This window comes from Streptomyces sp. NPDC006294, assembly GCF_042870895.1.
In the GTDB taxonomy this organism is placed as follows: domain Bacteria; phylum Actinomycetota; class Actinomycetes; order Streptomycetales; family Streptomycetaceae; genus Streptomyces.
On sequence record NZ_JBIAHV010000009.1, the window covers coordinates 1 to 109,331 of the forward strand.

At 72.6% G+C, this 109,331-nt stretch carries 109 protein-coding genes, 1 tRNA gene and 5 pseudogenes (1 of these 115 running past the window's edge); 56 read left to right on the plus strand and 59 right to left on the minus strand.

The window, feature by feature from the left end; all coding sequences use genetic code 11:
• The 3 genes from ACFYOP_RS17275 to ACFYOP_RS17285 all read left to right on the plus strand — a co-directional run.
• Positions 1–1,122 (plus strand): Hint domain-containing protein (locus tag ACFYOP_RS17275; protein ID WP_356897588.1); only part of this gene is annotated, 1,122 nt, incomplete at its 5' end.
• 11 nt (positions 1,123–1,133) lie between these two features.
• Complete coding sequence (locus tag ACFYOP_RS17280; RefSeq protein WP_356897587.1) at positions 1,134–1,793, plus strand: hypothetical protein; 660 nt, start codon at positions 1,134–1,136, stop codon at positions 1,791–1,793.
• Between the two features lie 229 nt (positions 1,794–2,022).
• Positions 2,023–2,457: a hypothetical protein gene (locus tag ACFYOP_RS17285; protein ID WP_356897586.1), complete on the plus strand. Its 435-nt coding sequence runs from the start codon at positions 2,023–2,025 to the stop codon at positions 2,455–2,457.
• On the opposite strand, the gene ACFYOP_RS17290 is transcribed toward ACFYOP_RS17285, so the two are convergent.
• The 3 genes and pseudogenes from ACFYOP_RS17290 to ACFYOP_RS17300 form a co-directional block, all read right to left on the minus strand.
• Complete coding sequence (locus ACFYOP_RS17290) at positions 2,438–3,001, minus strand: hypothetical protein (protein ID WP_356897585.1); 564 nt, start codon at positions 2,999–3,001, stop codon at positions 2,438–2,440. The two genes, ACFYOP_RS17285 and ACFYOP_RS17290, sit on opposite strands and share 20 nt — an antisense overlap.
• Complete coding sequence (locus ACFYOP_RS17295; protein WP_356897584.1) at positions 2,998–3,246, minus strand: helix-turn-helix transcriptional regulator; 249 nt, start codon at positions 3,244–3,246, stop codon at positions 2,998–3,000. Before ACFYOP_RS17295 ends, ACFYOP_RS17290 begins: the two co-directional genes overlap by 4 nt.
• Positions 3,247–3,466: 220 nt before the next feature.
• Positions 3,467–3,625, minus strand: a pseudogene (locus ACFYOP_RS17300) (aminopeptidase P family protein); the annotation flags it as partial.
• A 94-nt stretch (positions 3,626–3,719) separates the two neighbouring features.
• On the opposite strand from ACFYOP_RS17300, the gene ACFYOP_RS17305 reads away from it, so the two are divergent.
• Complete coding sequence (locus ACFYOP_RS17305) at positions 3,720–4,481, plus strand: IclR family transcriptional regulator (protein WP_356897583.1); 762 nt, start codon at positions 3,720–3,722, stop codon at positions 4,479–4,481.
• 147 nt (positions 4,482–4,628) lie between these two features.
• Positions 4,629–4,955 (plus strand): putative quinol monooxygenase, encoded by a 327-nt coding sequence (locus tag ACFYOP_RS17310; RefSeq protein ID WP_356897582.1) that lies wholly within the window; start codon positions 4,629–4,631, stop codon positions 4,953–4,955.
• A 128-nt stretch (positions 4,956–5,083) separates the two neighbouring features.
• On the opposite strand, the pseudogene ACFYOP_RS17315 reads toward ACFYOP_RS17310, so the two are convergent.
• Positions 5,084–6,970: pseudogene (locus ACFYOP_RS17315) on the minus strand (BTAD domain-containing putative transcriptional regulator); the annotation flags it as partial.
• A gap of 345 nt (positions 6,971–7,315) precedes the next feature.
• Between ACFYOP_RS17315 and ACFYOP_RS17320 the strand changes: the two are divergent.
• Complete coding sequence (locus ACFYOP_RS17320) at positions 7,316–7,516, plus strand: hypothetical protein (protein WP_356897581.1); 201 nt, start codon at positions 7,316–7,318, stop codon at positions 7,514–7,516.
• Positions 7,517–7,625: 109 nt separating this feature from the next.
• On the opposite strand, the gene ACFYOP_RS17325 is transcribed toward ACFYOP_RS17320, so the two are convergent.
• Both ACFYOP_RS17325 and ACFYOP_RS17330 read right to left on the minus strand, forming a co-directional pair.
• On the minus strand, positions 7,626–7,841 hold the full coding sequence (locus tag ACFYOP_RS17325; protein ID WP_356897580.1) for a DUF1737 domain-containing protein: 216 nt from the start codon (positions 7,839–7,841) through the stop codon (positions 7,626–7,628).
• Between the two features lie 13 nt (positions 7,842–7,854).
• Entirely contained in the window at positions 7,855–9,276 is a 1,422-nt protein-coding gene (locus tag ACFYOP_RS17330) for an amidase (protein WP_356897579.1), read from the minus strand.
• A gap of 177 nt (positions 9,277–9,453) precedes the next feature.
• On the opposite strand from ACFYOP_RS17330, the gene ACFYOP_RS17335 reads away from it, so the two are divergent.
• Positions 9,454–9,888, plus strand: coding sequence for a glutaredoxin domain-containing protein (locus ACFYOP_RS17335; RefSeq protein WP_356897578.1), 435 nt, complete (start codon positions 9,454–9,456; stop codon positions 9,886–9,888).
• A gap of 168 nt (positions 9,889–10,056) precedes the next feature.
• Here ACFYOP_RS17335 and ACFYOP_RS17340 read toward each other — a convergent pair.
• A pseudogene (locus tag ACFYOP_RS17340) lies at positions 10,057–10,335 on the minus strand (peptidoglycan-binding protein); the annotation flags it as partial.
• A 488-nt stretch (positions 10,336–10,823) separates the two neighbouring features.
• Here ACFYOP_RS17340 and ACFYOP_RS17345 point away from each other — a divergent pair.
• Together ACFYOP_RS17345 and ACFYOP_RS17350 are read left to right on the plus strand one after the other, a co-directional pair.
• On the plus strand, positions 10,824–11,132 hold the full coding sequence (locus tag ACFYOP_RS17345; protein WP_356897577.1) for a hypothetical protein: 309 nt from the start codon (positions 10,824–10,826) through the stop codon (positions 11,130–11,132).
• Between the two features lie 54 nt (positions 11,133–11,186).
• Positions 11,187–11,321: pseudogene (locus ACFYOP_RS17350) on the plus strand (hypothetical protein); the annotation flags it as partial.
• Between the two features lie 231 nt (positions 11,322–11,552).
• Here ACFYOP_RS17350 and ACFYOP_RS17355 read toward each other — a convergent pair.
• The 5 genes from ACFYOP_RS17355 to ACFYOP_RS17375 form a co-directional block, all read right to left on the minus strand.
• Positions 11,553–13,340, minus strand: a complete 1,788-nt coding sequence (locus ACFYOP_RS17355) for a choline/carnitine O-acyltransferase (protein WP_356897576.1) — start codon at positions 13,338–13,340, stop codon at positions 11,553–11,555.
• 40 nt (positions 13,341–13,380) lie between these two features.
• Positions 13,381–14,214, minus strand: a complete 834-nt coding sequence (locus ACFYOP_RS17360) for a class I SAM-dependent methyltransferase (RefSeq protein WP_356897575.1) — start codon at positions 14,212–14,214, stop codon at positions 13,381–13,383.
• An 83-nt stretch (positions 14,215–14,297) separates the two neighbouring features.
• A complete protein-coding gene (locus tag ACFYOP_RS17365) occupies positions 14,298–15,167 on the minus strand; it encodes an arpA protein (protein WP_356897574.1) in 870 nt (289 codons plus the stop codon).
• 197 nt (positions 15,168–15,364) lie between these two features.
• Positions 15,365–16,375 carry a hypothetical protein gene (locus tag ACFYOP_RS17370; RefSeq protein ID WP_356897573.1) on the minus strand — a complete coding sequence of 337 codons (1,011 nt, stop codon included), beginning with the start codon at positions 16,373–16,375 and terminating at the stop codon, positions 15,365–15,367.
• 58 nt (positions 16,376–16,433) lie between these two features.
• Entirely contained in the window at positions 16,434–17,345 is a 912-nt protein-coding gene (locus ACFYOP_RS17375; protein ID WP_356897572.1) for an NAD(P)-binding domain-containing protein, read from the minus strand.
• A gap of 85 nt (positions 17,346–17,430) precedes the next feature.
• Here ACFYOP_RS17375 and ACFYOP_RS17380 point away from each other — a divergent pair, with 85 nt between their 5' ends.
• The 5 genes from ACFYOP_RS17380 (at position 17,431) to ACFYOP_RS17400 (ending at position 20,490) form a co-directional block, all read left to right on the plus strand.
• Positions 17,431–17,811, plus strand: coding sequence for a helix-turn-helix domain-containing protein (locus tag ACFYOP_RS17380; protein WP_356897571.1), 381 nt, complete (start codon positions 17,431–17,433; stop codon positions 17,809–17,811).
• Positions 17,812–17,900: 89 nt separating this feature from the next.
• The gene (locus ACFYOP_RS17385) at positions 17,901–18,437 is read left to right on the plus strand and encodes a hypothetical protein (protein ID WP_356897570.1); all 537 of its coding nucleotides are present in this window, start codon (positions 17,901–17,903) and stop codon (positions 18,435–18,437) included.
• 122 nt (positions 18,438–18,559) lie between these two features.
• Positions 18,560–18,763: a hypothetical protein gene (locus ACFYOP_RS17390; RefSeq protein ID WP_356897569.1), complete on the plus strand. Its 204-nt coding sequence runs from the start codon at positions 18,560–18,562 to the stop codon at positions 18,761–18,763.
• A gap of 236 nt (positions 18,764–18,999) precedes the next feature.
• Positions 19,000–19,302, plus strand: coding sequence for a hypothetical protein (locus ACFYOP_RS17395; RefSeq protein WP_356897568.1), 303 nt, complete (start codon positions 19,000–19,002; stop codon positions 19,300–19,302).
• A gap of 6 nt (positions 19,303–19,308) precedes the next feature.
• Positions 19,309–20,490: a glutathionylspermidine synthase family protein gene (locus ACFYOP_RS17400; protein WP_356897567.1), complete on the plus strand. Its 1,182-nt coding sequence runs from the start codon at positions 19,309–19,311 to the stop codon at positions 20,488–20,490.
• A gap of 86 nt (positions 20,491–20,576) precedes the next feature.
• On the opposite strand, the gene ACFYOP_RS17405 is transcribed toward ACFYOP_RS17400, so the two are convergent.
• A complete protein-coding gene (locus ACFYOP_RS17405) occupies positions 20,577–22,376 on the minus strand; it encodes a hypothetical protein (RefSeq protein ID WP_356897566.1) in 1,800 nt (599 codons plus the stop codon).
• A 411-nt stretch (positions 22,377–22,787) separates the two neighbouring features.
• On the opposite strand from ACFYOP_RS17405, the gene ACFYOP_RS17410 reads away from it, so the two are divergent.
• Both ACFYOP_RS17410 and ACFYOP_RS17415 read left to right on the plus strand, forming a co-directional pair.
• Positions 22,788–23,576 carry an RICIN domain-containing protein gene (locus tag ACFYOP_RS17410; protein ID WP_356897565.1) on the plus strand — a complete coding sequence of 263 codons (789 nt, stop codon included), beginning with the start codon at positions 22,788–22,790 and terminating at the stop codon, positions 23,574–23,576.
• A 170-nt stretch (positions 23,577–23,746) separates the two neighbouring features.
• Positions 23,747–23,820, plus strand: a tRNA-Ala gene (locus ACFYOP_RS17415).
• A 57-nt stretch (positions 23,821–23,877) separates the two neighbouring features.
• On the opposite strand, the gene ACFYOP_RS17420 is transcribed toward ACFYOP_RS17415, so the two are convergent.
• Complete coding sequence (locus ACFYOP_RS17420) at positions 23,878–24,210, minus strand: hypothetical protein (RefSeq protein ID WP_356897564.1); 333 nt, start codon at positions 24,208–24,210, stop codon at positions 23,878–23,880.
• Positions 24,211–24,336: 126 nt separating this feature from the next.
• Here ACFYOP_RS17420 and ACFYOP_RS17425 point away from each other — a divergent pair, with 126 nt between their 5' ends.
• A complete protein-coding gene (locus ACFYOP_RS17425; RefSeq protein ID WP_356897563.1) occupies positions 24,337–24,858 on the plus strand; it encodes a hypothetical protein in 522 nt (173 codons plus the stop codon).
• Here the strand turns inward: ACFYOP_RS17425 and ACFYOP_RS17430 are convergent.
• On the minus strand, positions 24,855–25,550 hold the full coding sequence (locus ACFYOP_RS17430; protein WP_356897562.1) for a hypothetical protein: 696 nt from the start codon (positions 25,548–25,550) through the stop codon (positions 24,855–24,857). The genes ACFYOP_RS17425 and ACFYOP_RS17430 overlap by 4 nt on opposite strands.
• An 81-nt stretch (positions 25,551–25,631) precedes the next feature.
• On the opposite strand from ACFYOP_RS17430, the gene ACFYOP_RS17435 reads away from it, so the two are divergent.
• Positions 25,632–26,159: a DinB family protein gene (locus ACFYOP_RS17435; protein WP_356897561.1), complete on the plus strand. Its 528-nt coding sequence runs from the start codon at positions 25,632–25,634 to the stop codon at positions 26,157–26,159.
• An 86-nt stretch (positions 26,160–26,245) separates the two neighbouring features.
• Here the strand turns inward: ACFYOP_RS17435 and ACFYOP_RS17440 are convergent, their stop codons facing one another.
• The gene (locus tag ACFYOP_RS17440) at positions 26,246–27,211 is read right to left on the minus strand and encodes a fibronectin type III domain-containing protein (RefSeq protein WP_388451904.1); all 966 of its coding nucleotides are present in this window, start codon (positions 27,209–27,211) and stop codon (positions 26,246–26,248) included.
• Positions 27,212–27,466: 255 nt separating this feature from the next.
• On the opposite strand from ACFYOP_RS17440, the gene ACFYOP_RS17445 reads away from it, so the two are divergent.
• A complete protein-coding gene (locus ACFYOP_RS17445) occupies positions 27,467–28,321 on the plus strand; it encodes a CAP domain-containing protein (protein WP_356897560.1) in 855 nt (284 codons plus the stop codon).
• Positions 28,322–28,565: 244 nt separating this feature from the next.
• Here ACFYOP_RS17445 and ACFYOP_RS17450 read toward each other — a convergent pair whose 3' ends face one another.
• The 3 genes from ACFYOP_RS17450 to ACFYOP_RS17460 are packed head-to-tail and all read right to left on the minus strand — an operon-like array spanning position 28,566 to position 30,972.
• Positions 28,566–29,864 carry a HAMP domain-containing sensor histidine kinase gene (locus ACFYOP_RS17450; RefSeq protein WP_356897559.1) on the minus strand — a complete coding sequence of 433 codons (1,299 nt, stop codon included), beginning with the start codon at positions 29,862–29,864 and terminating at the stop codon, positions 28,566–28,568.
• Positions 29,861–30,559 (minus strand): response regulator transcription factor, encoded by a 699-nt coding sequence (locus tag ACFYOP_RS17455; protein ID WP_356897558.1) that lies wholly within the window; start codon positions 30,557–30,559, stop codon positions 29,861–29,863. Before ACFYOP_RS17455 ends, ACFYOP_RS17450 begins: the two co-directional genes overlap by 4 nt.
• A gap of 53 nt (positions 30,560–30,612) precedes the next feature.
• Positions 30,613–30,972 (minus strand): hypothetical protein, encoded by a 360-nt coding sequence (locus ACFYOP_RS17460; RefSeq protein WP_356897557.1) that lies wholly within the window; start codon positions 30,970–30,972, stop codon positions 30,613–30,615.
• Here ACFYOP_RS17460 and ACFYOP_RS17465 point away from each other — a divergent pair.
• Entirely contained in the window at positions 30,962–31,183 is a 222-nt protein-coding gene (locus ACFYOP_RS17465; RefSeq protein ID WP_356897556.1) for a hypothetical protein, read from the plus strand. The genes ACFYOP_RS17460 and ACFYOP_RS17465 overlap by 11 nt on opposite strands.
• On the opposite strand, the pseudogene ACFYOP_RS17470 reads toward ACFYOP_RS17465, so the two are convergent.
• Together ACFYOP_RS17470 and ACFYOP_RS17475 are read right to left on the minus strand one after the other, a co-directional pair.
• A pseudogene (locus tag ACFYOP_RS17470) lies at positions 31,180–31,832 on the minus strand (HAD family hydrolase). The gene ACFYOP_RS17465 and the pseudogene ACFYOP_RS17470 overlap by 4 nt on opposite strands.
• A 44-nt stretch (positions 31,833–31,876) precedes the next feature.
• Positions 31,877–32,743 (minus strand): PhzF family phenazine biosynthesis isomerase, encoded by an 867-nt coding sequence (locus ACFYOP_RS17475; RefSeq protein ID WP_356897555.1) that lies wholly within the window; start codon positions 32,741–32,743, stop codon positions 31,877–31,879.
• A gap of 156 nt (positions 32,744–32,899) precedes the next feature.
• On the opposite strand from ACFYOP_RS17475, the gene ACFYOP_RS17480 reads away from it, so the two are divergent.
• Positions 32,900–34,393, plus strand: a complete 1,494-nt coding sequence (locus tag ACFYOP_RS17480) for a carboxylesterase family protein (RefSeq protein WP_356897554.1) — start codon at positions 32,900–32,902, stop codon at positions 34,391–34,393.
• Here the strand turns inward: ACFYOP_RS17480 and ACFYOP_RS17485 are convergent.
• A complete protein-coding gene (locus ACFYOP_RS17485; protein WP_356897553.1) occupies positions 34,372–34,707 on the minus strand; it encodes a hypothetical protein in 336 nt (111 codons plus the stop codon). The two genes, ACFYOP_RS17480 and ACFYOP_RS17485, sit on opposite strands and share 22 nt — an antisense overlap.
• 234 nt (positions 34,708–34,941) lie before the next feature.
• The gene (locus ACFYOP_RS17490; RefSeq protein WP_356897552.1) at positions 34,942–35,448 is read right to left on the minus strand and encodes a DinB family protein; all 507 of its coding nucleotides are present in this window, start codon (positions 35,446–35,448) and stop codon (positions 34,942–34,944) included.
• A 282-nt stretch (positions 35,449–35,730) separates the two neighbouring features.
• Here ACFYOP_RS17490 and ACFYOP_RS17495 point away from each other — a divergent pair, with 282 nt between their 5' ends.
• The 3 genes from ACFYOP_RS17495 (at position 35,731) to ACFYOP_RS17505 (ending at position 37,599) form a co-directional block, all read left to right on the plus strand.
• Entirely contained in the window at positions 35,731–36,324 is a 594-nt protein-coding gene (locus ACFYOP_RS17495; RefSeq protein ID WP_356897551.1) for a hypothetical protein, read from the plus strand.
• 79 nt (positions 36,325–36,403) lie between these two features.
• Complete coding sequence (locus ACFYOP_RS17500) at positions 36,404–37,000, plus strand: NAD(P)H-dependent oxidoreductase (RefSeq protein ID WP_356897550.1); 597 nt, start codon at positions 36,404–36,406, stop codon at positions 36,998–37,000.
• 44 nt (positions 37,001–37,044) lie between these two features.
• Complete coding sequence (locus tag ACFYOP_RS17505) at positions 37,045–37,599, plus strand: hypothetical protein (RefSeq protein ID WP_356897549.1); 555 nt, start codon at positions 37,045–37,047, stop codon at positions 37,597–37,599.
• Between the two features lie 24 nt (positions 37,600–37,623).
• Here the strand turns inward: ACFYOP_RS17505 and ACFYOP_RS17510 are convergent, their stop codons facing one another.
• Entirely contained in the window at positions 37,624–39,774 is a 2,151-nt protein-coding gene (locus ACFYOP_RS17510) for a hypothetical protein (RefSeq protein WP_356897548.1), read from the minus strand.
• 249 nt (positions 39,775–40,023) lie between these two features.
• Here ACFYOP_RS17510 and ACFYOP_RS17515 point away from each other — a divergent pair, with 249 nt between their 5' ends.
• On the plus strand, positions 40,024–40,626 hold the full coding sequence (locus ACFYOP_RS17515) for a TIGR03086 family metal-binding protein (RefSeq protein WP_356897547.1): 603 nt from the start codon (positions 40,024–40,026) through the stop codon (positions 40,624–40,626).
• A 288-nt stretch (positions 40,627–40,914) separates the two neighbouring features.
• Here ACFYOP_RS17515 and ACFYOP_RS17520 read toward each other — a convergent pair whose 3' ends face one another.
• Together ACFYOP_RS17520 and ACFYOP_RS17525 are read right to left on the minus strand one after the other, a co-directional pair.
• Positions 40,915–41,466, minus strand: coding sequence for a GNAT family N-acetyltransferase (locus tag ACFYOP_RS17520; RefSeq protein WP_388452078.1), 552 nt, complete (start codon positions 41,464–41,466; stop codon positions 40,915–40,917).
• Positions 41,444–41,716, minus strand: coding sequence for a hypothetical protein (locus tag ACFYOP_RS17525; RefSeq protein ID WP_356897597.1), 273 nt, complete (start codon positions 41,714–41,716; stop codon positions 41,444–41,446). Before ACFYOP_RS17525 ends, ACFYOP_RS17520 begins: the two co-directional genes overlap by 23 nt.
• A gap of 176 nt (positions 41,717–41,892) precedes the next feature.
• On the opposite strand from ACFYOP_RS17525, the gene ACFYOP_RS17530 reads away from it, so the two are divergent.
• Together ACFYOP_RS17530 and ACFYOP_RS17535 are read left to right on the plus strand one after the other, a co-directional pair.
• Positions 41,893–42,717: a chitosanase gene (locus tag ACFYOP_RS17530; RefSeq protein WP_388451913.1), complete on the plus strand. Its 825-nt coding sequence runs from the start codon at positions 41,893–41,895 to the stop codon at positions 42,715–42,717.
• Between the two features lie 195 nt (positions 42,718–42,912).
• Positions 42,913–43,791 (plus strand): lysozyme, encoded by an 879-nt coding sequence (locus ACFYOP_RS17535; protein ID WP_356897546.1) that lies wholly within the window; start codon positions 42,913–42,915, stop codon positions 43,789–43,791.
• 101 nt (positions 43,792–43,892) lie between these two features.
• Here the strand turns inward: ACFYOP_RS17535 and ACFYOP_RS17540 are convergent, their stop codons facing one another.
• The 6 genes from ACFYOP_RS17540 to uraD all read right to left on the minus strand — a co-directional run bounded on the left by ACFYOP_RS17540 (position 43,893) and on the right by uraD (position 49,137).
• Positions 43,893–45,353 carry a nucleobase:cation symporter-2 family protein gene (locus ACFYOP_RS17540; protein ID WP_388451916.1) on the minus strand — a complete coding sequence of 487 codons (1,461 nt, stop codon included), beginning with the start codon at positions 45,351–45,353 and terminating at the stop codon, positions 43,893–43,895.
• 220 nt (positions 45,354–45,573) lie between these two features.
• Complete coding sequence (locus ACFYOP_RS17545) at positions 45,574–46,974, minus strand: 8-oxoguanine deaminase (RefSeq protein ID WP_356897544.1); 1,401 nt, start codon at positions 46,972–46,974, stop codon at positions 45,574–45,576.
• A gap of 45 nt (positions 46,975–47,019) precedes the next feature.
• The gene (locus tag ACFYOP_RS17550) at positions 47,020–47,217 is read right to left on the minus strand and encodes a hypothetical protein (RefSeq protein WP_356897543.1); all 198 of its coding nucleotides are present in this window, start codon (positions 47,215–47,217) and stop codon (positions 47,020–47,022) included.
• A 65-nt stretch (positions 47,218–47,282) separates the two neighbouring features.
• Positions 47,283–48,206 (minus strand): factor-independent urate hydroxylase, encoded by a 924-nt coding sequence (gene pucL / locus ACFYOP_RS17555; protein ID WP_356897542.1) that lies wholly within the window; start codon positions 48,204–48,206, stop codon positions 47,283–47,285.
• A 5-nt stretch (positions 48,207–48,211) separates the two neighbouring features.
• On the minus strand, positions 48,212–48,625 hold the full coding sequence (gene uraH, locus ACFYOP_RS17560) for a hydroxyisourate hydrolase (protein ID WP_356897541.1): 414 nt from the start codon (positions 48,623–48,625) through the stop codon (positions 48,212–48,214).
• The gene (uraD, locus tag ACFYOP_RS17565; RefSeq protein WP_356897540.1) at positions 48,622–49,137 is read right to left on the minus strand and encodes a 2-oxo-4-hydroxy-4-carboxy-5-ureidoimidazoline decarboxylase; all 516 of its coding nucleotides are present in this window, start codon (positions 49,135–49,137) and stop codon (positions 48,622–48,624) included. Before uraD ends, uraH begins: the two co-directional genes overlap by 4 nt.
• Positions 49,138–49,435: 298 nt before the next feature.
• On the opposite strand from uraD, the gene ACFYOP_RS17570 reads away from it, so the two are divergent.
• Positions 49,436–49,945, plus strand: a complete 510-nt coding sequence (locus ACFYOP_RS17570) for a hypothetical protein (RefSeq protein ID WP_356897539.1) — start codon at positions 49,436–49,438, stop codon at positions 49,943–49,945.
• A gap of 91 nt (positions 49,946–50,036) precedes the next feature.
• Here the strand turns inward: ACFYOP_RS17570 and ACFYOP_RS17575 are convergent, their stop codons facing one another.
• On the minus strand, positions 50,037–50,411 hold the full coding sequence (locus ACFYOP_RS17575; RefSeq protein WP_356897538.1) for a helix-turn-helix domain-containing protein: 375 nt from the start codon (positions 50,409–50,411) through the stop codon (positions 50,037–50,039).
• Positions 50,408–50,656, minus strand: coding sequence for a hypothetical protein (locus ACFYOP_RS17580; protein WP_356897593.1), 249 nt, complete (start codon positions 50,654–50,656; stop codon positions 50,408–50,410). Before ACFYOP_RS17580 ends, ACFYOP_RS17575 begins: the two co-directional genes overlap by 4 nt.
• Before the next feature lie 180 nt (positions 50,657–50,836).
• Here ACFYOP_RS17580 and ACFYOP_RS17585 point away from each other — a divergent pair, with 180 nt between their 5' ends.
• From ACFYOP_RS17585 to ACFYOP_RS17660, 16 genes are all read left to right on the plus strand, one after another.
• On the plus strand, positions 50,837–51,937 hold the full coding sequence (locus ACFYOP_RS17585; RefSeq protein WP_356897537.1) for a lytic transglycosylase domain-containing protein: 1,101 nt from the start codon (positions 50,837–50,839) through the stop codon (positions 51,935–51,937).
• Positions 51,938–51,995: 58 nt separating this feature from the next.
• Positions 51,996–53,015, plus strand: a complete 1,020-nt coding sequence (locus ACFYOP_RS17590) for a sigma-70 family RNA polymerase sigma factor (protein ID WP_356897536.1) — start codon at positions 51,996–51,998, stop codon at positions 53,013–53,015.
• Between the two features lie 333 nt (positions 53,016–53,348).
• Positions 53,349–54,293: an ABC transporter ATP-binding protein gene (locus ACFYOP_RS17595; protein WP_356897535.1), complete on the plus strand. Its 945-nt coding sequence runs from the start codon at positions 53,349–53,351 to the stop codon at positions 54,291–54,293.
• On the plus strand, positions 54,290–55,060 hold the full coding sequence (locus ACFYOP_RS17600; RefSeq protein WP_356897534.1) for an ABC transporter permease: 771 nt from the start codon (positions 54,290–54,292) through the stop codon (positions 55,058–55,060). The genes ACFYOP_RS17595 and ACFYOP_RS17600 overlap by 4 nt, the downstream gene beginning before the upstream one ends.
• 4 nt (positions 55,061–55,064) lie before the next feature.
• Complete coding sequence (locus ACFYOP_RS17605; protein ID WP_356897533.1) at positions 55,065–55,883, plus strand: ABC transporter permease; 819 nt, start codon at positions 55,065–55,067, stop codon at positions 55,881–55,883.
• 7 nt (positions 55,884–55,890) lie between these two features.
• On the plus strand, positions 55,891–57,159 hold the full coding sequence (locus ACFYOP_RS17610) for an MCE family protein (RefSeq protein WP_356897532.1): 1,269 nt from the start codon (positions 55,891–55,893) through the stop codon (positions 57,157–57,159).
• A complete protein-coding gene (locus ACFYOP_RS17615; protein ID WP_356897531.1) occupies positions 57,156–58,208 on the plus strand; it encodes an MCE family protein in 1,053 nt (350 codons plus the stop codon). Before ACFYOP_RS17610 ends, ACFYOP_RS17615 begins: the two co-directional genes overlap by 4 nt.
• A gap of 29 nt (positions 58,209–58,237) precedes the next feature.
• Positions 58,238–59,218: an MCE family protein gene (locus ACFYOP_RS17620; protein ID WP_388452081.1), complete on the plus strand. Its 981-nt coding sequence runs from the start codon at positions 58,238–58,240 to the stop codon at positions 59,216–59,218.
• The gene (locus tag ACFYOP_RS17625; protein ID WP_356897529.1) at positions 59,215–60,405 is read left to right on the plus strand and encodes an MCE family protein; all 1,191 of its coding nucleotides are present in this window, start codon (positions 59,215–59,217) and stop codon (positions 60,403–60,405) included. Before ACFYOP_RS17620 ends, ACFYOP_RS17625 begins: the two co-directional genes overlap by 4 nt.
• On the plus strand, positions 60,402–61,694 hold the full coding sequence (locus ACFYOP_RS17630; protein ID WP_356897528.1) for an MCE family protein: 1,293 nt from the start codon (positions 60,402–60,404) through the stop codon (positions 61,692–61,694). Before ACFYOP_RS17625 ends, ACFYOP_RS17630 begins: the two co-directional genes overlap by 4 nt.
• Positions 61,691–62,962: an MlaD family protein gene (locus ACFYOP_RS17635; RefSeq protein WP_356897527.1), complete on the plus strand. Its 1,272-nt coding sequence runs from the start codon at positions 61,691–61,693 to the stop codon at positions 62,960–62,962. The genes ACFYOP_RS17630 and ACFYOP_RS17635 overlap by 4 nt, the downstream gene beginning before the upstream one ends.
• Positions 62,959–63,606: a hypothetical protein gene (locus ACFYOP_RS17640; RefSeq protein ID WP_388451927.1), complete on the plus strand. Its 648-nt coding sequence runs from the start codon at positions 62,959–62,961 to the stop codon at positions 63,604–63,606. Before ACFYOP_RS17635 ends, ACFYOP_RS17640 begins: the two co-directional genes overlap by 4 nt.
• A gap of 51 nt (positions 63,607–63,657) precedes the next feature.
• Positions 63,658–64,425, plus strand: coding sequence for a hypothetical protein (locus ACFYOP_RS17645; protein ID WP_356897526.1), 768 nt, complete (start codon positions 63,658–63,660; stop codon positions 64,423–64,425).
• A 200-nt stretch (positions 64,426–64,625) separates the two neighbouring features.
• On the plus strand, positions 64,626–65,465 hold the full coding sequence (locus ACFYOP_RS17650) for a TIM barrel protein (RefSeq protein ID WP_356897525.1): 840 nt from the start codon (positions 64,626–64,628) through the stop codon (positions 65,463–65,465).
• Positions 65,466–65,499: 34 nt separating this feature from the next.
• Positions 65,500–66,390, plus strand: a complete 891-nt coding sequence (locus ACFYOP_RS17655; protein ID WP_356897524.1) for a 2-hydroxy-3-oxopropionate reductase — start codon at positions 65,500–65,502, stop codon at positions 66,388–66,390.
• A 193-nt stretch (positions 66,391–66,583) separates the two neighbouring features.
• Entirely contained in the window at positions 66,584–68,041 is a 1,458-nt protein-coding gene (locus ACFYOP_RS17660) for a catalase (protein WP_356897523.1), read from the plus strand.
• A gap of 482 nt (positions 68,042–68,523) precedes the next feature.
• On the opposite strand, the gene ACFYOP_RS17665 is transcribed toward ACFYOP_RS17660, so the two are convergent.
• Together ACFYOP_RS17665 and gcl are read right to left on the minus strand one after the other, a co-directional pair.
• The gene (locus tag ACFYOP_RS17665) at positions 68,524–68,838 is read right to left on the minus strand and encodes a YdeI/OmpD-associated family protein (RefSeq protein WP_356897522.1); all 315 of its coding nucleotides are present in this window, start codon (positions 68,836–68,838) and stop codon (positions 68,524–68,526) included.
• Between the two features lie 359 nt (positions 68,839–69,197).
• Positions 69,198–70,985, minus strand: a complete 1,788-nt coding sequence (gcl, locus tag ACFYOP_RS17670) for a glyoxylate carboligase (RefSeq protein WP_356897521.1) — start codon at positions 70,983–70,985, stop codon at positions 69,198–69,200.
• A 242-nt stretch (positions 70,986–71,227) separates the two neighbouring features.
• Here gcl and ACFYOP_RS17675 point away from each other — a divergent pair, with 242 nt between their 5' ends.
• From ACFYOP_RS17675 to ACFYOP_RS17685, 3 genes are all read left to right on the plus strand, one after another.
• Complete coding sequence (locus tag ACFYOP_RS17675) at positions 71,228–71,959, plus strand: hypothetical protein (protein WP_356897520.1); 732 nt, start codon at positions 71,228–71,230, stop codon at positions 71,957–71,959.
• A gap of 144 nt (positions 71,960–72,103) precedes the next feature.
• A complete protein-coding gene (locus ACFYOP_RS17680; RefSeq protein ID WP_356897519.1) occupies positions 72,104–72,880 on the plus strand; it encodes a TIGR04222 domain-containing membrane protein in 777 nt (258 codons plus the stop codon).
• Positions 72,881–72,914: 34 nt separating this feature from the next.
• Positions 72,915–73,421 (plus strand): GNAT family N-acetyltransferase, encoded by a 507-nt coding sequence (locus ACFYOP_RS17685; RefSeq protein WP_356897518.1) that lies wholly within the window; start codon positions 72,915–72,917, stop codon positions 73,419–73,421.
• A gap of 19 nt (positions 73,422–73,440) precedes the next feature.
• On the opposite strand, the gene ACFYOP_RS17690 is transcribed toward ACFYOP_RS17685, so the two are convergent.
• On the minus strand, positions 73,441–75,045 hold the full coding sequence (locus ACFYOP_RS17690) for an AMP-binding protein (RefSeq protein ID WP_356897517.1): 1,605 nt from the start codon (positions 75,043–75,045) through the stop codon (positions 73,441–73,443).
• Positions 75,042–76,718 (minus strand): AMP-binding protein, encoded by a 1,677-nt coding sequence (locus ACFYOP_RS17695; RefSeq protein ID WP_356897516.1) that lies wholly within the window; start codon positions 76,716–76,718, stop codon positions 75,042–75,044. The genes ACFYOP_RS17690 and ACFYOP_RS17695 overlap by 4 nt, the downstream gene beginning before the upstream one ends.
• A gap of 153 nt (positions 76,719–76,871) precedes the next feature.
• On the opposite strand from ACFYOP_RS17695, the gene ACFYOP_RS17700 reads away from it, so the two are divergent.
• Positions 76,872–77,687, plus strand: a complete 816-nt coding sequence (locus tag ACFYOP_RS17700; protein ID WP_356897591.1) for a helix-turn-helix transcriptional regulator — start codon at positions 76,872–76,874, stop codon at positions 77,685–77,687.
• Between the two features lie 34 nt (positions 77,688–77,721).
• Here ACFYOP_RS17700 and ACFYOP_RS17705 read toward each other — a convergent pair whose 3' ends face one another.
• The 12 genes from ACFYOP_RS17705 to ACFYOP_RS17760 form a co-directional block, all read right to left on the minus strand.
• Positions 77,722–79,266 (minus strand): aminotransferase class I/II-fold pyridoxal phosphate-dependent enzyme, encoded by a 1,545-nt coding sequence (locus ACFYOP_RS17705; RefSeq protein ID WP_356897515.1) that lies wholly within the window; start codon positions 79,264–79,266, stop codon positions 77,722–77,724.
• 112 nt (positions 79,267–79,378) lie between these two features.
• Complete coding sequence (locus ACFYOP_RS17710; protein WP_356897514.1) at positions 79,379–79,795, minus strand: hypothetical protein; 417 nt, start codon at positions 79,793–79,795, stop codon at positions 79,379–79,381.
• A gap of 202 nt (positions 79,796–79,997) precedes the next feature.
• Entirely contained in the window at positions 79,998–80,864 is an 867-nt protein-coding gene (locus tag ACFYOP_RS17715) for a hypothetical protein (RefSeq protein WP_356897513.1), read from the minus strand.
• Positions 80,861–81,487: an RNA polymerase sigma factor gene (locus tag ACFYOP_RS17720; RefSeq protein ID WP_356897512.1), complete on the minus strand. Its 627-nt coding sequence runs from the start codon at positions 81,485–81,487 to the stop codon at positions 80,861–80,863. The genes ACFYOP_RS17715 and ACFYOP_RS17720 overlap by 4 nt, the downstream gene beginning before the upstream one ends.
• Positions 81,488–81,631: 144 nt before the next feature.
• Positions 81,632–83,602 (minus strand): ABC transporter permease, encoded by a 1,971-nt coding sequence (locus ACFYOP_RS17725; protein ID WP_356897511.1) that lies wholly within the window; start codon positions 83,600–83,602, stop codon positions 81,632–81,634.
• Between the two features lie 31 nt (positions 83,603–83,633).
• On the minus strand, positions 83,634–84,404 hold the full coding sequence (gene modA, locus ACFYOP_RS17730; RefSeq protein WP_356897510.1) for a molybdate ABC transporter substrate-binding protein: 771 nt from the start codon (positions 84,402–84,404) through the stop codon (positions 83,634–83,636).
• 11 nt (positions 84,405–84,415) lie between these two features.
• Positions 84,416–84,811 carry a helix-turn-helix transcriptional regulator gene (locus ACFYOP_RS17735; protein WP_356897509.1) on the minus strand — a complete coding sequence of 132 codons (396 nt, stop codon included), beginning with the start codon at positions 84,809–84,811 and terminating at the stop codon, positions 84,416–84,418.
• A gap of 87 nt (positions 84,812–84,898) precedes the next feature.
• Positions 84,899–86,050 carry an XdhC/CoxI family protein gene (locus ACFYOP_RS17740; RefSeq protein ID WP_356897508.1) on the minus strand — a complete coding sequence of 384 codons (1,152 nt, stop codon included), beginning with the start codon at positions 86,048–86,050 and terminating at the stop codon, positions 84,899–84,901.
• A 34-nt stretch (positions 86,051–86,084) separates the two neighbouring features.
• Positions 86,085–87,566, minus strand: coding sequence for an NCS2 family permease (locus ACFYOP_RS17745; protein WP_356897507.1), 1,482 nt, complete (start codon positions 87,564–87,566; stop codon positions 86,085–86,087).
• 244 nt (positions 87,567–87,810) lie between these two features.
• Complete coding sequence (locus ACFYOP_RS17750) at positions 87,811–90,186, minus strand: molybdopterin cofactor-binding domain-containing protein (RefSeq protein ID WP_356897506.1); 2,376 nt, start codon at positions 90,184–90,186, stop codon at positions 87,811–87,813.
• Position 90,187: 1 nt separating this feature from the next.
• A complete protein-coding gene (locus ACFYOP_RS17755; protein ID WP_356897505.1) occupies positions 90,188–90,775 on the minus strand; it encodes a (2Fe-2S)-binding protein in 588 nt (195 codons plus the stop codon).
• A 2-nt stretch (positions 90,776–90,777) separates the two neighbouring features.
• On the minus strand, positions 90,778–91,668 hold the full coding sequence (locus tag ACFYOP_RS17760) for a xanthine dehydrogenase family protein subunit M (protein WP_356897504.1): 891 nt from the start codon (positions 91,666–91,668) through the stop codon (positions 90,778–90,780).
• Between the two features lie 310 nt (positions 91,669–91,978).
• On the opposite strand from ACFYOP_RS17760, the gene ACFYOP_RS17765 reads away from it, so the two are divergent.
• From ACFYOP_RS17765 to ACFYOP_RS17775, 3 genes are all read left to right on the plus strand, one after another.
• On the plus strand, positions 91,979–93,667 hold the full coding sequence (locus tag ACFYOP_RS17765) for a PucR family transcriptional regulator ligand-binding domain-containing protein (RefSeq protein ID WP_356897503.1): 1,689 nt from the start codon (positions 91,979–91,981) through the stop codon (positions 93,665–93,667).
• A gap of 569 nt (positions 93,668–94,236) precedes the next feature.
• The gene (locus tag ACFYOP_RS17770; RefSeq protein ID WP_356897502.1) at positions 94,237–95,034 is read left to right on the plus strand and encodes a hypothetical protein; all 798 of its coding nucleotides are present in this window, start codon (positions 94,237–94,239) and stop codon (positions 95,032–95,034) included.
• Positions 95,031–95,549 (plus strand): protein phosphatase, encoded by a 519-nt coding sequence (locus ACFYOP_RS17775; protein WP_356897501.1) that lies wholly within the window; start codon positions 95,031–95,033, stop codon positions 95,547–95,549. The genes ACFYOP_RS17770 and ACFYOP_RS17775 overlap by 4 nt, the downstream gene beginning before the upstream one ends.
• Here ACFYOP_RS17775 and ACFYOP_RS17780 read toward each other — a convergent pair whose 3' ends face one another.
• From ACFYOP_RS17780 to ACFYOP_RS17790, 3 genes are all read right to left on the minus strand, one after another.
• Positions 95,550–95,906 (minus strand): hypothetical protein, encoded by a 357-nt coding sequence (locus ACFYOP_RS17780; protein ID WP_356897500.1) that lies wholly within the window; start codon positions 95,904–95,906, stop codon positions 95,550–95,552.
• A 72-nt stretch (positions 95,907–95,978) separates the two neighbouring features.
• Positions 95,979–97,169, minus strand: a complete 1,191-nt coding sequence (locus ACFYOP_RS17785; protein ID WP_356897499.1) for a hypothetical protein — start codon at positions 97,167–97,169, stop codon at positions 95,979–95,981.
• Between the two features lie 34 nt (positions 97,170–97,203).
• The gene (locus ACFYOP_RS17790) at positions 97,204–97,962 is read right to left on the minus strand and encodes a GntR family transcriptional regulator (protein ID WP_388451946.1); all 759 of its coding nucleotides are present in this window, start codon (positions 97,960–97,962) and stop codon (positions 97,204–97,206) included.
• A gap of 150 nt (positions 97,963–98,112) precedes the next feature.
• On the opposite strand from ACFYOP_RS17790, the gene ACFYOP_RS17795 reads away from it, so the two are divergent.
• Together ACFYOP_RS17795 and ACFYOP_RS17800 are read left to right on the plus strand one after the other, a co-directional pair.
• Complete coding sequence (locus ACFYOP_RS17795) at positions 98,113–98,958, plus strand: (2Fe-2S)-binding protein (protein WP_356897497.1); 846 nt, start codon at positions 98,113–98,115, stop codon at positions 98,956–98,958.
• A 222-nt stretch (positions 98,959–99,180) separates the two neighbouring features.
• The gene (locus ACFYOP_RS17800; RefSeq protein WP_356897496.1) at positions 99,181–100,245 is read left to right on the plus strand and encodes a DUF2637 domain-containing protein; all 1,065 of its coding nucleotides are present in this window, start codon (positions 99,181–99,183) and stop codon (positions 100,243–100,245) included.
• A gap of 54 nt (positions 100,246–100,299) precedes the next feature.
• Here ACFYOP_RS17800 and ACFYOP_RS17805 read toward each other — a convergent pair whose 3' ends face one another.
• Both ACFYOP_RS17805 and ACFYOP_RS17810 read right to left on the minus strand, forming a co-directional pair.
• Positions 100,300–100,737, minus strand: a complete 438-nt coding sequence (locus tag ACFYOP_RS17805) for an ATP-binding protein (protein WP_356897495.1) — start codon at positions 100,735–100,737, stop codon at positions 100,300–100,302.
• Between the two features lie 166 nt (positions 100,738–100,903).
• Positions 100,904–102,598 carry a protein phosphatase 2C domain-containing protein gene (locus ACFYOP_RS17810; protein WP_356897494.1) on the minus strand — a complete coding sequence of 565 codons (1,695 nt, stop codon included), beginning with the start codon at positions 102,596–102,598 and terminating at the stop codon, positions 100,904–100,906.
• A 304-nt stretch (positions 102,599–102,902) separates the two neighbouring features.
• On the opposite strand from ACFYOP_RS17810, the gene ACFYOP_RS17815 reads away from it, so the two are divergent.
• Together ACFYOP_RS17815 and ACFYOP_RS17820 are read left to right on the plus strand one after the other, a co-directional pair.
• A complete protein-coding gene (locus ACFYOP_RS17815) occupies positions 102,903–103,892 on the plus strand; it encodes a helix-turn-helix domain-containing protein (protein WP_356897493.1) in 990 nt (329 codons plus the stop codon).
• Between the two features lie 17 nt (positions 103,893–103,909).
• The gene (locus ACFYOP_RS17820) at positions 103,910–104,395 is read left to right on the plus strand and encodes a DUF456 domain-containing protein (protein ID WP_356897492.1); all 486 of its coding nucleotides are present in this window, start codon (positions 103,910–103,912) and stop codon (positions 104,393–104,395) included.
• Positions 104,396–104,494: 99 nt separating this feature from the next.
• On the opposite strand, the gene rsgA is transcribed toward ACFYOP_RS17820, so the two are convergent.
• Both rsgA and ACFYOP_RS17830 read right to left on the minus strand, forming a co-directional pair.
• Positions 104,495–105,592, minus strand: coding sequence for a ribosome small subunit-dependent GTPase A (gene rsgA / locus ACFYOP_RS17825; RefSeq protein ID WP_356897590.1), 1,098 nt, complete (start codon positions 105,590–105,592; stop codon positions 104,495–104,497).
• A 292-nt stretch (positions 105,593–105,884) separates the two neighbouring features.
• Positions 105,885–106,919: a PHP domain-containing protein gene (locus ACFYOP_RS17830; RefSeq protein WP_356897491.1), complete on the minus strand. Its 1,035-nt coding sequence runs from the start codon at positions 106,917–106,919 to the stop codon at positions 105,885–105,887.
• A gap of 351 nt (positions 106,920–107,270) precedes the next feature.
• Between ACFYOP_RS17830 and ACFYOP_RS17835 the strand changes: the two genes are divergently transcribed.
• Complete coding sequence (locus ACFYOP_RS17835) at positions 107,271–107,711, plus strand: subtilase-type protease inhibitor (protein WP_356897490.1); 441 nt, start codon at positions 107,271–107,273, stop codon at positions 107,709–107,711.
• Between the two features lie 71 nt (positions 107,712–107,782).
• Here the strand turns inward: ACFYOP_RS17835 and ACFYOP_RS17840 are convergent, their stop codons facing one another.
• Complete coding sequence (locus tag ACFYOP_RS17840) at positions 107,783–108,568, minus strand: hypothetical protein (RefSeq protein WP_356897489.1); 786 nt, start codon at positions 108,566–108,568, stop codon at positions 107,783–107,785.
• Positions 108,568–109,331, minus strand: the 3' portion of a protein-coding gene (locus tag ACFYOP_RS17845; RefSeq protein ID WP_356897488.1) for a VWA domain-containing protein. It continues 508 nt past the right edge of the window; 764 of the gene's 1,272 nt are visible here — the last part of the coding sequence; its start codon lies beyond the right edge, outside the window; its stop codon occupies positions 108,568–108,570. Before ACFYOP_RS17845 ends, ACFYOP_RS17840 begins: the two co-directional genes overlap by 1 nt.

Below are 109,331 nucleotides of genomic sequence, written 5' to 3' on the forward strand. Positions count from 1 at the left end.
CTGAAGGCGGTCCTGGTCCAGGACTTCGTCGACTGCTGGCACGGCAGCGCCAGCGGCTGCGCCTGGGCCGCGTCCAACTTCATCCCCGGCAAGGCGCTCGGCAAGGTCTTCGAGGGCATCCGCGCCCTGGACGCGGCGATGAAGACCGGGGTCGGAGTCCGTGACGCGTTCCACGCCCTCAAGGTCCTGGACCTGGACCCCGCGACCCTCGCCAAGCTCAACGCCGTCGTCAACGCCCATGAGGACCTGTACACCGCCTGCAAGGTGAACAGCTTCCCCGGCACCACCCAGGTGCTCATGGGAGACGGCTCGCACCGGCCCATCAGCCAGGTGCGTACGGGGGACTTCGTCAAGGCCACGGATCCGGCTTCCGGCCAGTTGCGGGCCCGCCAGGTCACCGACACCTTCAAGCACGACACCCAGCGGCTGATCGACATCACCGTCACCGGCGGGGAGAGGCTGGCCAGCACCGCCGGCCACAAGTTCTACGTGGTGGACGCCGGGTGGACGCTGGTCTCCGACCTGCGCGTGGGCGACCGTCTGCGCACCCCGGACGGGTCCGTCCGCGCGGTGACCGCCCTCCACGACCGCTCGGGCCTGGCTCCGCGCACGGTCTACGACCTCACGGTCGACGACCTGCACACGTTCTTCGTGCTGGCGGGCGCCACTCCGGTCCTGGTGCACAACTGCAAGATCGCTCTGGGGTGGCAGAATGGCGGCAAGCTCGACGAGTGGGCCGCGCTCCCCGAGAACAAGTTCCACACCTTCTCCAACGCGTCCCCGAACGACTTCGCCCGGATCGCGGAAATGGCCATCGCCGACCCGAGCGTGAAGCTGCACATCAACATGACGGGACTGAACGAACTCGGCGGCTTCAAGGCCGCTGCCCAGCGCGGCCTGACGGCCGGCGAGGCCGGACGTGCCACCGACTACGAGATGTCCATGATCGCGAGAGCTCTCGTCAACGGCCAACGCTCGTGGGACACGGTCAAGTTCTACTCCCCGTCGGGTCCGGACGGGGCCATGAGACTGAACCCCCCGACAACCATGCCGGATCTGTCAACGCTGAAGGGAGACCTTGACCCTGTGAAGGGTTCGGTCATCGGATACTGCCACTGCTGAGGGAATCGATTATGGACAGCCACCGGAAGGACTTGTACCCGGACGTGGCCGCTTCGGGTGGTCTCGGACCGGCCATGAAGGAGGCAGCGAAGATGAGCGGATGCGACATCGGGCTGCCTCCCTGGGACACCGACGTCATCAGTATCGAGACGGCCAGGGGCTTCCTGCTGGTCGATCCTGCGACCGAGGAGCGTCTGTTCCGGGTGCGGGTCCACATTCCCGGGTTCACCTGGGGAATCGGCTCGACGGATGATCTCGGACTGCTCGTGGAGGCGCTCGCCGCCTGGCGGGAAGGTACGCCACTCGAAGAGCTGGAGGCGAGATTCACGTTCCTGGATCTCGATGAATTCACCAGAGCACTCGAGATCGGGGAGCCCACCTCTTCGCAGTGGTCCGACCTTCTGGCGTCCGACTTCCACCGCGGGCAATGGAACCTTCTGCGTCGTCTCCATGCGGATGAGGTACTGCGGAACATGTTCCCGACGATCACGCACGGCGCCGTCCGTCTGTGTGTGGATCCGCTCGACGGAACGAGCCGTCAAGTCCTGGTGCACGAACTGGACGAGGAGCGTTGTGAGGTTCTTCGCGTCGCGGTGCCCGGGGCCGCCTGGGTCGAGGTGCCGACCGGTGAACTGATCGCCTGTCTGCGAGCTGCCCTGAACGAACCCTGATCCCGGCAGATCAGTCAAGTCGGCCCCGCCGGGCAGCGGCAGCTCCGGGGCCGTTGCACCACGTGGTCGTTCGATCGGACCGCAAGTACGTCGCGCAGGCGCTCGGCCGGGCCTACCGGCCGAGCGTTCTGCGTGGCCGGCCCTCGAGCCCGGCGGCGACAGCTGTTCGCCTGTCTCGCCGCCCCAGCCCGGTCGGCCGGGCTGGGGCGGCCCTGCGGCCTCGGCCCGCTTGGAGATCGCGCGGCTCCGGCGCGACGAGGAATGGTTCCCGGCCGCCTTCGAGGCACTGGAGGCGATCACCGAAGGGCGCGCGACGGACGCCCACTGGGAGGCCGTCGCCCCCTTCACCCACGGACGGTGGGACGCGGCGGCCCGCGCCCACCGGGCGGCGGGCGTGGAACAACGCAACCGGGAGGCCGCGGCCCTGTACGACGCGGAGGGCGCGTTCAGCCCCGCAGCGACTCGCGAAGCACTGGCGGGGTTCGAGGGGCGGACCCTGCTGCTGGCCGCCGAGTTCGACGTCGCCGCACCGCCGCGCACAGTGGCCGCCGCCGCCGGGGCATTCCCCCGCGCCGAGACCACCGTGCTGCCGGCCGCCGGCCACTTCCCCTGGCACGACGACCCCGAAGGCTTCGTCCGGGCCGTCACCTCGTTCCTGGGCTGAGCGGCGCGGGGTGCACGGGGCGGCGTCCGGCGTCGTCGGCCGGCTCGTCCTGAGCCATCAGGCCGGCCACCCACAACGGCATCAGCCAGTGCACCGTGAGGACCGCGATGAGCACCGGCGCCGCATACGCCGTGGGCGCGTTGCCCTCGGCCGCACCCGCGATCAGCAGGCCGGCGGCGGTGACCGCGAGGAGCAGGGTCATCGACCGGTGGGCGCGGGCCTGCACCCGGGTGCGTTCGGCGGACTGCCGCTCGTCCAGCGCTCGTTCACGCAGTTCGAGCAGGCCGCGGGTGGCCGCGTTGATCACTCCGGTCGCGACCATCCACGGCAGCAGCAGCACCGCCATGACGACGAGGGCCCAGATCGGTTCCCCCTCCGCGAGGTAGGCGTAGGCCATCAGCCCGCCCATGGTCGCGGTCAGCACCAGATGCGCGGCGACGGCCAAGCGCCGGCGGGCGGCCGTGGCGTACAGCGGCCGGCCTCTGCGGTCGTTCATCAGCCGCAGCATGCCGTGGTCGTAGCGCGTCAGCCGTGTCGTTGTCATGGCGTCTTCCTCCCGTAGATCTCATCCGTGAGCGGCCGGAACGGTTCGAGCGAGAACAACGCCTCCACCGGCAGCTCGAAGAACTTCGCGATCTTCAGTGCCAGGTCGAGGCTCGGGTTGTACTGCCCCCGCTCGATGTAGCCGATGGTCTGGTAGTGCGCCCCCACCGCCTCGGCCAGGTGCTGCCGCGACACCTTCCGCTCGGCGCGCACCACGGCCAGCCTGTTGTGTACCTGCTCGCTCATGTATAAGGAGTACTACATCACGATGGAGAGCTGCAACTTCGGGCGGCGCTCCTGGGGACTAGGGATACCCCTGGGTCGGCACTCACGCTCGGCCTCACGCCCCCGCCCGTCACCGGCCTTGTCCGTGATGGAGGCAGCCCGCTGCGCCCGTACCGCCGTAAGCAGGCACTCACACGGGTGCGCCTGGGCGCCGCGGACCAGCCCTCGCCACCGCCGACGTTCAGTCCGCGAAGCGCGCCATCCGCGCCTCGACCTCGTCCGCGGCGCGTGGCAGGCCCGCCGACAGGTTCTCGTTGCCGTCGTCGGTGACGACGAGGCCGTCCTCGATGCGGACGCCGATGCCGCGCCACACCTCGGGCACCGTCAGGCCGTCCGCCTGGAGGGCGGGTGCCCCGGGCGACGCGTACGCGGGCCCGGGGCGGGTGCACCGCCGCGTAGGCTCGAGGGACCGTACGCCCGGAAGGAACAGACGCATGACCCGCCCCGCACCCGGCCCCGCCGTGCCGCAGTCGGTCGACCGCGCGCTGGAGATCCTCGACGCCGTGGCGGACGCTCCCGGGCCGGTCGGGGCGAAGGTCCTGGCCCGGCGGCTCGGGTGCTCGCTGTCGACCGTGTACCACCTGCTGGGGCCGCTGACCGCCCGCGGGCACCTGGTCCGGACCGGCGCCGGTTACGCTCCCGGGCCGCGGCTGGCCGCGCTGCACCGGTCGTACCGGAGGCACCTGGGGCTCGGGCCGCAGATCGCGGAGCTGCTGCCCCGGCTGCGGCGGGCCACCGGAGCGGAGGCGTACTTCACCGCGTACCGGGACGGCCGGATCGTCATGGTCGACAGCACGGTGCCGGTGACGGACGTGGCCCACCCCTTCCTGCCCGGACCCGAGACCCGCGCACACGCCACCGCCCACGGCAAGGCGCTGCTGGCCGCGCTGCCGAGGACGGCCCGGCGGCGGTATCTGGCCGAGCACGGCATGGCCCGGTTCACCGACCGTACGATCACGACGGCCGAACGCTTCGAGGCGGAGGTCGCGCAGGTGCGGGGGCAGGGTCTCGCGGTGTCGATGGGCGAGGCGGACCCCGGGTTCACCTGCCTGGCGACGACGCTGCCGCAGCCGGCCGACGGCCCGGACGGCGTGGTGCAGGCGTTGTCGGTGTCACTGCCCACCGCCGACTTCCGGCGGCGGCACGGGGAGATCCGGGCGGCGCTGGCACGGGCCGCGGCGACCGCGTCGCTCTGACCCGACGGCCGTTTTCCGGCACAGCTTTCCGGCACAGCTTTCCGGCACAGCTTTCCGGCACAGCTTTCCGGCACAGCTTTCCGGCACAGCCGGAATCCGGCGCGCCGCGGGTGGTCCCGCGTGGCGGGTGGCGGCACCGTGGACGGCATGATCTTCATCGCCGTCAGGTTCACCGTCCGCCCCGAGTACAGCGACCGCTGGCTCGAGATCGTCGACGACTTCACGCGCGCGACCCGCGCCGAGCCCGGAAACCTTTTCTACGACTGGTCGCGCAGCGTCGACGACCCCCACAGGTTCACGCTCCTCGAGGCCTTCGCCGACGCCGACGCGGGCGCGGCGCATGTGGCCTCCGACCACTTCCGGGCCGGCATGGAGTCGATGGCGACGGCCGTCGCCGCCACCCCGGAGATCATCCACGTCGAGGTCCCGGGCCAGGGCTGGAACGAGATGGCGGAGCTCAGGCCGGTCCGGTAGGGCCGCGGCCCGGGGGCGTACGACAGGGGGCGGTTCCCGGTGACTCCCCGGAACCGCCCCCACGCCGATGCCGAGCCTCAGGACCCGCGGTGGGTGGCGGGCGCCGGGGCCGGGGCGGGAACGCGGGCACGGTCGCCGTCCTCTTCCCGGGCGTGGTCGAGGGCGCGCTCGAGGCGCAGCAGGGCGGCCTCGCGCTCCGGTGCCGCTTCCTCGCGTTCACAGCAGGCGCGGGCGAAGAGGCGGAGGAGGTCGTGGTAGCGGTACCACTGCGGACCCACGGACTCCAGCAGGTAGGCGTCCACCAAACCCTCCAGCAGGTCCTCGGCGTAACGCTGGGGCAGGTCGAGGACGGCCGCCGCGGTCGCCAGGGGGATGTCGGGGCCGTCGGCGAGGGACAGGAGACGGAAGGCGCGTGCGCCGGCCGGGTCCAGTTGCCCGTAGCCGAGTTCGAAGGCGCTCTTGACCGCGAGGTCACCCGCGCGCAGTTCCTCCAGGCGCCGGCGCTCGTCGGCGAGTCTGGCCGCCAGCACGCGGACCGTCCAGGTGCGGCGGGCGGCCAGCCGGGAGGCGGCGATGCGGATCGCGAGCGGCAGGAAGCCGCAGGCCGTCACCACGTCGACAACGGCTTCGCGCTCGTCGGCCACCCGTTCCGCACCGACGACGCCTGTGAAGAACTGGGCGGCCTCCGCCGGGGACATCACGTCCAGGTCCACGAGGTGCGCCCCCGCCAGATCGACCATCCGGCCACGGCTGGTGACCAGCGCCGCGCACCCTGCCGTGCCCGGCAGGAGGGGCCGGACCTGGGCCGCGTCCCGCACGTCGTCCAGCACCACGAGGATCCGGCGGCCGTCGAGGGCGGAGCGGTACAGCGCGGCCCGGGCCTGCCACCTGTCGGGCAGTTCGGAGCGCGGGACACCGAGGGCCTGGAGGAAGTCGCCCAGGACGTCGTGCGCGTCGGCCGTCCCTTCCCGGGGCCGGTCGAGATGCGCGTAGAGCTGGCCGTCCGGAAAGCAGGGCCGGACCGCGTGCCCCACCTCCAGCGCGAACGCCGTCTTGCCCGCGCCCGCCATGCCGGACACCGCGACGACGGGCGTCGCGGCCTCGTCCTCGGCCGACGTGAGCCGCCGGACGGTCTCGTGCACGGCCGTCCCCCGTCCCGTGAAGTACGGGTCCTTGGCGGGGAGTTGGGCCGGACGGTACGCGGCGGAGGTGGGAGCGGCGCGCGGCGCCCGGAGCCCGGAGGTGGCCAGCGTCACGTCCGCCGCGAGGATCCGCCGCTGAAGCTCGGCGAGTTCGGGTCGCGGATCGACACCGAGCTCGTCGGCGAGCAGCCGTCGGGTGTCGGCGTACACGGCGAGCGCCTCCGCCTGCCGCCCGCTGCGGTACAGGGCGAGCATCAGCAGTTCACGCAGCCGCTCACGCAGGGGATACGCGTCGGTGAGCGCGGTCAGCTCGGGGACGGCTTCCGCATGGGCGCCGATCTCCAGGTCGGCGTCGAGACGTGCCTCCAGGAGTTGCAGGCGCCACTCCTCCAGGCGGGCGCGCTGGCTGTCGGCGAACGGGCCCGGGACCGCGGTGAGCGCCTCCCCGTCCCACAGGCGGAGCGCCTCGTTCATCCGGGCACGGGCTTCGCGCACGTCGGCGGCCGCCAGCAGGCTCTGAGCCTCGGCGGCCAGCCGCCTGGCGATCCCCAGGTCCACCGCGTCCTCGGGGACGCGCAGGGCGTAGCCGCCGGATTCACTGTGCAGGACGTTCATACCGAGGATCTTGCGCAGCCGTGAGGCGTAGGTCCTCGTGACCGCCAGGGCCTGGGTGGGCGCCTCCTCGCCCCAGATGGCGTCGATCAGCTCCTGGGCGGTGGCCGTGCGTCCGTTGCGCAGCAACAGGGCTGCCAGGAGGGCGCGCTGCTGCGGCGACCCGGAAGGCAGCACCTCTCCGTCGTCGCGCCGGATGCTCACCGGCCCGAGCACCGAGAACCGCAATTGCGGCGCGCCTGCCGCCTCCTCGCCGCGCATCACCGCTCCCGACCTCGTCGCGCCCTGCGGGCGTATTCAGGACGTCCATCATTCGTATATCGCCGGAGCCCACCATAGTTGAACTGACGTCCGCCACCAGACTGCCCAGTCCGTTGGACCATACGTCGCGAGGGTAACCCCGGGATGGCCTCCCGGGGCCCTTGGCGTTTTCGGAATATGCCAACTCTGTTGCTGTGACCGCCTTTTGGGCTACGGTCATACCGCTGTCACGCCGTCGAGACGACACCGAGGGCCTCCTAGCCAGAAGCCTGCCGACGTTCCTCTCGCGCGCCGTGTGCAGTCATCACGGACTGGGCAAACGGACGTTAGGAGAGTGCTCTCACCATGCACTTCACAAGCTCATCGATCGGGCTGCTGGCCGGCGTGACCATCTCGCTGGCCTACTTCGTACTCGTCGGCCATCTGGCGAGGTCACTGCGCACCACCCACCGGCTGCCGGTCGTCATCGGGGCGATCTCGGGCATGCTGGGGGCACTGCCCGCGATCCTGTACTCGATGCAGTACGTGCTCGACGTGACCGCCTGACGGTCACCCGGCCCCACGGCCACGGCGTCACCCGGCCAACCGCACTTCGGAACTCCGGGCCGGGGAGCGGGGCTGCGGCACCTGGGGGTGCCGCAGCCTTCCCACTGTCTCAGCCGCGCTCGTTCCCGGTCCCGGTGGGGCCGTGCCGTGCCGGCCAGAGAAGTGCCTGAGCGACCACGACCCGCTCGCCGTCGAAGGTGACGGCGGGGCCCTCGTGCAGTCGGTAGCCCTGGCCGAGCGCCTCGCTCACGCGTCGGCAGAACGCCTCGTCGTCGGGGCCGGTCAGTACGCGGTACACGGGCAGCCCGTCGGGTGGTGTGCTCATGGGGCCAAGGATCTCAGAGGTCCTGGACACGCCGGAAGGGAGCGCCGGCCTCCAGCGCGTACGCGACCTCCAGCAGCGTCCGCTCGTCGCCGGGGCGGCCGGAGAACATGACGCCGATGGGCAGCCCGTCCTCCGTCGCGCTCGTGGCGGGTACCGAGATCGACGGCGTTCCGACGACGTTGTTGACCGGTGTGAACGCGACGTACGCCAGGATCCGTTCGATCAGCGTCGGGTACGGAACCCCCGGGCTGAGGTGGCCGATCGGCGGCGTGGTGTGGGCGAGCACCGGGGAGAGGACGAGGTCGAGCCCGCGGAACGCCGCCGCGTACGCCTCCCGCGTACGCTTCAGCCGCCGCAGCACGCCGGGCGTACGCCGCCAGCCCTTCACATACGCCTCGCGCAGTCCCCGGCTGAGGCCGTCCATGCGGCGCCGGTCGAAGTCCGTGCCGAGCGTCCGGCCCGTGACGCCGATCAGGAACGACAGCAGGCCCCAGTAGGCGAGGAAGTCCTCGGTGAAGCGGGGGTCGAGCGCCAACTCCACCGGCTCCACCGTGTGACCGAGCCCTTCGAGCGTCGCCGCCGTCTCCGTGACGGCCGCCCGGGTGGCGGCGTCGGATCGCACCCCGTTGGGCGAGTCGAGCAGAAGACCGATGCGGAGCCGCCGCTGAGAGGGGCCCTCGACCAGCCCGAGGGGCGCCAGCTTCGGGTTGCGCCAGTGTGTCTCGGCGGCGGCGAGGAACGCGGCGGTGTCCCGCACCGACCGGCTCACGATGCCGTCGGTGACGATGTCGAGCGGCAGCTGACGGCCCTGCGCGTTCGCCACGACCCGGCCACGGGTCGGCTTCAGTCCGACGAGGCCGCAGCAGGCGGCGGGGATCCGGATCGAGCCGCCGCCGTCGTTGGCGTGCGCGATCGGCACCGCGCCGGCGGCGACGAGCGCCGCGCTGCCGCCCGAGGAACCGCCCGCCGAGTGGGCCGTGTGCCACGGGTTGCGGACGGGCTCGGCGTCCTCGTACTCGGTGGTCGGGCTGAACCCGAACTCGGGCAGCCGCGTCTTGCCGAGCACCGAGACACCGGTGCTCAGGAGCTGCCGCGTGAACGGCGCGTGCCTGCGTGCGCCCTTCGGCACGAAGGCGGCGCTGCCGTGACCGGTGGGCAGCCCCAGGTAGTCGGTGTTGTCCTTGACGAAGGTCGGCACCCCGGCGAACACCCCGCCCGCGCCCACTCCTGCGCCGTGCGCCGGTACGTCGAGCTGCACCTGAACGGCGTTGAGCCGCCCCTCCACGGCTGTGACCCGCGCCGCCGCGTCCCGGGCGACCTCCTCGACGCCGACCTCACGCCGCCGGATCGCCTCGGCGAGCCCGACGGCGTCGTGCTCACCGAGGGCGTCGTCGCAATAGGCGTGCACCGTGGTCTGTTCCCCGGAAGTCGTCACCGCTGGCTCCGCCCATGAACGCGTGGTTGGTTGCCGGCCATCATTCCTTACCGGCAAGTAACACGCGAGGGTTCCGGGGCCGCGATTTCGGGAATCAGTGCGGCACGGATGACAGCCGGTGCCGGCGGCACGGCCGGGTGCGAGGAGCATCGCGGCTCCTCGGTAGCCTGCGTCATCATGAAGCGCCCCTGGATCCTGCCGACGCTGTTCGTGCTCGGCGGCTCAGCCGTCGCGACCGGAATGTTCCTCAAGGGGAGCCCCGGCGAAGCCGTGGTGCTCCTGCTGGTGTTCGGGTTGCTGGCAGCCGTGAACTCGCCTCTGATCTTCCCGAGGCCGATCGGTGCGCTGGAGGCACAACGCCGCAGCGCGGCCGACGGCCGGCCGGTCGTCTTCTGGCGCCCGGGCTGCACGTACTGTCTGCGGCTGCGCATCCGGTTGGGCCGTGACGCCCGCCGGCTGCACTGGGTCGACATCTGGCGCGACCCGGCGGGAGCGGCAGCGGTACGGGCGGCCAACGACGGCAACGAGACCGTACCGACCGTCCTCGTGGCGGGCCGTCCGCACGTGAACCCGGACCCTGCGTGGGTGCGCGAGCAGCTCCCGCCTTCCTGACCGCGGAACGAGCGACCGGCGGGCCCGCCACACATGCGGCCGGGCCCCCGCCGGGGAGCCCGCTGCTGCCGCCCCGTGGCCGACCCGCGGCCGAACGGAGGGCCGGCCCGCAAACGCCCCGCAGCCGAACGGGCGGCCGGAGGGCTCCCCTTGGGTGCGGCCGCTCGCTCAGCCGACGAGGGCCCGCCACGTCGTCGGGCCGGCCACGCCGTCGACGTAGAGCCGGTTGGCACGCTGGTAGCCCCGCACCGCGGAGTCGGTCGCCGAGCCGAAGTCACCGTCGACAGCGAGCCCGGCGCTGTGCTTGTTCAACCCCGTCTGAAGGCCGCGGACGTGTGGCCCGAAGTGCCCCCTCCGGAGCGAGTAGACGAGGTAGGGCCAGGTCTTCGGACCGACCTGGCCGTCGGCCACGAGCCCCTTGGAGGACTGGAACTTCTTGACCGCGGAAGTAGCCCAGCGCCGGATTGCACCACCGGCCGTCCTTGAGCGTCGCGGCGGCTGCCGACGACATCAGTCCCGCCGTGCCCGTCAGCACCAGCGAAAGACCGGCGCCGCGCCGAGCAACAGCCTTCTGCGCGACGGCCCCACGGGCCGATACGTCTCCGGGTCCTCGGCCGTGGCTTCGGCCGGACCGCACTGCTCACACATTCCTGTCCTCCTGCGGTGCATTCGAGGTGCCCTGTGGAGCGAGGACGGCCGGTGCGGCTGATGGCGCGGGGTCGCAGGCGGCCTTCCCCGTTTACGTGGCGGAGCGTGTCAGAGCCAGGATCCGGCTCCCAGAGCAACGTCCGGTTCCTGCAACCGTGCGACGGGCCCAGGTCCTGCCCACCTACGCGCTGCGGTACATCCGGTGGGCCCCGGCATGAGTACTACCCGCGCAAAAGGTAAGTACCATGCCCGATGCCCGAAGCCCTGCGCCCCGCTGGAATGGCACCATGAACAGGGACGACGTGACACCGCTCGGAACCGCCCACGAGAGCTGGTGGCGTGCGCCTCTCCTGGCCTCCGTGCTCGGACTGCCGCTTCTCGTCTGGGAGTACAGCCTGTTCCGTGCGGACGGCTACACCAGCGGCATCGAGACGGTGATCCGGGCAGCGATGCTCCTCGTCGCCGTCTCCTGGACCCTGCCCCACCGCCGGTCGCTCCGGACGCTGCGCACGGTGACCGCCGGAACCGCGATCGGGTGCGCGTTCCTTCCACTGCTGTTCGCGGTGCTGCTGGGCGCGGCGATGGCCTCGGGGTGACGGCAGCCCCGCCCTCGGGCCCGCCCGCCGCGAGCGTCACGGCGTCACTACGGGATGCCCTCCCGACGGCCGTCGAGCAGCGCTGCGATCTGGCCGGCGCGGTGGAAGGCGGCCTCGGTCGTGGCACTCCGCATCGCGGGACACCCGAAACGAGACGTACCACTGGCAGGCCGGACACGCGGCCTGATGGTGGACGGCGTACGTCCGGCCGATGGTCATCTTGTCGAGGCGAAGCGCGTCCGGCCCGGACTGCGAGAAGAAGTTCCTGGACTGCACGAGCGGGCCGTGGGTGCTTGGCGGAGGAGGGCTCGATGGCTCGGAAGGTTGGCGAGGTCATGGCGAGTGAGCCGGTCGCGGATCGGGCCGCAGACGCCGGGCTGCCACCCCGACGCGGCCGACGCGGGGTGGCAGCCCTGCCGGTCAGTCGGCCAGCAGTTCCCGCAGTTCGCGGACCGCCTCCCGGAGGCGGTCCGCGAATGTCCGCATCTGGTCGGCCACCCCCAGCGGTGTGCTCAGGTAGAGGTTGAACCGCTCCGGCAGCAGCACGTACGCGACGCCAATGCACCGGTCACTCGTGGCCCCGAAGCCGAAGTGCTGGATGTTCGCGGACGGTGCCGAGCTGGTGCTCAGGTAGTCGTCCCGCATCGTCAGCCAGCCCGGAGTGCGGTACAGCGCGGGCTGCTCGGTCACTCCCAGCTCGGCCCCGCGCCGTCGCTGGATCAGTTCCAGTTCCCACAGGTGCTGCTCGGGTGCCTGGGCCAGCCGGCATTCCTTCGCGCGCGTCACATGCTTCTGGGCGGCGGCCCGGAACACGGTGCGCCGGGTGGCGGCGTCGGCTGCCGGATCGATCATGGCCGCGACGAACTCGTGCATCTCGGGGGTGACGACGCGCATCGCCTCGGTCCGCCCGTGCCGGTACTGGCGGGTGGCGATCGACTCGTACGTGGCGCCCAGGTGTCCCTTGGCGCGCTGGTGGGCGAGCTGGTAGGCCACCTGGACGAACGCGTCCGGCGAGACGCCCAGGGCCTTGGCCGCACTGCTGCCGAAGTCGTCGAAGGACACGATGCGGGTGGCGGTGGCGGCTCCGTACGCCGCGAACGCGTCGGCGGCCGAGCGCACTTGGGCCCGCAGGGCGTCGTCGAGTTCGAAGACGACCGGTTCCAGCGCCGGCAGCCCCTGGGAGCGGGCGCCGGACCGACGGGAGTGCTCCTCGGCCGGGGTGGTCAGCAGGGCGTCGGTGAAGCTGAGGATGGTGGTGCCGTCCAGCTCACAGTGCTCCACGTTGATGCCCGCGCGGCCGTCGGCGAAGACGATGAAGGACACCGCCTTGTCGAACCAGCGGTTGCCGCGGTCGCCGTACAGCAGCTGGTCGCAGGCGTCCTGGGTGTCCGCGGGGGCGAAGTCCTCCAGGCAGACGCAGAACAGGGCGGTCTCGACGTCGTCGAGCGCGTCCGCGTTGCGGGGGTGGCACGCGAGCAGGGACTGGCGGGCTGCCGCCCACTGAGCGCGAGCCATGGTGGTGAGGTGGCCCACCGAGGTGTCCGCGGCGGCCGGTTCGGCGCCGGCCTTCATCACCGCGTGCAGGCCCGACTCGAGGTCTTCGAGGCTGTGCGGGACGCCGTCCGCGCCGATCACGTCCAGGCGGAACATGCCTCCCCGGAAGAACACCACGATGTGCCGGGCCCGGGACGGGCCCGGCCACTGGTCGGTGTAGGGGCTGCGCACGGTGTCCTGTTCCGCGCCGGGAATACGGGTCGCGGAGAACAGATACTTGTTCTGCTCCATCGACTGGGGCTCCCCGCGCTGCATCACCGGAGGAATGAGTTCCTCGTCGAGCTGCCGCTTGTAGTCGACGGCCCCGGCGATGAGCCCGGCGGCGCGCTCCACCTGCGGCCGGCCGGTGTCCTTGAACAGGAAGAAGAAGTTGGCGTTGAGCGCGATCCGGTCCCGGCGGCCCAGGTAGCGGTACGGCCAGAAGGTGTCGAGCCAGCTGTGTACGCCCTCCGCCGCGTCGTACTCCTCCAGCGCCGCGTGCAGCACCCGGCCCGGGCCGTCCGGCCTGAGGAAGGCTGCCACCTCGGCCTCCGTCGCCGCCAGTTCGTCGGCGGTCAGCAGCGGCTCGCACCAGGCGAGGAACCTCTCGCAGCTCGCCTCGAGTGTGGGCAGCGGCACGCGCGGCAGACCGGCCTCCTGGGAGAAGGTCGTCATGGCAGGCATGTCCTGACTGGTGTTCAATTCTGCTCTCGATTCAGCTCGTGGGACCTGTGGCTTCCCCGTCAGCGGGCCGGGAGAGGTAGAGCTGTGCGTACAGCCAGCCTTCCGCCTCCAGGCCCCGCGCATTCACCCCGACGGCCGACATCCTGTCCAGCACGAGCGTCTGCTCCTCAGAAGAGGCGAACCTGCGCTGCCTGAAGAACCCTTCGGCACGGACGGTCCGGTAGCCCAGCTCGGCCAGCGCGTGCTCGACGGGGTCGAACGGGAACATCCGCAGGACGAAGTGCGCCATCCAGGGCCGGCGGGTGCCCTGTGCCTGGACGACTCGGGTGAGCGTGCGCTCCGTGACGTAGCCGAGGCAGCCCGTCGAGATCACCAGGTCCGTCCCGGCGAACTGGGCGCGCTGCCGCGGCGTGGGCTCGCGCTCCTCCAGGTCGGCGTGGACCGCGTCGTCCAGGAACTCGGCGTCGAGCGCGTAGGACAGCGCGCTGCCGGAGGTGTCGAGGCCGACGAAGCGGACGGGCTGCGCGGGGCGGCGCGACCGGGCCAGCTCCCGGTCGTGGGCCAGCAGGGCTTCGCGGCTCTCTCCCGCGCGCTCCTGGCCGACGTAGCGCGCGTACAGCTCGTCCATCGTCGCGTCGTACTTCAGCAGGGCGGCGTTGATCCCGTAGGAACAGCCGATGTCCAGCACCTTGGGGACCGCGACACGTTGCGAGTCGCGGTACTCCTTGATGAGTTTGGCGAAGTAGGGCTTGGCCTGCTGGGGAATGCGGTAGCCGAGCGGGTTCAGCGCGCTGAAATAGCTGCGCGGATCGGGCTGGGTGTAGATGTGGTCGAGAGAGACTTTCCCGGTGGCGTCGAATCGCACAGGGCTTACTCCTCCATTGATCGCTTGGTGCGGATCGCGCAGCGGGGGCTCGCGCGGCGCCGGATCGCGCAGCGGGGATACCGCTAGTCCAGCAGCAGGTCGCCCCGCACCGCCCGGCCCTCGGCCGCCAGATGCTCGGGCAGTACGCGGCCGAAGAGCTGCTGGGTCCGTGCCACGCTCCCGATGACGCCCGGGTGCTCGCTGTAGGCGAATATCGCGGAGTGGCGGGCGACCTCGCCGTGCACGGGGCTCACCCGGTGCAGTGAGTAGCGGCCCTTGAACAGCTGTAGGTCGCCCGGTTGCAGGGGCAGGCTCCGAATCAGCCGCTCGCCACGGCCGTCCAGTACGTCCCGGACGTCGTCGAAGCGCTCGTCGTGCGCGGACCTGATGTTCGGGCAGTACTCGAAGTCGCCGCCGGCCTGTGCCTGCTGAGTGAGCATGCTGACAGTGAACTCATTGGTGTCGAAGTGCCAGGGGTGCTCCATGCCGGGAGCGACGACATTGAGAACGAGCCCGGAGAGCGGGTCCGCCAGCTCGTGGAGCTGCGGCAGCCCGAAGCAGCGGGCGATGAAGTCCTGGAACACCGGGTGGGAGTAGAGCCTGCTGATGAGGGTACTCTGGGGGACGCGGTCCCGCGCGACGAAGGCGTTGCCCCGCTGGAAGGTGCGCCGACCTGGGTGGTCCTCGGGCAGCGCCGATTCCACCGCGATGTTGTAGACGTTGACGGTTTCGACGTCGTAGTGGGCCCGAGGGGCGATGGCCGAGCACTCCTGCCGCAGGACTTCGCGGAGCGACGGACGGATGAAGTCCGGCAGCACGGTGCAGCCGAGAGTCCGCAACTCGAGCCGGGCGCGGGAGACCACGGCCTGTGCCTCGGCGCTCTCGGGTTCCGGCAGGGGATAGCGAGCCGTGTCGACCACCTGGTCGAGCGTTGCGGTTTCCAAGGTTCTCAATCGATCCTCTCCACATGCGGGCAGACCGTCCCGGGCGGAACGCTCCCGGCGCGGCTCCTCATCAACTCCGCTGAGACACAGGAGCGTTGAAGCTTGCGCCGAAGCTGCCACAGAGCCGCCCTCGTTGTCTGTGACACGTCACACGAGGCCGGGGCGGCATACTCGGGGCCGCACCTGGTAAGTCACTGAGGGAAGATTCATGGGGCGGATGCGGGTTCTGCCTGTTGGACGCGGCTCCTGGGGAACTGCTTGACCGTGAGCTGGAGCGCCTGCTCGGCCACGGAGCAGCCGTCACGCTGAACCTCCGGCGGGTGGCCGACCGGACGGGCGCGCGGGCCGCGTGGACGGACCGGGTGGACGGACCGGGTGGACTTCGCCGACAGGTCCGCGTGGCGGCCCTCCACTGTCACCGTGCAGACGAGGCCGTCGCGGCGCAGCCGCAGCTCCTGGTCCGCGTAGCCGCCCTCGTACGTGAGCAGTTGGCGTCCTTCGCCGTCGTCCACGCAGTGGACCGGGTTGCCGAAGGGCACGGGGCAGCCGCGCGCGTCGGCGCGGCGGGTGTCGTGTCCGGCGCGTGCCACTCCGAGATGGAGTCGTACCGAGTGGGGCCGCTCGTACTCGGCGCCGAAGGTGTCCTCGCCCGCGCCCAGGGCCCGCAGCGTGTAGCCCGGCGGTGGATCGCCGACCCGCAGCAGGCCGCGGTCCACGGCGTGGGCGGCGACATACTCGTCGAGAGTGGGAGGCCGCGCGGCGTCCGAGTAGGCGTACGCCCCGTCGCCGACGAGAACGGCCGCCGCCGCGAGGGCGCCCAGCCTGATCCGGATGCCCGGGAGGAACAGGGCGGCAGCGAGCGCGTAGCAGCAGCCTCCGGCCGCGTAGAGCGGGAAGGCGTTCTCGAGGCGACCGACCTCGAAGTTCACCACGGCGGCCACGGACGCGCCGGCCGTGCCTGATACGTAGACGCTCAGCGTCCACGCCCACCGGCCGCGTGGCCGATGAGCGAGCGGGACGATGGTGCGGGCGGCGCTCGCGACACCCGCGAGCGCCACCAGCCCCACAGCGGCCCCCAGTGCGAGGAGGCCGCCGCGAACCATCGCCCCGCCGGCGAAGAGGGCGATCAGTACCACCTGGAGCTGCACCGCTGTCAGTACGCCTCCGACGCACCAGACGGCTGCCAGATGGGCGGCTCGGCGCCCCGCTTCGTTCATCCCTGCCATTCTCGTGATCACGCCGGACCGGCCGGTCGCGGTTCCCTGACCGCAGTGTTCAGCGTGGTGTTCGGATGCCGTCGATGATGCGGGTCCAGTTGTCGCCACCGTGTCCGTCGTCGATCGCGCGCCGGTAGTGGGCCTGGACCGCCAGCGGGAGGGCGAGGTCGAGGCCGAGGTACGTGCTGGTGTCGACGATGTGGTCGGCCGTCGCACCCATCATGGTGACCGTGCTGAGGTCACCGGGGTGCTCTCCGGCGTCGAGTGCGGCGCCCGGGCTCTCTTCGCCGGCCCGGAGCATCTCGCCGATCGAGTCGGTGAGGGCGAGCAACTCGGGCAGCGCTTCCCGGGCCTTCATCCCCGCGTTGCCCAGCATCGCGGTGGCGTGCATCAGTCCGGACAGAGTGGTGAGGAACACCGCGAGGTTGGCCTGGTACATCAGCTGCGCGAGCCCCGGGTCCTCGCCGAAGTACTTCGGCGTACCGAGCGGTGTCAACGCCACCCGGTGACGGTTCATCACCTCCTCCGGGCCGCTGTAGTAGACGTAGGCGGCCTCCGTGCCGACCATGGGCGCCGGCGCCATGACGCCGCCGGTGAGGAACGCGGCGCCGTGGCCCACCGCCCAGGCCGCCGCTTCGCGGCTGCGGTCGGGAGTGTCCGAGCTCAGGTTGACGAGCGTCCGGCCGGCGAGCGATCCGGTGGCGCTGTCGAGGATGTCGTACATCGCCTGGTAGTCGGTGAGGCTGAGGATGACCAGATCGCTCGCCTCAACCGCCTCGCGGGGCGTCACCGCGAGCGTCGCACCTTCGGTGACGACGGCGTCGGCGCGGGCGGCGGTGCGGTTCCAGACGGTGACCGGATGGCCGGCCGCGAGAAGCGTCCGGGTCATGGCCTGTCCCATCGGGCCGAGCCCGATCACGGTGACGGCGGCGCGTTGCGTAGTGGTGTCGGGGTTCTGTCGTTCGTTCACTCCTCCATGCTCGGAGAGTGGCACTAATCTCGGTAGTACCCACTATTTACTGCGGTACTTACCTTCTCGTAAGGGGAGATCAGCGATGGCCAAGGCACCGAGGCGCGGACCTTACATCTGCGGCATCGACGCCGCGCTCGACGTGGTGAGCGGCAAGTGGAAGGGGCTGATCCTCTGGGAGCTCGACGCCCATGGCGTGCGCCGCTTCGCCGAGCTCCGCCGCGGTCTGCCGGGCGTGAGCGAGAAGATGCTGACTCAGCATCTGCGGGAGATGGAGGCGGACGGCCTCGTGCACCGGGAGGTGTACGCCGAGGTGCCGCCGCGCGTGGAGTACTCCCTGACCGAACACGGGCGCACGCTCAACCAGGCGCTCGCACCGCTCGGCGCCTGGGGGGTCGAGCGGATCCGACGCGAAGGCTCCGACGTGGTCGACGTGGCCGACGTGACCGGGACTTCGCACCGATAGACGCCGTCCGCGGTCCGCTGTCCGCGACCGCTGACCCGAGGCTGGACGCCGGCCCGTCGAGTCGACCTCCCCCGCTATACCGTGTGGCCATGTCCACGTTCATACAACAACTTCCGGCCCTGATCGGCGTGGTGGTCGGCGCCCTCGGCTCGTACCTGGCGATCACCCGGGGCGACGCGGCCCGCTTCCGCCGTGAGCAGGTCGCCCGTTGGGAGGAACGGCGGCTGACGGTCTACGGCGACTACGCCAGGTCGCTGAAGAAGAGCGTCACCCTGGCCTACCGGATCGCCGCCCATCTCGGCAACGACCCCCACCCGCACCCGATGTCGCCCGAGGAGGCGGCAACTCACCTGGCCGAGGCCACGGACGCCCGGGACCCGGCCGGGGAGGCCCTGTTGATGCTCGGCAGCCCGGACGTGGTGGACAGGGCTCGAGAATGGGTCGTCACGGTGATGGACATGGAAGCGTTCCTGCGCGACCGGACCGTCGACCGGGAGAAGTGGTCGGCGATGCTCCAGCGCCAGCGCACCGCGCGCGAGAGGTACTACGCGGCCGTCCGGCGTGACCTGACGCTCCCGCCCGGCCACTCCGGGGCATGGCCGCTCCCGCCCTCGACGGGTTCCTGAACACACCGCCCAACCGCCGAAGGGCAGGGCAGCTCGGCCCGGTTCTCCCGCAGCAGGCCCGCCGGGTGACGTACGTGAGGTGTTGTACGTGGCCGACTCGCGTCCATGTTTCCGGGGCGCCCGTGCCGGCCGGCCCGGTGCCGTCCGCGCAGGACTCGAGCCGGTCCTCGGCGGCGCGGCGGCAGGGCGAGGGCTCGCGGCGGTACGAGTGGTCCTCGACGATGCGGCGGTCTGCCGCCGCGGCCGTCGGCGCGATGGCGCTCGTCGCGGCGACCACCGGTACGGCCCACGCGGCCGACACGACGCTGCTGGAACGGGCCCGGTGAGGTGTGCGTCCAGAAGGAGTCCACGGCGCACTGACGCACTGTCAGTGACGGCATGACGACGGGCCGTGGGTGCGGGGACCGGGCCGTACGGGCTCGGTCCGCACCCCGGGGCGGTGCTGCCGGACGTACGCAGCATGCCGGGCCGGAGCCTGCCGGGGCCGGGCAGGGCGCCCGGAGTGCCCGTCAGGCAAAATCTTGCTGGTGTTCGAGACAACGGAGAACGGGGGTGCCGGGCCATGGCGCGGCGAAGGTTGAGGTCAGGCACGGTGGTGATCGGCGGCATGGGGCTGCTCGCGGCGACGCTCGCGGCATGCGGCTCCGACCCGGACAAGCGCTGCGTCGACCCCGTGTCGTACGACGTACTGCCCGACTACAAGTGCAAGAAGAGCGACAGCGGCTCGGGCGGCGGTGCCGGCGGAGGCGGCGGCAAGTACTACTACGGCGGCACGGTCAGCGACGGCAAGGTCTCCGGCGGCAGCTTCAACAAGTCCGCCGTCAGCAGAGGCGGCTTCGGCAAGTCCGGCTCTGGAGGCGGGTGATCCGCCGTGCGACGCCGCACCATCGAGCCCCGCCCCGGCTGGCAGCACATCGTCGAGGAGCAGGGCTGCATCTATCCGCTGACCCGTCATCCCGACGGATCGCTGCGCCCGTACTGGGACGAGAGCGCGTACTACGAGTTCTCCCTGCCCGAGGTCGAGGCGCTCGAGGAGGTCGTCGAGGAACTGCACGCCATGTCGCTGGCCGCGGCGGCGCACATCGTGGAGAAGAACCGTTTCGCCGAGCTGGGCATCACCGACCCCCGTCTGGCCGCCCACGTCGCCGAGTCCTGGGAGCGGCGTGACGAGCTGCCCTCCCTCTACGGGCGCTTCGACCTGCACTACGACGGCACCGGGCCCGCGAAGATGCTGGAGTACAACGCCGACACCCCGACGTCCCTGGTCGAGGCGGCGAGCCCGCAGTGGTTCTGGATGGAGGAGCGCTTCCCCGGCGCCGACCAGTGGAACTCGCTCCACGAGCGCCTCGTGGACGCGTGGCGGCGCCAGGCCCCGCTCCTGCCGCCCGGTCCGGTGCACTTCGTGCACACCGACGGCGACGAGTGCGGCGAGGACCTGATGACCGTCGCGTATCTGCGGGAGACCGCGGAGCAGGCGGGGATAGCGACCGAGGCGCTGTCGGTCGAGCGCATCGGCTGGGACCGGATCAGCGGCCGCTTCGTGGACGAGCGGCTGCGCTTCATCCGCAGCTGCTTCAAGCTGTACCCGTGGGAGTGGCTGGTCACCGACCACTTCGGCCCCCATGTCCTCGACACCCTGGACAACGGCGGCGGCACCGGCACCACCTGCTGGATCGAACCCGCCTGGAAGATGCTGCTGTCGAACAAGGCGGTGCTGGCGATCCTGTGGGAGCTCTACCCGGGCCACCCGAATCTGCTCCCCGCCTACCTCGACGGCCCCCGCGAACTGGCCGAAGGACCCGGCTGGGTGGCCAAGCCGCTCCTGGGCCGCGAGGGAGCCGGGGTCACCCTGCACGCACCGGGTGACGCCGCCGTGGCGCGCGACGAACCCTGCTGCTACCAGGAGTTGGCACCGCTTCCCGACTTCGACGGCAACCGGGTGGTGCTGGGCGCCTGGGTCGTCGAGAACGAGGCCGCCGGTCTCGGCATCCGCGAGTCGGCGGGACCGGTCACCGACGGCTACGCCCGCTTCCTGCCGCACGTGATCCTGTAGCCGGCGGGACGGCCGGCGACGGGACGCCCGGCGGGGAAGCCGACGGAGACCGGCGGGGAGGCCGGCCCGCCCGACAGGGCCGGCCGTCAGTCGGGGAGAGGGTCGGCCGGGGAGGCCGCCTCGGCGCGCAGGCGCCCGGCCAGGCAGGCCAGTCCACGCCGCAGGCGGCGGAAGTACGTGGCCCGGCCGAGGTGGAGACGACAGGCCACCTGGTGGTGGGTGTCGGCGCGGCGGCCGAGGTAGTACGCCTGGAGAATCGCGCCGGCCTCTGCGTCCGCGCTGTCCTCGCCGGCCGCGAGCTGCTGCACCGCGCTGTGCAGCCACTCCTGGAGGGTGGCCACGGTCGGTGTCGCCGGGCAGTCCAGCAGCGCACTGTCCGCCAGAGCCAGCGGGTTCCTGATACGGCCGAGGGCCCGGGCGACCTCGGCGATCAGCTCCTCGTCGGGCTGCCGAGCACCACCGCCGACACCACCCGCACCGGCACCGCGCGGGACGCCCAGGCGGTCGAGCCAGCGGGGCAGCGCCGCCGCCGTGAAATCGCTGGAGAAGACCTCCGGCCGACGTCCGCAGCGGAAGACGTCGTCGCGGACAGTGCCGTGGGCGCGGAAGCCCAGTCCCCGTACGAGCAGTTGGTAGTCGGGGAACGCCGTGGACACCACCAGGTGCCCGGAGCGTACGGCGCGGCCGAGGATGTCGTGCAGTATCCGGGCATGCACCGCCGGGTCGGCGGCGTAGGCGGCGCCGAGGAAGAGGCCGCCGGGCCGCGGCCGGGCGACGAAGCGCTCGGCGTGCTGCTGGAGCAGCGGTTCCATCGCGCCCGAGGTGCCGTGCTGAATGGGCAGCAGGCCGGCGAGGCCCACGGCACGGCCGTCGCCGTCGCGGGCGAGCCGGAACACGGACGGGCCCTGGTCCAGCAGGCGTTCGGTCACCCGCTCGGCGCGGGCCGGATCGAAGCCGCCGCGCCTGGCCCAGTGGTACATCAGCCTGCAGATGTCATCGGCGTCGGACTCCCGGGCCGGGCCGATGGGCGCGGTCGACTGCGCGGCGGGGAACAGCGCACCTCGCAGTACCGGGTCGCCCGTCAGGAACAGTTGCTGGCGCACCAGTTCGGCGCGGGCCGACAGGTCGGTGGCGCGGGTGAGGAGGGTGTGCCGGTAGGCGGCCGCCCTTGACCTCAGGGTGTGGTGGGCGAGCGGACGCCGCCACAGGTACGCCGTCTCCAGCACCGTACGGAACGGTTCCTGGACGCTGAGCCCGAGGGACGTACGGGTCACCAGGCTGAGCCGGCCGAGCCGTTCGAACAGGTCGGGGCCCGCCGACAGCAACTGCTCGTCCCCGGCGCCGACGGTCGCCAGCAGACGCAGCGCGTGCCGCCAGCGGCCGCCCGGCAGTTCACGCCCGAGACGGTCGAGCAGTTCGCCGGCCATGCGGTCAGCGACCGCGCCCGTGTCACCCGGTTCGGTGCCGGCGTGCAGGGCCCGGCACGCGGCGGCGGCCAGCAGCGGGATCCCTCCCGCGAGCCGTACGACGACCGCGCGGGCCTCCGGGTCCTCGATGCCGGCGTCGGCCGCGAGCTTCTCGATGCCTCTGTCCGGCAGTGGCGGGAGCCGTAGGGTGACCGCTCCGGAGTCGGTCCAGCCGTCGGCGGCGAGCAGCGGTCTGCGGCTGATGAGCAGCAGACGGCGGGGCGGTCCGGCCGCGTCGAGTGCCGTACGCAGAGCGGCGGCCCGGTCCGGTCCGTCCACGCTGTCGACGACCAACAGGGTGTCGCCGGCACCGAGCAGGTCACTGGTGGCGGCTGCGCCGTCCAGGTCGAGGGTCGCCGCTTCCAGCCGCCGCGCGAGGCGGGACTTCCCCGCGCCGGGCGGGCCGGTCAGATTCACCACGGGGTGTCCTTCCGACGCCGCCCGCAGCCACTCGAGGTCCCCTGCGCGCGGCTCGGTTCTGCCGCCCGGTCTGTCGCCGGGTCCGTCCGCGGCCGTCCCGGTCTCCGCGCCCTGCTCCGCTGCGGCTCCGCCCCCGCTTCCGTTCTCGGCCGCGTGCCCGGTTCTGCCCTCGGTCGACACCACTGGTCCGACGCCCCCTGCCCCCTGTGCGGCCCGGTCCCCACCGAGCCGCCGACGAACATACGACGGCCGTCCGCCACCTTGCAGTGGAGGTGACCACAACCGGCCAGAGGAAGTTGAGACTTCGGTGAGACTGCCTGCGCCGCTCCGGTCGGTAGCGTCCGGTCCGTCCCAGGACACGGGCTTTCCCGCCCGCGCTCCGCACGGGCACCGACCGAGAGGAACCGACTCGTGAGATTGGCTCGATGGCTGGCCACGGCGGCCGCAACGGCTCTGGCCTCCGCATCACTGCTCACCGGCACGGCAACCGCCGCGCCGGCCGGTAACACCACCGCCGCACCGGTCGCATCGGGGGCGGTCTCGTCGGAGGCCGTCGCGTCGGAGGCCGTCGCGTCGGGGGCGGCCGCCGTTCCCACCGCGCCGAAGTACTTCCTCGGCACCGGCTACGGTCCCTGGAACATCGCCGTGGAGGCCGCCTGGAACACCGCCTACGGAGCGGCGGCGAACGAGGGCTACCCGGCCGCCGGTTGCAAGCGGTCAGCGGGCCCCGCGGGCAACGAACTCAGCCCCGGCTACTACCAGGTCCTCGTGGAGATCTACTGCGTGCCGCCGCCGCCCCCGGGCTCGGGCCAGATCGTGGGCGTGCACTCCGGCAAGTGCGTCGACGTGAAGGGGGCGAACACCAAGGACGGCACGCCCATCCAGCTGTACACCTGCAACGGCCTGTCCGCCCAGTCGTGGAAGCTGTACCCCGACGGCACCCTGCGCGCCCTGGGCAAGTGCATGGACGTCCAGTACGCCAAGACGGCCAACGGGTCGCTGCTCGGCCTCAACACCTGCCACGGCGCGGGCAACCAGCGGTGGGAGAAGCTCCCCGGCGGTCTGCTGCGCAGCGTCCACTCGGGCCGCTGTCTGGACGCCCTCGGCTGGAACACCGCCAACGGCGCGCGCCTGGGCATCTGGGACTGCACGCCGCACCACACCAACCAGCAGTGGCAGGGCCCGGGTCTCGGCACCTGACCGACCGTGTGACGTCCGTCCGGCCCGTTCCCGCCCCGCGGGGACGGGCCCGCCGCACAGGTCTTCGCCCGCGCCGGGTGCTGCGGGCGACGCTCGGAGCGCCGTGTTCGGGTGGGCGGAGGAATCGGGGGCGCCTGAGCGTGCGCGGCTCGTACGACGAGGGGCGGGACGGGGCCCGTAGCGCAGCGGTTGTCGCGCCTTCACCGCATGTGGGAGGACGCCGGTTCGAATCCGGCCGGCCCCGTCCCGTCTACCGTCGCGGCACGGCGGAGACGCCCACGCCGGACCCCGCGAATCCCGTTCAACAGGTCCAATGGTCACGCCGCGGGAGTGTGGCCCATATGTCGGGCGGGCCGACGACGGGGCGAGGGCCGGTGAGGCGCAGGCCCGCGTAGGCGCAGGAATGGGCCACCGCGTCGTCGCAGACGTACGAAGCCAGCACCTCCTGCGGGGTGTCGCCCACGTCCGGCGCTCCGGCCGGGTGGAGGTCCGTCCCCTCGAGGACGCCGTCTCGGGCGACGCTGCCCTGCTTGCCGCTCTTGGGATTGGCGTACAGGCCGTAGCAGACGGTGCCGGCGGACAGATCCGGCGTCGGTCCGGCCAGGCTGAGCCGCCCCGCCGACCAGCCGCCCATCAGCGGCCGCCAGGGGTCGGCTCCTGCCTCGGCGAGAGCGCGCGCGGTGTCCGGCCGCCGTACGCCGTCGTCCGGCGCAGTGGCAGACTGGCCGGCCGGGACCGGTACAGAGGGGGCGGACGGAACGTGCGACTGCTACGGGGGCGCGCAGGGCCGGCGGGGCTGGTGGTGGTGGCCGCGCTGACGATGACGGCGACCGGCTGCGGCGCGCTGCTGGAGGACAAGGGACCGCTGCCGCCGCGCTATTCGGGTCCGCCGCTGCCCGTGGACGACGTGGTCTCGGATCTCACCACTGCGCTGAAGGCCGAGGGCATCACACTGGAGCGGACACCGCAGGAGCTGGTCTCCCTCGAGTGTCACGAGTGGTTGCGCGGCGCGTACGACGCGGCGACGGCGGACCCCGCGCTGAAGGCCGGTTTCGCCCGGGCGCGATCGGACCGCGGCTGGCGGTCCGAGCCCGGTGACGGGGAGAACGGCAGTCTCCGCATCCGCAAGGGCAACTGGACGGCCACGGCCCGGCTTTCCGGCGACGACGGGCCGGACACGGCGGGTTCCGCCACGGTGCCGGTCGTGGTCGTCCTGGGATGCGACGGCGCCCTCTCCAAGTCGCTGTCCCGCACGGGGTCCCCGACGCCCGCGCCTTCCTAGATCGTGCCGCTCCACGCCCGGCGGTTCTCCCGTCGGCGCACATGGCCGCGCCAGCCCGCGAGCAGCGTCATGCCCGTCCATGCGGCGACTCCCGCGACGAGGCCGCCGAGCCTGCCTTCGGGGTCGACGTCCGCGGCGTCCTCCAGCGGGACGGCGCCTTCCGGGTCGCGGAGGATCTCGATGCGGTCGCCCACCCGGTAACCGGGGTTGCTCCCCCGGTACTCGAGGGTCTCGTCGAGTTCGCCGGCCGGGCCGGCCAGCGTGAACCGGTGGTTCTTGCTCGCCGTTCCCGCCGCGCTGTCCGCGGTGATCGTGACGGTCTCGCGCACGCCACGGCGGTCGAGTGCCGCCTCGGGGGCGTACTGGACGGACCCGACGAGGATGAAGAGCGCGGGGACCACGGAGAGGAGGGAGAGCCACCACGCCCTGTGCAGCAGCCGCAGCACGATCACGAAGACCAGGCAGCAGAGCACGCCGGCCGCGATCGGGATGAAGTCCATGCCCAGCGTGACGTAGGCGAGTCCGGTGTTGCCGGCGGCGATCCCCCAGGCGAGCAGCAGCACCCAGAGCGTGGCGAGTACGGACGCCCCGGCGCTCCTTCCCGTGCGCTGACCACTGGGAGCGGGCACTCCGGCGCTGGCCCCGTTCCCGGCGCCGCCCGGCGCGGCGGTGTTCATCCTCTGATCGCTCATCCGCGCAGCATACGAGGCGGCCGGAACACCGTGCCCACGTGGCCGGGACCGGTGTCAGTGGCGTGTGCCAAGGTGCCGTACATGACGACCACACCCGACGGACGCCCGGTCCCGCCCACGCACGCCGACGAACGCACCATGCTGGTGGCCTGGTTGGACTTCCACCGGTCCACGCTGGCGCTGAAGTGCGCGGGCCTCGACGACGCGCAGGCACGCAGGACGGCCGTGGCGTCCTCGTCGATGACGATGATCGGTCTGGTGCAGCACCTGGCGGAGATCGAGCGGAACTGGTTCAGCCGCGTGTTCGCCGGCGAGGACGTGCCGCTGCTGTTCGGGGACCACGGCGGGTTCGGTTTCACTCTCGACCCCGGCCGGCCGCTTGAAGAGGCCCTGGCGACCTGGCGGACGGAGGTGGAACGCAGCCGCGAACTGATCGCCGACGCGCCGCTCGACGCTCCCGGCAGGCTGTCGGAGGAGAACGCCGCCGTCCTCGGCGAGGACAGTGTGTCCCTGCGCTGGATCCTGATCCACATGATCGAGGAGTACGCCCGTCACAACGGTCACGCGGACCTGATACGCGAAGCCGTCGACGGCGTCACGGGCACCTAGCCGGGGCGCCACCGTCGCCGTCCGGGCCGCCCGGACACCCGGACACCCGGACGGGCGGACAGGCGGACAGCGGGCGGAGAAACGCCCTAGCGGACCACCACCGTGCGCTGCGCCGAGAAGTCGCCCCATGTGCCGTCGGGCAGTTTGGCCCGGAGCTTGATGCTGTAGCGGGTGCCGGGTTCGTCGGTGACGGTCATGGTGTACGTGGCCGTCCCGGCGGGCGGCTGTGCGCCCCACACGATGGTGGTGGCCGGTTTGCCGTTCAGGTGGAGCTGGTGCTCCTTGACGGGGGCGCCGGTCTCGGGCGGGGTCCAGCGGAGCTGGATGCTGCCCTTGCGGACGGTCGCCGCCAGATCGGTCGGCGCCGTGTTCGGGCTGTCGTCGCCCGGTGCCGAAGGGGTGGTCAGGTCCACGGAGTTGCTGTCCGGCGACGAGTTCTCGGCGGCGTCCCGTGCCCGTACGGTGAAGCTGTAGACCGTGCCCGGCCGCAGGCCGGTGACGCGTGCACTGGTGCGCGTGCCGGTCACGCTGTGGACGCGGGAGTCCTCCTGGTAGATGTCGTACGAGGTGACGCCGGTGTCGTCGGTGGCCCGCCGCCAGGTCAGGGTCACCGACGTACCGCTGTCCGTACGGCCCTCGACCCGACCCGGCCGGGTCGGGGCCCGGTCGTCGTCCGGCGCGGCCGACGGTGTGGTGACGGATGCCGAGGCGCTGGGTTCGGACAGGTTCCCGGCGGCGTCCCGGGCCCGCACGGTGAAGCTGTACGCGGTCCGCGGCGCCAGTCCCTCGATGTCCACCATGCGCTTGGTGCCCGGCAGGGATGTGACCTTGGTCCCCGCGCGGTACACCTCGTAGCCGGTGACCTCCTTGTTGTCGGCGGACCCGTCCCACATGACGTGCACGGACGTGGCGCTGCCGGCCTGCGCGGTGACGCCGGCGGGGGTCGAGGGCGGCTTGTCGTCCCGGGGCTCCTCGGCGGCGCAGGCGGGGAGGAGCAGGACGGCAGAGCAGGCCAGCACGACGAATGCGGCAGGCGTGGGGGGACGTTGCACGGTCGGGCCTCCGCGTACGGACGACGAGGATTGGTCCAGACCTGTATCCCACAGCTCGCCCGTCCTCCACAAGGCTTCCTTGGCCGTACCTCATGGCTTCCTTATGGCTTCTTGAAGAAGCCCTTGGATGAGGTCACACACGCGCCGAACCCCATTACGATCTGGCGGCAACCCCCCACCGTGATCCCGGTGGACGCAACGACGCCCACCGGGATCACGAATGCTCAGCCGTCTTCCTTCCGAGGTGTCGTACGCATGGGTTCTCGTCGAGCCGCCCGCCCCACCGCCCGTTCCCATGCCCGCCCCAAGGGCGGAGTGCGGGCCCGGAGCGCCGTGCTGGCTCTCGGCGTGCTCACCGTCACCGCCGGAGCCGGGGTGACGCTGGCCGCCGGCGGCTGGGACGACACGTCGGGCCGGGTGGAGACCAACTCCGCCGCGAGCGCCGCCGAGCCTTCCGACGAGGGCGCCGCGACCGCAGGTGCGTCGCCACGGGCCACCCCCACGCCCAGCGCGAGCGCGAGCGCGTCGCCGAGCACGGACGTCACCGCCCCCGCGAAGCCCAAGGCCACGCCGAAGCCGAAGCCGAGCCCCACGCCCACGCCGAGCATCAGGACCCGGACGACGACGACCGCGCCGAGCGGCGGTGACCGTACGGGTGGCTCCGGATCCGGCTCCGGCGGGTCCGGCGCCTCGGGCGGGTCGGGGGGCTCTGGCGGCTCCGACGCCGACGGCACCGAGGCCCAGGTCCTCGCGCTCGTCAACCGGGAGCGGGCCTCGGCCGGCTGCTCGCCGGTCACGTCCAACGCCGAGCTGACCCGGGCCGCCGACGACTACAGCGACGTCATGGCCCGCAGCGGCGTGATGTCCCACACCGGGCCCGACGGCTCCACGATGACCACCCGGGTCGAGGCCGCCGGTTACGAGTGGTCCACGCTGGGCGAGAACATAGCCCGGGGTCAGGCCGACGCCGCGTCCGTCATGGAGTCCTGGATGAACAGTCCGGGGCATCGCGCGAACATACTCAACTGCTCGTTCAAGGAGCTTGGCGTCGGCGTCCACTTCGGCGACGGCGGCCCGTGGTGGACCCAGAACTTCGGCGCCGGCCGATAAGCCCGCCGCACCCCGAACCGGATCGAACCTGACCGGCCCGGCCGTCGGGTCCCCCGGTCACGACGGCCGTACGGGCCGGGAGCGGCGCCGTCAGGCGGCGGGCATCGGCACCCGGGCGGCCCCTCCTCCTCGCTGTGCCGGTCGGGCCGGGACCAGGGCCGTGCTGCACGTGCTCCAGATGACGGCGGTCACCGCAGGTCACGGGCTTCGATGCCGGGGAAGGTCAGTTCTCGGCGGGCGCCGGTCACACCAGCCCGAACGACACCCGCACCCGCGCTCCGCCCATCGGGGAGCGGCCGATCTCCAGCTCCCCGTCGGCGGCCCGCGCCGCCCGCGCCACGATGTCCAGGCCGAGGCCCGTGCCGCCGGCGCCGCCCACGCTGACGCCCCGGGTGAGCGCCGCTTCGGGGTCGGCGACGCCGGGACCGGCGTCGTCCACGGTCAGCAGCACATGCCGGTCGCGGCGTTCCACCCGCACGGCGAAGGCGGTGCCCTGCGGGGTGTGGCGGAAGACGTTGCCGATCAGGGCGTCCACCACCGCGGCCAGGTCGTCCTCGGGGAACCGCACGGGGGTGCGGCGCGGTGTGAAGGAGCGCTCGCAGATACGGTCCTGCTGCGCGGCGAGCACCGACCAGAAGTCCAGCCGCATCGCGACGACCTCCGCCACCTCGCAGGGCCGCCCCGGCGGCCGGCCCGCGGCGGGGCCCGCCGCGAGCGGGGTGCGGGCCGCGGTGATGATGGAGTCCAGTTCGGCCTCCAGTTGCGACACGGCGCGGGTGATCCGGCGGGCGCCCGGCGACGGGCCCATGAGGTCGGCCTCGAGGTAGAGCGCGGTCAGCGGGGTGCGCAGCCGGTGCGAGAGGTCGGCGACCATCTCCCGTTCGATGGCGAGCAGTTCCACGACCCGGTCGGCCATGGTGTTGAACGCGGCGCCGGCGTCCTGGAGTTCAGGCGGTCCGTCCGGCTCCACCCGCACCTCGAGGTCTCCCGACCCGAGCGCCAGTGAGGCGCGCTTCAGGCCCTGCGAGGAACGCACCACCCGGGCGCCCAGCCGGTCGGCGACCAGCACGGACCCGCCCACCAGCCCGACGGCCAGCAGCGACATCACGCCCCAGGACGCCCACACACCGCGAGTCAGGTCCGCGGCGGGCACGTACGCCTCGACGACCGCGACCCGGTCCTCCGGCAGCACGACGGGCTGCAGATAGACCCACCCCTCCGCCGTGTCCATGACGAGTGTCTCCCGCTTGCGGACCGCACGGTCGAGCGCCGACCGCGGGGCGTGCGGGGTGCCGACGAAACCGCCGTCGGGAAGGCGTACGGCCAACTGGTCGCCGGAGTCGAGCTCGGCGACCGCCTGGTGGACGTCGGCCCGCCTGGTGGTGAGCGCGAGGACCGGGGACAGGGCGGCGGCCCGCTGCTCGGCGGCGGTGGTGACCCGGTCGCGCGCCTGTTCGCGGACCAGCAGGGCGAGCGGGACGAGGAAGGACAGCGCGATCATCGACGTCACGGCCAGCGCGATCCCGGCGAGTGCGCGTCTCATGAGGGCGAAGTGACCAGTTTTATCCCGATACCGCGCACGGTGTGCAGATAGCGGGGATCCGACGCCTTTTCGCCGAGCTTCCTGCGCAGGGCGGAGAGATGGACGTCCACGGTCTGGTCCTCCAGATAGGGCTGCTGCCACACCTCCACGAGGATGCGCCGACGGGACATGACCTGGTCGGCGTGGGCCGCGAGATAGGCGAGCAGGTCGAATTCGCGCCGCGTCAGCGCGAGCTCGCGTCCGGCGAGGTGCGCGGTGCGGGCCGTCGGGTCGATCCTGAGCTCGCCGACCTGCACGACGGACCGCCGGTCCCCGCCGTCCGGGGCGTCGGACGGCCCGGAGCGGCGCAGCACGGCGGCGAGCCGGGCCGCGAGCTGACCGCCGGAGAACGGCTTGACCATGTAGTCGTCGGCGCCGGCGTTGAGCAGCCTGATGATCTCCGTGTCGTCGTCCCGCGCCGTGGCGACGAGGACCGGGACCCGTGAGATACCTCGCATCATCCGCAGCACGTCGAGCCCGTCGATGTCGGGCAGCCCGAGGTCGAGCACCACGATGTCGGGCGGGCTCTGGGTGACTTCGCGCAGCGCCTCGAAGCCCTGGTGGGCGGTCTTCACCGCGTACCCGTGTCCGGTGAGGACCTCGATGAGCGCGGCCCGGATGACGGGGTCGTCCTCGACGACAAGTACGGAGGCCATGAGCAGGCACGTTAGCCGGTCCGTCAGTATGGTGTCGTGTCCCGCCTTCCGCGCTATCTGCTCATCTGGCTGTCGTGCACCGCGGCCAGCGTCACGGCCGTGATGATCACGGTCCATTTCGTGGTGGGTTCGACCAGGCCGACGGCGCCGGTCGCGCAGTCGGCACTGGAGGACTTCATGGCCTCCGCGCAGTCGTCCTCCCCCGCCGCCGCACCCTCGCCCTCCCCCAGCCCCCGGCCCACTCCGAGCGTCCGCACCCCGTCGCCGACCCCGTCGAGAACGGCCGAGAAGCCGCGCACCGCGACGCCGACCCCGGCGGCCCGTACGACCCCGCCGCCCCCGAAGGAGACGCCCGCCCAGCCGTCCGCCGACGGGCGCGGCTGCGAGGAGGGCGGCTCCGGCGTGCACACCATCTCCTCGCAGGGCGGCAAGGCGACCGTGCGCTACGGCAGCGGCGGGGTGTGCCTCATCTCCGCGGTCCCCAGCCAGGGCTTCACGGTCAGCACCTCCCAGACCTCGCCCGAAACCCTGACGGCCACCTTCTCGGCCGCCCGCCACCGCTCGGAGATCACGGCGACGACCGAGCCCTCCGACCGGGCGAGCGTCAGCGAGACGTCCTTCTAGTCCCCGGCCAGCAGGGCGGGCAGGTCGCGCATGTCGTCGAAGACGACGGTGCCCCGGCCCGCCAGGCGTGCGGCCGGCGTCAGGCCGCCGCAGTAGCCGAAGGCCCGCATACCGGCGGCGTGCGCGGCCCGGATCCCGTACGGGCTGTCCTCATCACCGCGCACCGCGCGGGATCGGCGCCCATCGCACGGGCGGCGTGCAGGAAGAGATCTGGGGCGGGCTTGCCCCTGGCCACGTCGGCGGCGCTGAAGATCCGGTCCTCGAAGTGGTCGCTCAGCGCGGTGATCCGCAGACTGCGGCGGATGCCGTGGTGGTCCCCGTTGGACGCGACGCACACGGGTGCGGTGAGGCCGGCGAGGGCGTCGGTGACACCGTCGACGGCCGTCAGCCGATCGGCGAAGGCGTCGTCGTAGAGACGCTCGTACTTCCGCTGCCAGCCCTGCTCCAGCCGCCGCCCGAGGCGCTCCTCCACCACGGCCGTGTAGACCTCGGCGGAGGAACCCACGAACAGGTCGACGATCTCGGCCTCGGTGAACGAGAGCCCGAGGTCCGCCATGATCAGCGCGTCCACTTCGACGCATATCCGCTCGCTGTCGACGAGCACGCCGTCGCAGTCGAAGATCACAACGTCCAGGGCGTCACCGGTCATGGCGGGCAGCCCAGGCCCGCTCCCGGGACGGGCCCGGGCGGGGGTCAGGCGATACGGGCGGCCGTGCCCGTGACCCGTACGCGCCGCTCGTCCTCGCGGAGTTCCACCGTCAGCACGCCCGGGCGGCCCATGTCCGCGCCCTGGTGGAGGGTGAGCACCGCCGTCGCGGGGACCAGTCCGACCTCGCGGGCATAGGCGCCGAACGCGCCCGCCGCCGCTCCCGTGGCCGGGTCCTCGACCACGCCGCCGACGGGGAACGGGTCGCGTACATGGAAGACGCCCTCCGACTCCCGCCACACCAACTGCACCGTGGTCAGGTCCAGCCGCCGCATCAGCGCTTCGAGGCGGTCGAAGTCGTACGCCAGGTCCGCGAGCCGTGCGCGGGTCGCGGCGCCGAGCACCAGGTGCCGTGCGCCGGCGAAGGCGATACGGGGCGGCAGGGCCGGGTCCAGATCGGCGGCCGGCCAGTCGAGCGCGGCCAGCGCCTCCGCGACGTCCGCGTCCGCGACGGCCTCGCTGTGCGGCTCGACCGTGGTCAGCGTCGCCCGCAGCTCCCCGTCCTGCTCCGTCACGGTCACCGGCACCGTCCCGGCGCGCGTCGCGAAGACGAGGTCGCCGGTCCCGATGCGCTCGCCGAGGGCGACGGCGGTGGCGACGGTGGCGTGCCCGCAGAACGGCACCTCCGCCCTGGGACTGAAGTACCGGATGGTGAACGCCCTCCCGGGCTCGCCTTCAAGCCCTTCGGGCGGCGCGGTCAGGAACGCCGTCTCGCTGTATCCGAGGTCCGCGGCGATGGCGAGCATCCGGGCGTCGTCGAGCCCCTCCGCGTCGAGGACGACACCGGCGGGGTTGCCGCCTTCCGGGTCGCGGGAGAAGGCGGTGAGGCGCAGCACTTCGGTCGTGGTCGTCATGATCGCCGGAACGACGGGCCGGGACGCTTTGTTCCCACGCCTCTCGTGCCGTGCGGGGCGGCTATTTCGATGGCGTCGCCGGGCAGTGCGCTGACATGATCACCGCCGGAGTCGTCCTGCGGGGCGGCGAACGTACAGGGATGGGGAGCAGTGCCCGTGGATGTCTTCCGGACGAAGGACGGCCCGGTGCGCGGCCGCCGGGTGGCGGACGGTGACGTGGTGGCGGTGCTCGGAGTGCCGTACGCGGCGTCGCCGTTCGGGGCCGCGCGGTTCCGCGAGCCACTGCCGGCCGAGCCCTGGCGGGAGGTACGGCAGTGCACCCGCTTCGGGCCCGTCGCGCCGCAGTCGGCAGAGCTGCCGGGGGCGCCCGCGTGGTCCCCGGGGGACGAGGACGCGCTGACGCTCAACGTCTGGGCCCCGGCGGACGCGTCCCGGCTGCCCGTGCTGGTCTGGCTCCACGGCGGCGCGTACACCTTCGGTTCCTCGGCGCAGCCCGACTTCGACGGCGCCGTCCTGGCCCGTGACGGCCGCGTGGTCGTGGTGACCGTCAACTACCGGCTCGGGTTCGAGGGGTTCGGCCAGGTTCCGTCCGCGCCGGCCAACCGCGGACTGCTCGACCAGGTCGCGGCGCTGCGCTGGGTGCGGGACAACATCGGGGCGTTCGGCGGTGACCCCGGGAGCGTCACGGTGGCCGGGCAGTCCGCGGGGGCGACGTCCGTCGCCTGCCTGATGGTGATGGACCGGGCGAAGGGTCTGTTCCGCCGCGCGATCGCGCACAGCGCGGTGGGCCCGTGTTTCTCGGCCGCGCTCGCGCGGGACATCACGGCGCGGGTCGCCGCGGCGGCGGGCGTGCCCGCGACGGCCGCCGCTCTGGCGGCGGCGTCGCCCGAGGCGCTGGTCGCCGCCTCCGACGAGGTCGTGGACGACTTCCGCCGCGACCCGGCGTCCGGGTATCTGCACTACGACCCGGTGATCTACGGGCCGGTCGTCGACGGTGCCGTCCTGCCCGCGGAACCGCTGGCCGCGGTGGCGGCGGGCGCCGCGGCGGACGTGGACCTGCTGGTGTGCCACACCACGCAGGAGTTCTGGCTGATGGACGCCGTGGGCAGCAGCGCCGGGATCACCACGCCGGCCGGTCTCGAGCGGTTCGCCGCCGACTTCGGGCTGTCGGAGGGCCTGCTCGCCGGCTACCGCGAGCTCATGCCGGACGCGCCCGTCTCCGACATCCACCTCGCGGTCTTCGGCGACCTGCAGTTCGCCGAGTACAGCAGCCGGCTCGCCGAGGCGCAGGCCCAAGCGGGCGGGCTCGCGTACCTGTCCCGCTTCGACCGGCGGCGCTCCGGGCCCGGCGGCGAGGTGCGGGCCTGGCACTGCGCCGATGTGCCCTTCGCGTTCGGCAACCACACCCTCCCCGCCGTCGAGTTCCTCATCGGCGGCCCGCCCTCCCCCGCGGACCACCGGCTGGCCGACAGCATGGTCGCGGCCTGGGCCGCCTTCGCGGCCACGGGCGCCCCGGGCTGGCAGCCCCTCGCCGGGACCGGCACCGGCCCGGCCCACATCTGGGCTCCGGCCGACGCCGCGGACCGGCAGCCGCTGCCGGACACCCGGGCACTGTGGCGGGACGCCGCCTACCGGCCACTGGGTCTCTGACCGGGCACGGACAGGCTCGTGCTCGGTCCGACGAGCAGGCAGTTCGTTTCTGACGGCGCCGGGCCGCCGCGGCGACCCGGCACCCGCCCTCGGACTGCCGGCATGATCTGCTCGCTGATCAGGCGCAGTTGCTCGTTCACGTCCGCCACCCCGTCCAGCTCCCTGCCGGTGAACACCCGCGCCATGTGCCGGCCCGTGACGGCGCAGAGCACATGGTTGACACCAACGGGCGCGATCCGGGTGCGGATCTTTTCCGCACACTCGGCAGGAGTCCCCGCGACCGACAGCCGCTCGGCGACCTCCGGCCGTGCCATGTGCAGGGCGACTGAGGCGTTCCCGGGGGCAACGCCAACGCTTCGTGCATACCGTCGACCAGGGCCGACACGGCGACGGGTGCGGGGTGTACGCGGACGCGGGTGGCGCTTCCGATCGGAGTCGTGAGCGGTATTCGGTCGACCGGGCAGGCCGACGTTCCGCCATGCTCACCAGTCGGGACGAACCCCGAACGCCGGGACCGCTGGTCCGCCCGGCGTTCCGAGCGGAGCCGCCTAGTCTCCGGTCGTGCCGTCGAGCATCTCGCGGAGGATGTCCAGGTGGCCGTTGTGGCGGGCTGTCTCCTCCGTGAGGTGGAGGAGGATCCAGCGCAGGTCGACGTGGAGGCCGTCGCGGACGGCTCGCTGGGCCTGCTTGTCCAGGTCGTTCCCGGCTACCAGTTCGCGGTAGCGGGCGCTCTGTTCGGCGTACTCGTCGAGCAACTGCGTGAGCGGGAAGTCGACGGCGATGCGCATCTCGCGATCGGGGTCCTCGTCGGTCCAGGGACCCCGGTCCTCCTCGCCGAGGAAGACCACTTGGAACCAGTAGTACTCGACCCAGCGCAGGTGGTTGATCAACCCGCTCATGGTCATCAGCGGCGAGCCCGGCAGAAGCGCCTTGCTGGCGTTCTCCGCCGAGACGCCGTCGCACTTGGCGCGGGCGGTGTCGCGTGCGTAGTCGAGAAACGTGGTGAGCTGGGTGCGCTCGTCCCACGCGGGGGGCGTGTCGTCGATTCTGTTCATCGCACGCAGCGTCTCCGATCACCACCACGGTGTCGAGGCATTTATCGAGCGGCCCCGGCCCCATCCCCTGGTCCGCCGGGCACGCCCTGACCGGCGGGCCCTTCACCCCGAGCGTGGCGACTTCCCGCATGGCCTCCAGGATCTCCCCTCGTGCGGCCGGCCGGCCGGGACGCGAGGCCGCGGGGCTGGGACGCCACGTCGGCAGGGTGCGGACCGCCGGCGCGTAACGGCGGCGTAGGCTTCCCAGCCCGCCTGGGCGCTCCCGAGCGCGAACGCGGCAGCTTGTGGGGGGACATCGGCCAGTATCCCGGCGTCGGCGCGACCGCCGCGGAGCAGCGGTTCGCTCCCGATCTCGACTGCTGGGACTCGGCGCTCGAGTCCCCGTACCGACTGGACGGGTCGGGACGCGAGCGCGTCCTGCGACTGACTTCCGCAGCGCATGACCCCGGCTACGCCTGCCGGCGGCTCGGCCTGCGGGCCAGGCTGCGCCTGGGCGTGTGGGAGGACGACCGGGCCGTCAGCGCCGCCCTGTTCGCCAACGACGCGTCGGACGCGATCGCCGGTCCCCGGGTCCACGAGATGAGCGGCTGGATCCGGCGGCGCAGCCTCGAGCTTTTCCTGGAGTTGCTGATCACGTACATCCGCCATGACGACCTCGACTGGAACACCGTCGCGCGGGGAGTCGAGGGCACCGACGTCCAAGCACCGGGCTGCTGGTACCCGTATCCTCTGGAGGGGTTGATCCACACTGTGAACGTGCGCCTGGCGCAGGTCAACGGCGAGGACGAACTCTCGATCGTCGTCGCGGGTGCCGTCTCCGCGGAGCTGCGACTCAGGATCGACACCCTCATGGACGCCTTCTCCGCAGGCGACTGACCAACTCAAGTCCGACGGCCGGGCGGACGGCCCTGGGGACGGGCCGCCCGGCCGGCAGCGATTCCGGGGAGCTGAACACATGCGCATCGGCGTCTACGTCGCGCACCCGCGACACGGCAGTTTCAACCACGCGCTCTTCGACGCCGTCGTCGACGAGCTGCGGCAGCGCGGCTGCGAGGTGCACGCGCACGATCTGTGTGCCGAGGGGTTCTCGCCGGTGCTGACAGCCGGGGAGACGGAGACCGTCCAGGCGGCGGAGCGCTCCGAAGACGCCCAACTCGCCCTGCATCGGGACGAGGTGGCCACGCTCGACGCCGTCGTCTTCGTCCATCCCAACTGGTGGGGCATGCCGCCTGCGGTTCTCACCGGCTGGATGCAGCGGGTGCTCGTTCCCGGCGTCGCCTACAAGCTCGGCACCGCCGAGGGCGAGCCGGTGGGGCTGCTCCGGGCCGGGCGGGCGCTCGTGCTGAACACCTCGGACACGCCTGCCGAGCGGGAGCAGGGTGAGTTCGGCGACCCTCTGCAGCGCATCTGGGCGGCGTGCGTGCTGCCGTACGTCGGGGTCGCGGACGTCCGCCGGATCGTGTTCCGGACGGTCGGCGACTCGACGGACGAGCAGCGCGCCGACTGGCTCCGCCAGGCCCGCGAGCAGGCCGCGGCCCTGCTGGACGGCTGACCGGGCCGACCCGGCCCGTTGGCCGTGGCCTACGATCGGCTGCCATGGCCACAGTGATCGTGACCGTCGCGCTGGCGTTCGCCGGCTATCTGGCGACCTACCTCAACGGACTGCGGTTGGCGCAGCGGCAGGCACGGCTGGCGCGGGTCAACCTCCAACTGAGCGACTTCTACGGGCCGTTGTTCGCCCTGATGGAGGCCAACAGCCGGGTCTACGACACTTTCGCGGCCACGTACGCCCGCCCGGACGGCCGTGATCCGTTCCACCATGACACGCCTCCCACCGACGAGGAGCTGGCCCGGTGGCGCACCTGGGCCACGACGGTGTTCATCCCCAACATCCGGGCGATGCGGGACGTGGTGGTCACCAAGGCCGACCTGCTCATCGAGGAGGAGATGCCTCCGGTCCTCCTCGAACTGTGCGCCCATGTCTCCGGTTACGAGATAACGGCGGCCCGCTGGGTCGAGGGCGACCACGGAGAGCACCTGTCGGTGATCCGTTTTCCCGGCCGGGAACTGCGGGAGTACACCCGGGACCGCTTCACCCGGCTGAAGAGCGAGCAGGCCCGGCTGCTCGGCCGCCCCGGCCGCCGACGCTGAGTCGGCGCGGCCCCGCCCCGGACGTCAGTCGCGCCGCCGGGACAGGGCCCGCCGCGCCGACTTGCGCGCGTGGGCGGCGGCGTCCGCGACCGTGCGGTCCGGGTGGTGGGCGTGCAGGGTGTCGAGGATGCGGTACGAGGTGCCGGGGTCGGCCTCCGCGAGGGCGTCGGCGAGGGCGGCGGCGCCGCCCGGCCACGCGGCGGCCGCCGTGTCGAAGGCGGGCAGCAGGGTCGTGGGCACGATGTCGGTCGGCCGGGGGATGCCGGTGTCGCCCGCGTCGTCGCGGCGCTGCACATGGGTGAGCATGTCGTCGATCCAGCGCCCGTCCAGTTCCTCGACGAGCACCGTGGCGCGGGCGGTGAGCGGCACCTCGCCCTCCGGGACGGACTCCCCACGGGCAAGGAGCAGCCTGCGGGCGGCGGCGCCGGTCACCGGGTCGGTGAGCGCCGCGCGGAGCGCCGTAGTGGGGACGGCCGCGAGGTCGAGGCGGGCGAACGACTCGGACGTACGGGCGGCGTTGACGTCGTCGGCCTTGGCCGCGGAGACCGCGTCGAGCAGTTCGGCCCAGGCAGCGTCCGTCGAGCCGCGGCTCGCCGCCCAGGCGGCCAGCGCGGCGGCGGCGAGCCGGGTGGGCCAGTGCCGGGTCGCGGCGACGGTCCGAGCCGCGTCCCAGCCGGTGACGGTGGCCCGGTCGGGCGCGGCCACATGCCCGGCGGTGATCACATGGCGCATGACGGCGGCGCCGAGCGGGGTGAGTCCGTACGTGTCGCCGGCGCGGAACACGCAGCCGGTGGCGGCCAGTTGGTCGACCAGCGCCGCCAGACCGCGGGCGGGGGCGTCGATCTCGGCCCGGTCGGCCTCCGTACGGCCGGGCATCCCGAGCAGGACGGACAGTTCCTGCGGCGACGGGGTCTGGTAGGCGTCCGGGGCACTGCCGGGGAGGGGCGTGGGCGCGTCCTCCAGTTCGGGCGGTACGCCGTCGGCCTTCGCGTCGCAGACCTTGCGGGCGACGGAGTCGGGGGTGCCGCCGCGTTCGTAGAGCGAGTAGAGGATGTGCGCGGCGTCGAACGAGTACGCGTCCTGGGGGCCGGTGACCAGGGGCAGCCGTTCGGCCTGCGCCGCCAGGATGTCGGCGGCCAGTTCGAGGAGTTCCTGCGGCGTGCCGTCGGTCCACACGGCGGTGGCGGGGCCGGGCAGTCCGCAGCGTTCCGCGACTTCGGCCAGCTCGTCGTCGAAGGTGCCCGCGGCGAGCGCCGCGGGCAGCGGGGCGGCGTGCAGCAGGCCCCGGATCTCGTCGGGCTCCGGTACGGCGGGCGGGGGCGGCAGCGGGACGGAGGAGTCGCCGTAGTAGTCGAGGTGCTCGTCGAGCATCCGGTCGGCGAGCGCGACGTGCGGCATCGCCTCCGGTCCGGGGGCGAGCGCGGCGTGCCGCGTGGCGAACGCCTCCGCGAGACCGGCGGCGGTCCACCGGTCGAGCAACTCGTCGGCGACGGCGTCCAGTTCCTGCGCGAGCGCGTCGTCGGGGCGGTCGGCGTCCAGCGGCGGCGTGGGCAGCAGCGGGCCGGCCGGGGACGCCTCGGCGGTGTCGCGGGCGAAGGCGGCGAGCAGCGCTTCGTCGAGGCGGGTGCGTACGGTGAACGTCCGCTCGGCCACGTCGGAGCGGTGCAGCGGCTCGGGCAGGGCGGGCCGGTCGGCGTGCGGCGTGCTCTCGTGGGCGTCGAGCCAGGCGCGTACGGCGGCGGTGTCGTCCGCGTCGACGCCGTCGGCGCTCAGCAGCGACGCGTACCAGCGGTGCCAGGTCAGGTTCGCCGGGTCGGCCATGGCGCGGCGGAAGCCGGGGACGGCGTCCTCGGCGGCGGCGAGCAGCCGCGCGTGGCGCTTGGCGTTGAGGCGGCCCGCGGCCCGGACGCGGTCGGCGAGTGCGGTGAGCACGTCCGGTGCGGCGTCCAGCTCGTCCTCCCCGGCGCACAGCAGCTGCGGGAGGTCCTCGTGCAGGACCTGGCGCAGCAGCTGCGGCGTCGGTTCAGGCACACCGGCCCTGCGGTCGGCGCCGCGCAGCGCGAGCATCGTCAGCACGGCGTCGGTGAGGCGCGCGGGCAGGGCGGCGTCTCTCTCCTGGGTCGCCCAGGAGAGGTATGCGTCGCGGCCGGTGTTCAGGGCGTTGGTACGAGTCACCTGGGGAGCGTATGCAGGGTGGACGGCGCGGTGATCCTTCCGGGCCGGGGGTTAGCCCGATCGGGGGAGCGATGAGCCCGAGAACGGCCGTCGGTGACGTCACGGTCCGCTTCACCGCCGCGGGCGGCGTCCGCCACTCGGTACGCGGTGGCCCGGTGCGCCTCTGCCCCGGGCGCTCGCGGCGGCCCCGTCCGGCCATGGGTTCCGCCGACGGCGATGAGTTTCGGCGCGGCGGCCGGTCACCCCTGCATGGACACTTCCGACAGCACCCCCCTGCCCGACCTCACCCCCGCCGCCCGCGCGGTGACCGGGCTGCTCGCCGCGGTCCGCGACGAGCAGCTGGGCGACCCGACGCCCTGCCCGAAGTACGCCGTGCGGGAGCTGCTGGCCCACCTCGACGGGCTGTCCCTCGCCTTCCGTGACGCGGCCCGCAAGGATTTCGGGCCGACCAGCGACACCAGTCCCGACTCGGCGCTCCCGGTCCTGGACGACGCCTGGCGCACCACGCTCCCGGTGCACCTGGACGAGGTCGCCCAGGCGTGGCGCCGGCCGGAGGCGTGGGAGGGCATGACCCGCGCCGGCGGCGTGGACCTGCCCGCGGCGGTCGCGGGCCGCGTCGCGCTCAACGAGCTGGTGATCCACGGCTGGGACCTGGCGCGGTCGACGGGCCAGGAATACGACCCCGGTGAGGCGAGCGCGGCGGTCTCGTACGACATCGTGCGCCCGTCCGACGACGACTCCCTGCGCGACGGGATCTTCGGTCCCCCGATGCCCGTCCCGGACGACGCGCCGCTGCTGGACCGGGTGATCGGCCTCAGCGGCCGCCGCCCGGACTGGCGGCCCGGCGACTGACGAGGCGCGCCTCGCGCCGGGGCCGGCGGGAGGTGCGGTGGAGCCGCCGGTCGGCGACCGTGACCGGCTCGGCGCGCTCGGCGGCGGCCAGCTGGGGGAACGGCCGGGTCGACCTGGGCACAGGCGGCCCGGCCGGGGAGCGCCCCAGGGACCGGGCCGGGGCCGCCCCGACAGTTGATCCTCGCCCCGCGCCTGGCAACCGACCCGTACGGCGTCGAAGACGAACGCGATCGGGTACGCGCCCCCGTCGTCAAGGGGCCCCGTCAGGCGTTGAGCATCCGGCGCGCGTCACTGACCAGCCGCCTCGGGGTCGCGCAGGCCGACGCAGTCGAAGGCCCAAAATGCCTCCGAGTAGACGAAGGTGCCCGTCATCCACGGCTCGTGGGCGGACAACCGGGCGACCTGGAACGCGGCTTCGGGGATACGCAGCGACGGCGAACGGAAGCCCACCGCGCCGGCACCCTCGAAACCGCGCGAGCCGTAGTAGCGCGGCGAACCCTCCAAAAATACCAACGGCACACCCTGGCTGTCGGCCGCCTCGAGGGCGTGGGCGATGAGCCGCGTACCGATGCCCCGACGCTGGAACTCCGGGACCACGCCCAGCGGTGACAGCGACAGGACGTCCACGATCCGGCGCGGAGCGTCCAACCGCGTCGCGCTCAGCAGGACATGCCCGACGACCCGGTCGTCAACGACAGCGACGAAGGACATCGGCGCCAGTGCAGCCTCCGCAACGCGAAGTGCCTCCACGAGCCCGGGAATTCGGTCGCTGTCACCGAAGGCGCGCGTATGAACCTCGCGCACATCTCGGTGATCGTCAGCGGTCTCCTGCCGGATCACCAACCCGGCACCGGCGGAAGCGATCCGGGAGCGTGCAGGCGCATCGTGTGACGTCATGGCGGCGAGGGTAGATCGCGGGGCGGCTCAGCGCGAGGCAATTGCGCACCAGGTCATGAGCGGGACCACCGAGTTCGACCGTGTCCAGGCCGACCACGCCGGACAACCGGTCGAGCTCCTGCCGCTTGATGCGGGAGCCGACCTCCTCCGCGTCGTCGACGTCCAACCGGGCCACCAGCCGGGAGTCGAGCAACCAGCGGTCCTCTTCGGGGAACTCGACCCACGCCCGTAAAAGGGGCCGGCCTCGGCCTGCCGCCCGAGCCGGTCCTGCGACGCGTTCGTGCCCGACGTGACCGCCGGGGAAGACAGGCAGGCTCACAGGTAATCTGATGGTGTGGCCGGGGGCGTGACCCCCGGGAGGGGGCCGTCGTGAAGTCCGGGTTGCGCAGACCGCTCGCGCTCGTCGTCGCCGTTGCCCTGTGCACCGCCTGCGGTGGAGGTGCGGACGACGGCCGCGGGCTCCATGATCCGGCGGCGAAGGACATCGCCCTGCGGATCGTCTCCAGCGCGGAGAACTCCTCGCTGGACTGGCGGGCCCAGTACCGGTACATCGAGGACATCGGCGACGGCCGCGGCTACACCGCCGGCCTCGTCGGCTTCTGTTCCGGTACGGGCGACCTGCTCGCGGTGGTCGAGCGCTACACCGAGGAGCGGCCGGGCAACGTCCTCGCGCCGTATCTGCCGGCGCTGCGCGCCGTCGTCGGCAGCGACTCGCACGAGGGGCTGGGCCCGCGGTTCACGGACGCGTGGGCGCGGGCCGCGGTCGCCGATCCGGTGTTCCGGGCCGCCCAGGACGCCGAGCGCGACCGGCTGTACTTCACGCCCGCGGTGCGGCAGGGCGAGCGCGACGGGCTGGGCGCGCTGGGGCAGTTCGTCTACTTCGACGCGTACGTGATGCACGGCGCGGACGGGTCCAAGGGGTCGGTCGGCTTCCGCGCCATGCGCGAGAAGGCGCTGCGAGAGGCGGAGCCGCCCTCGCAGGGCGGTGACGAGGCCGCGTATCTGAACGCGTTCCTCGACGCGCGTGTCGAGGCGATCCGCCAGGAGCCGTCGCACTCGGACACCAGCCGGGTCGAGACGGCGCAGCGGGTATTCGTACGGGAGGGGAACATGGGTCTCGAACCGCCGTTGCGGTGGCGGGTCTACGGTGACGACTACCGCGTCGACGAGCGGAAAACACCGCCCGCCCGCTGAAACTTCACCGGCCCGGCACGGTGTTTCCGCAGCTCCGCCGAACCGCCACAGGTCTGGTCCTTAGGGACTTCCCGCCGCCTCTTTACGCCCGGTCGTCACACTGGCTTACTCATATGACGTGTCCATGACTTCACTCCCCGGTGAAGTCGTGCGGCCCATGCCCGCCCGCCGATCCCCCACCTGCAGGAGGCAGTCATGCCTGTGTCACGAGCCGGATCAGCACGTCGTGGAAGACCGAAGGCCGCCACCGTCATCGGCATCCTGGTCTCGGCCGGCGCCCTGCTCCTCACGACCACCGGACCCGCCGCCGCGGCGCCGCCACCCGTGGACAAGCCGGTCAAGCCCGGCCAGGCGTGGATGGGTTCGGGAACCCGCCTCGAGCAGCCCCACGCCTCCAAGGACGGCGGTCTCCTCTCGCCGCTGGACACCAGCGGCGTCCAGGGGATCGACGTCTCCCACTGGCAGGGTGCGATCAACTGGAACTCGGTGAAGAGCGCCGGGATCGACTTCGCCTACATCAAGGCCACCGAGGGCACCAGCTTCAAGGACTCCCGCTTCGGCGAGAACTACACCAACGCGTACTACGCCGGCGTGATCCGCGGGGCGTACCACTTCGCCCGCCCCAACTACTCGAACGGTGCGACCCAGGCCAACTTCTTCGCCTCCAACGGCGGCGCCTGGTCCCGTGACAACAAGACGCTGCCCGGCGTCCTCGACATCGAGCACAACCCGTCCGGCGCGATGTGCTACGGCCTGTCGACGACCCAGATGCGCACCTGGATCAACGACTTCTACAACACGTACAAGGCACGCACCAGCCGCGACGTCGTCATCTACACGACCGCGAGCTGGTGGAACACCTGCACCGGCCGGTGGACCGGGATGTCGGCCAAGGCGCCCCTGTGGGTCGCCCACTGGGGCGTCAGCAGCCCCACCGTCCCCAGCGGCTTCCCCACCTGGACCTTCTGGCAGTACACCGCGACCGGCCGGGTCAGCGGCGTCGCGGGAGACGTGGACCGCAACAAGTTCAACGGCTCCATGACCCGGCTGCTGGCACTCGCCAACAACACCTGACCGGCCCGGCCGCCGGCCGCAGCACCACGACGCCGGGTGGAGCCGTCCTGGGACGGCTCCACCCGGCGTCGGCACATCGGTGCGAACCGATGCGCGCGGGCTCAGTGCACAGCGGCAGCCGGCTCCGCGACCGCGGACCCGTTCCCGGTTCCGTCCGCCGACTTCTCCTCGTGCGCGCCGCCCTTCCCGCCGAAGTGGTTGAAGGCGAGGTTCAGCAGGATCGCCACGATGCAGCCGGTCGAGATGCCCGAGTCGAGGACGACGAGCAGGTCCTCGGGGAAGGCGTGGTAGAACTGCGGCGCCGCGATCGGGATCAGACCGATGCCGACGGCCGCGGCGACGATCAGCGCGTTCTCGCCCTTCTCCAGCGCGGCCGTGGCCAGCGTCTGGATGCCGCTCGCGGCGACCGAGCCGAACAGGACGATGCCCGCGCCGCCGAGGACCGGCAGCGGTACGAGCGCGATCACGGACGCCGCGACCGGGAACAGTCCGAGGAGGATCAGGATGCCGCCGCCCGCGGCGACGACGAACCGGCTGCGCACCTTCGTCATCGCCACCAGGCCGATGTTCTGGGCGAAGGCGCTGCACATGAAGCCGTTGAACAGCGGGCTGATGGCGCTGCCGAGGGTGTCGGCGCGCAGGCCGCCCTCGATGACCCGCTCGTCCGCCGGGCGGTCGACGATCCGGCCGAGCGCCAGCATGTCGGCGGTGGACTCGGTCATGCAGACCAGCATCACGATGCACATCGAGATGATCGCGGCGAGCTCGAACTGCGGCGCGCCGAAGTGGAACGGCGTGGGGAAGCCGACGATCCCGGCGTCCGACATCGCGTCCATGCTGGTCATGCCCAGCGGAATGGCGATGATCGTGCCGATGACGAGGCCGAGCAGGATGGCGATCTGCTGCAGGAAGCCGCGCAGCACTTTGCGCAGCACGAGCACGATCACGAGCGTCAGGGCCGCCATGCCGATGTTCTGCATGGATCCGTAGTCGTCCGCGGTGGAATTGCCGCCCTGGGACCAGTTGAAGGCGACCGGCAGCAGGGACACACCGATGAGGGTGATGACCGTGCCGGTGACGACGGGCGGGAAGAAGCGGACCAGTCTGGAGAAGTACGGGGTGAGGATGAACCCCAGCGCACTGGCGACGATGATGGCGCCGAAGATGACGGCGATGCCGTCGTAGCCCCGGTCCCTCCCGATGGCGACCATCGGGGTCACGCCGGCGAAGGAGACGCCGTTGACGAACGGCAGCCGGGCGCCGACGCGCCAGAAGCCGATCGTCTGGAGCAGGGTGGCTATGCCGGCGGTGAACAGGCTGGCGCCCATCAGGAACGCGGTGTCCTTGGCGTCGAGGCCGACGGCGGGCCCCACGATCATCGGCGGGGCCACCACACCCGCGTACATGGCGGCCACATGCTGCAGGCCGCTGGTGAACATCTTGAAGGGCGGAAGGGTCTCGTCGACCGGGTGCTTGCGGTCGACTTCTTCAGGTGCATCGGCGGTCGGTGATTGCGCGGCCACGGCGGTGCCTCCGGTCGGGTAACACGTCGTCGGTGACATGTGGTGTCAAGGAGGTGGTGCGGGTGGTGCAGATGCACATACCGGATCGCCCGAACCGGTGGTGCGGGTGGTGCCGTGTGCCGGGTCGGCAAACGTGTCACCACCACCGGGAGGTGCGTACGTGCTTCCGCACGCACCTCCCGGCGACGGCTGCCGTGGACCCCGCTCGGGTTCACGGCCGCCGGCCGAGGGCCGTCCCCCTCGACCGGACTACCTTGGGTCAGCCCTGGGCGGCGATCCGCGCCAGGCGCTGCGCCTCGTCCCGCGTGGAGCGGGCGATGGCGTCCTCGTCCACCGTGGTGAGGTGGCCCGCCTCGACGACGGGGGTGCCGTCGACGAGGGAGAGTGAGACCGGGGCCGCCGCGCCGAAGACGAGGGCGACCACCGGGTCGGCGATGGAGGAGTGGGCGAGCGTGTCCAGCTTCCACAGCACCAGGTCGGCGAGCTTGCCGGGCTCGAGGGATCCGATCTGGTCGGCGCGGCCGAGGACCTGCGCCCCGCCGTACGTGCCGAGCCGCAGCGCCTGACGGGCGTTCAGCGCCGCCTCGCGGTGGGCGCCGAGCCGGTTGATCAGCAGGGCGTTGCGCAGCTCGGTGTGCAGTTCGCCGGACTCGTTGGAGGCGGTGCCGTCGACGCCGAGGCCCACCGGCACGCCGGACTTCAGCATGTCGGGCACGCGGGCGATCCCGGCGGCCAGCCGCGCGTTGGAGGAGGGGCAGTGCGCGACGCCGGTGCCGGTACGGGCGAAGGCGGCGATGTCGGAGTCGTTCATGTGGACGCAGTGCGCCATCCACACGTCGGAGCCGAGCCAGCCCGTCGACTCGAAGTAGTCGGTCGGGCCCATCCCGAAGAGCTCCTTGCAGAACTGCTCCTCCTCGACGGTCTCCGAGCCGTGGGTGTGCAGCCGCACGCCCTTGCGCCGGGCCAGCTCCGCGCCCTGACGCATCAGTTCGGTGCTGACGGAGAACGGGGAGCAGGGCGCGACCGCGATCTGGGTCATGGCGTCGAAGGAGGCGTCGTGGTGCTCGTCGATCGTCGCCTCGGTGCCGGCCAGCGCGCCTTCGAGGGACTCGACGGCGAAGTCCGGCGGCAGGCCGCCGTCCGACGTGCCGCGGTCCATGGAGCCGCGGGCGAGGGTGAACCGTACGCCCGTCTCGCGGGCGGCGCCGATGATCGCGCCGGACAGGTCGCCGGAGCCGCGCGGGAAGACGTAGTGGTGGTCCATGGCGGTGGTGACACCGCCGCGGGCCATCATCGCGAGCGAGCCCTGCGCCGCGGCGCGGACCATCGGCTCGTCGATGCGCGCCCAGGTCGGGTAGAGCGCCACCAGCCAGTTGAAGAGGTTGTGGTCGGTCGCGAGCCCGCGGGTGATCCACTGGTAGAAGTGGTGGTGGGTGTTGACCAGGCCGGGGGTGACGAGGTGACCGGTGCCGTCGACGCGGCGTACGACGCCCTCCAGGCCGTCCGGCGCCCTGCCCGCGCCGACGGACTCGATCCGGTTGCCGGCGACGACGACGTGCCCGGAGGCGTATTCGGTGTCGTCGGCGTCGACGGTCGCGATCGCACAGTTCTCGATGACGATGCGCCGGGGAGCGCCGTCGTGGGCTGCCGAAGGTGCCATGGTGCTTCCTTCTTCTGTGAGCGGCGATGTGGGCACGGCAGGACCCTAGGAGGATTTGAGTGCCGCGGCCGGGCGGCTGCGGGTGCCGAGGGGGTGGAGGGACAGGTCGGGCAGCACCGCGACGGGCGTGCCGGCGCTGATTCCGGGGCCCGGCGCGGTCCGTGCCCGGGCAGGAGAACTCGCGTCGGGGCCGGGCGCGGCGGGCGTGATGTCCGCGCCGCCGGGTGGGAGCCGTCGTGCCATGCGAGTCCTCCTGTTCCGGCCGTCCCCCGCCCTGCTGCGGGCGGGCGGGGGCGGCCGGTCCCGCGTCAGAGGTTGGTCATGTCGACCGGGATCTTCGGCTCGACGCCGTCCCGCAGCACGGTGGCCTCGATCAGGCCGTACGGGCGGTCGGCGGCGAAGTAGACCTCGTTGTCGTTCTTGAGCCCGAACGGCTCCAGGTCCACCAGGAAGTGGTGCTTGTTCGGCAGCGAGAAACGGATCTCGTCGATCTCGCTCCGGCTGTTGATGATGCGCGAACCCATCTGGTAGAGGGTCTGCTGCAGCGACAGGGAGTACGTCTCCGCGAAGGCCTGGAGCATGTGCTTCCTGGCCTGGTCGTAGGACTTCTCCCAGTTCGGCATCCGGTCCTCGTCCGAGGTCCAGTTGTAGCGCCACTGGGCGGCGACCTCGGTGGCCAGGATGCGGTCGTACGCCTCTTTGAGGGTCGTGTACCGGTCCTTGACGTAGCCCCAGAACTCGGAGTTGGTCGAGTTCAGCACGGTCAGGTCCTTCAGACCGGAGACGACCTCCCACTGCTCACCGTCGAAGGTGATCTGGGTGGTGCGGGTCTCCTGGCCCTTGCGGACGAAGGAGTGCTTGACCTCGTCGGCGCCGATGAACTTCGAGTTGCCGTCGGAGGTCTCGATGCGCTCCCAGGCGTACTCCTCGATCCGGATGCGCGCCCGGTGGATCGGTTCCTGGCTCGTCACGAAGTGGCGGGCGAGGTGGATGCCGAACTGCTCGGCGGACTCGATGCCGTACTCCTTGGCGAACGCGTACACCGTGTTCTTGGTGGTGTCGGTCGGCAGGACGTTGGCGTTGGAGCCGGAGTAGTGCACGTCGTCCATGTCGCCGGAGAGGGCGACGGAGACGTTCAGGTCCTTGATGTGGTGGGTGTCGCCGTCCCGCGTGATCTTGACGACTCGGTTCTCTGCTTTGCCGTACTGGTTCTGGCCGAGAATCGTGGGCATGTCTGCTAGCTCCCTCGGTAAACGGAGTAGCCGAACGGGTTGAGCAGCAGCGGTACGTGGTAGTGCTCGCCCGGCACGACGGCGAAGGTGATCGCCACCTCCGGGAAGAACACACCGGATGCACCGCTGTCCCGATTCGCGGGGGCGTCCTGCTGCGCATCGGCTTGCTTCACTGTGGTGATTGAACGCGTGAAGTACGCCTCGGTCTCGAAGTCGAGACGTACGTGTGTCGTGCCTTCCGGCAGTGCCGGGAGGTCCTTGCACCGCCCGTCCGCGTCGGTGGCGGAACCGCCGAGCGGCATCCACGGCGCCTTGTGGCCACTGCGGGCCGACAGCGAGACGGCGACGCCCTCCGCGGGGCGGCCGGCGCTGGTGTCCAGGATGTGCGTGGACACCGAGGCGGTGGTTGCCGTGCTCATGCGGTCATCTCCTGCTCTACGAGACGGGTCAGACGGATACGGTTGATCTTGCCCAATTCGGTGCGGACGATCTCCCGCTCCCGGTCGGGCGAGTTGTCGATCCGCTCGCGGAGGGCGTCCTGCATCTGCTCCCCGGTGCGGCCGGTGGCGCAGATCAGGAAGACATGGCCGAACTTGTCCTGGTAGGCAAGGTTCAGCTCGAGCATTTCGGCCTTCAGCGCTTCGGAGGCGCCGGCCATCCCGCTCTGTTCGCGGGAGGAGGTCGGGTCTCCGGGCTTCGGCCGGCCGATCGGCGGGTGACCGGCCATCGCCTCGGCCAGATCCTCCGCGGTCAGCTCCGCCATGGCGGCGTCGCTGGCCCGGAAGAGGGCCTCGGTGTCGGCGTACGGTCGCTGGGCGAGCAGTTTGCTCCCCCACGCCGAACTGGCACAAACCTCGTGCAGGGCGGCCAGGGCCGCACTGTCCTCGGAGGCGTTGAACCGGGCGAGACCCGGGTTCGGAAGTGAAGTCACGGGAGCCTCCGTGGCTTGTTCATCGCGGTGCGTCGGACGGGCTGCGGATAGCTAACGCCCTCCGGCAACGCGACGTCAACACTTTGTTGAAAACTTGGGGTTACAAATACTGACGACGGGGAGACGCGACCGCGCCGGCCGCGCCGCGGGCCCGGTCGAGCCGTCGCCACGGTTGCAGCAGCACACCGGGCCGTGCCCCGCGGCAGCGCTTAGCGTCGGAGAGGTCCGTATTCGAGGGGAGCGTGGCCCACGGTTCCCCGTACCACCGACAACGATGTCGGATTTGCAGGAGCATCAGATGAAAAGTGTTCGCCGCTTCACCGCCTGTACGGCGGCAAGCGCCCTCCTCGGCCTGGGCGCCGTCGCCCTCGCCGCCCCCGCGCAGGCCGCCCCCGCCGCCGCGCAAGCCACCTCCGCCGCGGTGGACGACCCGCTCGGCGGCCTCGACACCGCCCTCGACAACCTGCTGGCGAGCCTCCTCGGCGAGGTCGAGGCCACCCTCGGCTCGGTCGACGCCATGCTCGAGGACATCGCCGGCGGCCTTCCTGCCGCGGGCGAGCTGCCCACGACGAACCTGCCGGCGACGGGTGACGCTCCCGCGACGGGCGAGCTGCCGACGACCGGGGAGCTGCCCGCCGTGCAGGCTCCGGCGGCCGGTGTGCTGCCCGGCCTCGGCGGCCTGCCCGGGCTGGCCGACATCCCGGGCCTGGCCGACCTGCCGGGCCTCGCCGACATGCCGGCCGCAGGGGACCTGTCCGCGACGAGCGGCCTGCCCGCCGCCGACGCGGCGGCGCCCGGCGCTCCCTGATCGCGCCGGTCGGGCACACACAAGGCGCCGGCCCCGACAACCGTCGGGGCCGGCGCCTTGTGTGTGCCACTGAGCGGGACCGTTCCGGGCGTCAGCCCTCCGACGGGCTCTTCTCGCGGTTCAGGTAGTTGTAGACGGTGAAGCGGCTGACGCCGAGCGCACCCGCCACCGTCTCCACGCCGTGCCGCACGGAGAACGCGCCCCGCGACTCCAGCGTCCTGACGATCGACTGCTTGGTCCGGCGGTCGAGTTCCGCCAGCGGCCTGCCGTGCTGCCGCTCCAGCGCCGCCAGGATGTGGTCCAGGGAGTCCGCGAGCTGCGGGAGACGCACGGCGAGGACCTCCTCGCCCTCCCAGCTCAGTATGACGTCGTCCGCCGCGGCCTCAGCGGGCTCGAGCAGCACCCCGCCCATGGCGTCGACCAGTGGTTTCACGGCCTGCGCGAGGGCGTGGTCCAGGGCGGTCATCCCTCGCCCTCCACCACGTTGACCTGCAGGGAGACCCGGGTCGCGCCGGTCTCCAGCGCCTTGCGCAGCAGCGCGTCCACCGTGCCGAGCACCTGCTCGGCGCCACCCTCGGCCGTGTTGCCGAACGGACCGACGTCCACCGCGTCCAGATCCGCCGCCTGCACGACCTCGCGCACCGCCACGGCGTGCGGCGGCGGCTCGTCCAGATCGAACGGCTCGGTCGTGAACTCCACTCTCAGACGCACCATGCCTCCACGTTAGGTCCTGTCCCCCGGGCCTCGGCCCGCGCCCTGTGCCGTCGGCCCGGACGAAAGACGCACGTCACGCCGCGACGGATCCGCGGTGGTGCCGCGTAGAGCAGACGAAGGACGCCGCGCCGGTCCCTCGTTCCGTCAGGGCCGGCGGCACAGGGAGGGGACTGCATCATGACAGGACGTACGCGCAGAGGGATCAGGACGACCGCGGTCGTCACCGCGGCCATGGCGGCGCTGACCGCCTCGCAGGGGCCGGGGGCCACCGTCGCCACGGCAGGCCAGCGGCCCCCGTCGCTGCCGCCGGGGCCCAGCGTCTCCGGCGACAGCCCGTACCGCACCGAACTCCCGCCGCTGCGGACGTCGCCCGGCGTGGCCGCCGGGGTGGCCGAGGCCGTGCCCGGCGCGGCGGCGGGGGCGGTGGCCGGGACGATCCCGGCGACCGTGTTCGCCGCGTACCGGTCGGCCGAGACGGCACTCGCGGACAGCGTTCCCGGCTGCGGTCTGCGCCGCGAGCTGCTCGCCGCGATCGGGCAGGTCGAGTCCGGGCAGGCCCGCGGCGGCCGGGTCACGGCCGACGGCACCGCCCGCCCGCCGATACTCGGCCCACGGCTCGACGGCGACGGTTTCGCGCTCATACGGGACAGCGACGGCGGGGCGTACGACGGGGACACCGGCTACGACCGGGCCGTCGGGCCGATGCAGTTCATCCCCGGCACCTGGGCGGCCTGGGGCGCGGACGGCAACGGCGACGGGCGGTCCGACCCGCAGAACGTCTTCGACGCGGCGCTCGCCGCCGGACGTCATCTCTGCGCGGGCGGGCGGAACCTGGCGGAGCCGGGCGACCTGGAGCGGGCGGTCCTCGGCTACAACCACTCCACCGCGTATCTGCGGACCGTACTGGCCTGGTACGCGTACTACCTCGGCGGGCACCGCGTGGTCCCCGACCAGGGCGGTTCTGACGCGCGGACACCCGCGGCCGCGCCCGCCGCGACGGTCGCGCCCGAGCCACGGCCCGCGCGAACGGCGAGGCCCCGGCCCGCTCCCCCGGCCTCCCCGGCCCCGTCCCCGGCCGCCTCTCCGTCCGCGTCGGCGCGGCCGACCGGAGCGCCGGCCGACGAGCCGGCCCCGGCGGAGGCGGGGCTGCCCTCCGTGCCCCCCGTGCCCTCCGTGCCGCTCCCGGACGTGGAACTGCCCGGCCCCGGCGGACTGACCAGCAACGGAACGGACTCGATGGCCGCAGCCCCCTCCACAAGCCCGGATACCGGGCGGTAATGTCGCCACCCGCCGGACAGGGACGTCAGCCGGCGGGTGCGCGAGCGAGGGGGCCCTCATGGCTACGGAGATGCAGCCTGCCCAGCCCGGTGGGCGGCCGGGGCAGGAGTCCCAGGAACGCTGGCAGCGTGCCTGGAGCCACCGGGAGGACCTGCTCAAGGTGGCCCGCCGCCGCTCGATGACCCCCGAGGACGCCGAGGACGCCGTGCACGAGGCGATGCTGCGCGCCGCGGAGCACCCCCACCTCGACGACGACCGGCTCGGCGCGTGGCTGACGACGGTGACGATGCGGCTGTGCGTGGACCGCCACCGCCAGGTCAACCGGGAGGCCCAGGTCCGTACCAGCCCCCGGCTGCATCCGCCGGGGCCGGTCCCTGTGGACGAGGCCGTCTGCGACCGGGCGGAGGCGAGGTGGCTCGCCGTACGCAGCTCGGAGCTGCCCGCCCGGCAGGCGGAGGCACTGTGGCTGAAGTCGGAGGACCTGGACGTCGGGCAGGTCGCCACGAAGATGGGCCTGAGCTACCGCACCGTCGAGTCGCTGCTCGCCCGCGCCCGCCGTACGCTGCGCAACTCGCTCGCCGCGACGATGGGTCTCGTGCTGTGGCTCTGCGGACGTGGCCGGCCGGGCGGCGGCAACGCCCAGGCGGTCGCGCTCGCGTCGACGGCGGCGACGCTGGCGGTGGCCGGTTTCGTCCTGCCGTACGTGCACGACGGCGACGGGCCGACGACGCGGCCGTCGCCGGCCGTCACGGAGTCGGGCGAGTCGCCTCCGGCGCCGGAGGCGGGCCGTGGCCCGTCGTCGGGCGTGGCCGCTCCGTCCGCGGCGCCCGCCGCCCCGGGGGACGGGCCGAGCGCCCACCGGCCGGCGGGCCGGCGCGGTCTGCCGCTGCCGTCGCTGCCGGCGCTGCCGCTGTCCACGCCGGTGGGCGAGGTGACGGAGGACCTGGTGCCCGCGCTGCCGGCGCCGTCGCTGCCGGTGCCCTCGGTTCCGTCGGTGCCGTCCGTGGCGGTTCCGACGCCGTCCGGGGTGCTGCCGGATGCGCTGCCGTCGGTCACGGGGGCGCCGGCGCTGCCGTAGCGCGCGGCGGGCGCTCTCCCCTACCCGCCCCTTCCCGAAACCGGTCTCCGCCCGGACCCGCTACCGCGCTCCGGGCGGCAGGTGGGGGCTCCGCCCCGGGCCCCGGGCCCCGTGCCGCTGAGCGGGCGGGCCGGGCTCCGCCCGGACCCGGCGGAGCCGCACATCCGGTACGGCGGGAAGGGGCGGGGTGGGGAAAACGCCCCGCGCAGCGGCCTGACCCGTCCCCGAAACCTCCCCGCAAAAAAACTTCGCCCCGTCGCGACGGACCCCCCGCCCCTCCCCGTAGAGCAGATGTCGGACCGCTCCACGGACCACGGACGAAGGGTGTACCGGATGGGTGTCGAGATCTGTGTGGAAGGGCTCACCAAGTCCTTCGGGCACCAGGTCATCTGGCAGGACGTGTCCCTGACCCTGCCCGCGGGTGAGGTGTCCGTCATGCTCGGGCCCTCCGGCACCGGGAAGTCCGTGTTCCTGAAGACGCTCGTGGGGCTGCTGAAGCCCGAGCGCGGGTCGATACGGATCGCGGGGCAGGACATCACCAGCCTGCGCGAGCACGAGCTCTACGACGTGCGGAAACTCTTCGGCGTGCTGTTCCAGGACGGCGCGCTGTTCGGGTCGATGAACCTGTACGACAACATCGCGTTTCCGCTGCGCGAGCACACCCGCAAGCCGGAGAGCGAGGTCCGGCGGATCGTGCTCGAGAAGATGGACATGGTGGGGCTGATCGGCGCGGAGGACAAGCTGCCCGGTGAGATATCCGGCGGTATGCGCAAGCGTGCCGGGCTCGCCCGCGCGCTGGTGCTCGACCCGGAGATCATCCTGTTCGACGAGCCGGACTCCGGGCTCGACCCGGTCCGCGTGGCGTATCTGAACCAGTTGATCGTCGATCTCAACGCGCAGATCGACGCCACGTTCCTGATCGTCACGCACGACATCGCCTCCGCCCGGCAGGTGCCGGACAACATCGGGCTGCTGTTCCGGCGGGAGCTGGTGATGTTCGGGCCGCGTGAGCAACTGCTGACCAGCGAGGAGCCGGTGGTGCGGCAGTTCCTGAACGGGCGGATGCAGGGGCCGATCGGGATGGCGGAGGAGAAGGACGCCGCGCAGATCGAGCAGGAGCTGGAGCAGCTCGGGCCGGGCGAGGAGGCGGCTCCGGCCGTGACCGAGCTGACGCCGCGGCTGCTGCCGACCAAGGGCGTCGAACGGCCGCCCCGCTGGGAGGCGATCGCCGACCGTGAGCGGCTGCGGCGGGTACGCGGAAGGGTGGCCGGCGCATGAGCCTGTCACCGACCGGGGCGCTGCGGCACTCGGGCAGCCTGTTCGCCATGGCGCTGGACGTGCTGCGCACCATCCCCAAGCGGCCGTTCCAGCTACGGGAGTTCATCCAGCAGGCATGGTTCGTCGCGAGTGTGACGATCCTGCCGACGGCGCTGGTGTCGATCCCGTTCGGAGCGGTGATCGCGTTGCAGATCGGCAGTCTCACCCGGCAGTTGGGCGCGCAGTCGTTCTCGGGTGCGGCGTCGGTGCTCGCGGTGCTGCGGGAGGCGTCGCCGATCGTGACGGCGTTGCTGATCGCGGGTGCGGGCGGTACGGCGATCTGCGCGGATCTCGGCGCGCGCAACATCCGTGAGGAGATCGACGCGATGCAGGTGCTGGGCATCGACCCGATCCACCGGCTCGTCGTGCCGCGGGTGCTGGCCACGATGCTGGTGGCGGTGCTGCTCAACGGCCTGGTCTCGGTCGTCGGCGTGGCGGGCGGCTACTTCTTCAACGTGGTGCTGCAGAACGGCACCCCCGGCGCCTATCTCGCCTCGTTCACCACGCTCGCCCAGCTCTCCGACCTGTGGGCGGCGGAGCTCAAGGCCCTGGTGTTCGGCGCGATCGCCGCGATCGTCGCCTCGTACAAGGGACTGACCGCGAAGGGCGGTCCGAAGGGCGTCGGCGACGCGGTGAACCAGTCGGTGGTCATCACCTTCATGTTGCTGTTCGTGACGAACTTCGTGATGACCGCCGTGTACTTCCAGATCGTTCCGCAGAGGGGCTGAGCGCATGCCGCTGATGAACCGTCTGCTGCCTCCGCAACTGGAGGAGCTGGGCAGACAGCTGGTCTTCTACGGCCGTTCGCTGGCCTGGACCGGCCGTACGCTGCGCCGCTACAAGAAGGAGACGCTGCGGCTGCTGGCCGAGGTGAGTTTCGGCCGGGGCGCGCTGGCCGTCGTCGGCGGCACCGTCGGCGTGATCGCGTTCCTGTCGTTCTTCACCGGCACCGAGGTCGGTCTGCAGGGGTACGCGGCGCTCAACCAGCTCGGCACGTCGAACTTCGTGGCGTTCCTGTCGGCGTACTTCAACACCCGTGAGATCGCGCCGCTGGTGGCGGGGCTCGCGCTGTCCGCGACGGTCGGCGCCGGGTTCACCGCGCAGCTCGGGGCGATGCGGATCAGCGAGGAGACCGACGCGCTGGAGGTGATGGGCGTCCCGTCGCTGCCGTTCCTGGTGACGACGCGGATGATCGCCGGGTTCGTCGCCGTGATCCCGCTCTACGTGGTGGGGCTGCTGTCCTCGTACTTCGCGGCGCGCACGATCACCACGGGGTACTACGGGCAGTCGGCCGGCACCTACGACCACTACTTCCAGCAGTATCTGCCGCCGGTGGACGTGTTCTGGTCCTTCGGGAAGGTGATCGTCTTCGCCGTCGTGATCATCCTGGTGCACTGCTACTACGGCTACTACGCGAGCGGCGGCCCGGCCGGGGTCGGTGTCGCCGTGGGCCGCGCCGTGCGCACCTCGATCGTGGCGATCAACATTCTCGACTTCTTCCTCAGCCTGGCGATCTGGGGCGCCAACACGACCGTACGGATAGCGGGGTAAGGGGCCGATGAGCAGAGAAGGAAGCGCCGCGGCGCGAGCCGGCCGGCTGCGGCTGTACGGGCTGGTGTTCATCGTCGTCATCGGCCTGCTGCTGTCGCTGTCGGTGGCCGTGTACCAGCAGGTGTTCACCTCGGTGGTACGCATCACGCTGGAGGCGGACTCGCTGGGCAACCAGCTCGATCCGCGGGCCGACGTCAAGCTGCGCGGGCTGCTGGTCGGCGAGGTGCGCGAGGTGCGGGCCGACGGCGAGAAGGCGACACTCGACCTCGCGCTGAAGCCGGAGCACGTATCGAGCATCCCGGCCGATGTGCACGCCCGGCTGCTGCCGAAGACGCTGTTCGGCGAGAAGTTCGTCGACCTGGTGGTGCCCGAGGGCTCCTCGGGGCGGCATGTCCGGGCCGGGGACGTCATCTCGCAGGACCGCACCCGGGCCGGCATCGAGGTGCAGCATCTGATGAACGACCTGCTGCCGCTGCTGCGGACCGTACGGCCCGCGGACCTCAACGCGACGCTGACCGCGTTCGCGACCGCGCTGGAGGGCCGCGGCGACCGGATCGGCGACAACCTCGTACGGCTGGAGCGGTATCTGAGCAGGCTGAATCCGCACATGCCGTCGCTCCAGGAGGACATCTCGCGGTTCGCGGACGTGGCGGAGGTGTACGGGGACGCGGCGCCGGACCTGCTGCGGATCCTGCGCAACTCGATCACCACCAGCCGCACCGTGGTGGAGAAGCGGGAACAGATCGCCGCCGCTCTCACCGGGACGGCGACGGTCGCGGGGACGGCGGAGAAGTTCTTCGACGACAACGGGGAGCGGCTGATCACCCTGGGCCGGGTCTCCCGTCCGACACTCGACCTCTTCGCCCGTTACTCCCCCGAGTACCCGTGTCTCCTGAAGGGCCTCGAGCGGCAGAGCCGGGAGTCGGAGAAGGCGTTCCGGGGCGGCGAGATGCGCATCACCCTCGAATTCGTCCATCCGCGACCCGCGTACCGACCCGGTGAGGAACCCCGCTATGCCGAGCGCTCCGGCCCGGACTGCCGCGGCATTCCCGGTCCGGCGGTGCCGGCGGGACACACCAAGCTCGACGACGGCACGAAGGACGTCGCCGCCGCCGGCCCGCCGCCGGGCGGCTCGGTCTCCGCGACGGCGGCCGAGCAGCGGGCCGTCGGCTCGCTGGTCGCGCCGGTCCTCGGGGTGCCCGCCGACCGGGTGCCCGCGGTGGCGACGCTGCTGTTCGGGCCCATGGCGCGCGGGACGGCGGTGAGTGTGGCATGAGGGCTTCACGAGCCACCCGGGTCACCGGCCCGCTGGTCAAGTTCCTGCTGTTCGCGGTGGTGACGGTCCTCGCGACGACGCTGCTCGCGGCGACGATCGTCAATGTCTCCTTCACCCCGGAGCACACCTACCGCGCGGTGTTCACCGATGTCACCAGCCTGGAGGAGGGCGACGACGTCCGGGTCGCCGGCGTACGCGTCGGCGAGGTCGAGGCCATAAGGATCAAGGGGGGCCGGATCAAGGACCGGACGCTGGCCGAGGTGACGTTCTCCGTCACCCGTGACCGGCCGCTGCTGACCAGCACCGGGGCGGTCATCCGCTACCGGAGTCTGGTGGGGCAGCGGTATGTCGCCCTCACGGAGGGCGCGGGCGACGGGACCCGGCTGAAGCCGGGTGCGACGATCCCGCTGTCCCGGACGCAGCCGGCGCTCGACCTGAACGCGCTGCTGGGCGGTTTCAAGCCGCTGTTCGCGGCGCTCAGCCCGAAGGACGTCAACCAGCTCGCCACCAACATCATCAAGACGCTTCAGGGCGAGGGCGGCACGGTCAACAGCCTGCTGGCGCACACCGCGTCCCTGACGACGACCCTCGCCGACCGCGACGAGCTGATCGGGTCGGTGATCGACAACCTCAACACCACGCTGCAGACCCTCGACAGGCGCGGCGCCCGGTTCTCCGCGCTGCTCAAACAGCTGCAGCGGCTGATCTCCGGACTGTCCGCCGACCGCGAGCCGATCGGCTCCTCGCTGGAGAACATCGGCGCGCTGACCGAGGCGACCTCCGGTCTGCTGGAGGACGCCCGGCCGCCGCTGAAGGACGACATCGCCGAGCTGACCGACCTCACCAAGACCCTGAACGACAACGAGAAGACCGTGGAGGGCGTGCTGAAGCGGCTGCCGGACAAGCTCAACAAGCTGACGGGGACCGCCTCGTACGGTTCCTGGTTCAACTTCTACCTCTGTGACTTCGACGGCCGGATCGTGCTGCCGAAGACCCGAGAGGTGATCACTCCGGAGCTGCACGTGGCACGGGCGAGGTGTGGCGGATGAGGCGGCGTCTGTTCTCCCGCAAGCGGCCGATGACGCCGTTCCGTGAAAGGAACCCGGTGGTGATCGGCACGGTCGGCATCACGGCGCTCGCGCTGCTGACGACCGCCGCGTTCAACGCCGACAGCCTGCCGGTGATCGGCAGCGGGGAGACCTACAGCGCGGCGTTCTCGGAGGCCGGCGGACTCAAGCCGGGCGACGAGGTGCGTATCGCGGGGGTCAAGGTCGGCAAGGTCGACGACGTCGATCTCGCCGGCGACCATGTGAAGGTCACCTTCAAGATCAAGGGCGAGCCGGAGTTCGGCACGCGGACCGGCGCGGCCATCCGGATCAAGACGATCCTCGGCGCGAAGTACCTGGCCCTGCAGCCGAAGGGGTCGGGGCAGCTGCGGCCCGGGAGCGAGATCCCGCTGGAGCGCACCACCCCGGCGTACGACGTCGTACAGGCGTTCAGCGATCTGACCACGACCAGCGAGCAGATCGAGACGGAGCAGTTGGCGAAGGCCCTGGACACCATCTCGACGACCTTCGAGGACTCGCCGGAGGAGGTGCGCGCCTCGATCAAGGGGCTGTCGAAGATCTCGAAGACGGTGGCCTCGCGCGACGACGACCTCCGCGAACTGCTCAAGCACGCCAACTCGGTCACCAAGGTGCTCTCGGACCGCTCCGGCGAGTTCTCCACCCTGGTCAAGGACGGCGACGCGCTGTTCAAGGAGATCTCGCGGCGCCGGGCGGCGATCCACGCGCTGCTCAAGAGCTCGGCCGCGCTCGGCATCCAGCTCTCCGGCCTGGTCAGGGACAACGAGAAGGAGATCGGCCCGGCGCTGAAGGGGCTGAACCAGGTGGTGCGGATGCTGGAGCGCAACCAGGCGAGCCTGGACCGCAGCGTCGCGCTGCTCGCCCCGTACGTGCGGGTCTTCACCAACACCCTCGGCAACGGCCGCTGGTTCGACAGCTACATCCAGAACATGGTCGCCGCCCCGGTGGTCCCCCGGACAGGAGACTCGCGATGAAGGGCCGCATCCGTTTCAGCCCGACCCGCTTCGACCGCATCCGCCGCTTCGATCCCAAGGGCCGTGCGGCCCGGCTGACGGCGGCCGCCGTCGCCGTGGCGCTGCTGGTCTGCACCGCGGTCGTGCTGTGGCCCCGCGAGGAACCGGTGCGCGTCACCGCGTACTTCCCGCGCACGGTGGGCATCTATCCCGGCTCCGACGTGCGGGTGCTCGGCGTACGCGTCGGTGAGGTCACCAGGATCGTTCCCGAGGGCGGCCGGGTGCGCGTGGAGCTCGAGTACGAGCCCGGGCGCAAAGTCCCCGCCGACGCCCAGGCCGCGATCATCAACTCCTCGGTGGTCAGCGACCGTTACGTACAGATGCTGCCGGTGTACCGGGGCGGGCCCGTGCTGCGCGACGGCGCGGTGATCCCCGAGACCCGCACGGCCGTGCCGGTGGAGCTGGACCGGGTCTTCGACAGCCTGCACACCACGGCGGACGCCCTCGGGCCGCGCGGCGCCAACAAGGACGGTTCGCTCTCGCGGCTGCTGGGGGTGAGCGCCGACAACCTCGACGGCCAGGGCGAGCATCTGCACCGCACGGTGGAGGACCTGTCGCAGGCGGTCACCACCCTCTCGGGCGGCCGGGAGGACCTGTTCGGCACCGTACGCAATCTCCAGGTGTTCACCGCGGCGCTCGCCGCCGACGACAAGAGCGTGCGGTCGTTCAACGACAGTCTCGCCGCGGTCGCCGACCAGCTCGCCGGGGAGCGCAAGGACCTCGCGGCGGCCCTCAAGCATCTGGGGGCGGCGCTCGGCGACGTGTCGAGGTTCGTGAAGAACAACAAGAAGGCGCTGACCGACGACGTGAAGGGGCTCAGCAAGGTCACCAAGGTGCTGGTCACCCAGCGGGCCGCGCTGGCGGAGCTGCTGGAGGTCGCGCCCACCGGCCTCTCCAACCTCCAGAACGCCTACAACCCCTCCTCCGGCACCCTCGACACCCGCAACAACCCCGACCACCCCCAGGACCCGGCGGCCCTGCTGTGCTCGCTGCTGAAGACCACCGGCGACACGGGCGGCGACAACCCCGACTGCGCGGAGCTGGAGAAGCTGTTCGACTCGCTGCCCGAGGTGGGGCACACCGGCCCGGCGCCGGGCACCGGGCAGGTCGACCGCACGCTCGGCGGAATACTGGAGGCACGCGCATGAGTGCACCCCGCAGGCACCGGGCGGTCGCCCTGGTCACCGCCATGGGCTCCGTACTGCTCACCGGCTGCGAGTTCAACGGCCTGTACGACATCGACCTGCCCGGCGGCGCGGCCGCCGACGGCAACGCCTACCACGTGACGGCCGAGTTCGGGGACGTACTCGACCTGGTCCCGCAGTCGGCGGTGAAGGTCAACAACGTCACCGTGGGCGCGGTCGAGAAGGTGGAGCTGGTCGGCTGGCACGCCCGGGTACGCCTGCGGATCGCGGACCACGTGAAACTGCCCGCCAACGCCGTCGCCGGTCTGCGGCAGACCAGCATGCTCGGCGAGAAGTACGTCGCCCTGTCCCCGCCGGGGGGCATCGAGCCCGAGGGCCGGCTCACCGACGGCGCGCGCATCCCGCTGTCGCGCACCGGGCGCAACCCCGAGATCGAGGAGGTGCTCTCCGCCCTGTCCGCGCTGCTGAACGGCGGCGGTGTGGCGCAGCTCAAGACGATCACCGTGGAGCTGAACAAGGCGCTGGAGGGCCGGGAGAACCGGGTCAAGGACCTGCTCGGCGAGCTGGACACGTTCATCGGCGGGCTCGACAAGCAGCGCAAGGAGATCGTCCGGGCGCTGGCGGGCATCGACCGGCTGGCGAAGCGGCTGGCCGCGGAGAAGAAGACGATCGCGCAGGCCGTGGACACCATGCCCGGCGCGCTGAAGGTCCTGGCCGACCAGCGCCGCGATCTGACGGCGATGCTGACCTCGCTCTCGGACCTCGGGAAGGCGGGCACCAAGGTGATCAACGCCTCCCACGCGGACACGGTGGCCAACCTCAGGAGCCTGCGGCCGATCCTCCAGCAGTTGAACAAGGCCGGCAGCGACCTCCCCAACTCGCTGGAGCTCCTGACGACCTATCCGTTCCCCCGGAACGTGACCGGCGCCATCAAGGGCGACTACGTCAACCTCAGGATCACCGCGGATCTGGACCTGGCGAGCATCTACGGCAACCTCGCCGAGAAGCCGGAGGCCCCGGACGAGCCCGGGCTGCCGGAGGTCCCCCGCGCGCCGGACCTGCCCGGGGTGCCCGGCCTGCCGAACCCGCCGCTGCCGACCGAGCCGCCCGCCCTTCCCGGCGCGCCGACGCCTGACGCTCCCCCGCCTCCCGGCGGCGACGGACCGCTGTGTCCGCCGGTGTGCACCGGCAGCCAGGTCGCCCACGGGTACGGCGACGACGACGGACGCCGGCTGCCCGCGGGGATCGATCTCGCACTGGCCGAGCTGATGCTGAAGGGGATGCAGCCGTGATCACACGTACGGTCAGGGCCCAGTTGGTCGCGTTCGCCGCGGTCACCGCCGTGGGGTGCTCGTATGTCGGAGCCCGCTACACGGGCCTCGTCGACGCCCTGCTCGACCGCGGATACACCGTGCGGGCCGACTTCGCGGCGTCGGGCGGCATCTTCGAGGGCGCGGAGGTCACCTACCGGGGTGTTCCGGTGGGCCGGGTCGGTGAGTTGCGGCTCGCCGACGCGGACGGCGTGTCGGTGGCGCTCGACATCGAGGACGGCACGCGGATACCGGCGGACACGCTGGCCGTGGTGGCGAATCGTTCCGCGGTCGGCGAGCAGTACGTCGACCTCCAGCCGCGCCGTTCCGACGGCCCGTATCTGCGCGAGGGCAGTGAGATCCCGCGCGCCGACACCCGGGTCCCGCTGCCCACGACGGCGCTCGTGCTCAGCCTGGACCGGCTGGTGAACTCGGTCGGCAAGGACGATCTGCGGGTCACGGTCGACGAGCTCGGCACGGCCTTCGCGGGCACCGGGCCGCACCTGAGCAAGCTGGTGGACTCCGGAAACCTGCTGGTCGAGTCGGCCTCCGAGAACCTTCCCGAGACGATCTCGCTCATCGAGGACTCGCGGGTGGTGCTGAAGACCCAGAGCGACAAGGGGTCGGCGATCAAGTCGTTCTCCGGCGACCTGGCCGCCCTGACCGCCGAACTGAAGGCGCGCGACGGCGACTTGAGGCGACTGATCGGCAACACCGCCCCGGCGGCGCAGGAGGTCGACTCGCTGCTGAAGTCCAACGAGACGCATCTGCCGGTGCTGCTCTCCAACCTGATCAGCGGCGGCCAGGTCACCGTGGCCCGGCTGCCCGGTGTGGAACAGGCGCTGGTGACCTTCCCGGTGATCGTCGCCGGCAGCTACACCGTGATCCCGGGCGACGGCACGACCCACTTCGGCATGGTCGTGAACGCCGACGACCCGCCGCCGTGCCGCCAGGGCTACGGCACCCAGCGGCGCGACCCGGCGGACACCTCCGACCGGCCCGCCGACACCGGGGCGCGCTGCACCGAGCCGCGCGGCAGCGGCACCTCGGTGCGCGGCGCCCAGAACGCACCGGGCCCCTCGGGGTCCGGCGGCACACGGCGGGCGGCGCACGTCACCCCGTACGACCCGGAGACCGGCACCCTGGCCGGGCCCGGCGGAACGCTCATCGAGATCGGCTCGACGGGCGGCGAACAGAGCACGTTCGGAAAGGACTCGTGGCAATGGCTGCTCGTGGGACCGATGGCATGAGCACGGACGAGATACGCGCGGACGCGCTCCAGGACCCGGCACAGGTGGGCGACGCGACCGAGGCCCCGGCGCCCGCGGACGGCACGCCTCCGGACGACGCACCCGCCGGCGACACGCGCGCCGCCCGCGCGCGGCGGCTCGGCGACCGGCTGGCCGCCGCGGCGCGCCGGGGCGCGGCGCTGCCGGCGACGCTCGCCGTGGCGACCGTCGCGGCGACGGCGCTCAGCGGCTGGCTGTGCGTCGAGGTGTACGAGCAGCGCGCGGCGGCGGACCGGCAGCAGGACGTGCTGGCCGCCGCCCGCCAGTCGGCGCTGAACTTCACCTCGCTGGACTACCGGCACTACGACCGGGACAGCGAGAACGTGCTCAAGGGCGCGACCGGCGACTTCAAGGAGCAGTTCGCCGCACAGACGGACGAGTTGACCAAGCTCGTCGCCGCCAACAAGTCGGTCTCGCAGGGGCAGGTGCTCGAAGCGGGCATCGTCAGCGCCGACGAGAAGTCGGCGCGGGTGCTGGTCGTCGCCGACAGCAAGGTCACCAACACCGCCGCGCCCGAGGGGCAGGCCCGGACCTACCGGCTCCAGCTCGACCTGGTGCTCGAGCGGGGCCGCTGGCTGACGTCCGATGTCGAGTTCGTCGGCTGACCCGGCGCCCTCCCGAGCACACCCGTACGAGAAGCAGTGAGGAGCAAGACCATGGCGAAGGCGACCATCCGGGGCCGTGGCTCCACCCCTCCGGGCAGCCGTTCCATGACGGCCGCCGCGCGCGCGGCGGCCAAGCGGACCGAGCGGGACCGGACCGGCCCGGGCGGCCCTGCCGTACGGGACGTGCCGCGCCCGCCCGTGCGCGGGCGCGTGACGGCCCCCGACGACGCGTCGCAGGCCCGCAGGGACGAGAACCAGCAGGTCGGGCCGGTCGTGGTGGCCGAGGAGACGGAGAGTGCCTCGCGGCGCGGGCGACGGCGGCGGGGGCGGCTCTGCGCGCTGCTCGCGGTGCTGGTGGTCCTGGCCGTGGCCGCGGCGGGTGTGCTGGCGTGGGAGTACGCCGAGGGACGGCGTACCGACGCGGCCCGCGCGCAGGCGGTGGCGGCAGCGCGGAAGGCGGCGCCGGTGGTCCTGTCGTACGACTACCGCAGGCTCGACGCGGACTTCGCCGCGGCGCGCGGGCATCTGACCGGCGCCTTCAAGGACGAGTACGGCCGGACCACCGGCAAGGTCGTCGCGCCGACGGCGAAGAAGTACCACGGCGTCGTCAGGGCGAGCGTGGTGAAGCCGCCGGACGGCGGAGCGCCGGCGGCCTCCGTGGTGTCCGCGTCGCCGGACCGGGCCGTGGTGCTGCTGTTCGTCAACCAGGTCACCACCAGCACGCAGGTCACCGGTGAGCGGGTCGACCTGAACCGGGTCCGGATGACCATGACGCGCACGCCGGACGGATGGAAGGTGAGCGCCGTCGACGCGCTCTGAGGGGCCCCCTGGACGCGGGGGGCCGCCCCCGACCCCCCGCACGCCTCCCGAGCAGGGACGGAAGAAGGCTTGACCGGCCTTCGGACGACCCGCTCGGGAGGCGTTTTTTTGTGGCCGCTCTTGACAGTCGTCACCCCGGCCGGAGATTATTCCGTCAGACAGAAAGAGACTTCCGCTATACGGAAGGGGCCCACAACCCCATGGGATACAGCGACCACCGCTACGACGTGAACCTCTCGATCCTCTTCGCGGAACTCCCGCTGCTGGAGCGCCCCGCGGCCGCCGCCGCGGCCGGCTTCACCGCGGTCGAGCTGTGGTGGCCGTGGATCGAGACCCCCACCCCGCCGCAGGCCGAGCTCGACGCGCTGAAGAAGGCGCTGGACGATGCCGGCACGCAGCTGGTGGGCCTGAACTTCTACGCCGGGCGGCTGCCCGGACCCGACCGCGGCGCGCTCTCCGTGCCGGGCGACGAGTCGGACCGTTTCCGCGCCAACATCGAGGTCGCGGCCGACTTCGCCGCGTCGGTCGGCTGCACGGCGCTCAACGCCCTGTACGGCAACCGCGTCGAGGGCGCCGACCCCCAGGTCCAGGACGCCCTCGCCCTGGAGAACCTGGTGCTCGCGGCCCGCGCGGCCGACCGCGTCGGCGCGATCCTGCTGGTCGAGACCCTGAACAAGCCGGAGTCCCCGCTGTACCCGCTGGTCAGCGCCCCGGCCGCGATCGAGGTCGTCGACCAGGTGAACGCCGCGACCGGCCTCGGCAACGCGAAGTTCCTGCTGGACGTCTACCACCTGTCGATGAACGGCGAGGACGTCTCCCAGGTCATCGCGGCGTACGCCGACAGGACCGGCCACGTCCAGATCGCCGACAACCCGGGCCGCGGCGCGCCGGGCACCGGCTCGCTCCCGCTGGAGCAGCTCCTCGACGAGCTGAAGAAGGCCGGTTACGAGGGCCGGATCGGCCTGGAGTACAAGGCCGGCGACCGCCCGAGCGCCGAGTCCTTCGACTGGCTGCCGGCCGCGGCGCGCGCCGCCCGCTGACGTTCCTTACACGCTTTTCAGAGAGGTACCCGCGATGAGCACTCTTCCCAAGGTCGCATGGATCGGACTCGGCATCATGGGCTCCCCCATGTCCGAGAACCTGCTGAAGGCCGGCTACGCCGTCACCGGCTACACCCTCGAGCAGGACAAGCTGGACCGCCTCGCCGCGGCCGGCGGCACCGCGGCCGGCTCGATCGCCGAGGCCGTCAAGGACGCCGACGTGGTCATCACCATGGTCCCGGCCTCCCCGCACGTCGAGGCGATCGCCTACGGCCCCGACGGCATCCTGGCCAACGCCCGGCAGGGCGCGCTGCTGATCGACATGTCCTCGATCACCCCGCAGACCTCCGTCGACCTGGCGAAGAACGCGGCGGACAAGGGCATCCGCGTTCTCGACGCCCCGGTGTCCGGCGGCGAGGCGGGCGCGATCGAGGCCGTGCTGTCCATCATGGTCGGCGGCGAGCAGGCCGACTTCGACACCGCCAGGCCGATCCTCGAAGCCCTCGGCAAGACCATCGTGCTCTGCGGCCCGCACGGCTCCGGCCAGACGGTGAAGGCCGCCAACCAGCTGATCGTCGCCGTCAACATCCAGGCGTGCGCGGAGGCCGTGGTCTTCCTGGAGAAGTCCGGGGTGAACCTGGAGGCCGCGCTGGACGTCCTGAACGGCGGCCTGGCCGGCTCGACCGTGCTGACCCGCAAGAAGGGCAACTTCCTGAACCGGGACTTCAAGCCGGGCTTCCGGATCGACCTGCACCACAAGGACATGGGCATCGTCACGGACGCCGCCCGCAACGTCGGCGCCGCGCTGCCCGTCGGCGCGGTCGTCGCCCAGCTGGTCGCCTCCCTGCGCGCCCAGGGCGACGGCGGCCTGGACCACTCGGCCCTGCTGCGCTCGGTGGAACGCCTCTCGGGCGACCGGTCCTGACCCGGCGGGCCTCCCCGGCCCGCCCCCCATACTTCCGGTCGGCGTTGGCGCTGACACCTGTCCTGTCGCGCCCAGGCGCCGACGCCGGCCGGAACACTCTCCTCCATTTTCAACAAACTGTTGACGTTTCGTTCGGCTCGTATCTACGCTCCTCGAACCGTCACCCAGTGCAGCTCCCGTACGGAAGGTCACGATGTCGAAGCGCGTGCTTACGACCGAGTCCGGCGCCCCCGTCGCCGACAACCAGAACTCCGCCACCGCCGGCGTCGGTGGCCCCATCCTCCTCCAGGACCAGCACCTGCTGGAGAAGCTCGCGCGCTTCAACCGTGAGCGCATCCCGGAGCGCGTGGTGCACGCCCGCGGTTCCGGCGCGTACGGGTACTTCGAGGTGACCGACGACGTCACCGGCTTCACGAAGGCCGCCTTCCTCTCCGAGGTCGGCAAGCGCACCGAGACCTTCATCCGCTTCTCCACCGTCGCCGACTCGCTCGGCGGCGCGGACGCGGTACGCGACCCGCGCGGCTTCGCGCTCAAGTTCTACACCGAGGAGGGCAACTACGACCTCGTCGGCAACAACACCCCGGTGTTCTTCATCAAGGACCCGATCAAGTTCCCCGACTTCATCCACTCCCAGAAGCGCGACCCGTTCACGGGCAAGCAGGAGCCGGACAACGTCTGGGACTTCTGGGCGCACTCCCCCGAGGCGACGCACCAGATCACCTGGCTGATGGGCGACCGCGGCATACCCGCCTCGTACCGCCACATGAACGGCTACGGCTCGCACACCTACCAGTGGACCAACGAGGCGGGCGAGGCCTTCTTCGTGAAGTACCACTTCAAGACCAACCAGGGCGTGCGCTCGCTCTCCTCCGAGCAGGCCGCGGAGCTCGTCGGCCAGGACGCCAACTCGCACCAGACGGACCTGCTGCAGGCCATCGAGCGCGGCGTGAACCCGTCCTGGACGCTGTACGTGCAGGTCATGCCGGCGGCGGAGGCGGCCGACTACCGCTTCAACCCGTTCGACCTGACCAAGGTGTGGCCGCACGCCGACTACCCGCTCCAGCGGGTCGGCCGCCTGGTCCTCGACCGGAACCCGGACAACGTCTTCGCCGAGGTCGAGCAGGCCGCGTTCTCGCCGAACAACTTCGTTCCCGGCATCGGTCCCTCGCCGGACAAGATGCTCCAGGGCCGGCTGTTCGCGTACGCCGACGCCCACCGCTACCGCCTGGGCGTCAACCACACGCAGCTGCCGGTGAACGCGCCGAAGGCGACGGCCGCCGACAACTACGGCCGTGACGGCGTGATGGCCACCCGCTACGGCTCGCGCCACGACAAGAACTACGAGCCCAACTCGTACGCGGGCCCCGCCCAGACGGACGCCGCGCTGTCGGCCCCGCTGGCGGTCCACGGCTGGACCGGCACCCACGCCGCCCCGGCGCACGTCAAGGACGACGACTTCTTCCAGGCCGGCGAGCTCTACCGGCTGATGTCCGAGGAGGAGAAGGCGCGTCTGGTCGCCAACATCGCCGGCGGCCTGTCCCAGGTCACCCGCGACGACGTGATCGAGAAGAACCTGTCCCACTTCCACGCCGCCGACGCCGACTACGGCAAGCGCGTGGAGGAGGCGGTCCGCGCGCTGCGCGAGGACTGACCACGAGACTGCGCCCGGGAGTGACGGGAGGTCACCCCCGGGCGTGAGCCCGCGAAGCGGACCCGGATGAGGGGTGGTCCGCGGACGGGCTGAAGCGAGGACCGCGGTGGTCGTGCGATGCCAGTGCGGTGGTGAAGGCCCGCGGGACGTGTTCTGACCTGAAGAACACGCTCCGCCGGGTCAATCGCCCCACCGCGGTCCCAGCTCCACCCTCGCTCCCTCCCCCGCCCGGCGGGGCGAACGACCGATCCCTCACGCCTCCCTCGCGACTCCGCTGCTTCGAGAGGCTGCGCCGGACTCCGTCCGGCCGCCCCACCAAGACCCCGCCCGGCGGCGCGAACGTCCTGTCGCGCCAGCCTCGCACCGTCGGGCGGCATCAACCGCACAGCCCGAGCGCCTGATCCGGTACGGTCCCGGACCACGCGTTCGACGATCAGGGTCCGGCCTTCGCACAGAGGCCGGGCCCTGTTTCGCGTTCGTGTTCAGCGCTCCTTGCCGCCGGAGGCCAGAGAGGCGACCGCCTGCTCCAGACGCGCCGTTCGGGTGCGGTGGGACCGGGCTTTGAGCAGGCCGAGGACGATCCGGTACCGCTCCGTTCTGCCGAGGCCCTCGAAGGCCTCCCGGGCCCGTGGGTTGGCCTGGAGCGCGGCGGCCAGGTCCGCCGGCACCTCGGCGTCGCGCTGGGAGGCGTACGCGGCCTCCCAGCGGCCGTCCGCCTTCGCCGCGGCGACCTCCTCGAGTCCCGGCTCGCGCATCCGGCCGGCGGCCGAAAGCTCCGCGACCCGCCTGACCTTCACCTGCGACCAGGTGCTCCGCGGCCGGCGCGGGGTGATCTTCGCAGGTAGCGGACGTCGTCGCGCGAGCGCCGCAGACCGGTGATCCAGCGAAGCAGAGCGCCGCGTCGTTGACGTCGCCCGCGCTCGGCGAGGGCAGCCCGGACCCCTTCTTCGCGAGTTCGACCCACAGGCCGGGCGCCGTGTCGTGGTCCTCCTCGAGCCACGCCTCCGGCTTCGGCAGTCCGGGGAAGGCGAGCAGCGGCAGTCCGTCCAGCGTCTCCATCCGCCCACGCCAGCCCGGGGAACGCCGGAAGGGTCCGGTCCGCACGGATGCGGAACGGACCCTTCGGGAAACGGCCGGAGGCCGGGTGCGGCGGAGGTCAGACCTTGAGCGGCTTGATCGCGGTCGGGGCGTGGCCCGGTTCCGTGGCGATCTCCTCGAACTCGGTGACGTCGCTGATGTCGGCCGTCTTGCTCATCGAGATGTTGGTGACCCGCTCGAGGATCGCCTCGACGACGACCGGGACGCGGTACTCCGCGGCGAGCTTCTTCGCCTCCTCGAAGGCCGGCAGCAGCTGGTCCGGCTCGGTGACGCGGATCGCCTTGCAGCCCAGGCCCTCGGCGACCTTGACGTGGTCGACGCCGTAGACCCCCAGCTCCGGGGAGTTCTGGTTCTCGAACTCCAGGTTGACCTGGAAGTTGATGTCCAGGCCGATCTGCGCCTGGCGGATCAGGCCCAGGTAGGCGTTGTTCACCAGGACGTGGACGTACGGGATCCGGTGCTGCGCGCCGACCGCCAGCTCCTCGATCATGAACTGGAAGTCGTAGTCGCCGGAGAGCGCGACGACCTGGGCCTCCGGATCGGCGGTGGCGACGCCCAGCGCGGCGGGGATGGTCCAGCCGAGCGGGCCGGCCTGGCCGCAGTTGATCCAGTGGCGCGGCTTGTAGACGTGCAGCATCTGCGCGCCGGCGATCTGGGAGAGGCCGATGGTGGTGACGTAGCGCGTCTCCGGGCCGAAGGCGCGGTTCATCTCCTCGTACACGCGCTGCGGCTTCATCGGCACGTTGTCGAAGTGCGTACGGCGCAGCAGGGTGGCCTTGCGCTCCTGCGTGGAGCCGACCCACTCGGCGCGGTCGGGCAGCCTGCCCGCGGCCTTGAGCTCCTTCGCCACCTCGACGAAGAGCTCCAGCGCGGCCCTGGCGTCGGAGGCGATGCCGTAGTCGGGGGCGAAGATCTTGCCGATCTGGGTGGGCTCGATGTCGACGTGGACGAACTTCCGGCCCTTGGTGTAGACGTCGAGCTTGTAGCCGGTGTGACGGTTGGCCCAGCGGTTGCCGATGCCGAGGACGAAGTCGGACTCGAGGAAGTTCGCGTTGCCGTAGCGGTGCGAGGTCTGGAGGCCGACCATGCCCGCGTTGAGCTCGTGGTCGTCGGGGATGGTGCCCCAGCCCATGAGCGTCGGGATGACGGGAGTGCCGGTCAGTTCGGCGAACTCGACGAGCAGGTCGGAGGCGTCGGCGTTGATGATGCCGCCGCCGGCGACGATCAGCGGGCGCTCGGACTCCAGCAGGAAGCCGATCGCCTTCTCGATCTGCGCGCGGGTCGCGGCCGGCTTGTAGACCGGCAGCGGCTCATAGGTCTCCGGGTCGAACTCGATCTCGGTCAGCTGGACGTCGATCGGCAGGTCGATCAGGACCGGTCCGGGACGGCCGGAGCGCATCAGATGGAACGCCTGCTGGAAGACGCCGGGGACCTGTGCGGCCTCGAGGACCGTGGTCGCGGCCTTGGTGACGGGCTTCGCGATGGAGGCGATGTCGACCGCCTGGAAGTCCTCCTTGTGGATCACGGAGGTCGGCGCCTGGCCGGTGATGCACAGGATGGGGATCGAGTCGCCGATCGCCGAGTACAGGCCGGTGATCATGTCCGTGCCCGCCGGGCCGGACGTGCCGATGCAGACACCGATGTTGCCCGGGTGGGTGCGGGTGTACCCCTCGGCCATGTGGGACGCGCCCTCGACATGGCGGGCGAGCGTGTGGTCGATGCCGCCGCCGGTCTGGAGGGCCTTGTAGAACGGGTTGATCGCTGCGCCCGGCACACCGAACGCGTGGGTGACGCCTTCACGCTTGAGGATCTCAACTGCCGCGCGGGCGGCGGTCATTCGAGGCATGGGGTGCTCCTGCTTCGGCCTGTCGGATCTGGTCGGAACGGTCGGAACGGGCTCTGTCGCGCCACCTGAGAGCTTCTATTCCGTATTGTGGAAGTTCAGTTTTGCTATACGGAAGCAATGTAGGACGCGACCGGAGACACGTCAAGAGACGTCCACGACGACGGAGTGGCCGAAGTGCCTCGCCAACTCGGCGTACGTGATGGACGATGGAGGCAGCCGAGCAGATGCAGAGGGGGGCCGCGATGACCGAGAGCATGCCGGTGCGCTGCCCGCTCTGCCGCCGCGACCATCTGTACGCGCCGCCCGTCTACCCGTGCGCGTGCGGCGCCCCGATCGCGCCACCCCTGCTGCGCGCCGCCCGGCCCGAGCCGATCACCCACCGCACCTGGACGGACGACTGGGTCACCGTCCGCTGCCTCTCCTGCGGCCGCCAGGATCAGTGGCCGCAGCCCGAGCTCGGCTGCCCCTGCGGCACGGTGCTGCGCATCCCGGTCCGGCCGGTCAGCTCACCGCCCTTCCCGGCGTCCGGCGACGGCCCGGACGCCGTACGGTCGCCCTCGCACCGGCCGCTGCCGCGCACCGCCGTCGCCTCCCGTCCCACCTTCCGGCCGGTGACGATCCGCACCGCCCGCGACGTGGTCACCGCGGCCGCGCTCTATCTGCGGTGGCTCGGCTTCCGCGAGGTGCTCCAGCCGGAGGTGCGGCCGGTGTCCGGCATCGACCTGCGGGGTCCCGGCGTGATCGCCCAGGTCGACCCCACCACCAGGCCCGCGACACTCCGCGCCGTCGAATGCCTGTGGCTGAACAGCCTCTCCTCCTCGACCGCGGGCGTCTTCTTCGCCCTCGCGGGCTACGCGGACGACGCCCGCGCCCGCGCGGACCAGCTCGGTGTGCCGCTGTTCGTCATGGACCTCACGGGCTGCCCCCAGCCGGTCAACGCCGCCGCGGACGAGCTGATCGCGACCGGCGCGTAGCCGTCACCACCCCGCAGAAGCCCCCGCACCTCGGCCGCAGACCTCAAAAGATGCTCAGAACCTGACGTGTCAGGCTTCGGACCACGGTGCGGACGGGAACAATCCCGGCACAGCCGTACGAAAGGCTCGGGGGAGGTGGGCGTGATGCCCCTCGGCATGTGGTGGTTCATCGGGGCCTGCGGGGTCTGGCTCGTCGCCGCCGCCCTGCTGCTGCGGACCCGGGCGCCGGCCCCCGACGACACCCCCGACGCGCAGACCGTCGCCCTGCTGCGGGGCGGCCCCCACGCCGCCGTGACGGTCGCTCTCGTCGCCCTCCAGCAGCGCGGCGTCGTCACCGACGGGCGGCCGGGGACCGTGCGGACCGAGGGCTGGGCCACCGCGATCCGCGAACCGCTCCAGCTCGCCGTCCACACCTCGCTGCGCCGCCCCACCGCGCCGCGGACCCTGACCGCCGTGCCCCGGGTCCGCCGCGCGCTGGCCGCGCTGCACGACCGCTGCGCGCGGTCGGGCCTGCTGCGCTCGCACGCCCGCTGGCACTCGGCGCGCGCCCTGCTGTACGCGGTGCCCGTGACGATCGCCGCGGGATACGCGGCGACCTCCGTGACCGCGGTCCAGGTCGCGGCCTCCACGGTCCCGGTCGCCGCCGCGGCGGCCCTGTGGTCCGTACCGCGGCGGACACGCGCGGGCCGGCGCCTGCTCGCCACGCTGTACGAGAACCACCCGCTGGAGACCCACCGGGCCGTCGGCCCGCGCGTCGTGATGTCCGTCGCCCTGCACGGCGACCGCGCCCTGGCCCTGCACCTCCCCCACTTCGCCCGCGGCGGCGGCCTGCTCCGCCAGAGCCGCGGGGACCGCGGCTTCCCGCCCGACGAACGCGCCTCCGGCGGCGGCCCGGGCGCCCTCGGCGGCACGGAAATCTAGCCGGGACGCCGGACCCGAGGGCCATACTCGGTCCATGCGGATCAGACCGGTCGAGGAAGCCGAACTCCCCCTGCTCCGGGACATCGAGCGGGCGGCCGGTGAACCGTTCCGCGCCCTGGGCATGGCGGAGATCGCCGACGACGAGCCACCGTCCCTCGCCGAACTGGACCGCCACCGGCGCGACGGCCACGCCTGGGTCGCGGTCGACGGTACGGGCCGGATCGCCGGCTACCTGCTCAGCGACGCCGTCGCCGGCGCGGCCCATGTCGAACAGGTCTCGGTCCACCCGGACGCCGCCCGGCGGGGCGTGGGCCGCGCGCTGATCGGCCGTCTCGCGGAGCACGCCCCGGCGGAGGGCCTGACGGCGCTGACGCTGACCACGTTCACCGAGGTCCCGTGGAACGCGCCCTACTACGCGCGGCTCGGCTTCCGTGTCCTCACGGAGACCGAACCGACCGACGGGCTCCGCGAGATCCGGCGCGCGGAGACCCGCCACGGCCTCGACCGCTGGCCACGGGTGTGCATGCGGCGCGAGCTCTGACGGAGGGGCCCGCCCGCCGTCACGTCCCGTACCGCCGCCGCAGTTCCACCTTGCGGACCTTGCCGCTCACCGTCATCGGGAAGTCCGCCATCACCTCCAGCCGGCGCGGGATCTTGTAGTGCGCGAGCTGTTCCCGGCAGAACTCCGTGACGTCCTCCAGCGTCGGAGCGTCCGCCGGGTCGCGGGGGATCACGCAGGCGAGGATCTCCTCGCCGTACCGCTCGTCCGGCACGCCCACCACCTGCACATCGGCGATCTTGGGGTGGGCGTAGAGGAACTCCTCGATCTCGCGCGGGTAGACGTTCTCCCCGCCCCTGATGATCATGTCCTTGATGCGGCCGACGATCTGGACGCAGCCGTCCTCGCGCATCACCGCCAGGTCGCCGGTGTGCATCCAGCGGCCGGCGTCGATCGACTCCGCCGTCTTCTCCGGTTCGTCCCAGTAGCCGAGCATCACGCTGTAGCCGCGGGTGCACAGCTCGCCCGCCTCGCCGCGCGGTCGGGTCACGCCCGTCACCGGGTCGACGACCTTGACCTCGATGTGCGGCATGACGCGGCCGACCGTGCCGGTGCGGCGCTCCAGGTCGTCGTCGCGCCGGGTCTGGGTGGAGACCGGGGAGGTCTCGGTCATGCCGTAGCAGATGGAGACCTCCGCCATGTTCATCTCCGCCACGACTCGTTTCATCACCTCGACCGGGCACGGCGAGCCCGCCATGATGCCGGTGCGCAGCGAACCGAGGTCGTACGAGGCGAAGTCGGGCAGGTTCAGCTCGGCGATGAACATGGTCGGCACCCCGTACAGCGAGGTGCAGCGCTCCTGCTGCACGGCGCGCAGCGTCGCGGCCGGGTCGAAGGAGGGCGCCGGGATCACCATGCAGGCGCCGTGCGAGGTGGCGGCGAGGTTTCCCATCACCATGCCGAAGCAATGGTAGAACGGCACCGGGATGCAGACCCGGTCCTGCTCGGTGTAGGCGATCATCTCGCCCACGAAGTACCCGTTGTTGAGGATGTTGTGGTGGGAGAGGGTGGCTCCCTTCGGGAAGCCGGTCGTGCCCGAGGTGTACTGGATGTTGACTGCGTCGTCGCACGACAACCGGGCTTCCTGGTCGCGCAGTCGCTCGCCGGTGACACCGCCGGCCGCTTCCAGGAGCCGGTCCCAGGAGGGGTCGGCGATGTAGTGGACGGACCGCAGCCGCGGGCACGTGGCACGCACCGCGTCGACCATGGCGCGGTAGTCGCTCGTCTTGTGGGTCCGGGAGGCGACGAGCAGCGAGATCCCGGCCTGGTTGAGCACGTACTCGAGTTCGTGGGCGCGGTAGGCAGGGTTGATGTTGACCATGATCGCGCCGATGCGGGCGGTGGCGTACTGGACCAGCACCCATTCCGCGCAGTTGACGGCCCAGATCCCGACGCGGTCGCCCCTGTCCACCCCCGAGCCGAGCAGGCCGCGTGCCAACGCGTCGACGGCCGCGTCCAGTTCGGCGTACGTCCAGCGGGCGCCGGCCGCCACGTCGACCAGGGCCTCGCGGTCCGGGTGGGCGGCCGCGGTGCGCCGGAGGTTGGCGCCGATGGTGTCGCCGAGCAGCTCGGTGCCGCTCGTGCCGTGCGCGTACGAGAGTGTCATCGCAGGTCGTCCTCCGTGTACTCGGCGGCCGAGCCCGCGGCCGTACGCTCGCGCAGCTCGATCCGGCGGATCTTCCCCGACACGGTCTTCGGCAGCTCGGCGAACTCCAGCCGGCGGATGCGCTTGTACGGGGCGAGGACGGCGCGCGAGTGCTCGAAGAGCAGCTTCGCCGTGTCCGGGCCCGGCTCCCAGCCGTCGGCCAGCACGACGTACGCCTTGGGCACGGCGAGCCGCAGCGGGTCCGGCGCCGGGACGACCGCGGCCTCCGCGACCGCCTCGTGCTCCAGCAGCGCGCTCTCCAGCTCGAACGGGCTGATCTTGTAGTCGCTGGCCTTGAAGACGTCGTCGCTCCGGCCCACGTACGTGATGTACCCGTCGTCGTCGCGGGCGCCGATGTCGCCGGTGCGGTAGAAGCCGCCGGCCATCGCCTCCGCGGTGCGCTCCTCGTCCCCGTGGTAGCCGGTCATCAGACCCACCGGACGGACCGAGAGGTCGAGCGCGATCTCCCCCTCCGCCGCGCCCGGCTCGCCGGTGACCGGGTCGAGCAGCTCGACGCGGTAGCCGGGGACGGGACGGCCCATCGAACCGGTCTTGAGGAGCTGGCCGGGGCTGTTGGAGACCTGTACCGCGGTCTCCGTCTGGCCGAAGCCGTCCCTGATGGTGACGCCCCACGCACGGCGCACGGTCTCGATGACCTCGGGGTTGAGCGGCTCACCGGCGGCGACGACCTCCCGCGGCGGCCGCTGGAGCCGGCTCAGATCGGCCTGGATCAGCATCCGCCACACCGTCGGCGGAGCACAGAAGCTGGTGATGCCCTCACGGTCCATCTCGGCCATCAGCCGGCTCGCGTCGAAGCGGGTGTAGTTGTGGATGAAGACGGTCGCCTCCGCGTTCCACGGCGCGAAGAGGTTGGACCAGGCGTGCTTGGCCCAGCCGGGCGACGAGATGTTCAGATGCACGTCGCCGGGGATCAGCCCGATCCAGTACATGGTCGCCAGGTGGCCGACCGGGTACGACACATGGGTGTGCTCGACGAGCTTCGGCCGCGCGGTCGTGCCGGAGGTGAAGTACAGCATCAGCGTCTCGTCGGCCCGGGTCGGGCCGTCCGGCTCGAAGACGCCGGGGCTGGTGCGCACCTCCCCGTACGACAGCCAGCCTGCGCGCTCGCCGCCGACCGCGATACGGGTCCAGGCGCCGGGGACCTCGTCGAACTTCCCGGTGTCCTCCGCCCGTACGACGACATGCCGCACCCGGCCGCGCTCGATCCGGTCCCGCAGATCGGCCGGGCCCAGCAGCGGGGTCGCCGGGATCAGCACGGCGCGCAGCTTCATCGCGGCGAGCGCGGTCTCCCACAGCTCGACCTGGTTCCCCAGCATGACCAGAATCCGGTCGCCGGCCCGCACGCCGTGCGCACGCAGCCAGTTCGCCGCCCGGTCCGACCGCGCGGACATCTCGGCGAACGAGACCAGCGTGTTGCCGCCGTCCTCCTCGACGATCCGCAGCGCGGTCCTGTCGTTGCCCTGGGCGATGACGTCGAACCAGTCGAGCGCCCAGTTGAAGTACTCGAACCGGGGCCACTCGAAGCCGTCGTACGCGCGTGCGTAGTCCTCCCGGTGCTGCAACAGAAAGTCCCGGGCCGCCCGGAACCTCTCCGTGGCGCTGCCAGACGTCATATGTCCTCCTCGTTGCGGGACTCATTGCGGGACCGGCCGTCCCCATCGTGTAATCAGTGACCTGGATCTCACCACCCCCGTACGGGGGTGTCGTCCCCGACCCGGCACCGGCAGGAGGAACCGCGCGTGAGTGGAGCCGACGAAGCGGCCGAGATGCGGGCGGCGCTGCTGAGGCTGCGGCGGACGACCGGGCTGCCCGTCGCGTTCGGCGGGCTGCTGGGCGACGGGGCGCAGTTGCGCATCGCGGAGTTGACGGGGGCGGCGACGGGGGCGCTGCGCGGTCTCGCCATCCGGCCCGGCAGCGGGCTGGGCGGGAAGACGATGGCGCTGTCACGGCCGTGCGCGGTGACGGACTATCCGTCGGCCCGGCACATCAGCCACGAGTACGACGCGGCGGTCGCGGCGGAAGGGCTCCGGTCGGTGGTCGCGGTGCCCGTCGTCGTACGCCGCACGGTGCGCGGCCTGCTGTACGGCGCGCTGCGCAGGCCCCTGGTGCTGGGCGACCGGGTCCTCGACGCGGCGGTGGCGGCGGCGCGGGACGTCGAGCAGGCGCTGGCCGTACGGGACGAGGCGGAACGGCTGCTGGCCTGCGCCGGTCCGGCCACCGCCGCGCCGGGCCCGGCCCCGGGGGCGTGGGAGACCGTGCGGGAGGCCCACGGCGAGCTCCGCGCGCTGGCGCCCCGGATCGCGGACCGGGCGCTGCGCGAGGAGCTGCTCGCGGTGTGCGGGCGGCTGGCGGGCGCGAACGCCGACGGGCCGGCCGGTGGGGGTGACGTGTCGTTGACGCCGCGGGAGCTGGACGTGCTGGGGTGCGTCGCCTCGGGCGCGACGAACGCGGTGGCCGCGGGGCGGCTGGGAGTGCGGCCGGAGACGGTGAAGGCGTATCTGCGCTCGGCGATGCGGAAGCTGGGGGCGCGGACCCGGCTGGAGGCGGTGGTGTCCGCGCGCCGGGCCGGGCTGCTGCCGTGACGGAAGCGCTGCCGGCTGCTGTGGCCGCGGCGCGTTACGCCTGGGCGATCAGCCGGTCCACCGCCGCCGTTCCCGAGGTGTAGCCGGCGGACATCGCCGCCACGGTGGGGCCGGGGCCGGCGGACTGGGCCGCTGCGAGCACCCGGGCGGCGGGCGGCTGCTGGGCGGGCAGCTGCTGGGCGGGCGGCTCGTGGGACAGGGCGAGCGGCGCGTTCTCTCGGGGCAGCGGCTGCGGCTGGGCCGTGCTGCGGGCGGTGCTCTGTGCCGGCACCTGGGCGAGCATGGGGGCGGGCCGCGGGGCCTGGGCGTGGGGCTGCGCGGCGGGCTGGGGCTGTGGCCTGGACGCGGACTGCGCGGGCGACGGGGCAGGGGACGGGACCTGCGCCAGCATCGGCTGCGGCGGTTCCGGCGCCGGCGTGGGGGTCGGCGCGGACCGGACCGGGCCCCCGTAGAGCACCTGTTCCATCGCGGTGACCAGGCGGGTCACGTCGTGCTCGGGACGGACCACGAACCGTACGAACCGGCTCGAGCTGCCGATCTTGTTGCCGCACTCGCGTACCAGGACGCCGTGTTCGGCGAGCAGCCGGTCGCGCAGGACGGAGCCGTCGGCCCCTTCCGGGAGGCGTACGTACACGAAGTTGCCCTGGGACGGGTAGACGGTGAGACCGGGCAGCCGGGAGAGGTGCCAGATCATCTCCTGGCGGTCGCGCCCCACTTGCCGCAGGCTGTCCGCGTACTCCTGGCGGTGCTCGTGCAGCATGAACACCACGCTCTCGGCGAAGGAGTTGAGGTTCCACTTCGGCAGCGCGGCCCGGACCTTCCCGGCGAGGGCCGGGTTGGCGACGAGATAGCCGAAGCGCACCCCGTGCAGACCGAAGTTCTTGCCGAGGCTGCGCAGCACGATCACATTGGTGCGCAGCACGGCCTCGGCCGCGACGCTGGTCTCCTGCCCCTCGTCGGCGAACTCGAGGAAGGACTCGTCGACGACGACCAGGTCCAGGTCCTGGAACTGGTCGAGCAGCGAGAGGACCTGCTGCTTGGGCAGCAGGCCGCCGTCGGGGTTGTTGGGATTGCAGACGACCGCGACGCGGGAGCCTCTGGTCCGTACGAACTGCACGTAGGAGGCCGGGTCGAGGGCGAAGCCGCGCGCCTCGGGCAGCAGCAGCATGTCGACCCGTTTGCCGGTCTCCATCGGCTGGTCGGTCCAGCGGCCGAAGGTGGGGACGGGGACGGCCAGCGACTCGCGGACCAGCAAGTGGTCGATCCAGGTGATGAGTTCGGTGGAGCCGTTGCCCATGGCCACGGTCTGCGGGTTGAGGCCGAGCAGCCGGCAGAGTTCGGCGCTGATGGTGTCCGCGCCGCTCGGGTAGTACGTCAGGATCTCCCGGAGCCTGCTGCCGAGCCGGTCGAACATGGCGGGGGTGGGGAAGTACGGATTGCACGGGATGCAGAAGTCGACGATCTCGCCGGCGGCTCCGCCCCCCGCCCGGTTCAGCGTGAAGTACGACGGGCTGTGCGCGGTGGACGCGCGGAAGAGCGCGGTGACGTTGCTCCCGTTGCTGACATCGCTGCCGGCCAAGACGTGCCTCCCCTGCGAGCTGGCGGCCCGTGCGGATCCGCACGGGCCGCCCACAGGTACGGACGCCGTCCGCCCGTTGTTCAAGGGCGGCGGCCGCCGGCCGCGCGGCCCGTCAGCAGGCCGCGCGCTGGATCGCCCCGCCGTGCCTCCGCGGCGGCCGCCGGCCGTGGAGCAGCAGGTAGAAGCGCTCGACCGACTCGCCGGGACCGTCCTCGAACCGCTTGACGACCTTGCCGAGCGGATTCCACACCCGCCCGTCCGGCATCCGGACCCCGACGGGCTGCCCGAACATCTCCTGCTGCCCGTCGTCGAGGTCCACCCACCTCGCGCCGGCGCGTCTGACCATGACCTCGCCGGTGTAGGCGCCGAGTCCCCGGAGGAAGCGGTCGACGCCCGCGCGGCCCGGTCTGTCGCGTCTGAGTCCGTCGATGACGAGGTCGACCAGTCTCAGGCTTGTCACGGTGTAGTCGAGCCGCAGTCTGCTGCGCTCGCTCATCTCGTTGACGAACCCGGCGGTGTAGCTCTGCATGCCTCTTGCGTCAGTCAGTTCTGCGGCGCTGTCTTCCACGGCACCCGCCTCTCCACGACGTTGGACTCGCACTTCCCAGCGGAAGCGGAGGCCGTGGCGTCACGGACGGCACGGGTGACCGTTGTCACAAGCGCAATCCACGGTCGCCGTACAACCCCCCGGCGGCCGCACCGCGCTTGCCCGCGCCGCCCGCCGGGGAGGCTTACTGCCGCGCCGGCTTACGTGCCGGGTCGCGCCCCTCGCCCTGGCCGCCCCTGGCGGCGCCGGCGCCCGGCGGCACGGCGGCCGCGGTGTTCCTGTCCGGCGTCGACGTGGGCCGCTGGTCCGAGGAGCCGGGCATTCCGTCCTCCGACACCTGTGCGCAGTACGCCTCGACGGCGTCCGGGCCGCCCGCCGCGGCTTCGAGACGCTCACGCACGGCACTGTCCGGGGCCCTGCCCTTCCCCGCGCCCTCGGCCGCCGAAGCAGCCTCCTCCGCTGCTTCGTACGCGCGGCAGTGGGCCGCCCGGTCCTGCGCGGTGGCCGGGCGCGCCGCGTCCGGGGTGGTGGCGGGCAGGCCGGCGGCCCCGGTGGTGGCCTGCGGCGTCCTGGTCTCGGTCGCCGCCGGGGTGCCGTCGCCGGAGCCGGACGGGGTGGAGGTGCCGGCGGCCGGACCGGGCCGCTCGGCGGGCGGGGCGCCGAACGGGGCGGGTATCGCGCCCGACGCCATCGCGACGCCGCCGAGCATGACGCCCGCGGCGAAGGTGCCGAGCCCGGTCTTGATCCACGGGCGGCGCGTCCACCGCTCCGCGGGACGCCAGTCGTCGCCCGGCCGGGTGGGCAGGCCGAGGCCCCCTTCGTCCCGGGCCGCGCGGAAGGCGGCCACGGCGTCCTCCGCGCCACGCGGGGCGACGGGCTCGGGGCGGGAGGCCGCGGCGAGCACCTCGTCGAGCGTGGGGGGCCGATGCCGGGGCCATGGCTGCGGCTCGGACTGCGACTGCGGCTCGGACGGCGGTCGCGGCTCGGACGGCGATGGCGACTGCGGCTCGGCACCGGGCCCCACGGCGCCTCCGGATCGGTTTTCGGTCATCTCGCATCTCCCAGCGAAGGGGAGTCCGAATCTGTCACACCACCGGACGCGAGCGACGACAGGTACTTCTCCAGCCGCCTGAGCCCGCGGTGCGTGGCGGAGCGCACCGCTCCCGGCCGCTTGCCCAGCACCCGTGCGGCGGCCGGCCCGTCGAGGCCGATGACGGTCTGCAGCAGCACCGCCTCGGCCTGCCGGCGGGGCAGTTGCGCGACGAGTGCCAGCGCCTGCCGGGTGGAGACGGTCTCGAAGGCCTCGGCCGCCGTGTCCTGACGGGCGGGCAGGCCGACGAGGTCGCTCTCCAGGAGCGTGCCGCGCGGGCGGCTCCTGACCCGGCGCAGATGGTCGACGGCCCGGTTGCGCGCGATGCTGGCCGTCCAGGCGCGGAAGCCGGCGCCGTCACCGCGGAAGCGTCCGAGGTCGCGGGCTATTTCCAGCCACGCGTCGGAGGCGACGTCCTCCGCCTCGTCGCCCACGAGTCCGCGCAAGTACCCGAGGAGCGGGGCGTGGACGATCCGGTAGGCCGTGGAGAAGGCGGTCTCGTCGCCCTGTTGCGCGCTCGCCACCGCATCGCCGAGCTCCTGGTCGTACGCCTCCGTACGCCGGCTGCCCCGCTCCTTGCCCACCCGGTCCTCTTCACGCCGGCGGCACGGGCGTCCGTGCCATGCTCATGCCCTCTCTACATTCAGCGTCATCACTCTCGGAAACGTCACAGCTGACACACAGAAACCGACCGGCGCACCAGCGACCCGGGGTGAACGCCCCACGGACTACAGGCCGACGACCGTGACCTCGGTGGCCTTGACTCCGGTCCACACCGGCACGCCTTCCGCCAGGCCCAGTTCGGCGGCCGCCTGCGGGGTGATCTCCGCGACGAGATCGGGCGCGTCGGCGGAGGTCACCAGGACACGCAGCCGGCTGCCGACGGCGGTGATCTCGCGTACGGTGCCGGGCCAGACGTTGCGGGGGCTGCCGCCGGGGCGTTCACGGTGCACGGAGACGGCCTCCGGGGCGATGATCGCGAGGACCTCGGCGCCGGGTGTCAGCGGGTCGGCGACGACCAGCCGTCCGCCACCCGCCAGTTCGACGCCGCCGTCGGCGGCCGCCGTGCCGGGCCAGGCGTTGCGGCCCAGCATCCGCGCGACCCACGGCGAGCGCGGGTGGCGGGTGACCTCCGCCGGCGGTGCGTCCTGGACGGCGCGGCCGTCGTCGAGGACGAGCACCCGGTCGGCCAGTGACACGGCCTCGACCGGGTCGTGGGTGACGATCAGGCACACGCCGCCGAAGCCGTCGAGATGCCCGCGCAGCGTGTGGCGCACCTGCGCCCGGGTGGTCTGGTCGAGTGCCGCGAGCGGTTCGTCCAGGAGCAGCAGCCGCGGCCCGGCGGCCAGGGCGCGGGCGAGCGCGACGCGCTGGGCCTGGCCGCCGGAGAGCTGGGCGGGCCTGCGGGCGGCGAGATGGCCGACGCCCAGCCGGTCCAGCCACTGCTGGGCGCCGCGCCGCGCTTCGGCGCGCCCCGCGCCCCGCGCCCGCGGCCCGTACGCGGTGTTCCCGAGCGCGCTCAGGTGCGGGAAGAGCGCGCCGTCCTGGGGGACCCAGGCGACGCCGCGGCGGTGCGGCGGCAGGGCGGACACGTCGACGCCGCCGAGGGTGAGGGCGGCGCGGGCGCGCGGGGTGAGGCCGAGTAGGGCGCGCAGCAGGGTGGTCTTGCCGGCGCCGTTGGGGCCGACGACCGCGATGGTGGTGCCCGGTGGGGCGTCGAGGGTGAGTTCGTCGAAGCCGGTGACCTCGGCGTGCAGCGCCCAGCGTCCGCCCGCGGCGGGCGGCGCGGCCTGTGGGCCCGTACGGGCGGGGGCGGGGCGCGGCGGCTCCTCCGCCACGGGGGCCGCCCGGCGCGCGGCCGGTGCGCCGCCCGTCCAGCGGCCGCGCAGGGCGACCAGCACCGCCATGGCGACGGCGAGCAGCAGGAGCGACAGGGACGTCGCCGCCGCCGGTTCCTCCTGGAGCAGCAGATACACCTGGAGGGGCAGTGTCTGTGTGGTGCCCGGCAGATTGCCGGCGAAGGTGATGGTCGCGCCGAACTCGCCGAGTGCGCGGGCCCAGGTGAGCGCTGCCCCGGCGACCAGACCGGGCAGCACCATCGGCATCGTGACGGTGAAGAAGACCCGTACCGGCGAGGCCCCGAGGGAGGCCGCCGTCTCCTCGTACCCGGGGCGAAGGCCGGCGAGCGCGCCTTCGAGGCTGATGACCAGGAACGGCATGGCGACGAAGGTGGCGGCGACGACGGCGCCGGAGGTGTGGAACGGCAGCGTGACGCCGAAGGTGTCCTCCAGCCAGGGCCCGAGGAGCCCGCGCCGCCCGAAGCCGAGCAGCAGCGCCACACCGCCGACGGTGGGCGGCAGCACCATGGGCAGCAGGACGAGGGAGCGGACGAGGGCCTTGCCGGGGAAGTCGGCGCGGGCCAGCACCCAGGCGAGGGGCACGCCGAGCAGCAGGGACAGCCCGAGCGCCCAGAAGGAGACGACCAGCGAGAGACGCAGCGCCTCGGTGACGCCGGGGCTGGTCAGATGGGCACCGATGTCCGTCCAGGCGGTCCGGCCGAGGATGCCGGCCAGCGGCAGCAGCAGGAAGGCGACGGCTACGAGCGCGGGGACCGCGAGAAGGGCGGGCGTACGGGTGCCGTAGACCGCCACGGCCCGTGCGGGGCGGGGGCGGCGGGTCGTGTCGCGCGGACGCTTCATGGTGCGTTCCTGTGCTGTTCGGCCACGGGGGTCACGGCTGCTGGAAGCCGGCGTCCCGCAGGATCTTCTGCGCCTCGGGCCCGCTGAGCCACGTGACGAACGCCTCGGCGGCGCCGGGGTCCTGTGCTGCCTTCAGGGGTGCGGCCGGGTACGCGGCGACCGCGTTGTGCTCGTCGGGGATGTCGACGGCGTCGGTGGCGTCCGCGGCGGTGGTGGCGTCGGTGCGGTAGACGAGTCCGGCGTCCGCCTCGCCCAGCTCCACCTTGCTGAGCACGGCCCGCACGTTGGGCTCCTGGGAGACCGGCCGCACGTCGAGGCCGCGGGCGTCGAGGATCTGCCTGCTGTAGCGGCCGGCGGGCACCTGGGGTGCGGCGAGGACGACCTTGAGCCTGCTGTCCGCGAGGTCGGCCAGCGAGCCGATCCGGTGCGGGTTTCCCTTCTGCACGGCGATCACCAGCCGGTTCCTGGCGACGACGACCGCCTCGCCGGTGTCCGAGGCGAGGCTCTGCATCGTCTTCGTGTCCGCGGTGACGAGCGCGTCGGCCGGGGCGCCCTGGCGGACCTGGGCGGCCAGCTCCTGGGAGCCGGCGAAGGAGAAGGTGATCTCGGCGCCGGGGTGCGACTTCTCGTAGGCGGCGCCGGCGGCCTGGAAGACGTCGGTGAGCGAGGAGGCGGCGAGCACGGTCAGCCGGGCGGTGTCCGCGCCGCCCCTGTCACTGCCGCAGGCGGCGAGCGGTGCGAGCAGCACGGCGGCCAGGGCCGCGGCCGCGGCGCGCCGGTGTCCGGTACGGGTGGGGAACACGGGACGGCCTCTCAGACGCGGTCGATGTGCACGTTGGTCGACTTCACGCGGGCGGTGGCCCGCATCCCGACTTCGAGCCCCAGTTCCTCGACGGCCTCGCGGGTGAGCAGCGAGACGAGCCGGTGCGGCCCGGCCTGGATCTCCACCTGCGCCGCGACATCGCCGAGCTTGACGGCGGTGACGATGCCCGGGAACGCGTTCCGCGCCGAGGTGTACGGGTCGTCCTCCTCGCCGACGCCGCCCTGGGCGACCTCGACGGAGAACGCGGCCAGGTCCCGGCCGTCGACGAGACGCCGTCCGCTGTCGTCGCGATGGGTCGCGACCCGCCCGGCGTCGGCCCAGCGCCGCGCGGTGTCGGCGCTGACGCCGAGCAGCCGCGCCGCCTGGCCGATGGTGTAGGACTGCATGTGCGCCACTCTAGGGCGATCGAGCTGGCAGGTACAGCACTTAAGAGCCAGACTCCATGGCAGATGCGATCCTGCCGTACGCAGGCGCTACGCAACCGACCCGATGCGGCCGGCCGGGGCGTCCGGCCCGTCGTGGTGGATCGGGGTGTGCGCGCCGGTCAGGGAGACTCCGCTGCCGCCGCGGCGGTTCGCGACGATCTCGGCGCCGATGGACAGGGCCGTCTCCTCCGGCGTACGGGCGCCGAGGTCGAGGCCGATGGGCGAGCGCAGCCGGGCCAGTTCGAGTTCGGTGACGCCGACGCCGCGCAGCCGCCGGTTGCGGTCCTCGTGGGTGCGGCGCGACCCCATCGCGCCCACGTAGGCGACCGGCAGCTTCAGGGCGAGCTCCAGCAGCGGCACGTCGAACTTGGTGTCGTGGGTCAGTACGCAGAGCACCGTGCGGCCGTCGACCTCGGTCGACTCCAGATAGCGGTGCGGCCACTCGACGACGATCTCGTCGGCGTCCGGGAAACGGTTCGCGGTCGCGAAGACCGGCCGCGCGTCGCAGACGGTGACGCGGTAGCCGAGGAACTTGCCGACACGGACGAGCGCGGCGGCGAAGTCGATGGCGCCGAAGACGATCATGCGCGGGGCGGGGACGCTCGACTCGACCAGCAGCGTCAGCGGCCGGCCGCAGCGCGAGCCGTCCGCGCCGATGACGACGGTGCCGGTGCGCCCGGCGTCCAGCATGGCCGCTGCCTCGGAGGCCGCGGTGCGGTCGAGCTCCGGATGGCCGCCGAGACCGCCCTCGTACGTGCCGTCCGGCCGTACCAGCAGGGCGCGGCCGGCGAGGTCGGCGGGCCCGTCCGTGATCCGTGCGACCGCCGCCGCCTCGCCGCGGGCGGCGGTGGCCAGCGCGGCCGCGAACACCTCCCTGGCGGGGGCGTCCGCGTGGACCGGGGTGACGAGGACGTCGATGACCCCGCCGCAGGTCAGGCCCACGGCGAAGGCGTCCTCGTCGCTGTAGCCGAAGCTCTCCAGAATGCTGGTGCGGTCCTCGAGGGCCCGTTGGCACAGCTCGTAGACGGCGCCCTCCACGCACCCTCCGGAGACCGAGCCGATCGCCGTGCCGTCGCCGTCGACGGCGAGTGCGGCGCCCGGCTGCCGCGGGGCGCTGCCGCCGACGGCCACCACGGTGGCGACGGCGAAGCTGCGGCCCTGCTCGACCCACCGGTTCAGCTCTTCGGCGATGTCCAGCATGTCGGTCTCCTTCGGGTGTCGTGCGGGAGCGCGGTTACTTCACTCCGAGCCAGCCCTCGATCGGGTGCAGCGCGAAGTAGGCGAGGAAGACGACGGACAGGACCCACATCAGCCAGCCCACCTCGCGCGCCTTGCCCTGGACGGCCTTGATCAGCACGTGGGCGATGACTCCGGCCGCGATACCGGCGGTGATGGAGTAGGTGAAGGGCATCAGCACGGTGGTCAGGAAGACCGGGATGGAGGTCGCCGAGTCGTTCCAGTCGATGTGCTTGGCGTTGCTCATCATCATCGCGCCGATGACGACGAGCGCGGCGGCCGCGACCTGGGTCGGGATGACCTGGGCGAGCGGGGTGAAGAACAGGCACAGCGTGAACGCGAGGCCGGTGACGACGGAGGCGAGGCCGGTCCGCGCGCCGTCGCCGACGCCGGCGGTCGACTCGACGAAGACGGTCTGGCCGGAGGCGCCGGCCACACCGCCCATCACGCCGCCCGCGCCGTCGATGGCGAGGGCCCGGTTCAGGCCGGGCATCTTGCCCTTGTCGTCGGCCAGGTCGGCCTGCTGGCCGATGCCGATGATGGTTCCCATGGCGTCGAAGAAGCCGGCCAGCACCAGGGTGAAGACGATGACTCCGACGGTGATGCCGCCGACGCTGCCGATGCCGTCGAAGGAGACGTCGCCGAAGAGTCCGAAGTCGGGGCTGGAGACGATGGAGCCGGTGATCTCGGGCGCGTTCAGTCCGCCCCAGGCCGCCTTGTCGAGGCCGGCGAACTGGTGGACGGCCGCCGCGAAGAGCGTGCCGCCGACGATGCCGATCAGGATCGCGCCGGGGACCTTGCGGACCTGGAGCATGAAGATCAGCAGCACGGTGACGGCGAAGCAGAGCACCGGCCAGCCGGTCAGCATGTCGCTGGTGCCGAGCTGGATCGGCTTGGCGCCCGCGATGCCGCCCTCACCGGGCATGGAGGTCACGAATCCGGCCTGGACGAGGCCGATGAGACAGACGAACAGGCCGATCCCCATGGTGATGGCGTGCTTCAGCGCCAACGGGATCGCGTTCATGATCAGTTCACGGAGACCGGTGACGACGAGCAGAATGATCACGGCGCCGTAGATGACGCACATGCCCATCGCGTTTTCCCAGGTCATCTCGGGCGCGACCTGGAAGGCCATGACGGCGGAGACGCTGAGTCCCGCGGCCAGGGCGAGCGGCACATTGCCGAGGAGGCCCATCACGATGGTGGTCGCGGCGGCGGCGAACGCGGTCGCGGTGGTCAGCTGATCGCCGTCGAGCCTGTTCCCGGCCGCGTCGGGGACCGAAAGGATCACCGGGTTGAGAAGGATGATGTACGCCATCGCCATGAAGGTGGTGATGCCGCCACGCACCTCCCGCCCGATGGTCGAGCCTCTCTTGGTTATGTGGAAATACCGGTCGAGCCAGGACCGGCCGGCGGGCTGGCGCCGGCCGGCGCCTGCGTCCTCCGCCGTCGTCCTCGGCTCAGTGGACTGCTGGGTCATGGTGCCTACTTCCCAAGGTTCACAGGGGCACCCGCCGAAAGGATTGGGGATGGCGGGATTTGGGATCTGCTGGGCTGCACGACCCGGGGGACGGCCCGAGACTTGCGCTGGGGTACTGCGGTGGTGCTGATGGTGCTCGGTGGTGCTGGTGGTGGTGCTCTCTCCTGGCGGCGCGTACCGGCGGGGACCGGGAAGGTTCCTCATCGGCATGGCGCGCACCGCCCGGAGCAGTGGGGGGATCGGTTCAGGTGCCGGTGAGATGCTCGGGGCGTACCGGCGTCCTGTTGAGCTCCAGACCCGTCGCGTTCCGGATCGCCGCGAGGACGGCCGGGGTGGACGACAGGGTCGGGGCCTCGCCGACGCCGCGCAGCCCGTAGGGCGCGTGGTCGTCGGCGAGTTCGAGCACGTCGACCGGGATGGTCGGCGTGTCGAGGATGGTGGGGATCAGGTAGTCCGTGAACGACGGGTTCCTGACCTTCGCGGTCTTCGGGTCGACGATGATCTCCTCCATGACCGCCACGCCCAGGCCCTGGGTGGTGCCGCCCTGGATCTGGCCGATGACGGACAGCGGGTTGAGGGCCTTGCCGACGTCCTGGGCGCAGGCCAGCTCGATCACCTTCACGAGCCCCAGTTCGGTGTCCACCTCGACGACCGCGCGGTGCGCGGCAAACGAGTACTGGACGTGGCCGTTGCCCTGACCCGTACGGAGGTCGAACGCCTCCGTGGGGCGGTGGCGCCACTCGGCCTCGATCTCGACGGCCTCCCCCTCCAGCACGTCCACCAGGTCGGCCAGGACCTCGCCGCCGTCGGTGACGACCTTGCCGCCCTCGAGCAGCAGCTCGGCGGTGGCCCAGGCCGGGTGGTACGTGCCGAACCTGCGGCGGCCGATCTGCAGGACCTTCTCGCGGACCAGCTCGCAGGAGTTCCTCACGGCCCCGCCGGTGACGTACGTCTGCCGGGACGCGGACGTGGAGCCGGCCGAGCCGACCTGGGTGTCGGCCGGGCTGATGGTGACCTGGCTGACGCCGAGCTCGGTGCGGGCGATCTGGGCGTGAACGGTGACGCCGCCCTGGCCGACCTCCGCCATCGCGGTGTGCACGGTGGCGACGGGCTCTCCGCCCACGACCTCCATGCGGACCTTGGCGGTGGAGTAGTCGTCGAAGCCCTCGGAGAAGCCGACGTTCTTGATGCCGACCGCGTAGCCCACACCCCGCACGACGCCTTCGCCGTGGGTGGTGTTGGACAGGCCGCCGGGCAAGGCGCGGACGTCCGCGCCCTCGGTGGACTCCCACTGGCGCTCGGGCGGCAGCGGGCGGGCCTTGACCCGGCGCAGCAGCTCGGCGACCGGGGCGGGCGAGTCGACCGGCTGGCCGGTCGGCAGCAGCGTGCCCTGCTCCATGGCGTTGAGCTGCCGGAGCTCGACCGGGTCCATGTCGAGGGCCTTGGCCAGCTTGTCCATCTGCGCCTCGTAGGCGAAGCACGCCTGGACCGCGCCGAAGCCGCGCATGGCGCCGCAGGGCGGGTTGTTGGTGTAGAGGGCGATGGCCTCGATGTCGACGTCGTCGACGACGTACGGGCCGACGGAGAGCGAGGAGGCGTTGCCGACGACGGCCGGGGAGGCGGAGGCGTACGCGCCGCCGTCCAGCACGATCCGGCACTTCATGTGCGTGATCCTGCCGTCGCGGGTGGCGCCGTGCTCGTACCAGAGCTTCGCCGGGTGACGGTGGACGTGCCCGAAGAAGGACTCGAACCGGTTGTAGACGATCTTGACCGGCTTGCCGGTGCGCAGCGCCAGCAGACAGGCGTGGATCTGCATCGACAGGTCCTCGCGGCCGCCGAACGCGCCGCCGACACCGGAGAGCGTCATCCGCACCTTGTCCTCGGGCAGACCGAGGACCGGGGCGATCTGGCGCAGGTCCGAGTGGAGCCACTGGGTCGCGACGTACAGGTCGACGCCGCCGTCCTCCGCGGGCACGGCGAGACCGGACTCGGGACCCAGGAACGCCTGGTCCTGCATGCCGAAGGTGTACTCGCCGGAGACGATGACGTCGGCGCGCTTCGCCGCCTCCTCGGCGTCGCCGCGCACGATGGGCTGGCGGTGCACGATGTTCGGGTGCGGCACATGACCGGCGTGGTGATCGTCCCGGCCCGGGTGCAGCAGCGGCGCGCCCGGGGCGGTCGCGGAGGCCTCGTCGGTGACGACGGGCAGCTCCTTGTACTCGACCTTGATCTTGGCGGCGGCGCGGCGCGCGGTCTCCGGGTGGTCGGCGGCGACGATGGCCACGGGCTCGCCGTGGTGGCGTACGACGCCGTTGGCGAGGACGGGGGTGTCCTGGATCTCCAGGCCGTAGTTCTTGACCTCGGTCGGCAGGTCGTCGTAGGTGAGGACGGCGTAGACGCCGGCCTGGGCGAGTGCCTCGGAGGTGTCGATGGACACGATCTCGGCGTGCGCGACGGTGGAGCGCAGGATCTGGCCCCAGAGCATGTCCTCGTGCCACATGTCGGAGGAGTACGCGAACTCGCCGGTGACCTTGAGGATGCCGTCGGGCCGGAGCGTGGACTCGCCGATGCCGCCCTTGGTCTTCTGGGTGAGGTTGCTGGGTGTGCCGGTGGTCGCCATGTCAGACCGTCGCTTCCTGGTTTCCCTGCCGGGCGGCCGCGAGGCGGACGGCGTCCAGGATCTTCTCGTAACCGGTGCAGCGGCAGAGGTTGCCGGACAGCGCCTCGCGGATGTCCTCGTCGGACGGGGACGGGGTGCGCTCCAGCATCTCGTCGGCGGCGACCAGCAGGCCCGGGGTGCAGAAGCCGCACTGCACGGCGCCCGCGTCGATGAACGCCTGCTGGATCAAGGAGAGCTCGGCACCCTCGCCGGTCTGCGAGTCGCTGCCCTGCGCACGCCATTGCCGGGCGTTCTGGAGCGAGGTGCCGCAGGCCCCGCCCGAGCAGGACTGCTCGCGCTGCTTGGCGAAGTCCGCCAGGCCCTCGACGGTGACGACCTCGCGGCCCTCCACCTGGCCGGCGGCGACCAGGCAGGAGCAGACCGGAACGCCGTCGAGTCTGACCGTGCAGGAACCGCATTCGCCCTGCTCGCAGGCGTTCTTCGAGCCGGGCAGGCCGAGGCGCTCCCGCAGGACGTACAGCAGGCTCTCGCCCTCCCAGACGTCGTCCGCTTCCTGCCGGCGTCCGTTGACGGTGAAATTGACGCGCATCGTTATGCAGCTCCTTCGAGCGGGCGGGCGGTGCCGCGGTACTGCTCCCAGGTCCAGCCGAGCGTGCGGCGGGCCATGATGCCGACCGCGTGGCGGCGGTACTTCGCCGTGCCGCGCACGTCGTCGATCGGGTTGCAGGCGCCGGAGGCGAGCTCCGCGAACTGCTTGGCGACCGACGGCGTGATGATGTTCCCGCTCTCCCAGAATCCGCCTTCTTCCAGTGCGGCGTTCAGAAACTCCTCGGCGGCCTTCGCCCGCACGGGGGTGGGGGCGGCGGACCCGATGCCGGTGCGCACGGTCCGGGTCTCGGGGTGGAGGGCGAGACCGAAGGCGCAGACGGCGATGACCATGGCATTGCGGGTACCCACCTTCGAGTACTGCTGCGGCCCGTCCGCCTTCTTGATGTGCACGGCGCGGATGAGCTCGTCGGCGGCGAGCGCGTTGCGCTTGACGCCCGTGTAGAAGTCGTCGATGGGGATCAGTCGGGAGCCGCGCACCGACTCGACCTCGACCTCGGCGCCCGCGGCGAGCAGCGCCGGATGGGCGTCACCGGCCGGGGACGCGGTGCCGAGGTTGCCGCCGACGCCGCCGCGGTTGCGGATCTGCGGGGAGGCGACGGTGTGCGAGGCGAGCGCCAGACCGGGCAGCTCACCGCGCAGGTTCTCCATGATCGCGGTGTACGGGACGGAGGCTCCCAGCCGGACGCTGTCGCCGACGGTCTCCCACTCGGTGAGCTCCCCGATGCGGTTCAGGTCCAGGAGGTACTCCGGCCGGCGGTGGTCGAAGTTGATCTCGACCATGACGTCGGTGCCGCCCGCGATGGGGACGGCGGTGGGGTGCTCGGCCTTGGCGGCGAGCGCCTCCTCCCAGCTGGCGGGGCGAAGGAAGTCCATGAGTGGCTCTCTTCTTCTCAGTCGGGGTCGTTCGTCGCGACGGGCCCGGGACGGCCGGCCCTCGACCTCATCAGCTGCCGTGTTCACCGGCGTCGTTCATCTGCTGTTCACGCGATGTGGTCCAGTACACAAGCCACGATCCGGCCGGTGCAGTCACCGAAACACCGAAGGAGTTGGCTGGTCGCCTCCCTCGTCTTGTAGATTCGAACGAAAGGCGGAGATCAGCAACCTCACCGTTTCCCCCTGGAAACCATGGCCAAAGGATCTCCGGCCGGGACCGGCAACAACGAGACAGATCGGCGGCGACACCATGCGGCTGCGCGCACTGCTGGACAACGACGCGCTGGGGCTGCGGCTGCTCGGCGGCGAGGACGAGCTCGACCGCGGGGTCCGAGGCGTGATGACCACGGACCTCCGCGATCCCAGCCGGTACCTCTCCGGCGGCGAGCTGGTGCTCACCGGGCTCGCCTGGCGGCGCGCCCCGGAGGACTCCGAGCCGTTCGTCCGTCTCCTCGCGGGCGCCCAGGTCGCCGGGCTCGCGGCCGGCGAGGCGGAGCTCGGGGACGTGCCCGACGATCTGGTCCAGGCCTGTTTGCGCCACCGGCTCCCGCTATTTGCTGTGAACGAGTCCGTTGCGTTCGCGACGATCACCGAGTACGTCGTACGGCAGGTCTCCGGGGAGCGCGCCGGTGACCTCGCGGCTGTCGTCGACAGGCACAGGCGGCTGATGACGTCCGGCCCCGCGGGCGGCGGACCGGACGCCGTGCTGGACCTGCTCGGCTCCGATCTGGACCTGCGCGCCTGGGTCCTGTCCCCCACCGGACGGCAGATCGCGGGCGTCGGCGAGGGGCTGCCGCCCGAGGTCGGCGCGGCGCTCGCCGGTGAACACCTGGCCGCCGTACGCCACGGCCGGCGGGCCCCGCACCGGGCCGTCGCACGCGGCATGACGTACTCCCTCTTCCCGATCCGGAACGTCGGGCGGGGAGCCGGCGCGCCCGCCGTACGGGACGTGCGGGAGGGCGTGCTGTCCGACTGGCTGCTCGCCGTGGAGGCGGACGCCGCGGACTGGCCGGCCGCGCGGCTCGACCTGCTGCAGGGCGTCACCCAACTGATCGCCGTCGAACGGGACCGGCGCGAGGCCGCCCGTACGGTACGGCGCCGGCTCGCCCAGGAGGTCCTGGAACTCGTCCAGACCGGCGCGGCCCCCGCGGAGATCGCGGCGCGGCTGCGGGTCGCCGCGCCCGTGCTGCTGCCCGGACTGGGGAGCGCGCCGCACTGGCAGGTCGTCGTCGCCCGCGTCGACTGGGGCGACGACCCGTCCGTCGAGACCGGGCAGGTCACCCAGTCCCTCCTCGAGGAGATCCTCGTCGACCCCGCCGCGGCCGGGCAGGACTCCGCGGACCGGATCGCGGTCGCCCACAGCGGCGAGGAGGCGATCGCGCTGGTGCCGCTGCCGGCGGTGAGCCTCGGCGGCCTGGCCGACGACCCGCCCCCGGTGGAGACCGGCCTGCACGCCGACGTGCTGCTGGAATCCGTACGCGCCCCGCTGACCGCGGGCCTCGCCGACGACGGCCGCCTCACGCTGGGCGTCAGCGCGGCCGTGCACTCCGCCGAGGGCCTGCGCGGCGCCCTGGAGGAGGCCCGCCACGCCCGCCGCGTCGCCGCCGCCCGTCCGGGCCGGGTCTGCGCGGCCGGCCACCACGAACTGGCGTCGCACGTCCTGCTGCTGCCGTTCGTCCCGGACGACGTGCGCCGCGCCTTCACCGCCCGGCTGCTGGACCCGCTGCGCGACTACGACCGCCGCCACCGGGCGGAACTCATCCCCACGCTGGAGGCGTTCCTCGACTCCGACGGCTCCTGGACCCGTTGCGCGGGCCGCCTGCACCTGCACGTCAACACGCTGCGGTACCGCGTGGGCCGCATCGAGCAGCTGACGGGCCGTGACCTGTCGCGCCTGGAGGACAAGCTGGACTTCTTCCTGGCGCTGCGCATGAGCTGACGGGGCGCTCCCGGGTCCGGAGCCTGCTCCGTGGGCGCATCGTTTCCGGCGGCACCGAGGCCGACCGGCCGTTCGCCGTCGCGGTGCTCCAGGAGGCTCCCGGAGTCGGGGAGCGCGCCGGCGACCGCGGGTGACGGCCGAGACGGACCCCCGGCCGGCCGGGGGCTGGCACTCCGCCTCGCCACCGCCGCGGCGCGGGTGCAGCCCTCGCGACCAACTGGTCCCGCTGCGCGCCGACTCGGGCGACGGCATCACGGCCCGCGACCCCCGTCACCCCCGCGCCCGTCATCCGTAAGGGCCATGGAGAGACTCACCCGGTTGACGCCGGCACGGCGGCCCGCGCATACCCGCCGGTCACGGGCCTGAAGGTGCCGGCGCCGCTCAACGGCGGGGGCCGGGTCGCGCCGCTGTGCCCCGGCGACGGCGCCCACGGTGACCCGGTCGGCCGCGATCAGATTGTGAATTGATTCACCTGACCTCTTGGCCCGGCGTGCCGATCCGTGCTGAGATGCGGTCCTGACTCAACAGCTCAATGGCGTGCTCGGGGAGGGCAAGTGGCGCATACCGCCATGTCTGGTTCCGGAACCACAGCAGGTGACGATCCACTCCAGACCGCGGTATGGCGGCTGCGTTCGCGCGGCTGTTGGACCGATGCGGCGGCCCTTCTCGCGCACCGTGCCGCGGAGCCCGCGGCGGCGCTGGAACGGGCGGGGCTGCTGGTCGAGCGGGCTCTGTTCACCTGCGACGGCTGGGCGGAGGCGGAGGACGCGCTGCGCAACGCGGAGGCCGTCGCCCGCGACGACGAGGAACGCGGCGGCGCGGCCGGCGAACGCGGCCGGCTGGCGTACGCGGCGACCCGCCTCGGGGTACGGGACCGGGCCGACGAGGCCCGTTCCGCGCTCGGCAGGGCGACGGCGCTGCTCTCGCCCTCCTCGCCGCGGCGCCCGCTGCTGGACTTCCGGCGGGGCCTGGTCGCCGAGCACATCGCCGACGCCCCGCAGGCGGCCCTCGCCGCCTACCAGCGGGCGCACGCCGGCGCGCAGGCACAGGACGACCCGCTGCTGCTGTCGTTCACCTGGCAGCAGCTCGCCGGACTCGCGCTGCGCGACGGCGACCCGGCGAAGGCGCGGCAGGGCTTCACGGAATGCCTGCGCATCCGGGAGGAGTTGGGTTATCTGATCGGTACGGCGCCGGCGCTGGCCGGGCTCGCCGACTGCGAGGCGGAACCGGCGGCGGGCCGGCTGCGCGCGGAGGCGTACCGGCTGTTCCGTCTGCTGGGCGGCGTACCGGTGTGGCTGGGCGCGCAACTGTCCCCGGTCGTACCGCCGCAGGCCTCCCCGGCCGAGCCCGAGCCCGCGGGCCAGTGAGGACCCGCCGCAGGCAGGGCGACGTCCCCGAGCCGCGGACGCGGTGGGACGAGATCACCACGGGCCTGTGGGTCGGCGGCCATGTCTGGTCCGGCGGCGGCCGCCGGCACCAGGACGTGGTCGTGGCCGACGAGTTCGACGTCGTGATCAGCCTCTACACGCGCGAGGGCCACGGCCCCGCGGCCGGGGTCGAGCACCATGTCGTGCCCATTCCGGACGACTGGCTCACCGCCGAGGAGATCGACCGGGTGCGCCGGGTGGCGCTGACGGCCGCCGACGCCGTACGGGCGCGGCGCCGGGTCCTGGTGCGCTGCTACTCGGGCTACAACCGCTCCGGCCTGGTCGCCGCCCAGACGCTGATCGAGCTGGGCCACGACGCGGAAGGAGCGATCGACCGGGTCAGACTGCGACGCTCCCCGTGGGCGCTGCACAACGCGGCGTTCGAGCAGTATCTGCTGACCGGTCTGGACATCGCCTCGTTGCTGTCGGGACTGGAACCGCCGCCCGCGAGCTGATCAGACCGCCCAGCCCAAGACCCGCTCCGGGTTCATGGCGACCAGCACCAGGACGACGGCCACGCCGACCCAGACGAAGGCGCGGACCCTGCCGCGCGGCTTGGGCGCCTGCCGGTCGGGCCAGGCGCGCCAGCCGTCGGGCCGCGCCCGCACCGGTTTCCCGCGGCGCGCGATACGCCGCACCCTGCCCTGCTGCCTGGTGGCCTCCTCGTCGGCGCGCCGCAGCCGTTCCGTGACCATCCGCGCCCGCGCGGACGGCTCCTTGGGCGCGGCGAGCCGCCCGGGCCCCTCACTTTCGAGCTGGAACCTGGCCCACTCCTCGTCGGGTATGGACGACTCCGGCGACTCCGCGGTCATGCTTCCCCCTCAACAGGACAACCGGCGCCACAGATTAGTGCAGTCCCCACCGCTGCCCGCACCCGGGACGATCTATCGAGGCCGGTCCTGGCGGGGCCGCAGCGCGACCAGTGTGTCGTCCGTGCCGACGCAGAGCGTGCCGTCCGGTACGACCGCGACGGCGCGGACCGCGGGGCCCGGGCGGAACGGCAGCGCCCGGCGCGCCCCGGGGAGGTACAGCCGCACCAGACCGTCCGCCCAGGCGACCGCGAGGGCGGGCCCGGCCGGTGTCGGTCCTGTGTGCAGGGCGACGACCGGGTACGGGCGTTCCGCCACGGGCGGGCGGTGTCCGGCGGCGCCGGGCGACCAGCGGTGGACGGCGCCGTCGCCGCCTCCGCTGTGGACGGTGAGGGCGGTCGCCCCGGCGATGGCCGACAGCGCGGTCACCCGGCCGGAGTGCAGGGCCGCCTGGTGCAGTCCGTCGAAGCCGAAAGCGTGCACGGAGCCCATCCGGTCGCCGACCAGCACGGTGTCCGCAGCGGCAGCGAGCGCCGTGCCCGGGTGGCTTTCGAGGGTGGCGGCGACGGCCTTCGTCAGCGGCGTCTCGGTGCCACCGTGCCGGTGGAGGCGGCCCCGCTCGTCGAGCAGCAGCCGGGTGTCGTCGTCCGGCGCGGCAACGGCCCTGGTGCGGACGGCCGTCGACGGCTGCGGGACGTCCTCGTCCAGGGTGCGTACACCGCCGGCCGGGTCGGCGACCACCAGGGCGCCCGACGCGACGGTCAGCGCGGCGACCGGGCACGGCCGGGACCACTCCAGGGCCCACGGTCCCCGCTCGGACAGCCGGCCCAGCGCCGCGCGCACCCGCGGTTCGGCGTCCGGTGGCAGGGCGGCCAGCAGCACGAGGGCGCGCCGGACCGGGCCCTGGTCGCGGATCAGTGACTGGCCGGCCCGCAGCCAGGCCGCGCGCAGACCGCCGTGCTCGTCCGCCGCGGTCTCGTACGCGGAGGTGACCCGGGCGGGGTCGGCCGCGCAGACGGCCTCCGGGTCGGCGAGGTCGGGCGGCCGGTGGTCCTCCGGCTCGTCGGCGGGGGCCTCGACGACCACCCTCAGGTGGCCGAAGCCGCGCAGCAGGGAGACCAGTTCGGCCATCTCGCCCGGGTCCTGGCCGGCCGGCGCGAGCCGCACGGTGCGCGGCGCGCCGGACAGCAGCGCGGACAGCAGTCCGGCCGGAGTGCCGGCCACGACGCCGAGCTGGTTCGCCACCGTCCATACCGTGCCGCGCACGTCGTCGTCCCGTCAGTGTCCGAGGGTGCGATGGTCAGGCGTCCGAGCCCGCGAAGTGCTCCCGTACCAGCGACCGGACCACCGTCAGGTCCTGGGCCAGCAGAGCTTCCAGCAGTGCCGTGTGCTCCGCCGCGTCGGCGATCAGGTCGGCCCGGCGGGTGGCGGGGGCGCTGGTGAGGGGCCACTGGGAGCGCCGGTGGAGGTCGTCCGCGACGGCCAGCAGCTGTTCGTTGCCCGCGAGGGCGAGGACCGCGCGGTGGAAGGCGCGGTCCGTCTCGGCGTAGCTCGACCGGTCGCCGGTCGCGGCCGCGGCGGCCGTCGCCTCGGCCAGCGGACGCAGCGAACGCCAGCGGTCCGCCGGGACCGTACGGGCCAGCCGGAGCATGACGGGCACCTCGATCAGTGCCCGGACCTCGGCCAGTTCGGCCAGTTCGCGGGCGCTGCGCCGGATGACGCGGAAGCCGCGGTTCGGCACGACCTCGACGGCGCCCTCCATGACGAGCTGCTGCATCGCCTCGCGCACCGGCGTCGCGGAGACGCCGTAGCGCTCGCCGAGGACGGGCGCCGAGTAGACCTCGCCGGGTACCAGGTCGCCGTCCACGAGGGCGGTGCGCAGGGCGTCCAGGATCTGGCCGCGTACCGAGTGGCGCTGCACGAGGCGGGGGGCGGGCGGCTCGCTGTGGGTGTGTTCGCCGCGGGCCTGCTCCTGGAGCGCGGGACGCCCCTGGGCGGGGACGCGGGCGGACCCGTACGGCTGCGGGAGAGGGAGGTCGCGTGTTCTGGCCTGTTCCACTCGGGCCCTCCTCCGGCAGTCGGCCTGGCCCGGCTCGCGGATGCGGGGCCCTGAGTGCACGATAGGCGGCCTGGGCGTCAGTTCAAACATCGAATGGATCGGGTAAGGTAAGGCTAACCTGCTAACGATCGCGATTCGGTGGTCCCCGGCATGACCGTTCCTGCTCTGCTGTCCGCCCCCACCTCCCCGGTGGCCGACGCCTACGCGCGCCTCGCGGAGGTCTTCCCCGGGCTGCGCGTCACGGAGCTGACCGAAGGCGCCGAGGCACCGTCCGGCGCCGGCTGGGTCGCCGCGTCCGAGCTCGCGGCCGGCGGCGCGGCGCTCGACTCCTTCCTCGCCTGGGACGACGACCAGGTGCAGCGGGACTACGGACAGCGGGCCCGCCCGGACGTCGTCGCGAGCTTCGGTCTGCACCGGTACGCGTGGCCCGCCTGCCTGCTGGTCACCGTCCCCTGGTTCCTGCACCGCCGGGTGCCGAGGGTCCCCGTCACGGGCGTCGCCTTCCAGCGCGCGCCGGGGCACATGACCGTACGGGTGCGGGACTTCGCGTGCCTGCCCGACGACCCCGCGGCGCGGCTGCCCGGCGCCCGTGTCGTGCCGGACGAGGAGGCGCTGCGCGGCGAGGTCCGCGACGCCGTGGCCGAGCACCTGGGCCCCGTCCTCGACGGATTCGCCGGGCCGATGCGCCGCGGCAAGCGGGCGCTGTGGGGGATGGCGACGGACGAGATCATCGAGGGCCTGTGGTACATCGCACATCTGCTCGGCGAGGAGCCGCGCGCGGTCGCGGAGCTGGAGCGGCTCCTGCCGGGCGCGACCAAGCCGTACGTGGGCACGGCCGCGTTCCGCGAGCTGACCGGTCCGAACGGCGAGCGGCTGCCGACCCGCGACCGGGCGAGCTGCTGCCTGTTCTACACGCTGCGCCCCGAGGACACCTGCGTCACCTGTCCGCGCACCTGTGACGCCGACCGGGTGACTCGGCTGCTGCAGACCGTGTAGGCGGCCGCAATACGTAGCCGCCGCCATTCCACGCCACCCTTTCGAGTGGCATGAATTCGAACCCAACTCAGGGCTTCCAGGCACCAGTTCGACCAGATCGGCCCTATTGGTGTGCCGGGCCACCCCGTTGGCGTTCTCTTGCACGGAAAGCCCCTGCGTGTCCCCCGTGTTCGGCCACTATGGCGGCCGAAACGCCCTACCGCGATGCAAGGGACACCGCAGATGAGACTGACCGACATAGCGCTGGACTGGCTGCTTCCGGGCGCCGTGCTGATCCTGGGAGTCCTGGCGGCGGTGGCGGTGCTCGCGCGCGGCAAGCGCGCCGGTGACAAGGCCGCGGCGGACTCGTGGGAGCGCAGCGAGGATCGGCGCAGGCGCAAGGAAGCCGTCTACGGCACCGCCTCGTACGTGCTCCTCTTCTGCTGCGCCGCCGTCGCGGCCGCGCTCTCCTTCCACGGCCTGGTCGGCTTCGGCCGGGAGAACCTGAACCTGAGCGGCGGCTGGGAGTACCTGGTCCCCTTCGGGCTCGACGGGGCCGCCATGTTCTGCTCCGTCCTCGCCGTGCGCGAGGCCAGCCACGGCGACGCCGCCCTCGGCTCCCGGCTGCTGGTGTGGACGTTCGCCGGAGCGGCCGCCTGGTTCAACTGGGTGCACGCGCCCAGGGGGATGGGACACGCGGGCGCACCGCACTTCTTCGCCGGCATGTCGCTGTCCGCGGCCGTGCTGTTCGACCGGGCGCTGAAGCAGACCAGACGCGCGGCACTGCGCGAACAGGGCCTGGTGCCCCGCCCGCTGCCGCAGATCCGGATCGTACGGTGGCTGCGGGCGCCCAGGGAGACCTTCGCGGCCTGGTCGCTGATGCTTCTGGAGGGCGTACGCACCCTCGACGAGGCGGTCGACGAGGTCCGCGAGGACCGGCGGCAGAAGCAGGAGAACCGGCTGCGCAGGCGCGACCGGGAGAAGCTGGAGCGCGCCCAGATCCGGGCGCTCAACCGTCAGCACCGCACCTGGGGGCTGGGGCGGACGGACCGCCGGACGCAGCTGCCCGCCCTCGGCCCGGCGGCCGGCAACGGCCAGCAGGCCGGGGGTTCGTCCTCCGTCGTGGAGCCCGTCATAGGCGAGCCGGGACAGCTGCCCGTGCGGGCCCGGCCCTCACTGCAGCCCGTGAAGCCGACCGGAGCGGACCCGCTCACGGTCGACCTCACGGCCGAGGACGACACGCAGGCGCTGCCCCGCCTCGATTCCCTGGAGCGGAAACTCAAGGACCTGGAGCAGCAGTTCGGCTGAGAACAGGCCCGGCCGACGGGCTCACCGGTTGCGGCCCGGCCTCCTACCGGGAGGTCAGGCCGCCCCCGCGTGCAGTTCGAACCAGATCACCTTGCCCACCCCTTGCGCGGTACGCACACCCCAGGCGTCGGCCAGCCGCTCCACCAGGATCAGCCCTCTGCCGCTCGTACCGAGGTCGGCGTTCGGTACGTCCGACACGGGCAGTCCCGCCATGAAGTCCTGGACCTCGACATGGAGCGTGGAGTCCTCGACGGTGGCCGTGACCACCGCTCCGTGCTCGGTGTGGATCAGCGCGTTGGTCACCAGCTCGCTCGCGAGCAGTTCGGCCACGTCGGCCGCGTCCGCCCCGGCGGCGCCCTCGTCCGGGTCGGGCCACTTGCCCAGCAAGTCGCGTAAAGCGTGCCGCACTTCGGGTACTGCCGTGAGATCCCCGCGGCCCAGTCTGCGATGCAGCCGGCCACGAACTCCCGCGCCCCCGTGACGTCCAGTCATCATCCCCCACCCACACGTCGGACGAGCTTCGGCTTCATAACGGTCACCGGATGCATGCCCCGCCCGGGGAGCACCACTCATGTCGATTTCGTCACCCGTCGCCGCGCGGGGCCCGGCCGGACGCGTCAGGCCCATCCCGCGGACCGGGCCCGACGCGTCCGCGCGGCTACGCCTCCCAGACGGCCACCGCCGTCCGGTCGTCGGCGTAGCCCTTGATCCGGAGCTGTGTGTCGGCGAGGAACTGCGCCATGCCCGGTGGCTGCGGCCCGCGCCAGCGCTCGGCGAGCTCCTGCGCGAGCGCCGCCTCGCCGCGCACCGGCTCGGCGAGGCCGTTGCTGCACAGCAGCAGCGTGTCGCCGGGGCGGGCCACGGACGCGCGGAACCGGAACGGTTCGGCGGGCGGTGGCGGCGGGGCCTCGATGTACGGCGCCGCCGGCGTGGGGATGTCGAGGTCCATGGTGAGCCGGTCACCGTCCGGCGTCCCCTCGGGCACGGCGGACCCGAATCCGACGACGGGCGCGCCGGTGACCTCCGACCGGTCGGGGACGGGCGGCTCGAGATCCTGCCAGACGCCGTCACGCAGCCGGAACAGGCCGCCCCCGCCGACACCGAAGAAGACCCGGGTACGGCAGTCGGGGTCGGCGGAGAGCAGCAGGCACCGCAGCCCCGCCGTGTACGCCTCCGGTTCCAGGCCCAGCTCGGTGGCGCGGGCACGCAGCTTGCCGAGGCTCCGGTCGGTGAGCCGGTGCAGACCGGACTTCAGGTCGCCGCGGCGGCCGGCCCTTATGTCCTCCGCGAGCCGTGCGTGACTGCGGCCGACGGCTGCGCCGATCCAGCGGCAGGCGTCGACGGCGGCGAGGTGCGCGGCCCCGGCCGCGCGGTTGCCGCCGGCCACGGCGACGAACACCAGCGCGGCGGGGCCGGTGCCGAAACGCGCGGTGAGCAGCGCGTCACGGCGCGGCTCGCCACGGAACCGCGCGGAGTCGCCCCGCGCGGAGGCGGCCCGCAGGGTGTACGTGCCGTACCGGGCGCCGTCGAGCACGGTGTCGGGCACGAGCCGGTCCAGCGCGTGCGCGTCCGCGGCGGGCAGCGCGGTCGGCTCCGCGTCGTACGTCGGCGGCCCATCCCCGACGACCCCGCCCCGCGGGCCCTGCCCCGGCACGGAGACCCGGCCGGCACGGGGCGGGGCCGCCGAAGGCGGTGGGGGCGGCGTTGCCGGGGGCCGGGCCGGCGGCGGCGGGGCGGTGGCGCCGTCGCTCGGGCCCGCGTCGGCGTCGCGCGCCGGACCGGTCCCGCGTGGGTCGGCCACCGGGCCGTCCGGGAGGGCGGGGGTGTCCCCGCCCGGTGCGCCCGCGCCGGGTTGCGCCTCCTGGTCCGGGTCGGCGGACGCGGCCGACGGGGCCCGGGCCGCGTCGGCGCCCCGCGGGGCGGGTGCGCTCGCCGGTCGCGGCGGCGCGGACGGCCGTGTCGCGTCCCAACCCGGCTGTGCGGAGGCGGCCCCGCGCGATTGCGCGGCTGCCGGCGGCGCCGCGTCGGCGCCCCGCGGGTCCGGCGCGCTCGCCGGACGCGACGGCGCGGCGGCGTTCCCGCCGGGCGGCCCGGCCTGCACAGGATCGGCCGACGGCGTGCGGGCGGGCCCGGCACCGCCGCGGGCGGCAGGACGGGGAGGTGGGGCGGGGTGGTCCCACCAGGCCGCGGGGCGGGTGGTCACCGTGTCGGACGCCGAGTCGAAGCGGTCGTCGAGCGTGTCACCGGGCGACGCGGCCGGTGGGCCGGTGTCCGGGGCGGAGTCGTCGTACAGCCTGCTCCACCAGTCGTCCTCGGTAGTAGGCCTGTTGGGCTTCTCCCCCTGCTCACTCATGCCCTTATTGTCGACCTCACCACCCGCCAGAAAACGGGCATTGACGAAAAGACACCCGTCAAAGGTCCCCGGGCGGCCCAACTCCCCCGGGAAGGACGCCCGGCGGACCGTCCTGACCGGCGTGTCGGCGCGCCGGGGTCCGGCGCACACCGCATGCGGCCCCGAAGGCCGGCCGGGGCCTGTCGGCTGCGCCGGCACCCATTGGCCGGGAGGCCGCCGGTACGGGGATGATGGCCGCGGCGCGTTCATGCCGTGGCCGGTTTCCGTCACGCGGCAGACAATCGCAGGTCCGGGGAGGGTTTCGTTGCTTGGAGCGATAGGGCTCGACGAGAAACAGGAGTCGGCGTACCGCGCGCTGGTCGCACTCGGGGCCGCGGAGATCACCGATCTCGCGCACCGGCTCGCGCTGCCGGAGCCGGACACGGAGCGGGCCCTGCGGCGGCTGGAGCAGCAGGGGCTGGCCGCCCAGTCGTCGGCGCGGACCGGCCGCTGGGTCGCGGCGCCGCCCGGTGTCGCGCTCGGCGCGCTGCTGACGCGGCAGCGTCACGGGCTGGAGCAGGCCGAGCTGGCCGCGGCGGTGCTCGCGAAGGAGTACCGGGCCGAGTCCGAGGAGCCGGACGTCCACGATCCGGTCGAGGTCGTGACGGGGGCGCGCGCGGTCGTGCACCGGTCCGCCCAGTTGCGGCTGGGTGCGACGAAGGAGGTCTGCGCGCTGGTCACCGGCAGGCCCGCCGCCGTCACCGGCCTGGACGACGACGCGCGGGAGAACGCCGCGGCGCGGGGGGTGGCGTACCGGGTCGTCGTCGAGCGCGAGGTGCTGATGATGCCCGACGGGATCGCCGAGCTGTCGGCCGCGCTGGGCCGGGGCGAGCAGGTCCGGGTGGTCGACCGGGTGCCGACGAACCTCGCCGTCGCCGACGGCGGTCTCGCGATGGTGCCCCTGACCGGCCGCGCCGAGCCCGCCGCGCTCGTCGTGCACGCCGACGGACTGCTGGAGTCCCTGACGGCGCTCTTCGAGGCGGTGTGGCGGGACGCTCTGCCTCTGCGGCTGGGCGGCCAGGGCGTCGAGCAGGACGCGTACGGTCCGGACGCCACCGATCTGGAGGTCCTGTCCCTGCTGCTGGCCGGGATGACCGACGCGAGCGTCGCCAAGCAGCTGGATCTGGGGCTGCGTACCGTGCAGCGCCGGGTGAAGGGGCTGATGGAGCTGGCCGGTGTGACGACCCGGCTGCAGCTGGGCTGGCACGCGTACGAGAAGGGCTGGGTGGCGCGCGACCTGCACGAAGACCGCTGATCCTGCACTCTGGGCATGTGGGCGTGTGGCAGCTGCTGATGGTCGTCGGGGTGATGCTGCTGGGCGTCTGCGGGGTGATCGTTCCGGGTGTTCCGGGGACGTGGCTGGTGTGGGCGGCGGTCCTGTGGTGGTCGTTGCAGGTGCAGACCGGCCTGGCCTGGTTCCTGCTCGTCGGTGCGACGGCGGTCCTGCTGCTCGACCAGGTCGTCGTGTGGATGCTGCCGCCCCGGCGCCTGCGCGGCGTGGGCATCACGCGCCGCATGGGCACGTACGCGGGCGTGGGCGCCGTCGTGGGTTTCTGCCTCATCCCCGTCGTCGGCGCCGTCCCCGGTTTCGTCGCCGGCATCTACGGCACGGAGCGGGTGCGCCTCGGCGGCCACGGTCCGGCGAAGGCGTCGACCCGCACGGTGATGCGGGCCGCGGGTACGAGCGTGCTGGTGGAGCTCATGGGATGCCTGATGGTCGTCGGGGCGTGGGTGGGAGCGTTGGTGGCGGGGTCGTAGGCGCGCCCCGTGGGGCGTCCCGGGGCGTGTGCGGTCCGCCGGGGACCGGGGCGCCGTGCCGTCCGGCGAACGGCCGCGGCGCCCCGGGAGCGGTGCGGGTCAGCGCAGACGGCCGCGTTTGGCCTCCATGGCCGCCCGGCCGGCCGCGCCCTTCATCTTCCAGTCGCGCCGGATCTCGGCCCGCAGCCGCGCGTCCGTCTTGGCCACGATCCGCTGGTTCTCGCGGATGAGCTTGCGGTAGCTCTCCAGCCGCCGGTCCGGCAGCGTGCCGTCCTCGATCGCGCCGAGGACGGCGCAGCCGGGCTCCGCCTCGTGCGCGCAGTCGTGGAAGCGGCACTGCTCGGCGAGTTCCTCGATCTCGGAGAACACCTGGTTCACGCCGGTCGCCGCGTCCCACAGCCCCACGCCCCGCAGTCCGGGGGTGTCGATGAGGACTCCCCCGCCGGGCAGGACGAGCAGGTTGCGCGTGGTGGTGGTGTGGCGGCCCTTGCCGTCCACGTCCCGGGTCGCCCGGACGTCCATGACGTCCTCGCCGAGCAGGGCGTTGGCCAGGGTGGACTTGCCCGTGCCGGACGTGCCGACGAGGACACTGGTGCCGTCGGCGACGATCGCCCTGAGCACCTCGACGCCCTCGCCCGAGGTGGAGCTGAGGGGCAGCACCTGGACGCCGGGAGCGGTGGTCTCGACGTCCTGCACGAGGTACGACAGGCCGGTGACGTCCGGGACGAGGTCGGCCTTGGTGAGGACGACGAGCGGCCTGGCACCGGACTCCCAGGCCAGCGCGAGGAAGCGTTCGATGCGCCCGAGGTCGAGTTCGGCCGCGAGCGAGACGCAGATGACGATGTGGTCGATGTTGGTGGCCAGCACCTGGCCCTCGGACCGCTTGGACGACGTCGACCGCACGATGGCGGTGCGCCGCGGCAGCAGGGTCCGTACGAAGCGCGGATCGCCGTCGGCATCGACGGCCACCCAGTCGCCGGTGCACACGACCCGCATCGGGTCGCGGGGCGTGACGAACTCCGTGTCCGCGCGCGCCGCACCCGCCGGGGTGATCAGGTCGCACTGTCCGCGGTCGACCCGCAGGACCCGGCCCGGCAGCAGCCCCTGCGCGGCGTACGGAGCGAACTCGGCCTCCCGGTCCGCGTCCCACCCGTAGGAGGCGAGCGCGTCGTGGGCGGCCGATCCGGAAGAGGACATGCCGGACGAAGTGGTGAACGACGAGGACATGTTGGACGAAGCGTGGAACAAGGGGAGACCCTTCGAGGGGGTGGCCCCGGCGGCGCGCGCCTGCGCGCGGAGAAACCGAGTGGTGTCAGCCGGAGACCACAGGGGTGGAAACGATGAACTCCTGAATGCGGGCAGTGCCCGGCGCCATGACAGTCATCAATGTCCTCACCTCCTGCTTCGGGTCTCGCCGAACCGATGTCGACGGGCAGAACCATAGACCCGCCCCCGGCCGGCGCGCCAGTGAATTACCGGCCGTCCGCACTCAGGCCGCTTTCGGGGACCGCCGGGTCACTGTCCACTCCAGAAGCTGGTCCGCCGTCCAGGCGTTGACGACCCGTCCAGCCGGTACGCCGCACTCCTCCGCGCGTTCGCAGCCGATGATCTGCCAGTCCAGCTGGCCGGGGGCGTGCGCGTCGGTGTCGACGGCGAAGAGGACGCCCGCGTCGAGGGCGTGCCTCAGCAGCCGGCGGGGCGGGTCGCGGCGTTCGGGGCGGCTGTTGATCTCCACGGCGGTGCCGTGCTCGGCGCAGGCGGCGAACACCTGGTCGGCGTCGAACTGCGACTCGGGCCGCTTTCCCCGGCCGCCGGTGACCAGCCGCCCGGTGCAGTGGCCGAGCACGTCGGTGAGCGGGTTCTCGATGGCGCGGAGCATTCGCCGGGTCATCGCGGCGGAGTCCATGCGGAGCTTGGAGTGGACGGAGGCGACGACGAGGTCGAGCCGGTCCAGCAGCTCGGGTTCCTGGTCGAGTGAGCCGTCGGGGAGGATGTCGCACTCGATGCCGGTGAGCAGCCGGAAGGGCGCCCACTGCTCGTTGAGCTCCGCCACGAGGTCGAGTTGGGCGCGCAGTCGCTCCGCGGTCAGCCCGCGGGCGACGGTGAGGGTCGGCGAGTGGTCGGTGAGGACGGCCCACTCGTGGCCGATCGCGGCGGCGGTGCGGCCCATCTCGTCGATGGGGCTGCCGCCGTCGGACCAGTCGGAGTGCAGGTGGCAGTCGCCGCGGAGGGCCGCGCGCAGTGCGCTGCCGCCGCCGGCGAGCGGCTTGCCGGCCTCCTCCTCGAGCCGCCGCAGACACGCGGGGGTGCCGCCGGCGAGGGCCTCCTCGATCACCCGGGCGGTCTTGGGGCCGATGCCCTTCATCCTGACGAGCGTCCCGGCGGCGGCCCGGTCGGCGATCTCCTGTCGCTCGAGACCCGCGAGCGCCGCGGCCGCGGTTCTGAAGGCCCGTACGCGATAGGTCTCGGCCAGCGACCGCTCCAGGAGGAACGCGATCCGGTCCAGCGCCTCCACCGGTTCCATCGTCACCTTCCTGGCCCTCGCCTCAGGTCACCTCGGCTCAGCCCAGTGAACACCGGTGCCGACGGGCCGTCCAACGCTGGGAGAACCCCGACTGAACCCAACCGGACCTTCCAATCAACGGTTCAAGTATTCAGCGGCCTCACATTCCATTGATCAACGACCTGGAACGTCTTTCTTCGGCCGATTCCCCGGGCTACTGAACCGCTGGTCAGCCATCGCCCACCGGTCACCGCCTGCCCACCGGGCGTCACGACACGTGACCGAAACCGTGCGCAGGACCGAGCGTTCCTCCCCATGGTGAGCAAGACTCCCGTCCGATTTCCGAAACACCGATCCAGGGGAGTGTTCGAAATGCGGTACATCGCCAGAGGACTCGCAGTCGCGGCCACCACCACGCTGGCCCTCGTCGCGGCACCCGCCGCCGTCGGCAGCGCGGGCGCCGCGACGAGCGGCGCGGAGAGCCTCTACGCACCGTCGGCCCTCGCGCTGACGGTCACGGCAGGGGACGACGCGGCCACCGGTACGGTCCTGCGCGCGGTGACCCTGGGCTGCACGCCCACGGCCACGGGAACCCATCCCGACCCGGAGGCGGCCTGTGCGGAACTGCGCGCCGCCGACGGCCGCTTCGACGCCGTCACCACGCGCGACTCGGGGGTCATGTGCACCAAGGAGTGGGAGCCGGTGACGGTCACCGCGGACGGCGTGTGGAACGGCAAGCGCGTCCGCTACAGCCACACGTTCGGCAACGCGTGCGTCCAGGGCAGCAGCAGCGGCACGGTCTTCGCCTTCTGAGACGCGCAGGCGGGCGGCCGCGGGAAGAACCCGCGACCGCCCGCCTGCCGGGCGCTGCCCGCCCGCTGCGCTCAGGCGCCCGGCGGCATCCGTGAGGGGCGGCCGGCGCCCCTGGTCAGGATGTAGCCGCCCACACCGGCGAGGGCGGCGAGCAGCCCTCCGACGCCGGTCCACACCCAGCGGTCGGACCACCGGCCGGAGGACCAGTCCAGGACCGCTTCCTCCTCGTTCCGCCGCTCTTCGGCGGAGACGCCCGGCACCAGCGGCTCGGCGAGCGCGCCGTCGACCGCGTACGCGCCGCCGGCGTCCTTCGACACCGCCTCGACCTCGGCCGCCACCGGCAGGCCGAGATCCTCCTCCGGGAGACCGGTCACCGTCAGGCGCACGTAGTAGCTGCCGGGCAGCGGGTCGTTCGACCACGGCTCGGCGAGCGAACGCACGGGCCGCAGGGTGCACGACAGCTCCACGGAGGCGGCGTCGGCGGCCGCCGTCCGGGCCTGCATGCCGTACATGCACGCCTGGCGGCGGCGGAGCCCGTCGTAGACGTCGATCCGCCACGTCGAGGCGCCGTGCCGCTGCGCCGACTCGGGCAGCGTGACCCGGGCCCGCACCGTGGGCCGCTGCTCGGCGTCGGCGGGGAACACCCAGTACAGGTAGTCACCGCTGGACGCGTTCGCCGTGGCCTTCTGGTCCTGCTCGATCGGGGTGGCCGTACGGAAGGTGGTGCCGGCCTCCGTGGGGGCGCTCTCGTCCCCGCTCGGGCTCGGCGACGGGTCGTCCGCGAGGGCGGCGCCCACCGGGCCGAGCAGCGCGGCGGCGGTCAGCGCCGCGGCCGTCAGTACGCGTACGACACGCATCAGTTGGTCCTCCATACGGCGACACGCCAGCGTGAAACCCAGCCCCAGAGCAGCCCGGCCACGAAGCCGGTGAGCACCAGGAAGCCCAGCAGCCACCAGCCGCGGCCGAGGCCGAACGCGGCCACGTCCGAGGCCTCCTCGGGTGCGCCGACCAGGTCGACGGTGAGTTCGACGGGCATGCCGGGCTCGGTCTTGACGGCCGGCGGCGCGGAGAACGAGTTGCTCACCTGCAGGCACACCGTCTCCGCGGCCGGCCTGACGGCATCGGCGTCCTCGAGCTCCGGCTTCGGGTAGCGCAGACCGGTCGAGACGAGGTCGGTGCGGCCGTCGCCGGCCTCAGAGCCCCGTACGATCTCCCGGCCGTGGACGGTGACGGCACGCAGCAGCACGCCGTAGTCCTTGTTCACCGCGCGGTCGGCGCCGATGCTCACCGAGGCGCGCAGCTCCTGACCGGGCAGCACGTCGACCCGGTACCAGCGGTGCTCGCCGAACTTCTCCCGGTCCGTGTAGAGCCCCGGCTCCAGCCGCGGCGCGTCGGCGCACTGCCCGGCGCCCTGTGTGGCCACGGGCGTGACCACCGGGTCCGCGGCGCGGTCCACCAACTGGCTCACCCGGTCGGAGAGTTCGTCCGTGTGCTGCACCGAGGTGTACGTACCGCCGGTCGCCTCCGCGATGCACCTCAGCTGCGCACGGGTCTTGGCGTCGGGCACCAGGCCGAGCGTGTCGATGACGAGGTGGATGCCCTTCGCCGCGATCTCCCGCG

What these genes read in the sequence shown, in the direction of transcription:
- ACFYOP_RS17280 (WP_356897587.1), top strand. Translation starts at nt 1,134, where the DNA reads ATGGACAGCCACCGGAAGGACTTGTACCCGGACGTGGCCGCTTCGGGT.
- ACFYOP_RS17290 (WP_356897585.1), bottom strand. Translation starts at nt 3,001, where the DNA reads ATGACAACGACACGGCTGACGCGCTACGACCACGGCATGCTGCGGCTG.
- ACFYOP_RS17295 (WP_356897584.1), bottom strand. Translation starts at nt 3,246, where the DNA reads ATGAGCGAGCAGGTACACAACAGGCTGGCCGTGGTGCGCGCCGAGCGG.
- ACFYOP_RS17305 (WP_356897583.1), top strand. Translation starts at nt 3,720, where the DNA reads ATGACCCGCCCCGCACCCGGCCCCGCCGTGCCGCAGTCGGTCGACCGC.
- ACFYOP_RS17310 (WP_356897582.1), top strand. Translation starts at nt 4,629, where the DNA reads ATGATCTTCATCGCCGTCAGGTTCACCGTCCGCCCCGAGTACAGCGAC.
- ACFYOP_RS17320 (WP_356897581.1), top strand. Translation starts at nt 7,316, where the DNA reads ATGCACTTCACAAGCTCATCGATCGGGCTGCTGGCCGGCGTGACCATC.
- ACFYOP_RS17325 (WP_356897580.1), bottom strand. Translation starts at nt 7,841, where the DNA reads ATGAGCACACCACCCGACGGGCTGCCCGTGTACCGCGTACTGACCGGC.
- ACFYOP_RS17335 (WP_356897578.1), top strand. Translation starts at nt 9,454, where the DNA reads ATGAAGCGCCCCTGGATCCTGCCGACGCTGTTCGTGCTCGGCGGCTCA.
- ACFYOP_RS17345 (WP_356897577.1), top strand. Translation starts at nt 10,824, where the DNA reads ATGAACAGGGACGACGTGACACCGCTCGGAACCGCCCACGAGAGCTGG.
- ACFYOP_RS17355 (WP_356897576.1), bottom strand. Translation starts at nt 13,340, where the DNA reads ATGACGACCTTCTCCCAGGAGGCCGGTCTGCCGCGCGTGCCGCTGCCC.
- ACFYOP_RS17370 (WP_356897573.1), bottom strand. Translation starts at nt 16,375, where the DNA reads ATGAACGAAGCGGGGCGCCGAGCCGCCCATCTGGCAGCCGTCTGGTGC.
- ACFYOP_RS17380 (WP_356897571.1), top strand. Translation starts at nt 17,431, where the DNA reads ATGGCCAAGGCACCGAGGCGCGGACCTTACATCTGCGGCATCGACGCC.
- ACFYOP_RS17385 (WP_356897570.1), top strand. Translation starts at nt 17,901, where the DNA reads ATGTCCACGTTCATACAACAACTTCCGGCCCTGATCGGCGTGGTGGTC.
- ACFYOP_RS17395 (WP_356897568.1), top strand. Translation starts at nt 19,000, where the DNA reads ATGGCGCGGCGAAGGTTGAGGTCAGGCACGGTGGTGATCGGCGGCATG.
- ACFYOP_RS17420 (WP_356897564.1), bottom strand. Translation starts at nt 24,210, where the DNA reads ATGGGCGGCTGGTCGGCGGGGCGGCTCAGCCTGGCCGGACCGACGCCG.
- ACFYOP_RS17430 (WP_356897562.1), bottom strand. Translation starts at nt 25,550, where the DNA reads ATGAGCGATCAGAGGATGAACACCGCCGCGCCGGGCGGCGCCGGGAAC.
- ACFYOP_RS17435 (WP_356897561.1), top strand. Translation starts at nt 25,632, where the DNA reads ATGACGACCACACCCGACGGACGCCCGGTCCCGCCCACGCACGCCGAC.
- ACFYOP_RS17445 (WP_356897560.1), top strand. Translation starts at nt 27,467, where the DNA reads ATGGGTTCTCGTCGAGCCGCCCGCCCCACCGCCCGTTCCCATGCCCGC.
- ACFYOP_RS17450 (WP_356897559.1), bottom strand. Translation starts at nt 29,864, where the DNA reads ATGAGACGCGCACTCGCCGGGATCGCGCTGGCCGTGACGTCGATGATC.
- ACFYOP_RS17455 (WP_356897558.1), bottom strand. Translation starts at nt 30,559, where the DNA reads ATGGCCTCCGTACTTGTCGTCGAGGACGACCCCGTCATCCGGGCCGCG.
- ACFYOP_RS17460 (WP_356897557.1), bottom strand. Translation starts at nt 30,972, where the DNA reads ATGGTGTGCACGCCGGAGCCGCCCTCCTCGCAGCCGCGCCCGTCGGCG.
- ACFYOP_RS17475 (WP_356897555.1), bottom strand. Translation starts at nt 32,743, where the DNA reads ATGACGACCACGACCGAAGTGCTGCGCCTCACCGCCTTCTCCCGCGAC.
- ACFYOP_RS17485 (WP_356897553.1), bottom strand. Translation starts at nt 34,707, where the DNA reads ATGGCACGGCCGGAGGTCGCCGAGCGGCTGTCGGTCGCGGGGACTCCT.
- ACFYOP_RS17490 (WP_356897552.1), bottom strand. Translation starts at nt 35,448, where the DNA reads ATGAACAGAATCGACGACACGCCCCCCGCGTGGGACGAGCGCACCCAG.
- ACFYOP_RS17500 (WP_356897550.1), top strand. Translation starts at nt 36,404, where the DNA reads ATGCGCATCGGCGTCTACGTCGCGCACCCGCGACACGGCAGTTTCAAC.
- ACFYOP_RS17505 (WP_356897549.1), top strand. Translation starts at nt 37,045, where the DNA reads ATGGCCACAGTGATCGTGACCGTCGCGCTGGCGTTCGCCGGCTATCTG.
- ACFYOP_RS17515 (WP_356897547.1), top strand. Translation starts at nt 40,024, where the DNA reads ATGGACACTTCCGACAGCACCCCCCTGCCCGACCTCACCCCCGCCGCC.
- ACFYOP_RS17535 (WP_356897546.1), top strand. Translation starts at nt 42,913, where the DNA reads ATGCCTGTGTCACGAGCCGGATCAGCACGTCGTGGAAGACCGAAGGCC.
- ACFYOP_RS17540 (WP_388451916.1), bottom strand. Translation starts at nt 45,353, where the DNA reads ATGTCACCGACGACGTGTTACCCGACCGGAGGCACCGCCGTGGCCGCG.
- ACFYOP_RS17545 (WP_356897544.1), bottom strand. Translation starts at nt 46,974, where the DNA reads ATGGCACCTTCGGCAGCCCACGACGGCGCTCCCCGGCGCATCGTCATC.
- ACFYOP_RS17550 (WP_356897543.1), bottom strand. Translation starts at nt 47,217, where the DNA reads ATGGCACGACGGCTCCCACCCGGCGGCGCGGACATCACGCCCGCCGCG.
- pucL (WP_356897542.1), bottom strand. Translation starts at nt 48,206, where the DNA reads ATGCCCACGATTCTCGGCCAGAACCAGTACGGCAAAGCAGAGAACCGA.
- uraH (WP_356897541.1), bottom strand. Translation starts at nt 48,625, where the DNA reads ATGAGCACGGCAACCACCGCCTCGGTGTCCACGCACATCCTGGACACC.
- ACFYOP_RS17570 (WP_356897539.1), top strand. Translation starts at nt 49,436, where the DNA reads ATGAAAAGTGTTCGCCGCTTCACCGCCTGTACGGCGGCAAGCGCCCTC.
- ACFYOP_RS17575 (WP_356897538.1), bottom strand. Translation starts at nt 50,411, where the DNA reads ATGACCGCCCTGGACCACGCCCTCGCGCAGGCCGTGAAACCACTGGTC.
- ACFYOP_RS17585 (WP_356897537.1), top strand. Translation starts at nt 50,837, where the DNA reads ATGACAGGACGTACGCGCAGAGGGATCAGGACGACCGCGGTCGTCACC.
- ACFYOP_RS17590 (WP_356897536.1), top strand. Translation starts at nt 51,996, where the DNA reads ATGGCTACGGAGATGCAGCCTGCCCAGCCCGGTGGGCGGCCGGGGCAG.
- ACFYOP_RS17595 (WP_356897535.1), top strand. Translation starts at nt 53,349, where the DNA reads ATGGGTGTCGAGATCTGTGTGGAAGGGCTCACCAAGTCCTTCGGGCAC.
- ACFYOP_RS17600 (WP_356897534.1), top strand. Translation starts at nt 54,290, where the DNA reads ATGAGCCTGTCACCGACCGGGGCGCTGCGGCACTCGGGCAGCCTGTTC.
- ACFYOP_RS17605 (WP_356897533.1), top strand. Translation starts at nt 55,065, where the DNA reads ATGCCGCTGATGAACCGTCTGCTGCCTCCGCAACTGGAGGAGCTGGGC.
- ACFYOP_RS17610 (WP_356897532.1), top strand. Translation starts at nt 55,891, where the DNA reads ATGAGCAGAGAAGGAAGCGCCGCGGCGCGAGCCGGCCGGCTGCGGCTG.
- ACFYOP_RS17615 (WP_356897531.1), top strand. Translation starts at nt 57,156, where the DNA reads ATGAGGGCTTCACGAGCCACCCGGGTCACCGGCCCGCTGGTCAAGTTC.
- ACFYOP_RS17620 (WP_388452081.1), top strand. Translation starts at nt 58,238, where the DNA reads ATGACGCCGTTCCGTGAAAGGAACCCGGTGGTGATCGGCACGGTCGGC.
- ACFYOP_RS17625 (WP_356897529.1), top strand. Translation starts at nt 59,215, where the DNA reads ATGAAGGGCCGCATCCGTTTCAGCCCGACCCGCTTCGACCGCATCCGC.
- ACFYOP_RS17630 (WP_356897528.1), top strand. Translation starts at nt 60,402, where the DNA reads ATGAGTGCACCCCGCAGGCACCGGGCGGTCGCCCTGGTCACCGCCATG.
- ACFYOP_RS17640 (WP_388451927.1), top strand. Translation starts at nt 62,959, where the DNA reads ATGAGCACGGACGAGATACGCGCGGACGCGCTCCAGGACCCGGCACAG.
- ACFYOP_RS17645 (WP_356897526.1), top strand. Translation starts at nt 63,658, where the DNA reads ATGGCGAAGGCGACCATCCGGGGCCGTGGCTCCACCCCTCCGGGCAGC.
- ACFYOP_RS17650 (WP_356897525.1), top strand. Translation starts at nt 64,626, where the DNA reads ATGGGATACAGCGACCACCGCTACGACGTGAACCTCTCGATCCTCTTC.
- ACFYOP_RS17655 (WP_356897524.1), top strand. Translation starts at nt 65,500, where the DNA reads ATGAGCACTCTTCCCAAGGTCGCATGGATCGGACTCGGCATCATGGGC.
- ACFYOP_RS17660 (WP_356897523.1), top strand. Translation starts at nt 66,584, where the DNA reads ATGTCGAAGCGCGTGCTTACGACCGAGTCCGGCGCCCCCGTCGCCGAC.
- gcl (WP_356897521.1), bottom strand. Translation starts at nt 70,985, where the DNA reads ATGCCTCGAATGACCGCCGCCCGCGCGGCAGTTGAGATCCTCAAGCGT.
- ACFYOP_RS17675 (WP_356897520.1), top strand. Translation starts at nt 71,228, where the DNA reads ATGACCGAGAGCATGCCGGTGCGCTGCCCGCTCTGCCGCCGCGACCAT.
- ACFYOP_RS17680 (WP_356897519.1), top strand. Translation starts at nt 72,104, where the DNA reads ATGCCCCTCGGCATGTGGTGGTTCATCGGGGCCTGCGGGGTCTGGCTC.
- ACFYOP_RS17685 (WP_356897518.1), top strand. Translation starts at nt 72,915, where the DNA reads ATGCGGATCAGACCGGTCGAGGAAGCCGAACTCCCCCTGCTCCGGGAC.
- ACFYOP_RS17690 (WP_356897517.1), bottom strand. Translation starts at nt 75,045, where the DNA reads ATGACACTCTCGTACGCGCACGGCACGAGCGGCACCGAGCTGCTCGGC.
- ACFYOP_RS17695 (WP_356897516.1), bottom strand. Translation starts at nt 76,718, where the DNA reads ATGACGTCTGGCAGCGCCACGGAGAGGTTCCGGGCGGCCCGGGACTTT.
- ACFYOP_RS17700 (WP_356897591.1), top strand. Translation starts at nt 76,872, where the DNA reads ATGCGGGCGGCGCTGCTGAGGCTGCGGCGGACGACCGGGCTGCCCGTC.
- ACFYOP_RS17710 (WP_356897514.1), bottom strand. Translation starts at nt 79,795, where the DNA reads ATGCAGAGCTACACCGCCGGGTTCGTCAACGAGATGAGCGAGCGCAGC.
- ACFYOP_RS17715 (WP_356897513.1), bottom strand. Translation starts at nt 80,864, where the DNA reads ATGACCGAAAACCGATCCGGAGGCGCCGTGGGGCCCGGTGCCGAGCCG.
- ACFYOP_RS17725 (WP_356897511.1), bottom strand. Translation starts at nt 83,602, where the DNA reads ATGAAGCGTCCGCGCGACACGACCCGCCGCCCCCGCCCCGCACGGGCC.
- ACFYOP_RS17735 (WP_356897509.1), bottom strand. Translation starts at nt 84,811, where the DNA reads ATGCAGTCCTACACCATCGGCCAGGCGGCGCGGCTGCTCGGCGTCAGC.
- ACFYOP_RS17740 (WP_356897508.1), bottom strand. Translation starts at nt 86,050, where the DNA reads ATGCTGGACATCGCCGAAGAGCTGAACCGGTGGGTCGAGCAGGGCCGC.
- ACFYOP_RS17745 (WP_356897507.1), bottom strand. Translation starts at nt 87,566, where the DNA reads ATGACCCAGCAGTCCACTGAGCCGAGGACGACGGCGGAGGACGCAGGC.
- ACFYOP_RS17750 (WP_356897506.1), bottom strand. Translation starts at nt 90,186, where the DNA reads ATGGCGACCACCGGCACACCCAGCAACCTCACCCAGAAGACCAAGGGC.
- ACFYOP_RS17755 (WP_356897505.1), bottom strand. Translation starts at nt 90,775, where the DNA reads ATGCGCGTCAATTTCACCGTCAACGGACGCCGGCAGGAAGCGGACGAC.
- ACFYOP_RS17760 (WP_356897504.1), bottom strand. Translation starts at nt 91,668, where the DNA reads ATGGACTTCCTTCGCCCCGCCAGCTGGGAGGAGGCGCTCGCCGCCAAG.
- ACFYOP_RS17765 (WP_356897503.1), top strand. Translation starts at nt 91,979, where the DNA reads ATGCGGCTGCGCGCACTGCTGGACAACGACGCGCTGGGGCTGCGGCTG.
- ACFYOP_RS17770 (WP_356897502.1), top strand. Translation starts at nt 94,237, where the DNA reads ATGTCTGGTTCCGGAACCACAGCAGGTGACGATCCACTCCAGACCGCG.
- ACFYOP_RS17780 (WP_356897500.1), bottom strand. Translation starts at nt 95,906, where the DNA reads ATGACCGCGGAGTCGCCGGAGTCGTCCATACCCGACGAGGAGTGGGCC.
- ACFYOP_RS17795 (WP_356897497.1), top strand. Translation starts at nt 98,113, where the DNA reads ATGACCGTTCCTGCTCTGCTGTCCGCCCCCACCTCCCCGGTGGCCGAC.
- ACFYOP_RS17800 (WP_356897496.1), top strand. Translation starts at nt 99,181, where the DNA reads ATGAGACTGACCGACATAGCGCTGGACTGGCTGCTTCCGGGCGCCGTG.
- ACFYOP_RS17805 (WP_356897495.1), bottom strand. Translation starts at nt 100,737, where the DNA reads ATGACTGGACGTCACGGGGGCGCGGGAGTTCGTGGCCGGCTGCATCGC.
- ACFYOP_RS17810 (WP_356897494.1), bottom strand. Translation starts at nt 102,598, where the DNA reads ATGAGTGAGCAGGGGGAGAAGCCCAACAGGCCTACTACCGAGGACGAC.
- rsgA (WP_356897590.1), bottom strand. Translation starts at nt 105,592, where the DNA reads ATGTCCTCTTCCGGATCGGCCGCCCACGACGCGCTCGCCTCCTACGGG.
- ACFYOP_RS17830 (WP_356897491.1), bottom strand. Translation starts at nt 106,919, where the DNA reads ATGGAACCGGTGGAGGCGCTGGACCGGATCGCGTTCCTCCTGGAGCGG.
- ACFYOP_RS17835 (WP_356897490.1), top strand. Translation starts at nt 107,271, where the DNA reads ATGCGGTACATCGCCAGAGGACTCGCAGTCGCGGCCACCACCACGCTG.
- ACFYOP_RS17840 (WP_356897489.1), bottom strand. Translation starts at nt 108,568, where the DNA reads ATGCGTGTCGTACGCGTACTGACGGCCGCGGCGCTGACCGCCGCCGCG.